Origin of the sequence: Mesorhizobium sp. KACC 23794, assembly GCF_052180275.1 — a bacterium.
GTDB lineage: Bacteria > Pseudomonadota > Alphaproteobacteria > Rhizobiales > Rhizobiaceae > Kumtagia.
The window spans coordinates 6495385-6608844 of sequence record NZ_CP197465.1 but is presented as its reverse complement, the minus strand read 5'-3'; the positions used below and the strand labels follow the sequence as shown (position 1 = coordinate 6608844).

General features: G+C 63.7%; 104 protein-coding genes and 1 pseudogene (2 of these 105 cut by a window edge). 60 read left to right on the top strand and 45 right to left on the bottom strand.

What is annotated here, in order from left to right:
• The 10 genes from amrB to polA form a co-directional block, all read right to left on the bottom strand.
• Positions 1–9, bottom strand: the 5' portion of a protein-coding gene (gene amrB / locus ACSBOB_RS31975; protein WP_442580038.1) for an AmmeMemoRadiSam system protein B. The gene continues 1686 nt to the left of window position 1, outside the view; the window shows 9 of its 1695 coding nt (coding positions 1–9); the start codon lies at positions 7–9; the stop codon falls past the left edge of the window.
• 31 nt (positions 10–40) lie between these two features.
• Positions 41–3133, bottom strand: coding sequence for a caspase family protein (locus ACSBOB_RS31970; RefSeq protein ID WP_442580037.1), 3093 nt, complete (start codon positions 3131–3133; stop codon positions 41–43).
• Entirely contained in the window at positions 3130–3840 is a 711-nt protein-coding gene (locus ACSBOB_RS31965) for a DUF4760 domain-containing protein (RefSeq protein WP_442580036.1), read from the bottom strand. Before ACSBOB_RS31965 ends, ACSBOB_RS31970 begins: the two co-directional genes overlap by 4 nt.
• The gene (locus tag ACSBOB_RS31960) at positions 3837–4235 is read right to left on the bottom strand and encodes a hypothetical protein (RefSeq protein ID WP_442580035.1); all 399 of its coding nucleotides are present in this window, start codon (positions 4233–4235) and stop codon (positions 3837–3839) included. The genes ACSBOB_RS31965 and ACSBOB_RS31960 overlap by 4 nt, the downstream gene beginning before the upstream one ends.
• An 80-nt stretch (positions 4236–4315) precedes the next feature.
• Entirely contained in the window at positions 4316–6535 is a 2220-nt protein-coding gene (locus ACSBOB_RS31955) for a caspase family protein (protein WP_442580034.1), read from the bottom strand.
• 253 nt (positions 6536–6788) lie between these two features.
• Positions 6789–7043: a hypothetical protein gene (locus ACSBOB_RS31950; RefSeq protein WP_442580033.1), complete on the bottom strand. Its 255-nt coding sequence runs from the start codon at positions 7041–7043 to the stop codon at positions 6789–6791.
• 126 nt (positions 7044–7169) lie between these two features.
• Positions 7170–7469, bottom strand: a complete 300-nt coding sequence (locus ACSBOB_RS31945) for a hypothetical protein (RefSeq protein WP_442580032.1) — start codon at positions 7467–7469, stop codon at positions 7170–7172.
• A 46-nt stretch (positions 7470–7515) separates the two neighbouring features.
• A complete protein-coding gene (locus ACSBOB_RS31940) occupies positions 7516–7734 on the bottom strand; it encodes a cysteine rich repeat-containing protein (protein WP_442580031.1) in 219 nt (72 codons plus the stop codon).
• Positions 7735–7845: 111 nt separating this feature from the next.
• Positions 7846–8385 (bottom strand): LysE family translocator, encoded by a 540-nt coding sequence (locus ACSBOB_RS31935; RefSeq protein ID WP_442583896.1) that lies wholly within the window; start codon positions 8383–8385, stop codon positions 7846–7848.
• A gap of 76 nt (positions 8386–8461) precedes the next feature.
• Positions 8462–11473, bottom strand: coding sequence for a DNA polymerase I (gene polA / locus ACSBOB_RS31930; RefSeq protein WP_442580030.1), 3012 nt, complete (start codon positions 11471–11473; stop codon positions 8462–8464).
• Between the two features lie 78 nt (positions 11474–11551).
• Here polA and ACSBOB_RS31925 point away from each other — a divergent pair, with 78 nt between their 5' ends.
• The 3 genes from ACSBOB_RS31925 to ACSBOB_RS31915 all read left to right on the top strand — a co-directional run bounded on the left by ACSBOB_RS31925 (position 11552) and on the right by ACSBOB_RS31915 (position 14711).
• Complete coding sequence (locus tag ACSBOB_RS31925; RefSeq protein WP_442580029.1) at positions 11552–12349, top strand: hypothetical protein; 798 nt, start codon at positions 11552–11554, stop codon at positions 12347–12349.
• Between the two features lie 344 nt (positions 12350–12693).
• Complete coding sequence (locus ACSBOB_RS31920) at positions 12694–14079, top strand: M20/M25/M40 family metallo-hydrolase (RefSeq protein WP_442580028.1); 1386 nt, start codon at positions 12694–12696, stop codon at positions 14077–14079.
• Between the two features lie 14 nt (positions 14080–14093).
• Entirely contained in the window at positions 14094–14711 is a 618-nt protein-coding gene (locus ACSBOB_RS31915) for a ribonuclease D (protein WP_442580027.1), read from the top strand.
• 159 nt (positions 14712–14870) lie between these two features.
• Here the strand turns inward: ACSBOB_RS31915 and ACSBOB_RS31910 are convergent, their stop codons facing one another.
• Together ACSBOB_RS31910 and ACSBOB_RS31905 are read right to left on the bottom strand one after the other, a co-directional pair.
• Entirely contained in the window at positions 14871–16355 is a 1485-nt protein-coding gene (locus tag ACSBOB_RS31910; protein ID WP_442580026.1) for a DUF2793 domain-containing protein, read from the bottom strand.
• 420 nt (positions 16356–16775) lie between these two features.
• Positions 16776–17210: an SRPBCC family protein gene (locus ACSBOB_RS31905; RefSeq protein WP_442580025.1), complete on the bottom strand. Its 435-nt coding sequence runs from the start codon at positions 17208–17210 to the stop codon at positions 16776–16778.
• 129 nt (positions 17211–17339) lie between these two features.
• Between ACSBOB_RS31905 and ACSBOB_RS31900 the strand changes: the two genes are divergently transcribed.
• Together ACSBOB_RS31900 and ACSBOB_RS31895 are read left to right on the top strand one after the other, a co-directional pair.
• Positions 17340–18419: an adenylate/guanylate cyclase domain-containing protein gene (locus ACSBOB_RS31900; protein ID WP_442583895.1), complete on the top strand. Its 1080-nt coding sequence runs from the start codon at positions 17340–17342 to the stop codon at positions 18417–18419.
• A 693-nt stretch (positions 18420–19112) separates the two neighbouring features.
• Positions 19113–19562 (top strand): DUF2214 family protein, encoded by a 450-nt coding sequence (locus tag ACSBOB_RS31895; RefSeq protein ID WP_442580024.1) that lies wholly within the window; start codon positions 19113–19115, stop codon positions 19560–19562.
• On the opposite strand, the gene nth is transcribed toward ACSBOB_RS31895, so the two are convergent.
• Complete coding sequence (nth, locus tag ACSBOB_RS31890; protein ID WP_442580023.1) at positions 19556–20341, bottom strand: endonuclease III; 786 nt, start codon at positions 20339–20341, stop codon at positions 19556–19558. The genes ACSBOB_RS31895 and nth overlap by 7 nt on opposite strands.
• 22 nt (positions 20342–20363) lie before the next feature.
• Here nth and ACSBOB_RS31885 point away from each other — a divergent pair, with 22 nt between their 5' ends.
• A complete protein-coding gene (locus ACSBOB_RS31885; RefSeq protein WP_442580022.1) occupies positions 20364–20852 on the top strand; it encodes a DUF2244 domain-containing protein in 489 nt (162 codons plus the stop codon).
• Between the two features lie 33 nt (positions 20853–20885).
• Here the strand turns inward: ACSBOB_RS31885 and ACSBOB_RS31880 are convergent, their stop codons facing one another.
• Positions 20886–21968: a hypothetical protein gene (locus ACSBOB_RS31880; RefSeq protein ID WP_442580021.1), complete on the bottom strand. Its 1083-nt coding sequence runs from the start codon at positions 21966–21968 to the stop codon at positions 20886–20888.
• A 195-nt stretch (positions 21969–22163) separates the two neighbouring features.
• On the opposite strand from ACSBOB_RS31880, the gene ACSBOB_RS31875 reads away from it, so the two are divergent.
• Entirely contained in the window at positions 22164–23084 is a 921-nt protein-coding gene (locus ACSBOB_RS31875) for a methylated-DNA--[protein]-cysteine S-methyltransferase (RefSeq protein ID WP_442583894.1), read from the top strand.
• Positions 23085–23232: 148 nt separating this feature from the next.
• Here the strand turns inward: ACSBOB_RS31875 and ACSBOB_RS31870 are convergent, their stop codons facing one another.
• The gene (locus ACSBOB_RS31870) at positions 23233–24120 is read right to left on the bottom strand and encodes an EamA family transporter (protein ID WP_442580020.1); all 888 of its coding nucleotides are present in this window, start codon (positions 24118–24120) and stop codon (positions 23233–23235) included.
• 353 nt (positions 24121–24473) lie between these two features.
• Between ACSBOB_RS31870 and ACSBOB_RS31865 the strand changes: the two genes are divergently transcribed.
• Positions 24474–25373, top strand: a complete 900-nt coding sequence (locus tag ACSBOB_RS31865) for a ribokinase (RefSeq protein WP_442580019.1) — start codon at positions 24474–24476, stop codon at positions 25371–25373.
• 248 nt (positions 25374–25621) lie between these two features.
• On the opposite strand, the gene ACSBOB_RS31860 is transcribed toward ACSBOB_RS31865, so the two are convergent.
• On the bottom strand, positions 25622–26245 hold the full coding sequence (locus ACSBOB_RS31860; protein WP_442580018.1) for a hypothetical protein: 624 nt from the start codon (positions 26243–26245) through the stop codon (positions 25622–25624).
• A gap of 128 nt (positions 26246–26373) precedes the next feature.
• Entirely contained in the window at positions 26374–27504 is a 1131-nt protein-coding gene (locus ACSBOB_RS31855; protein ID WP_442580017.1) for a flavin-containing monooxygenase, read from the bottom strand.
• A 183-nt stretch (positions 27505–27687) separates the two neighbouring features.
• Between ACSBOB_RS31855 and ACSBOB_RS31850 the strand changes: the two genes are divergently transcribed.
• The 3 genes from ACSBOB_RS31850 (at position 27688) to ACSBOB_RS31840 (ending at position 30662) form a co-directional block, all read left to right on the top strand.
• Entirely contained in the window at positions 27688–29046 is a 1359-nt protein-coding gene (locus ACSBOB_RS31850) for a cytochrome ubiquinol oxidase subunit I (protein ID WP_442580016.1), read from the top strand.
• 76 nt (positions 29047–29122) lie between these two features.
• The gene (locus tag ACSBOB_RS31845; protein WP_442580015.1) at positions 29123–29491 is read left to right on the top strand and encodes an endonuclease domain-containing protein; all 369 of its coding nucleotides are present in this window, start codon (positions 29123–29125) and stop codon (positions 29489–29491) included.
• A gap of 166 nt (positions 29492–29657) precedes the next feature.
• Positions 29658–30662 carry a cytochrome d ubiquinol oxidase subunit II gene (locus ACSBOB_RS31840; RefSeq protein WP_442580014.1) on the top strand — a complete coding sequence of 335 codons (1005 nt, stop codon included), beginning with the start codon at positions 29658–29660 and terminating at the stop codon, positions 30660–30662.
• A 24-nt stretch (positions 30663–30686) separates the two neighbouring features.
• On the opposite strand, the gene ACSBOB_RS31835 is transcribed toward ACSBOB_RS31840, so the two are convergent.
• The 3 genes from ACSBOB_RS31835 to ACSBOB_RS31825 are packed head-to-tail and all read right to left on the bottom strand — an operon-like array spanning position 30687 to position 33951.
• Positions 30687–32222, bottom strand: a complete 1536-nt coding sequence (locus ACSBOB_RS31835; RefSeq protein ID WP_442580013.1) for a DHA2 family efflux MFS transporter permease subunit — start codon at positions 32220–32222, stop codon at positions 30687–30689.
• 50 nt (positions 32223–32272) lie between these two features.
• The gene (locus ACSBOB_RS31830) at positions 32273–33460 is read right to left on the bottom strand and encodes an HlyD family secretion protein (protein ID WP_442580012.1); all 1188 of its coding nucleotides are present in this window, start codon (positions 33458–33460) and stop codon (positions 32273–32275) included.
• Between the two features lie 5 nt (positions 33461–33465).
• Complete coding sequence (locus ACSBOB_RS31825; protein WP_442580011.1) at positions 33466–33951, bottom strand: MarR family winged helix-turn-helix transcriptional regulator; 486 nt, start codon at positions 33949–33951, stop codon at positions 33466–33468.
• Positions 33952–34159: 208 nt separating this feature from the next.
• Between ACSBOB_RS31825 and ACSBOB_RS31820 the strand changes: the two genes are divergently transcribed.
• A complete protein-coding gene (locus tag ACSBOB_RS31820) occupies positions 34160–35032 on the top strand; it encodes a phytanoyl-CoA dioxygenase family protein (RefSeq protein WP_442580010.1) in 873 nt (290 codons plus the stop codon).
• Positions 35033–35286: 254 nt separating this feature from the next.
• Here ACSBOB_RS31820 and ACSBOB_RS31815 read toward each other — a convergent pair whose 3' ends face one another.
• A complete protein-coding gene (locus ACSBOB_RS31815; protein ID WP_442580009.1) occupies positions 35287–36183 on the bottom strand; it encodes a LysR family transcriptional regulator in 897 nt (298 codons plus the stop codon).
• Between the two features lie 95 nt (positions 36184–36278).
• Here ACSBOB_RS31815 and ACSBOB_RS31810 point away from each other — a divergent pair, with 95 nt between their 5' ends.
• The 6 genes and pseudogenes from ACSBOB_RS31810 to ACSBOB_RS31785 all read left to right on the top strand — a co-directional run bounded on the left by ACSBOB_RS31810 (position 36279) and on the right by ACSBOB_RS31785 (position 43335).
• Positions 36279–37922, top strand: coding sequence for an ABC transporter substrate-binding protein (locus ACSBOB_RS31810; RefSeq protein WP_442580008.1), 1644 nt, complete (start codon positions 36279–36281; stop codon positions 37920–37922).
• A gap of 704 nt (positions 37923–38626) precedes the next feature.
• A complete protein-coding gene (locus tag ACSBOB_RS31805; RefSeq protein ID WP_442580007.1) occupies positions 38627–39154 on the top strand; it encodes a sigma-70 family RNA polymerase sigma factor in 528 nt (175 codons plus the stop codon).
• On the top strand, positions 39154–39792 hold the full coding sequence (locus ACSBOB_RS31800; RefSeq protein ID WP_442583893.1) for an NrsF family protein: 639 nt from the start codon (positions 39154–39156) through the stop codon (positions 39790–39792). Before ACSBOB_RS31805 ends, ACSBOB_RS31800 begins: the two co-directional genes overlap by 1 nt.
• Before the next feature lie 129 nt (positions 39793–39921).
• Positions 39922–40101, top strand: a pseudogene (locus tag ACSBOB_RS31795) (IS630 family transposase); the annotation flags it as partial.
• Positions 40102–40531: 430 nt separating this feature from the next.
• Entirely contained in the window at positions 40532–41980 is a 1449-nt protein-coding gene (locus ACSBOB_RS31790) for an NAD-dependent succinate-semialdehyde dehydrogenase (RefSeq protein WP_442580006.1), read from the top strand.
• A complete protein-coding gene (locus ACSBOB_RS31785; RefSeq protein WP_442583892.1) occupies positions 41977–43335 on the top strand; it encodes a four-carbon acid sugar kinase family protein in 1359 nt (452 codons plus the stop codon). Before ACSBOB_RS31790 ends, ACSBOB_RS31785 begins: the two co-directional genes overlap by 4 nt.
• Before the next feature lie 13 nt (positions 43336–43348).
• On the opposite strand, the gene ACSBOB_RS31780 is transcribed toward ACSBOB_RS31785, so the two are convergent.
• The 6 genes from ACSBOB_RS31780 to ACSBOB_RS31755 form a co-directional block, all read right to left on the bottom strand.
• A complete protein-coding gene (locus ACSBOB_RS31780) occupies positions 43349–44251 on the bottom strand; it encodes a DMT family transporter (protein WP_442580005.1) in 903 nt (300 codons plus the stop codon).
• A gap of 191 nt (positions 44252–44442) precedes the next feature.
• Positions 44443–45825: an aminotransferase gene (locus ACSBOB_RS31775; protein WP_442580004.1), complete on the bottom strand. Its 1383-nt coding sequence runs from the start codon at positions 45823–45825 to the stop codon at positions 44443–44445.
• A gap of 63 nt (positions 45826–45888) precedes the next feature.
• Entirely contained in the window at positions 45889–46557 is a 669-nt protein-coding gene (locus ACSBOB_RS31770) for a TetR/AcrR family transcriptional regulator (protein ID WP_442580003.1), read from the bottom strand.
• Between the two features lie 199 nt (positions 46558–46756).
• Positions 46757–47917 carry an acyl-CoA dehydrogenase family protein gene (locus ACSBOB_RS31765; RefSeq protein ID WP_442580002.1) on the bottom strand — a complete coding sequence of 387 codons (1161 nt, stop codon included), beginning with the start codon at positions 47915–47917 and terminating at the stop codon, positions 46757–46759.
• Positions 47918–47994: 77 nt separating this feature from the next.
• Positions 47995–49218, bottom strand: a complete 1224-nt coding sequence (locus tag ACSBOB_RS31760) for an acetoin dehydrogenase dihydrolipoyllysine-residue acetyltransferase subunit (RefSeq protein ID WP_442580001.1) — start codon at positions 49216–49218, stop codon at positions 47995–47997.
• A 73-nt stretch (positions 49219–49291) separates the two neighbouring features.
• Complete coding sequence (locus tag ACSBOB_RS31755) at positions 49292–50137, bottom strand: IclR family transcriptional regulator (RefSeq protein WP_442580000.1); 846 nt, start codon at positions 50135–50137, stop codon at positions 49292–49294.
• Between the two features lie 182 nt (positions 50138–50319).
• Between ACSBOB_RS31755 and ACSBOB_RS31750 the strand changes: the two genes are divergently transcribed.
• The 9 genes from ACSBOB_RS31750 (at position 50320) to ACSBOB_RS31710 (ending at position 59928) form a co-directional block, all read left to right on the top strand.
• Positions 50320–51333 (top strand): ABC transporter permease, encoded by a 1014-nt coding sequence (locus ACSBOB_RS31750; RefSeq protein ID WP_442579999.1) that lies wholly within the window; start codon positions 50320–50322, stop codon positions 51331–51333.
• Positions 51334–51350: 17 nt separating this feature from the next.
• Positions 51351–52190 carry an ABC transporter permease gene (locus tag ACSBOB_RS31745; protein ID WP_442583891.1) on the top strand — a complete coding sequence of 280 codons (840 nt, stop codon included), beginning with the start codon at positions 51351–51353 and terminating at the stop codon, positions 52188–52190.
• Positions 52187–53248 carry an ABC transporter ATP-binding protein gene (locus tag ACSBOB_RS31740; RefSeq protein ID WP_442579998.1) on the top strand — a complete coding sequence of 354 codons (1062 nt, stop codon included), beginning with the start codon at positions 52187–52189 and terminating at the stop codon, positions 53246–53248. The genes ACSBOB_RS31745 and ACSBOB_RS31740 overlap by 4 nt, the downstream gene beginning before the upstream one ends.
• The gene (locus ACSBOB_RS31735; RefSeq protein ID WP_442579997.1) at positions 53241–54275 is read left to right on the top strand and encodes an ABC transporter ATP-binding protein; all 1035 of its coding nucleotides are present in this window, start codon (positions 53241–53243) and stop codon (positions 54273–54275) included. The genes ACSBOB_RS31740 and ACSBOB_RS31735 overlap by 8 nt, the downstream gene beginning before the upstream one ends.
• Before the next feature lie 39 nt (positions 54276–54314).
• A complete protein-coding gene (locus ACSBOB_RS31730) occupies positions 54315–55583 on the top strand; it encodes a CaiB/BaiF CoA transferase family protein (RefSeq protein ID WP_442579996.1) in 1269 nt (422 codons plus the stop codon).
• Between the two features lie 283 nt (positions 55584–55866).
• On the top strand, positions 55867–56544 hold the full coding sequence (locus tag ACSBOB_RS31725; protein ID WP_442579995.1) for a TetR/AcrR family transcriptional regulator: 678 nt from the start codon (positions 55867–55869) through the stop codon (positions 56542–56544).
• Between the two features lie 437 nt (positions 56545–56981).
• Entirely contained in the window at positions 56982–57782 is an 801-nt protein-coding gene (locus ACSBOB_RS31720) for a shikimate dehydrogenase family protein (protein WP_442579994.1), read from the top strand.
• Positions 57783–57943: 161 nt separating this feature from the next.
• The gene (otnK, locus tag ACSBOB_RS31715; protein WP_442579993.1) at positions 57944–59284 is read left to right on the top strand and encodes a 3-oxo-tetronate kinase; all 1341 of its coding nucleotides are present in this window, start codon (positions 57944–57946) and stop codon (positions 59282–59284) included.
• Positions 59281–59928, top strand: a complete 648-nt coding sequence (locus ACSBOB_RS31710) for a class II aldolase/adducin family protein (protein WP_442579992.1) — start codon at positions 59281–59283, stop codon at positions 59926–59928. The genes otnK and ACSBOB_RS31710 overlap by 4 nt, the downstream gene beginning before the upstream one ends.
• 91 nt (positions 59929–60019) lie before the next feature.
• On the opposite strand, the gene ACSBOB_RS31705 is transcribed toward ACSBOB_RS31710, so the two are convergent.
• The 4 genes from ACSBOB_RS31705 to ACSBOB_RS31690 all read right to left on the bottom strand — a co-directional run bounded on the left by ACSBOB_RS31705 (position 60020) and on the right by ACSBOB_RS31690 (position 65535).
• The gene (locus ACSBOB_RS31705) at positions 60020–60979 is read right to left on the bottom strand and encodes an aminotransferase class IV (protein WP_442579991.1); all 960 of its coding nucleotides are present in this window, start codon (positions 60977–60979) and stop codon (positions 60020–60022) included.
• Positions 60980–61234: 255 nt separating this feature from the next.
• Positions 61235–62842: an ABC transporter substrate-binding protein gene (locus ACSBOB_RS31700; protein ID WP_442579990.1), complete on the bottom strand. Its 1608-nt coding sequence runs from the start codon at positions 62840–62842 to the stop codon at positions 61235–61237.
• Positions 62843–62871: 29 nt separating this feature from the next.
• Complete coding sequence (locus tag ACSBOB_RS31695; protein ID WP_442579989.1) at positions 62872–65049, bottom strand: dehydrogenase E1 component subunit alpha/beta; 2178 nt, start codon at positions 65047–65049, stop codon at positions 62872–62874.
• Between the two features lie 15 nt (positions 65050–65064).
• Positions 65065–65535, bottom strand: coding sequence for an enoyl-CoA hydratase-related protein (locus ACSBOB_RS31690; protein WP_442579988.1), 471 nt, complete (start codon positions 65533–65535; stop codon positions 65065–65067).
• A 293-nt stretch (positions 65536–65828) separates the two neighbouring features.
• On the opposite strand from ACSBOB_RS31690, the gene ACSBOB_RS31685 reads away from it, so the two are divergent.
• The 4 genes from ACSBOB_RS31685 to ACSBOB_RS31670 all read left to right on the top strand — a co-directional run bounded on the left by ACSBOB_RS31685 (position 65829) and on the right by ACSBOB_RS31670 (position 68060).
• Positions 65829–66161, top strand: coding sequence for an ArsR/SmtB family transcription factor (locus ACSBOB_RS31685; protein WP_442579987.1), 333 nt, complete (start codon positions 65829–65831; stop codon positions 66159–66161).
• Entirely contained in the window at positions 66158–66634 is a 477-nt protein-coding gene (locus ACSBOB_RS31680) for an SRPBCC family protein (RefSeq protein WP_442579986.1), read from the top strand. The genes ACSBOB_RS31685 and ACSBOB_RS31680 overlap by 4 nt, the downstream gene beginning before the upstream one ends.
• Positions 66631–67260, top strand: a complete 630-nt coding sequence (locus ACSBOB_RS31675; RefSeq protein ID WP_442579985.1) for a dihydrofolate reductase family protein — start codon at positions 66631–66633, stop codon at positions 67258–67260. Before ACSBOB_RS31680 ends, ACSBOB_RS31675 begins: the two co-directional genes overlap by 4 nt.
• Before the next feature lie 167 nt (positions 67261–67427).
• Entirely contained in the window at positions 67428–68060 is a 633-nt protein-coding gene (locus tag ACSBOB_RS31670) for a DUF922 domain-containing Zn-dependent protease (protein WP_442579984.1), read from the top strand.
• A 104-nt stretch (positions 68061–68164) separates the two neighbouring features.
• Here the strand turns inward: ACSBOB_RS31670 and ACSBOB_RS31665 are convergent, their stop codons facing one another.
• The gene (locus tag ACSBOB_RS31665; protein WP_442579983.1) at positions 68165–69862 is read right to left on the bottom strand and encodes a hypothetical protein; all 1698 of its coding nucleotides are present in this window, start codon (positions 69860–69862) and stop codon (positions 68165–68167) included.
• A gap of 169 nt (positions 69863–70031) precedes the next feature.
• Between ACSBOB_RS31665 and ACSBOB_RS31660 the strand changes: the two genes are divergently transcribed.
• The 4 genes from ACSBOB_RS31660 to lepA all read left to right on the top strand — a co-directional run bounded on the left by ACSBOB_RS31660 (position 70032) and on the right by lepA (position 73390).
• On the top strand, positions 70032–70310 hold the full coding sequence (locus tag ACSBOB_RS31660; protein ID WP_442579982.1) for a DUF4242 domain-containing protein: 279 nt from the start codon (positions 70032–70034) through the stop codon (positions 70308–70310).
• 163 nt (positions 70311–70473) lie between these two features.
• A complete protein-coding gene (locus ACSBOB_RS31655; RefSeq protein ID WP_442579981.1) occupies positions 70474–70992 on the top strand; it encodes a hypothetical protein in 519 nt (172 codons plus the stop codon).
• Positions 70993–71131: 139 nt separating this feature from the next.
• Positions 71132–71401, top strand: a complete 270-nt coding sequence (locus ACSBOB_RS31650) for a DUF1127 domain-containing protein (protein ID WP_442579980.1) — start codon at positions 71132–71134, stop codon at positions 71399–71401.
• Positions 71402–71578: 177 nt separating this feature from the next.
• Positions 71579–73390 carry a translation elongation factor 4 gene (lepA, locus tag ACSBOB_RS31645; RefSeq protein WP_442579979.1) on the top strand — a complete coding sequence of 604 codons (1812 nt, stop codon included), beginning with the start codon at positions 71579–71581 and terminating at the stop codon, positions 73388–73390.
• A gap of 155 nt (positions 73391–73545) precedes the next feature.
• On the opposite strand, the gene ACSBOB_RS31640 is transcribed toward lepA, so the two are convergent.
• Entirely contained in the window at positions 73546–73734 is a 189-nt protein-coding gene (locus tag ACSBOB_RS31640) for a hypothetical protein (RefSeq protein ID WP_442579978.1), read from the bottom strand.
• Positions 73735–74005: 271 nt separating this feature from the next.
• Complete coding sequence (locus ACSBOB_RS31635) at positions 74006–75916, bottom strand: NACHT domain-containing protein (protein WP_442579977.1); 1911 nt, start codon at positions 75914–75916, stop codon at positions 74006–74008.
• 397 nt (positions 75917–76313) lie between these two features.
• Between ACSBOB_RS31635 and ACSBOB_RS31630 the strand changes: the two genes are divergently transcribed.
• Entirely contained in the window at positions 76314–76973 is a 660-nt protein-coding gene (locus ACSBOB_RS31630) for a hypothetical protein (protein ID WP_442579976.1), read from the top strand.
• 301 nt (positions 76974–77274) lie between these two features.
• Here ACSBOB_RS31630 and ACSBOB_RS31625 read toward each other — a convergent pair whose 3' ends face one another.
• The 4 genes from ACSBOB_RS31625 to ACSBOB_RS31610 all read right to left on the bottom strand — a co-directional run bounded on the left by ACSBOB_RS31625 (position 77275) and on the right by ACSBOB_RS31610 (position 82873).
• Complete coding sequence (locus tag ACSBOB_RS31625; RefSeq protein ID WP_442579975.1) at positions 77275–77742, bottom strand: hypothetical protein; 468 nt, start codon at positions 77740–77742, stop codon at positions 77275–77277.
• 339 nt (positions 77743–78081) lie between these two features.
• Positions 78082–78891, bottom strand: a complete 810-nt coding sequence (locus ACSBOB_RS31620) for a SapC family protein (RefSeq protein ID WP_442579974.1) — start codon at positions 78889–78891, stop codon at positions 78082–78084.
• An 82-nt stretch (positions 78892–78973) separates the two neighbouring features.
• On the bottom strand, positions 78974–81271 hold the full coding sequence (locus ACSBOB_RS31615; RefSeq protein WP_442579973.1) for a PBP1A family penicillin-binding protein: 2298 nt from the start codon (positions 81269–81271) through the stop codon (positions 78974–78976).
• Positions 81272–81634: 363 nt separating this feature from the next.
• The gene (locus tag ACSBOB_RS31610; protein WP_442579972.1) at positions 81635–82873 is read right to left on the bottom strand and encodes a calcium-binding protein; all 1239 of its coding nucleotides are present in this window, start codon (positions 82871–82873) and stop codon (positions 81635–81637) included.
• A gap of 324 nt (positions 82874–83197) precedes the next feature.
• Here ACSBOB_RS31610 and ACSBOB_RS31605 point away from each other — a divergent pair, with 324 nt between their 5' ends.
• Positions 83198–83557, top strand: a complete 360-nt coding sequence (locus ACSBOB_RS31605; protein WP_442579971.1) for a hypothetical protein — start codon at positions 83198–83200, stop codon at positions 83555–83557.
• A 27-nt stretch (positions 83558–83584) separates the two neighbouring features.
• Positions 83585–83830, top strand: a complete 246-nt coding sequence (locus ACSBOB_RS31600; RefSeq protein WP_442579970.1) for a hypothetical protein — start codon at positions 83585–83587, stop codon at positions 83828–83830.
• Positions 83831–83867: 37 nt separating this feature from the next.
• On the opposite strand, the gene ACSBOB_RS31595 is transcribed toward ACSBOB_RS31600, so the two are convergent.
• Positions 83868–84113: a hypothetical protein gene (locus tag ACSBOB_RS31595; RefSeq protein WP_442579969.1), complete on the bottom strand. Its 246-nt coding sequence runs from the start codon at positions 84111–84113 to the stop codon at positions 83868–83870.
• 276 nt (positions 84114–84389) lie between these two features.
• On the opposite strand from ACSBOB_RS31595, the gene ACSBOB_RS31590 reads away from it, so the two are divergent.
• The 3 genes from ACSBOB_RS31590 to ACSBOB_RS31580 are packed head-to-tail and all read left to right on the top strand — an operon-like array spanning position 84390 to position 86119.
• The gene (locus ACSBOB_RS31590; protein WP_442579968.1) at positions 84390–84809 is read left to right on the top strand and encodes an HIT domain-containing protein; all 420 of its coding nucleotides are present in this window, start codon (positions 84390–84392) and stop codon (positions 84807–84809) included.
• A 43-nt stretch (positions 84810–84852) separates the two neighbouring features.
• Positions 84853–85794 carry an NAD(+) diphosphatase gene (nudC, locus tag ACSBOB_RS31585; RefSeq protein ID WP_442579967.1) on the top strand — a complete coding sequence of 314 codons (942 nt, stop codon included), beginning with the start codon at positions 84853–84855 and terminating at the stop codon, positions 85792–85794.
• A 31-nt stretch (positions 85795–85825) separates the two neighbouring features.
• Positions 85826–86119, top strand: coding sequence for a Dabb family protein (locus ACSBOB_RS31580; protein WP_442579966.1), 294 nt, complete (start codon positions 85826–85828; stop codon positions 86117–86119).
• Between the two features lie 42 nt (positions 86120–86161).
• Here ACSBOB_RS31580 and ACSBOB_RS31575 read toward each other — a convergent pair whose 3' ends face one another.
• Both ACSBOB_RS31575 and ACSBOB_RS31570 read right to left on the bottom strand, forming a co-directional pair.
• Positions 86162–87025 carry a prephenate dehydratase gene (locus ACSBOB_RS31575; protein ID WP_442579965.1) on the bottom strand — a complete coding sequence of 288 codons (864 nt, stop codon included), beginning with the start codon at positions 87023–87025 and terminating at the stop codon, positions 86162–86164.
• 2 nt (positions 87026–87027) lie between these two features.
• On the bottom strand, positions 87028–87762 hold the full coding sequence (locus ACSBOB_RS31570) for a 3-deoxy-manno-octulosonate cytidylyltransferase (RefSeq protein ID WP_442579964.1): 735 nt from the start codon (positions 87760–87762) through the stop codon (positions 87028–87030).
• 194 nt (positions 87763–87956) lie between these two features.
• Here ACSBOB_RS31570 and ACSBOB_RS31565 point away from each other — a divergent pair, with 194 nt between their 5' ends.
• The 7 genes from ACSBOB_RS31565 to ACSBOB_RS31535 all read left to right on the top strand — a co-directional run bounded on the left by ACSBOB_RS31565 (position 87957) and on the right by ACSBOB_RS31535 (position 97626).
• Entirely contained in the window at positions 87957–88685 is a 729-nt protein-coding gene (locus ACSBOB_RS31565; protein WP_442579963.1) for a c-type cytochrome, read from the top strand.
• A 144-nt stretch (positions 88686–88829) separates the two neighbouring features.
• Positions 88830–90755 carry an extracellular solute-binding protein gene (locus tag ACSBOB_RS31560; protein ID WP_442579962.1) on the top strand — a complete coding sequence of 642 codons (1926 nt, stop codon included), beginning with the start codon at positions 88830–88832 and terminating at the stop codon, positions 90753–90755.
• Positions 90755–92632, top strand: coding sequence for an ABC transporter substrate-binding protein (locus ACSBOB_RS31555; protein WP_442579961.1), 1878 nt, complete (start codon positions 90755–90757; stop codon positions 92630–92632). Before ACSBOB_RS31560 ends, ACSBOB_RS31555 begins: the two co-directional genes overlap by 1 nt.
• 87 nt (positions 92633–92719) lie before the next feature.
• Complete coding sequence (locus ACSBOB_RS31550) at positions 92720–93826, top strand: microcin C ABC transporter permease YejB (RefSeq protein WP_442579960.1); 1107 nt, start codon at positions 92720–92722, stop codon at positions 93824–93826.
• On the top strand, positions 93826–94977 hold the full coding sequence (locus ACSBOB_RS31545) for an ABC transporter permease (protein ID WP_442579959.1): 1152 nt from the start codon (positions 93826–93828) through the stop codon (positions 94975–94977). Before ACSBOB_RS31550 ends, ACSBOB_RS31545 begins: the two co-directional genes overlap by 1 nt.
• Positions 94974–96605: an ABC transporter ATP-binding protein gene (locus tag ACSBOB_RS31540; protein ID WP_442579958.1), complete on the top strand. Its 1632-nt coding sequence runs from the start codon at positions 94974–94976 to the stop codon at positions 96603–96605. The genes ACSBOB_RS31545 and ACSBOB_RS31540 overlap by 4 nt, the downstream gene beginning before the upstream one ends.
• 79 nt (positions 96606–96684) lie before the next feature.
• Positions 96685–97626 (top strand): 2-hydroxyacid dehydrogenase, encoded by a 942-nt coding sequence (locus tag ACSBOB_RS31535; RefSeq protein WP_442579957.1) that lies wholly within the window; start codon positions 96685–96687, stop codon positions 97624–97626.
• Positions 97627–97675: 49 nt separating this feature from the next.
• Here the strand turns inward: ACSBOB_RS31535 and ACSBOB_RS31530 are convergent, their stop codons facing one another.
• From ACSBOB_RS31530 to ACSBOB_RS31520, 3 genes are all read right to left on the bottom strand, one after another.
• Entirely contained in the window at positions 97676–98215 is a 540-nt protein-coding gene (locus ACSBOB_RS31530) for a TadE/TadG family type IV pilus assembly protein (RefSeq protein ID WP_442579956.1), read from the bottom strand.
• A 140-nt stretch (positions 98216–98355) separates the two neighbouring features.
• Entirely contained in the window at positions 98356–98970 is a 615-nt protein-coding gene (locus ACSBOB_RS31525) for a TadE/TadG family type IV pilus assembly protein (RefSeq protein WP_442579955.1), read from the bottom strand.
• Between the two features lie 165 nt (positions 98971–99135).
• Positions 99136–99564: a pilus assembly protein N-terminal domain-containing protein gene (locus ACSBOB_RS31520; RefSeq protein WP_442579954.1), complete on the bottom strand. Its 429-nt coding sequence runs from the start codon at positions 99562–99564 to the stop codon at positions 99136–99138.
• A gap of 332 nt (positions 99565–99896) precedes the next feature.
• On the opposite strand from ACSBOB_RS31520, the gene ACSBOB_RS31515 reads away from it, so the two are divergent.
• From ACSBOB_RS31515 to ACSBOB_RS31460, 12 genes are all read left to right on the top strand, one after another.
• The gene (locus ACSBOB_RS31515) at positions 99897–100064 is read left to right on the top strand and encodes a Flp family type IVb pilin (RefSeq protein WP_442579953.1); all 168 of its coding nucleotides are present in this window, start codon (positions 99897–99899) and stop codon (positions 100062–100064) included.
• A gap of 162 nt (positions 100065–100226) precedes the next feature.
• On the top strand, positions 100227–100748 hold the full coding sequence (locus ACSBOB_RS31510) for an A24 family peptidase (RefSeq protein WP_442579952.1): 522 nt from the start codon (positions 100227–100229) through the stop codon (positions 100746–100748).
• A 195-nt stretch (positions 100749–100943) separates the two neighbouring features.
• Positions 100944–101756: a Flp pilus assembly protein CpaB gene (gene cpaB, locus ACSBOB_RS31505; protein WP_442579951.1), complete on the top strand. Its 813-nt coding sequence runs from the start codon at positions 100944–100946 to the stop codon at positions 101754–101756.
• A gap of 128 nt (positions 101757–101884) precedes the next feature.
• Positions 101885–103381 carry a type II and III secretion system protein family protein gene (locus ACSBOB_RS31500; protein ID WP_442583890.1) on the top strand — a complete coding sequence of 499 codons (1497 nt, stop codon included), beginning with the start codon at positions 101885–101887 and terminating at the stop codon, positions 103379–103381.
• 14 nt (positions 103382–103395) lie between these two features.
• Positions 103396–104127, top strand: a complete 732-nt coding sequence (locus ACSBOB_RS31495) for a CpaD family pilus assembly protein (protein ID WP_442579950.1) — start codon at positions 103396–103398, stop codon at positions 104125–104127.
• 26 nt (positions 104128–104153) lie between these two features.
• Positions 104154–105440 (top strand): AAA family ATPase, encoded by a 1287-nt coding sequence (locus ACSBOB_RS31490; protein WP_442579949.1) that lies wholly within the window; start codon positions 104154–104156, stop codon positions 105438–105440.
• Between the two features lie 30 nt (positions 105441–105470).
• The gene (locus ACSBOB_RS31485) at positions 105471–106961 is read left to right on the top strand and encodes a CpaF family protein (RefSeq protein WP_442579948.1); all 1491 of its coding nucleotides are present in this window, start codon (positions 105471–105473) and stop codon (positions 106959–106961) included.
• 15 nt (positions 106962–106976) lie between these two features.
• Positions 106977–107990: a type II secretion system F family protein gene (locus ACSBOB_RS31480; RefSeq protein ID WP_442579947.1), complete on the top strand. Its 1014-nt coding sequence runs from the start codon at positions 106977–106979 to the stop codon at positions 107988–107990.
• Positions 107991–107996: 6 nt separating this feature from the next.
• Complete coding sequence (locus tag ACSBOB_RS31475) at positions 107997–109010, top strand: type II secretion system F family protein (protein WP_442579946.1); 1014 nt, start codon at positions 107997–107999, stop codon at positions 109008–109010.
• 72 nt (positions 109011–109082) lie between these two features.
• Entirely contained in the window at positions 109083–110270 is a 1188-nt protein-coding gene (locus ACSBOB_RS31470) for a hypothetical protein (protein WP_442579945.1), read from the top strand.
• A 95-nt stretch (positions 110271–110365) separates the two neighbouring features.
• Positions 110366–111625 (top strand): cytochrome P450, encoded by a 1260-nt coding sequence (locus tag ACSBOB_RS31465; protein WP_442579944.1) that lies wholly within the window; start codon positions 110366–110368, stop codon positions 111623–111625.
• A gap of 32 nt (positions 111626–111657) precedes the next feature.
• A complete protein-coding gene (locus tag ACSBOB_RS31460) occupies positions 111658–112629 on the top strand; it encodes a class I SAM-dependent methyltransferase (RefSeq protein ID WP_442579943.1) in 972 nt (323 codons plus the stop codon).
• A 20-nt stretch (positions 112630–112649) separates the two neighbouring features.
• Here the strand turns inward: ACSBOB_RS31460 and ACSBOB_RS31455 are convergent, their stop codons facing one another.
• Positions 112650–113460, bottom strand: the 3' portion of a protein-coding gene (locus ACSBOB_RS31455; RefSeq protein ID WP_442579942.1) for a tetratricopeptide repeat protein. It continues 17 nt past the right edge of the window; the window shows 811 of its 828 coding nt (coding positions 18–828); the start codon falls outside the window, past its right edge; the stop codon is at positions 112650–112652.

Here is a 113460-nt window from a genome sequence, read left to right as displayed (position 1 = left end):
AAGCGTCATCCGTGCAGAGGCCGCTCGCCCGATGCAGGTCTCACGGCCCCGCGACCAGCATGTTGTCGACGCCGCCAGCGTAATAATACGGTTTCTGCTTGGCGCCGGTGAGCGTCACGATCTGGCGTGAGATATAGTCCGCAAGGCCGAACAGGGTCACACCGTCCTTCGACGTCTTCGCCTCGCCGTTCAGCCCGGCCAGCACCGAATAGGTGAAGACGCCATGGCCGAGGTCGTTCATCTCAAGCGCGGTATTGTTGGCGGCCGTCGCCGAGAACACGACGATGCGCGCATCCGCCGCGTCCTTCTCGATGCGCGGATTGAAGGCGTTGGCGGCGTGGCAGGTGTCCATCAGCAGGAAGCGCACGCCCGCCGACCGCTCCAGCGCCTTCTGGATGTCGGCCCAGTCGACCAGCGACGAGCGTTTCCAGCGCTCCGCATCCTGCCGCCGTCCGTCGGTCGGGATGAAATAATAGTCCTCGTCGATGTTGATGCCATGGCCGGCGACGAACAGCATCGTCGTGTCGTCCGGCCCCGGCTTGTCCAGAAAATCCTCGATCTGGTCGCCGATCGTGTCGGAATCCGGTTCCAGCACCTGGTCGGCGCCGCCCGCCAGCCGGTCGACGGCTCCGGCGCGGTCAGGTGTTTCGTCCAGCGCGTCGCGGTTGAGCAGCACCAGCGATTCCATGCCCGAATAGAGCGGCGCGGTTTTCGCGGAAAGCACGCGCAGGAATTCCGCCGCGTCGTCCACCGGGTAGCGCAGGTCGCAGGAACGGCCGTTGCAGGCGTCGGGCAGGAACGGATACTTCTCGACGCCGATGACGATGGCGTAGAGTTTTCCCTTGCGGGCGACGGTCTTCTTCTTGCCCAGCGCCACCACGCTGCGTTCGGTCAGGTAGCCGAATTCATTGGTGCCGGTGATGCGGATGGCGTTCTCGCCTTCCTCGACGGGAATCTCGACGATGGCATGGTCGCCGTCGCCGATGACCGAGCGCGCGGTAAAATCGCCGACGCTGCGGCTGTTGGAAAGAATGGCGAAATCGGCGACGTCGGCTCCCGCCTGTTTCGCGCCGGTGATCTCGACGGCGACGAACCCCTCACGTACTCCGGACTGGTCGGCGGCGAGGCGGACATCGAACTCCGGCGGTTTGCGCTCCAGCAGGCGCTTCAACTCGTTGTCCATGCCTGGCCGCATCTCGGCGACGGCCTGGCGCGCGCTGCGCAGGATGATGGCGCGGCGCACCATTTCCGGACTCCAAAGGTAACGCTTCAACTGCTCGGCGCGCACGAAGCGCCCTTCCCTATCGCGCCCCTGGTTGACCTGCCAGCCGATCAGCTTGTCGCCGTCGTCGGACGAATAATAAAAACCCTGCGGCATCCAGACGACCCATTCCTTGCCGGCAAAGAACATCGAGGCGATCAGTTCGCGCGTCTTCAGGTTCCACAGCCGGATCGTCTGGTCGTCGCTGCCGGTAACGAGCAGGTTCGCTTTTTCTGAGGCGGCGATTGCGTGGATCGCACCCGTGTGGCCGCCAGTGAATTCGCCGGCAACGCGGCCCGTCGCCGAGAAATATTCGAGCAGCGTGCCGTCATTGCCGCCGGTGATCAGCCGCAGTCCGCGATCGATCAGCGTGAAGGCGCCATGCAGGGAACCGTTGGTGCCGTCGTTGACGATCGTCCGGCTGGGGCCGCCGGAATGCCCGATCTCCAGCGCTGCGTTTTCGAGGCCGTCATCGCCGCCCTTGACCGCGTTCAGCGACCACGCGCCGTCGGCATGGGTTGCCCGTCCGTAGCCGGCTTCGTTCCCCTCCACGGCCTCCGGCGGCTGGAAGAAGCGGTCGGCGGTCGGCAGTTGCACCCGGTGCTGCAACTGCCCCATGGTCTCGGGACAGGCGATGCGGTCCGGGCAAGGGTCGGCATTGCCCCAGGCGATCTCGCCGCCGTCGGCCGAGATTCCGACCGCCATGACCGGCAGTCCGGCGCCCTGCATCGTCTTCGCTGCTTCGCCGGTCGCCGGGTTCCAGACATGGATGGCGTTGGCGGTGCCGCCGGCAGTGGCGATCATCGCCCCGTCCGGCGTGACGGCACTGGCCGAAACCGTGCCGTCATGCCCGGCATAGGTCAGCGTCGGCGCGGTATCCCCGATCTTCCACACCAGCGTGCGGTATTTGTCGCCGCAGCGATAGCCGCAGGAGATTATGAGACGGTCGCCAGCGAAAGCCAGAGAGCCGACGAAGAAATCGAGCTTTGGCAACATCGCGTCCAACCCGCCATCCGCCGCCCGCCATAACTGGACGACGCCTTCCGCATTGGCGGTTGCGAAACGGGCGCCGTCGGCCGAAACCGCGAGACCGTTGACACTGCTGTCTCGCAGATTTTCGGACTCCGGCGCAAGCGCCATCTCCGTGCCGCTGGAGAGGTCCCAAAGCCGGATGCCGTTGTCGGTCGTCGTCGCGGCAAGCCGAGATCCGCCATTTGCAAAGACGATGCGCTGGATATGCAGCGAATCGGCGTCGAGCTTCGTGTCGGCCGTCCATCCTGTCGCGGCGGCATCGTCCTTGCGCCAGAGATAGACGAAGCCGTCCTGCCCGCCCGCCGCCAGCCTGGTCCCGTCCGGCGAGAAGGCAACGGCATAGACGGCAAGCTCGTCGCCGGGCAGCACAGCCTTCATGCGTCCCGTTGCAAGATCGAACAGCCGCAGATCACCATAGGGCGGGTCGGCGCCCAGCCCCTTGCCGAAATAGCCCCCGGCCGCGATGGTCTTGCCATCCGGCGAGACGGCGACGGCGAACACCTTGCCATCGTGCCCGTCGCCGAGATAGCCGCGGATGGTGCGCAGCGTCACGCCGCTGCGCCAGTCCCAGACGCGGATGGTCTTGTCGTCGGACACGGAGATAAGCTGCTCGCCGTCCGGCGTGAAGGCCATGTCCTTTACCGTGCCCCGATGCCCGCCGGCGTCTAGATCGAGCCGGAAGTCCGGGCCGGTGTCCTCGGCGCCCATCGCCGTCAACGCCGGGCCGCAGGCCAGCGCGACGACGACCGCCAGAAGACGCCAGCACGGAGCCGTCCGAATCCGAATGAGGCGCAATGAAAGGCGCGGGTTGCGCAAGGGCATGATGAGGGTCTCGGTCAATTCGTGGATGCCGGCGGCTCCTGGCCGCGCCTGACATACTGCTCGATGGGCGCTGCAAGCGTCGGCGAACGGCTCTTGCGTTCGGCCATTATGAACCCGGCAAAATAAGCCCAGAAGGAGTCGGCGTAGTCGCGGAAATAGGCGTCCGCCACCGATGTCGAGCAGAGATCGGTTTCGACGCAGGAGGCGACGCGGTTGAGCAGATAGACCGTGCGGTCGAAATCCTCGCGGAATTTCGGCAGCGGCGTGTCGCCACCCTCGGGCGTCATCGCGATCATGCCGAGCCGCTCCTGGAAATAGGCGCGCTGCTGTGGCGACGGATCGGCTCCGAGATCCTGCTGGTAGCGGGTGTTCAGCGCTTCCAGCCGAGTCCGCAGCGAACGCTGCGCATCCTGGTATTCCTGCTTTTCCCACAGTTCCGCCAGCGCCAATGTGCGCTCGACCCGCTTCTCGTCGCGAGCCACCATGAACTGGTAGACCGAAAATATGGCGCCGAACACCAGGATGACCCGCAGCACAAAACCCGACCAGGCGTAGCCGAGCATTCGCCAGTCGCGCTCGGTGAACGGATTGCTCTCTTTCTTGACTTCGTGGTTGCTCACCCAGGGAAAGCCCTCGGTCGTCTCCGGCAGTTTCACGGGCCTCGCCGCCGCCGATGCGCCGGCGGCGGCAGCCGTCTGTCCGGGCGGGAGCGGCGCTTCGCTCATCCGCAGCTTTCCAGCTCGATCTTCGCCGACGGATCGAGCTCGACAGCGGGGTCTTCCAGCTTCCTCTTCAGGCAGGCGAGTTGTGTGCGCGACAGCATGAATCTCAGCGACGGTTCGATCACCGGTTCGCCGGCACCGGCGGCCGGGCCAGCAAGCGCCTCGACCACGCCGCGCGACTGAGGGCAGGCGGACAGGTCGATGAGGATAGCGGCGTTGCTGCCTTGGGCCAGTTGGTCGTACTGGTCGAGGAAACAGTCGGCCAGTTCCTGGGTGGTGACGATCTCCTTGTCGCAGGTGCCGCAGGCCTCGTCGGCCAGCGCCGTGCCGGCGAGGAACAGGCCGAACGCGCATACGCCGGCCGCCGCCAGATTTTCGAAGTGACCGAAGACGCGCATGAAAGGTATCCTTCTTCCCACTGCGTGAACCCTATTGTGACCAACCCGCCGGTATCCGCAAGCGCTCCCGGAATTCGGATTCATTTCGCCGGCATGGTCTCCAGCGGAAAGATCATGACCGCGCCTTTCTGCCCGCCCTTGTCGCCCAGCTTCATCGCCGACCGTGTCGAAGGCGCCACGCCGATATCCGTCAGCATGTCGCGGAAACTGCCGCCAGCGCCGATCTCGCGCGTGGCGTTGGGGACGCCGCCCTGCTGCAGGAAACTCAGATCCTCGACCTCGCTCATGGGCGGCGCTTCGGTCAGTACCGCGATCATCCGCTCCATGCCGAAACTCGTGTCGGTGAAGGCGAGCAGGCCTTCATCCACCTTGGCGCCGCTGACCAGCCGCTGCGCGCCCATGTGGGAGATCGAATAGTCGCTGCCGACATAGAGGATGTTGATGTCGACCAGTTTTGTCGACAGGTTCTCGGCTTCGATATGCACTTCGTCGCCCGGATTGACCGCCGGGACCTTGGAGCCGTCCAGCGGCTCGAACGTGTCCGTCTTGGCATGCCGGATCTTGAAGGCGACGTTGACCTGGTCCGCCGGATAGTCCGATGCCGCCGCCAGCCGCGAAAGGCTGGTCGCCCGGAAGATCTTGGTGAGATTGTCGCCGACGCCCTTGGCGAGCTTCGCACGGTCGTTGTTGTCGATCGCCACTAGCGGTGGTTTCTGGCCGCCTTCCAGCGACAGTTCGCCTGACGGCGGCAGGAACCACAGCGCGGGTGTCTTCGCTGCGTCGGGCGCGGCGCCCTTGACCTTGTCCTCGCGCAGCACTGCAAGTCGCAGATCGGCCTCGGCGCCCGGTGCCACCAGCTCGATGTTGAATTTTCGGTCCGCCCCCGCGGCAATTTCGTCAAGCACCGCATTGGCCAGCGCCACATCCTCGGCATTGCCGTCGGCCTCCGCCGGCCGCGCGACCTTCAGCTTGAAGTCGACCACCACCTCCGCCAGCCGCGCATAGGTGTTGGCGGGCATCTGGTCGAGTTTCAGCGCCGGTTTTCCGTCATAGGCGACCGGGGTGACACGGCTGGTCAGGTTCTTGGCGGACTGCACTTCGAGATAGCCGAGGGTCTCGGAAAGCTCGGAGGTCGGCGACGGCAGGATCGCCAGCCGCGTCCCCTTCGACAGCCTGTGCAGCATGCCGGCCGGCACGGTCGCGGCGCCGTCCTTCACCTCCAGCGGCCATTGCATGACCGTGTCGATCTTCTCGCTGCCGAAGACACGCGCGTCCAGGTCGCCCTCGAACAGCGGCGTCGGCCGCTGGCGCGAATCCGCCGAATATTGCTGCAGCACGGCGTGTCCGAGCTGGCGGTAGGTGATGTTGGGGTTCTCCGCCAACTTGGAGAAGATCGTATAGGTGAAGAGCCCGTATTTCTGCGCGTCGGCCGAGCCTTTCGGCAGCGGCATTTCCGGCGTCGTCTCGATCGTCTGCGCGGCGAAGAACGCCACCAGCCCACTCTTGCCGATCGGCTTTGCGCTGGTCGGCTCCTGGCCGGCCAGATCGACCGCGCGGGATGCGTCCCCGTCGCTCGCCGCGGCGTCCATGACCCCCAGCGCTGCCTCGCGCGTGCTGTCGTCGGACGCCTGCGTGCCGACCATCGCCGAGGCGGGAATACCGAGATCCTCGAACTCCACCTTGCGTTCCGTTTCGAGATCGGCGCTGACGGGAGCTGCGCGGGTAGCGGTGCCGGAATGGCAGGCGTCGATGATGAACCAGACGAAGGCGCCCTTGTCGCGGATCGCATCCAGCGCAGCGCCGATGTCGTCGTCCATCAGCGCATTGGGAACGCCCTTGCTCTGGTCCACCCATTTGCCGGTGTCGGAGGGCAGGAAAATCTCGTCCAGCCGGTCGCTCTCCGACCCGGCCTTGATCTCGGGCTGCTGCGCGCCGTGGCCGGACAGGTGGATATAGACGAAGTCGTCGCGCTCTGCCTTATCGGCCACCGATTTGAGCGCCGCCAGGATGTTGGCATGGGTCGGCGAGGCCGTCGCCCGGTCGACGCCGTCGGCCAGAAGCGACACGTTTTTGGCATCGAATGCAACCGGAGCGCGCGTCTCCAGATAGTCGCGCACCAGAACCGCGTCATGGTTGGGCCCGACCAGAGCCACTTTCGGCGGCAGGTTCGGATAGGCGGTGACCGCGACCAGAACCGCGTAGTTGGTCCTGGCCATGGCCGGCGCGGCGGAGATCGCCGCGAGGCAAAACGCCATCGCCGACGCGGCCAACAGCGCGCGTTTCCTCATCCAGCCCGTCATGCCGAAAACTCCCCAGCCCGAATTCACCCCGCGCGCATCTGCCCGCATGATTTTGTCAGTATTTTGGAGCGGTCGCTGAGATCAACCCGAAACGACGGCCGGATGCCGAGTGGACCAGAGGATCAACGAAAAGTGAAATGAATTCTTGATCTTGTAGGGAGGAGCAGCCGAATGCGGGAGAGGCCGGCGCTATTGCAACGCTGCGGGACGCGAAGCGCCGCAGGCGTCGATTGTGGCGCGGGTGGCTAAAAGCTTATTGGGGCTGCAGCTGATCGCCTGTGCCCGGCACCGTATCGTCTCCGATCGCGGCGCAGTCCTGGCCGATGCATTCCACAGGCGCCTGGGCAGGCGCCGGCGCTGCACAATCCTGGCCCTCGCATTCTTGCAGCGGCCTGTTCTCGCCCTGCATGCAGTTCTGTCCCTCGCAGGACACTGCCGGCACGTCCTCGGCAAAGGCCGGGTGGCTAAGGCCAAGCAGGATTGCGGCAAGCAGGGCGGCACGGCTCATGATCGGGTCTCCGGGACGCGGCAGATATTACACCGCGCCCGTCACTTTCCTGCAAACGGCGCAGGAGCAATTTTAAGGAATTGCATAGGCGATGGCCGCCTATGCAGAACTTACCCACGCGGGCGATCAGTTGATGACGACCAGCACATATCGGTTGTTGTAATACTGGTAGTAGGTTTTCCCGCAGCGCCATAGCACGACACCGCCGATCCTGGTGCGCACGCAGCTCTTCGGCAGCGACACCACATAGGTCGTCGTGCGCTTGACCACCACGGCGGGAATGACGGCGGCGTCATTCCCTGCCACCGCCGGACGGTCGGCCATGGCCCGCGCCTCGCCCACAAGCGCCAGCCCGGCGGTATCGGCCGCAAGCAGGGCCAGCCCGACGGCAGCCGCGCCCAGCCAGCGATAAGCACCATGTCTCATGATTGTTTTCCCTCTCTGCGGAACCGCCGGATCGGCGGGCCAACGCCTATTTCTGGTGTGTCTCGACGACCTTCTGGCAGGCGGGCGTCAGCTTGTCCTTCTGCTTGGCCAGGCACTCCAGCACGCGCCCACCCCCCGGCGCAACGTCGGAACAGAATTTCTGGTAGTCCGCCTGGCAAGCCGCCCGCTCGGACGCAGTCTGGGCGAGCGCGTCGCCGGCGACCATCGCAAACAGGACGGCAGCGATTATTCTTGCGGTGCGCATCGATCATCCCCCCGAACACAGAGCCATTTCACTTGACGGCCAAAACAGCGGCCCGTCAAGTTAAGGCAAGGCTCTCCGGCGAGGGGCATTTGTCGTCATGACCGCAAGTTGTCATCGCGCGGTCGACCAGCCGAACCAGAGGGCGACGGCGGCCAGCAGCGCCGACAGCACACGCCTCGCAAAGCGTTCGCGGCGGGGATCGTTGAGGAACGGTTCGAGCGCACCGGCCAGAACCACGATCGCCGCATGCACCGCGGTCGCCACGGCCACATAGGCGGCTGTCAGCGTCAAAGTCTGCGACAGCAGCGGTTTTGCCGCGTCGATGAAAGTCGGCAGCACGGCGACATAGAAGACGGCCGCCTTGGGGTTGAGCAGATTGGTCGTCAGCCCTCGCCGGAAATAGCGGCCATGGTCCTGGCTTGCCGCCGCGACGTCGGTTCCCGTTGTCCAGCCCTCCCAGGCGAGGTAAAGCAGGAACAGGACACCCGCCCAGCGCAGCCCCTCGTAGAGCAGCGTCGAGGCCTGGATGATCTCCGCCACGCCGAACGCCGCGACAAGCCCGACGATGCCGAGCCCGAGCGCCACGCCGGCCACGGTGGCGAAGCCGGCGCGCCGCCCGTTGCTGGCGGCCACCAGCGCCAGATAGGTCATGTTGGGACCGGGCGTCAGCTCGATCAGGAACGAGGCGAGTGTGAAGGAGAGCAGCGTCGGCAGGTCGACCGGCAACTCAATGCGCCTCGTCCCAATTGTCCGCCGCCCGCGCGTCGACCTTCAGCGGCACGGCCAGCGACACGGCCGGCATCGCCGCTTGCTCCATGACATGCTGGATGACCGGCAGCGTGCGCGCCACCTCGTCGTCGGCGGTCTCGAAGATCAGCTCGTCATGCACCTGCAGCAGCATGCGCGCCGACAGGCCGGCCTTTTCCAGCGCATCGTCCATGCGCACCATGGCGCGGCGGATGATGTCGGCCGCCGATCCCTGGATCGGCGCGTTGATCGAGGCGCGCTCGTTGAAGGCGCGCACCGACGGATTGGGCGAGCGGATTTCGGGATAGTGCGCCTTGCGCCCGAAGATCGTCTCCACATAACCCTTGTCGCGGCAGAAGGCTTTTGTAGAATCCATGTATCCCTTGATACCGGGGAACCGCTCGAAATATTTCCTAATATAGTCGCCGGCCTCCTCGCGCGGGATCGATAGCTGGTTGGCGAGGCCGAAGGCCGAGATGCCGTAGATGATGCCGAAATTGATCGCCTTGGCGCGCCGCCGCACGTCCGGCGGCATGCCTTCGACCGGCACGTTGAACATCTCGGATGCGGTCATGGCATGAATGTCGATGCCGTCGGCGAACGCTTGCCGCAATTGCGGGATGTCGGCGACATGCGCCAGCACGCGCAGCTCGATCTGCGAATAGTCGGCCGAGATCAGCTTGTTGCCCTTGTCGGCAATGAAGGCGGTGCGGATTTTCCGGCCTTCCGAGGTGCGGATCGGGATGTTCTGGAGATTGGGTTCCGACGACGACAGCCGCCCCGTCGTCGTCGCGGCCATGGCGTAGGACGTGTGCACGCGCCGGGTCTCGGGATGCACATAGCCGGGCAGGGCGTCGGTATAGGTCGACTTCAGCTTGGTCAGTTGCCGCCAGTCGACGATTTTTCGCGGCAGCTCGTGGCCTTCGGCGGCGAGATCCTCCAGCACCTGCGCCGAGGTCGACCATTGCCCGGTCTTGGTCTTCGAACCGCCCGGCATACCCATGCGCCCGAACAATATGTCGCCGAGCTGTTTCGGCGAGCCGATGGTGAAGCGCTCGCCCGCCAACTGATAGATCTCGTCCTCGAACGCCGCAGCACGCTGCGCCAGTTCACCCGACAGCCGCGACAGGATCTGCCGGTCGATCGAGATGCCGTGCTGCTCCATGCGCGCCAGCACCCGCACCAGCGGCCGCTCCAGCCGCTCGTAGACCGACATCATGCCTTCGGCGACCAGCCGCGGCTTCAGCGCCAGCCAGAAGCGCAGCGTCACGTCGGCGTCCTCGGCGGCGTAGGCGGTGGCGCGGTCGAGCGGCACGTAATCGAAAGTCACCTGCGCCTTGCCGCTGCCGGTCACGTCCTTGAAGGCGATGGTCTTGTGGCCGAGCAGTCGCTCCGCCAGCGCGTCCATATTATGATTGGCGACGCCGGCGTCGAGCACGTAGGACATCAGCATCGTGTCGTCATAGGGCGCAATGTCGACGCCGTAGCGCTGCAGGATGACGAGGTCATATTTGACGTTCTGCAGGACCTTCAGGACCGAGCGGTCCTCCATCAGCGGCTTGATGATCGCCATCGCCTCGCGCACTGGAATCTGGCCTTCGACAACGCCGCCGCCGAGCAGGTCGCCGGTGCCGGACTTGTGGATCAGCGGTATGTAGGCGGCATAACCGGGCCGGATCGCCAGCGAGAAGCCGACCAGTTCGGCCTGCATCGGGTCGAGCGAGGTGCTCTCGGTGTCAACCGCCACCACGCCAGCCGCCTGCGCCTCCGCCACCCAGGCGCGCAAGGTGCCGGTGTCGCGAATGCAGACATAGGCGCTGGTGTCGATCTTCTGCGCTGCCGCGGCTTCGGTGCGGGCGGCGGCGAGGGCGGCTGGCGTTTCCTCCCCCCTTGAGGGGGAGGTGCCGCCGAAGGCGGCGGTGGGGGTCGCTGCGGCAGTGCTCGACGTTCCGGCGGTGCCTTCTGAGGTTACCCCCTCTGGCCTGCCGGCGTCCTTCGGACCTCCGTCAAGGGGGAAGAGACCAGCCCCCACATCCGGCCCATGCACATCCTTGGTCTCGACGGTCACCGTGCCCGCCTCGACGGCGCTGGCATCCGTGCCGCTCGCTTCCGCCACGCGCCGCGTCAGTGTCGTGAATTCCATCGCCTTGAGAAATGAAATCAGCTTCGGCCCATTCGGCGGCTGCAGGATAAAATCCTCGAGCCCTTCGCCCTGCTTCACCGGCACGTCGTTCTTAAGCCGCACCAGATCGCGCGAGATGCGCGCCTTGTCGGCATTGTCGATGATCGACTGGCGGCGCTTGTCCTGCTTGATCTCGCCGGCCCGCGCCAAAAGCGCATCGAGGTCGCCGAACTGTTCGAGAAGCTGCGCCGCCGTCTTCGGCCCGATGCCGGGCACGCCGGGCACATTGTCGACCGAGTCGCCGGTCAGCGCCTGCAGATCGATCATCTTTTCCGGCGGCACGCCCCATTTCTCGATGACCTCGGGGATTTTTATCTCCTTGTCCTTCATCGGGTCGTACATGGAGACGGTCTCGCCGACCAACTGCATCAGATCCTTGTCGGAGGAGACAATGGTGGTGTCGCCGCCCGCCTCGCAGGCCAGCCGCGCATAGGTGGCGATCAAATCGTCGGCCTCGAAACCCTCCATCTCGATGCAGGGCAGGTCGAAGGCCCGCGTCGCCTGGCGGATCAGCCCGAACTGCGGGATCAGGTCTTCGGGCGGCGCCGAGCGGTTCGCCTTGTATTCGGGATAGAGTTCGTTGCGGAACGTCTTCGACGAATAGTCGAAGATCACCGCGAAATGCGTCGGCGTCGCGCCGACATCGGTGTTGCGCGCGTCCTGCATCAGCTTCCACAGCATGTTGCAGAAACCCGACACCGCGCCGACCGGCAGCCCGTCGGATTTGCGGGTCAGCGGCGGCAGTGCGTGATAGGCGCGAAAAATGTAGCCGGAGCCGTCGACGAGGAAGAGGTGATCGCCTTTTTTCATGGGCGAAGGGATAGCGCGGCGCGGCCTCCCGGTCCATGCCCAAGCCGCCGGTGCCGTCATCTCCTGACAGCAACTACTGTGCTCTACCTAGCCAAATCCGCATTTTGTGTGCTTGATCGCCGGGGTGAAAGCCGTGGCATCGACCCTTGTCCAATGACTGTTAATCTGCAATTTCCAAACCAACGTTGCGAGCACGCTTGGGAAGCCTACGCCGGCATGGAGCGGTCCGGCAGCCGCGCCGAAAAGCTGTCCACGCTGGATGCCTTTATCTCCGAACTCATCTCGGGCTCGCCAGAGGGGCGAAGGGGCTTTGTCGAGAGTTGGTGCGCCGCTTTCCTCGACGGCGACGCCGTGTCCGAATTGTCGCTGGGCGACGGCGAGTGGATGCGGCTGCCGCTGTTCCGATCGGTCTTCCGGCAAATCCTCGAAACCAGGCGATCGGAAAAACGTGCCGGATATGCGCGATGGTCGGCCCAACTCCATGGCCTCTTCTCCAGGCCGGAAGGAGGCTATGGGCAATACGAGCTATCGGCAAAAGCGTTACTCCGGGAGGCGCTTCAGGTCGATCCAGCAGACGCAAGAGCTCGCGCCTTGTTGATCGAGGACATACTTTCGGATGTTGAATATGATTGCCACGAACTGCCCTACGGCCTGCTGGTGAAAGCCGAGGCCCTGTTGAAAGACATTTCCGAGGTTGAGAAACTCCTGTCGGGAACGATATGCGAGGCACGTTCTCGCAGCGGCCTCTCGGCTCTGCGCCATATCGCGGCTGGCGATTGGTCGGACAAGGTGCTGAATGAGACCTTCCGGCTGTTGGATATGAGATGCCAGATCGCAACGGAATTGCTGCCCAACCCTCATGTGGCAGGCTCCTGACTTACGCTTGCTCCGCCCCCTCACGGCTTCGTTACACACTTGTAATCTTCGCGGCCTTGAAACACCCCCTGGCGGCTTCCAAATACAGGTCATCGGCAGTTAATGCCGCGTCCGGACCAAGGCCCGTCCCCCGCCTAATCCGGACCGTGCGGCGACCCCTCCCCCCTCTCCGGGCCGCCGCATGTTTAATAAGGCCACCGTGGTTCCCCCTCCACCACGGTGGCCATTTTTCTGTCAGGACCTTCGCTCCCGACGTTCTTTGTCAGCTGGCACAATGCCGCCGGGCTTTCCGTTCGCGCCCATGATCATTAGGGTGCGCCGCAAATTCCATAAGGTTTTGCCGCATGTCCGTCGCCTCCTCCGTCCTCTCCCGTCTCGACGCCGATCTCGACCACAGTCTCGACCGGCTGTTCTCGCTGCTCCGGCTGAAATCCATCTCCACCGACCCGGCCTTCAAGGCCGATTGCCGCCAGGCGGCCGAATGGCTGGTCGCCGACCTTAAGACCATCGGTTTCGACGCCAGCGTACGCGATACGCCCGGCCATCCGATGGTGGTCGCCCATCACGACGGCCCGGCCGGCTCGCCGCATGTGCTGTTCTACGGCCACTATGACGTGCAGCCGGTAGACCCGTTGAATCTCTGGCACGACGATCCCTTTGATCCGAAGCTCAAGGAGATCGAGCCGGGCCGCAAGGTGATCACCGGCCGCGGCTCGGCCGACGACAAGGGCCAACTGATGACTTTCGTCGAGACCTGCCGCGCCTGGAAGGCGGTGCACGGATCGCTGCCCTGCCGCGTCACCATCCTGTTCGAGGGCGAGGAGGAATCCGGCTCACCTTCGCTGAAGCCCTTCCTTGAGGCCAACGCCGAGGAACTGAAGGCCGACTTCGCGCTGGTCTGCGACACCGGCATGTGGGACCAGGACACGCCGGCCATCACCGTCGGCCTGCGCGGCCTTGTCGGCGAGGAAGTGGTGGTCAAGGCCGCCAACCGCGACCTGCATTCGGGCGAGTTCGGCGGCGCCGCCGCCAATCCGGTGCGCATCCTGGCGAAAGTGCTTGCCGCCATCCACGACGACGGCGGCCGCATCACCATCCCCGGCTTCTACGACGGCGTCGAGGAGACGCCGACGCAGATCCTGAAGGCCTGGGAAGGTCTCGGCGAGACGGCCGACACTTTTCTCGGCCCGATCGGTCTCTCCGTCCCGGCCGGCGAGAAAGGCCGCTCCGTGCTGGAACTGGTCTGGGCGCGCCCGACCGCCGAGTTCAACGGCATTTCCGGCGGCTACACCGGCAAGGGTTTCAAGACCGTCATCGCCGCAGAGGCTTTTGCAAAGGTTTCGTTCAGGCTGGTCCACAAGCAGGACCCGGAAAAAATCCGCGAGGCCTTCCGCGCCTTCGTGCGTGCAAGAATCCCCGCCGACTGCTCGGTCGAATTCCACCCGCATGGCGGCTCGCCGGCGATCCAGCTCTCCTACGACTCGCCCTTCCTCATTCAGGCGCAGACCGCGCTCACCGACGAGTGGAGCAAGCCGGCGGTAATGATCGCCAGCGGCGGCTCCATTCCCGTCGTCGGCGACTTCCAGACCTATCTCGGCATGGGCTCGCTGCTGGTCGGCTTCGGCCTGTCGGACGACCGCATCCATTCGCCCAATGAAAAATACGAGCTCGCCTCCTTCCACAAGGGCCAGCGGTCCTGGGCGCGCATCCTCGAAGCCCTGTCACGCTGATGAAAAGCCCCGCCATGACCATCCGTTTCCATAAAAACGACCTGCCGAACCTCGCCAACTACAATGTCGATTCAGTCGCCATCGACACCGAAACGCTGGGGCTCAACCCGCATCGCGACCGCCTCTGCGTGGTGCAGATCTCGCCGGGCGACGGCTCGGCCGATGTCATCCAGATCGCGCTCGGCCAGAAGAAGGCGCCGAATCTCGTCTCGATCCTGCGCAACCGGTCGATCACAAAGCTGTTCCACTACGCGCGGTTCGATCTCGCCGTGCTCTACAATGCCTTCGGCGCCATGCCGGAGCCGGTGTTCTGCACGAAGATCGCCTCGCGGCTGACCCGCACCTACACCGACCGCCACGGGCTGAAGGACATCTGCTCCGAACTGCTCGGCGTCAATCTCTCCAAGGCGCAGCAATCCTCCGACTGGGCGGCCGAAACGCTTTCCCCCGAGCAACTGGAATACGCTGCCTCGGATGTGCTTTATCTCCATCGCCTGCGCGACGTTCTGGCCGGCCGGCTGGCGCGCGAGGACCGCACGAAAGTTGCCGACGCCTGCTTCCGCTTCCTCCCCACCCGCGCAAAACTCGACCTGATGGGCTGGCCGGAAGAGGATATTTTCGCGCATAGTTGAGCCTTTCCCTCCCCCTTGAGGGGAGGGTGCCGAGCGAAGCGAGGCGGGTGGGGTCGACGCGGCAGTGCTCCGACGCAAAGTGACGTTGGTGTTTGGCCGCGCCGACCCCACCCGGCCGCTTCGCGGCCACCCTCCCCTCAAGGGGGAGGGATACCGGCGCTACAACGCCCCATACGCCGCCAGATACCACGCCGAGCCGTCATACACTGTCTCGGCCCACGTATTGGTGGCCAGGTTCTTCAATCCGCCGAGCGATAGGTTGAATGCGCCGCCGCCGGTCCGCGTCAGCCGGAATCGCGCGCCGGCATAGGCGTTGGTCGCCGACAGCGTCACCGCGCGATTTGCCGTCAAGGTGCCGGTGTGCCGCTGCTCCTCCGCATTGGTCAGCACCGTCAGCGTGAAGTCCGCGTCGCTGGATACCGCCTGCTGGCCGCCGCGCGACACCCGCCGCCACGCGCTGCCGTCCGAATTCACCTGCCCGCCGCCACCGCCGAGGTCCGAGCAATGGATCATCTGCCCGGCCGGCGAAGCCGACGGCAAGGTGGCGATCGTATAGGAGCGCAGGCGGAAATGCCGGTTGGCGTCGATCACCGGCACGGTGAACAGCGACAGCCCCGTCGCATGGTCCAGCGCGCCGGCCTCGGCGATGGTGGTGCTGCCGTTCGGCGTCAGTTCGATCGTCCATTTCGTGCCGCGCGCGGTCGAGCCGTGGTTCTCGGATGCGCGGAAGGCGAGGCGACCCGAGGTCGCGCCGCCGACGATGCTGCCGTCCCAGGGGCGCACGACGAATTCGGCCATCAGCCCGGTATTGGTGATGAAGGCCGGAGACGCCAGGCTGCCGCGCGCCACGTCGGCGGCGAAGGTGGCGTGGGTGGCGTTGGTGTCGCGATAGCTGACGATCCGCAGCAGGCTCGCGGCGCCGTCGCGCAGGATGGTCTGCGCCGCGCCGGTCACCATCAGCGCCGCGTTCAGGTTGAACTGGTTGCCGAGCGTCAATTGCCCCGTCGTCTTGTCGACGGTCAGCGCCGTCGTCCAGGCCGAGCCGTCCGGCGAAACCTTCAGCGCAAGATTGTCGTCGCCGATCAAACCCAGTTCGGCGCGTCCCGAAAACCCGGTCTGCAGCAGCAGCGACAGCACGTCGGCGGCCGTCTCCTTGTTCAGCGTATAGCGCAGGTCGCCGTCGCCGCCTTCCGCCGCCGTCTTTGCCGTCCACAGCGCCTTGTTGAGCTTCGCCGAGAAGGGGTTTGTGGTGTCGGCCGTCGTGCCGATGCCGAGCAGCGCCAGGTTCTGCAGCGCGGCAAGCACGCCGTCGAGCGGCGCCCAGGCCGCGCCGGTCCAGAACACGAAGATGTCCTCGTCCTCGACATGGCTGAGGAAACCGGGTTTTGGCGCGTAGAACGACCACACCCCATCCAGCCTGTGTGCGATTTTTCCGCTCTGCCCGCTCCAGTCGCCGGTGGCGGCGGCGGCGACGATGTAGCGGTCGCCATTCAGCGGCGCACCGGGCGGGGCCGCCAGGTCGCGGTCGGCGACGCCGAGCTGCACCAGCGCATCGAGCATGCCGATCGCCTCGTTGTGCGTGACGTGCTTCTGCGCCTGCGACGGCATGATGTAGGGAAGGTCGAGATTGTCGGAAGTGTCCATGCCCGCGCCCCGTTGAAACTCGGGTGAATGATAAAACGGGCCGGAGGGCAGGGGGACGGATCGATGGTTTTATCCGTTGCGGCGTCGATGTCCGTTCATCTCGTCAGCGGGACATTTTCGCCTAACGATCTGATTTCATGCACTCTTTCGTAGCCTGCCCGGCCACTTGCAGCGCATGGCCGGAAAAATTCGTGGCCGCCGTGTCGATTCTTTTTCCCCTTTTTTGGGGAGTTTGCGCGGCGAGGATGAGACCAACGAGCCTGCGGAATACCATCGCCCCAATCCTCTCCGCCGCCTGCGGAGGTCTTCCTCCCCCGCGTTGCGGCAGGCTGGGCGTCTATCCGGTTGCGGCGAGTGGACCCAAATGGTGGCAGTTGCAATGGTCTGGTTTGCCGGCTGTTTGCGCCAATGCGACCGCGCTCATGCTTCCATGGGGCCGTCCGGCCCCGGATCGCCCCCGGCCGCGGCGACCGACAGCCTGCGCAGATAGTGGTTCCAGCCCTTTTCGTGGCTGGCGCGCTCTTCCTCGTTCGGCAGGCCGCTATGGGTGAAGCGCACCAGCGTGCCGCTGCCCTTTTCGACTAGGTCGATCTCGACCAGGCTCGATCCGGGCGGCACCGCCTCGCGCCCTTCCCATCCGAAACTGTAGGCGAGGCGATGAACCGGGATCACTTCCGTGAACTGGCCGCGGGCGGGGTGCTTGTCGCCGACGCTGACCAGATAGATTCCACCGGGGCGGGCGTCCGTGGTCGCCGTGCCCAGCCAGCGCAGGATCTTGTCGGGGTCGGTGAGAAAGGCGAAGACCGTCGCCTGCGGCGCGGCGATCTCGATCTCGGTGCGAAGTGTCTCGTTCATCGGCGGCGTCCTCCGGAGGGATACGATGTCTTCCGGCACTGGCTGCAATGTAGTCCAACCGCCGCCCGGCGCAACAAAGCTGCCGCCACCCTCATGACAGAGGCCCGGCAGCATTGCATGATCGCCGCCATGCAACTGCCCTCCGCTCTCTCCTTCCTCGTCGACGAGGCTGCTGCCTCGCCCGGCGCCGACGCCTTCCTGACGGCGATTGCCGTTCGTCTCGCCGCCGACGGATTGCCGCTCGCGGGCGGCGCGCTCACCCAGGCGGCGCCGCACCCCATCGTGGCGCGGCGCACATGGCTGTGGCGGGCCGACAGCGGAAGGGTGATCGAGGCGCTGGGCTTCGACCTCCCCGGCCTCGACGCCGGGGATCGCGCCAAGGTCGGGCACGACTGGCTGGCGGGCCTCGGCGCGGCTGCCATTCACGAGGATTTCGTTGGCGGCACGCCCGACGGCGCCGTGCTCGGCTGGGGGGCGACCCGGCCGTTCAGCGCGTCAGAACGGGACCTGCTGCGGCAAGTGGCCCGCTTTGCCGCAGCGCCGCTTGCCGCGCTCGCCGCCCGCTCGACGCTTGGCGTGCTGCTGGAAACCTATCTCGGCCGGCGCAGCGCGGCGCAGGTGCTGGCCGGTCGGCTGCGCCGCGATGCCGGCGAGACCATCCGCGCCGCGCTGCTCTACGCCGACCTGCGCGGCTTCACCGAACTGTCGGAGAAGACCGCGCCGCAGGAGGTGGTGGCGGCGCTCGACGCATGGTTCGATCGCATTGCCGGCGCTGTCCACGCTTTTGGCGGCGAGGTGCTGAAATTCATCGGCGACGGCATGCTGGCGATCTTCCCGATCGGCGAGCGCGACACCGCCGCCGCATGCGAAGCCGCGCTGCGGGCCGTCGCCGCGGCACGCGCCGGCATGGACCATCTCGACCGCGCCCGCGCCGCGCAAGGCCTGCCGCCACTGCCGTTCGGCACGGCGCTGCATGTGGGCGAGATGCTGTGGGGCAATATCGGCACCGCCGACCGCCTGGATTTCACCGCGATCGGCTCCACCGTGAACCTGGTGAGCCGGCTGGAGGGCCTGTGCCGGCCGCTCGGCCGCACGCTGCTGCTCTCCGGCGCCTTCGCGTCGGAAACCACCCGGCCCCTGATCCCGCTCGGCGAGCACACGCTGCGCGGCATCGCCGCTCCCTGCGCGGTCTATGCACTGCGGGAGTGAAGCGGGACGCCTCCGGGACGATCCATATTCACAGCACGCGATCGCGCCCTTCGATTTCACGCCTGTGGGGTTTTTCCATCAGGGACGTTCACCGGAGTACTGCCGACGACTTCAGGCAATCGCTTGAACCAAGCTGTGTATCTGTCCTCCCGGTTGCGTTCCGGCTTTCCGTCGGGTGCGCTGCCCCTCATCGCCCTGCCGGACATCTCTTCCCGTGAACGGAGCTATCGGATTCACACATCTCAACACATCGTCGACAGACAAAGGAGTTTTCCATCCCATCGGCCGTCTCTGGCTTCCGCAACGCTGAGGCATGGATTCCCGGCCTCGTGAGCGACCGCAGGGAGCGGAGAGTGTCGGGAATCCATGCCTCGGACTCAAAACCATAAATCCGATGCAAAAGAGGCTGCGCCTGTATGACGGCGAACCAGATGTGTGAACGCGATAGGTGAAGAGCGGGGAGAAAACGGCCGGCCGCGAATGCCATTGCCTTTCCTGCGCTGTTTGCGATTGGCGGAATCATTATTGAAAGCGTGACTTCCCCCCGTTCTTCACGGGGAGAGGTGCCCGGCAGGGCGATGAGGTGCGGTAACACCTTTTCAAGCGATTGCCCGCCGCCGACCTCGCCGCCGATGGACATCGCGAAAATCTCGTCCTATAAATCTTTACAACGTAAACATCGAGGTCGGTCCCATGGACGCTGCTCTTGTCGATCTTGTCCTCGCCATCGTCCATCACGGCCTGGCGTTCCTGCTCGCAGCACTGCTCGCCGTCGAACTGGCGCTGGTGCGGCCAGGCCTCGATGCGCGTGGCTTGCCTTTGCTCGGCCGCATCGACGGCGCCTACGGCATGGCGGCCGGCATGCTGATCCTGATCGGCGTCTGCCGCGTGATCTTCGGGCTGAAGGGCTGGGAGTTCTACGTCCAGAACCCGGTCTTCTGGTTGAAGATGGCGGCCTTCGCCGCGGTCGGGCTGCTCTCCATCCAGCCGACGATGCGCATCATCCGCTGGCGCCGTGCCGCATCCGGCGCCGTTCCCGAGGCCGAGATTATCGCCCTGCGCTTCTGGCTGAAGGCGGAGGCCGGCTTTTTCGCCCTCATCCTGGTCTTCGCCGCCGCCATGGCGCGCGGTTTTGGCTACTGAGCCGCCTCCAGCCCGCCGCTCGACCCGATCTCGACCAGCGGCGCGGGAATGGACGTCGTCTTCTCCGGCGACTTGCAGATGTCGGCGATCACGCAGCGCGGGCAGTCCGGCTTGCGCGCCTTGCACACATAACGCCCGTGCAGGATCAGCCAGTGATGCGCGTGGCGCATGTATTCCGGCGGAATGATGCGCACCAGCCCGGCCTCCACCTGCTCGGGCGTCTTGCCGGGCGCCAGCAGCAGCCGGTTGCCGATCCGGAAGATGTGCGTGTCGACGGCCATGGTCGGCTGGCCGAATGCCATGTTCAGCACGACATTGGCGGTCTTGCGCCCGACCCCGGGCAGCTTGACGAGCTCCTCGCGATCCGCCGGCACCGCGCCGCCATGGTCGCGGATCAGGGCTTCCGACAGCGCCACAACATTCCTGGCCTTGCCGCGCCACAGGCCGATGCTTCGAATGAATTGCCCGACCTTGTCCTCGCCCAGCGCCAGCATCTTTTGCGGCGTGTCGGCCACGGCAAACAGGGCGCGCGTCACCTTGTTGACGCCGGCGTCCGTCGCCTGCGCCGACAGCACCACGGCGACCAGCAGCGTGAAGGCGTTGACGTGCTCGAGTTCGCCCTTCGGCTCCGGCCTTTGCACCGAGAATCGCCGAAAGATCTCGTGGACCTCGTCGGGCCGATAGACCGAATGGGGCCGTGCCGGCCGTGGCCGCGGCTTGACGTTCGAGCCGTCGCGCGTGCCGGCGGGTGCGACGCTTTTTGACTTGGGATTTTTCATGAGCCTTCTATAATTATTCGCCATGGACGACACAAACGACAGTCCTGCCGACGAGCCGTTCTTCCGCGCGCTGCTGACCCCGCACCGCTCGCTGGGGCGGATCGGCTTCGCGATCCTCATGGGAACGCTGCTGTTCGGCTGGCTGGTCACCGGCGCGTTCTTCCTGTCGAAGGGCGCCTGGCCGGTTTTCGGCTTCTTCGGCCTCGACGTGCTCGCCGTCTACATCGCCTTCCGCCTGAACTACCGCGCCGCCCGCGCCCGCGAAGAGGTCTCCGTTTCGCGCACCTCGCTCGACATCAAGAAGACAGCGCCGTCCGGCCGTTCCGAGGCGCACCGCTTCAACCCGTTCTGGGCGCGCTTTTCCGTCTCGCGCCACGACGAGATCGGCATCACGCGCATGGCCGTGGAATCGCGCGAGGAAACCGTCTCGATCGGCTCCTTCCTCAACCCCGACGACCGCGAAAGTTTCGCCGCTGCGTTTTCGAACGCGCTGGCTAAGGCGAAGAGTTGAGTGGGCGATAGACGGCGTAATCGAAGAACGCCCTCAAATCCCTTTCTGGACAGGCTTGAAACCGGATCCGCGTAACGCCAGCATCACGGTTCCCAAGACGAGCAATCCGGCTCCGGAGAGGTTGACGGGAAGACCCATGTATATCGGCAAGAGAACGGCGCCCACGCATAGGATGATTTGAATCGCTGCCACCGCCAGAAGAACAAGCGCCGACCAACCGTTCGATCCATCGCGCCACGAGAGCCGGAAGTTATAAGAATAGGCGAAAACGAAGGCCGGAATGAGAACGACCGTCATCGCCAGGTGTCCGACCTCGAAGAACGACGGTGCGAGAAATGGCCAGCCCGGCATTTCAGTCGGGAGCACGAGAAAGGCAAATCCTGCCAACACGCCGGCGAGGTAGGGCGGCCACAGCAGGATAGAGGTTCTAGCTGTGCCGGTTGGGCTACCGTTTCGCGATAGAAGCAGGTTGGCAAAGACGACCAGAGCCATTCCGGCGGCCAGACACAGCGCCACGATCAGCAACTGGCCGCCCGATGCCGCCCCTGTTCGTAACATTTCGACCAGCGTCGATGCCTGGCCGGGCAAATCCGCGAGAAACGGTATAGCCATCAGCGGCCAGAAACCGCTGCCAAGTTCCGAAAATCCGAAATCGTCGGCCAGCCAGATCGTCAGGGCCGTGCTGGCGACGAAGCAGGCAAGCGCGGCCAGCACAACACCGGTTTCCGGCCTCAAAATCTCGCCCCCTGCAAGCGCCGCCAGCACCCCGTAGCCTTCCCAGGCTGCCAGCGCCAATGACAGCGCAAACACGATTATGGCTAGGCGTCGCGCGTTCCGGATCGAGCTTGTTTGCCACCGTGCCAGCGGCGGAACGGCCAGTTTTGCAATTTCCGTATAGGCCAGGATCGTGAAGAGAGGGAAGATGCCGAGCGCGAATATCGAAAGGTTTGATGGGGCAGCGCCAGATAGGAAGTATGGTTGCGCTCTGTCGAAATCGAGGCCAGGCAGCGGGATTCTCCAGCCAACGACCATGATGACAACCAGCAATGCCATTGTCGTTGCCACCCGCCGCTCGGGCAAAAACGCTGTGAAAGTCGACCTGCTCGCTTCAGCCATCAAGCCCACCACTGGTTGAAGCCTGTTTAGGTCAAGACATGTGAAAGGAGAAGAGCAATGGGCGGCACATGGATGATCTGTTCGGACCATCAACTCCCGTCACGCAGCCGCACAAGCAAGTTTCGGGTGGTTTCGTGTCCTCGCTGGCCCGATATTCGCGGTCAAGGAGACATTGCCATGAACGTCCATCCCGCTATGAATACCGCCATGTCGTCAAAAACGTCGCCCGTCCTGCAACGAGACATCACGCCCGAGGGCAGCGACTATTCGACCGTCCGCCGGGTAATCGAAAAGATCAGCCTCGATTATCGCGATCAGCCGTCGCTGGAGGCGCTGGCGGAAGATGTCGGCGAGACGCCGACCGGCCTGCAAAAGCTGTTCACCCGCTGGGCCGGCCTGTCGCCAAAAGCATTCCTACAGGCGGTGACCCTGGATCATGCGCGAAAATTGCTCGACGACGGTATGCCGCTGCTGGAGACCTCTTATGAAGTCGGCATGTCCGGCCCCAGCCGGCTGCACGACCTGTTCGTCACCCACGAGGCGATGTCGCCCGGCGACTACAAGACCCGTGGCGCCGGCCTGACGATCCGCTACGGCTACCACATCTCGCCCTTCGGCATCGCGCTGGTCATGGTCACCGACCGGGGGCTGGCCGGCCTGTCCTTCAATGACCCCGGCGAGGAGCGGGCGGCCTTCGCCGACATGAGCGGCCGCTGGCCGAACGCAACTTATGTCGAGGACATGTCGGCGACCGCGCCCTATGCGGCCCGCATCTTCGACCCGACGCTCTGGCGGTCCGACCAGCCGCTGCGCGTCGTCATGATCGGCACGGACTTCCAGGTCAGCGTCTGGGAAGCGCTGCTCAGGATCCCGATGAACAAGGCCTGCAGTTACTCCGCGATCGCGGCCGGCGTCGGCAGGCCGAATGCCTCGCGCGCCGTCGGCGCCGCCATCGGCGCCAACCCGCTTTCCTTCGTGGTGCCTTGCCACCGGGCGCTTGGAAAATCCGGCGCGCTCACCGGATACCACTGGGGCCTCACCCGCAAGCGCGCCATCCTCGGCTGGGAGGCCGGCCAACTCTCTGCTCTGGGCGCGGTCGGCGGCGGGAAGGCCTGATCGCGTCAAGCCTGTTCGGTCGAAAAGACAGCCAAAATACCGAAACCGGCGGTGTAGACAGCCCAAAAAGCGAGCGGCGTTGAGCCCATTCGCGGCTTTTCGCGGCTCGGTTCTCATAAGGCTATGAAATGGTGCGATCTTTCGGGCTTCACGCAGCCTTGCGAAGCCCCAGCAGGCGCGGTCCGAACAGGTTCAGGCAAAGCCCGGCGATCACCAGACCGGAAGCCGCCAGCTTCCAGCCTTGCAGCGGCTCGCCGAGCAGCACCGCAGACCCCAGGAAGCCGAACACCGGCACCAGCAAGGTGAACGGCGCGACGGTCGAAACCGGATAGAGCCCGAGCAGCCGGCTCCATGCCGCGAAACAGAAAAGTGTCGAGAGATAAACGATATAGGCGATCGAGCCGGCCGAGACCCAGTCGAGGTTGGCGAAGCTCGAGACGAAATGGTCGGCATCCAACGCCAGCGCCACGACGATCAGCGGCGGCAGCGCGAACAGGCTTCCCCAGACGACCAGCGCCAGCACATCCACCGCCGCCCGTTGCTGGGAGATGCGCTTGGACACGATGTTGCCGCCGCCCCACGCTGCGGCCGCCGCGACGAGCAGCGCCAGACCCGCCAGCGTCACGTCGCCGCCGACATTCGCCGCCACCAGCCCGACGCCGCCGAAGGCCAGCACCGCGCCCGCCATCTGCCAGGCCGTCGGCCGCTCGCCCAGCATCAGCACCGACAGGCCGATGGTGAAGAACACCTGCAATTGCAGCACCAGCGACGACAGGCCGGCGCTCATGCCAAGCTTCATGCCGGTGAACAGGAAGCCGAACTGAAGGGCGAAGATGAGAAAACCGTAGGCTGCGATCAGCCGCAGCGACACGTCCGGCCGCCTGATCAGGAACACCCACGGAAACGCCGCCAGCGCGAACCGCGCCACGCCCAGCGCCAGCGGTGACACCTGTCGTAGCCCGAGCTTGATGATGGCGAAATTGACGCCCCAGATCAGCACGATGGTGAGCGCGAGCAGGAGATGGCGTGGCTGCATGGTTCGGCGCTCCCGGTGAAATGGTCGGATTGTCTTGGATCGTTGCTTTTCCGAAGACCCGATCCGCGCGGCCTCTCCCTGGCCGAAACCGGATCCGGAGGCCGGATCGATAAAGGCCACTCTGTGGCGGAAGCGCGGCGGTGAACTGCGCCACGCGGTATGTTGAGCTTGGCACACGATGACGCCGGCGGGCGCGTTGGCCGAGCCGGCAGCCGGCGCCACGCCATCGACACATCGGCGAAACGATAGCCGGCGACGGGGAACCGGTCCGCTTGGCCAGACCGGCTCCAGCCCATATTTCCATTGCCGCGCGGACAGGCTAGAGGTCGGCAAACAACAAAGGGGAGGCTGCCTTGATCACCGTCGTCGGCTCGATCAATCTCGATCTCATCGCCAATGTCGAACGCCTGCCGGCGCCCGGCGAAACGGTTCCCGGTTCGACCTTCCGCACAGCGCCCGGTGGCAAGGGCGCCAACCAGGCGCTGGCCGCGGCACGCGCCGGCGGCAAGGTGCGCATGGTCGGCGCCGTCGGCAAGGATGCCTTCGCCGCCGAGGCGCTGGCCCTGCTCGCCACCGGCAAGGTCGATCTCGACGGCGTGCGCGAGGCGGCGGCGGCCACCGGCGTGGCGCTCATCTTCGTCGATGGCAAGGGCGAGAACGTCATCGTCGTGGTTGCCGGCGCCAACGGCACCGTACTGCCGGGAGATCTCGCCAAGGCCGATTTCAGGCAGGGAGACGTCGTGCTGCTCCAGCACGAAGTGCCGCTGGAGACCGTCGAGACGGCCCTCGCTTCGGCCCGCGCCGCCGGGGCGCGGTCGATCCTCAACACCGCACCATTCCGGCCCGAGGCCGCCTATCTGCTCGCCATGGCCGACCATGTGGTTGCCAATGAGACCGAGTTCGACCTCTATGCGGATGCGCTGGGATTGGCAGGCGGCGGGCGAGAGGAACGCATGCGCGCCTTCGCCGTGCAGACCGGCCGCACCATCGTCGTCACGCTGGGCGGCGACGGCGTCATCGCGGTCGAAGGCGGCCGCCTGCTGCGCGTGCCGGCTCTGAAGGTGACGCCGGTCGACACCGTTGGCGCCGGCGACACGTTTTGCGGCTATCTCGCCGCCGGCCTGTCGGAGGGGCTGCCGCTGGAACCGTCGCTGGCCCGCGCCGCCGCTGCCGGCTCTCTCGCCTGCACGCGCAACGGCGCCCAGCCCTCCATCCCGCTGCGCGCGGAGGTCGAGGCGGCGCTCGGCACATAGCCCGGCAGATGGCTATATTGGCCTCGACGAGCGACATCTGCGTTTCGCCAAGGTTTGTCCTTGAAGCATGAGCGGCTTTGTAGCGGGGACGGGCAACTTGCCGGCGGCCTGCCGCGCTCTGCTGTCGCCCTTTTAACGCCATGTGAGATCAGAAGCGCGGAGGACAGAAGTTCCGCCTCGACCGCGGCAAAATCAAAAAGCGTGAAAGCATTTGGAAGATGACGAATGGGTCTATGAATGGCAACGGCCTAATAACCCCGATAAGGACGGATACTGCCGTTTGGTGTTAAAGACGGAGCGATCCTACTCACGATTACCGTGACCAAACCCGTCGGATTGTCTATGGTGCAGCCCGGAGAAAATTGCGGATCGGAAACGGAAGCCGTATAAAGCTCAACATAAACCTGCAATAATCTTAAATTTTCCCAATCGTTTACTAAGATAAACGGATAGTCGTACGCATCAAAATGAATAATATTATTGTCAACATCTCGAATCATGGCGTATCTGTCGGATTGACATTGATTTATATAGCGAAATGACTGCTCGGACAAATTGGTATTTGATCTGGATTTGAGGTCGTATTCGTTCAATGATTTCATTTTATCGAATATGTTTTCGACGAATTCTTCAACATTTTCACGAGCTTTATCGCGCTCTCTTTGCTCGGGCAGATTCAGTTCACGGCTGACCGAGTATACGGGACGAAGTGACTTTGCTTCCGCGCTCGAAATGCGCCGGAGGTTTCTGAAAAATGGTGAATCCCTGAGCGCGGAATTGCTCAGGGACATTCTCAGTCGCGCGACATTCGCGTGATGATTTGCCAGCGCACGGTTGTTGAAAAGACCTGGTCGATTCGGCCGTCGCCCCATGAGGGATATTTTCCAACGCAAATGTGATGTTCATTCAAAATTGCATTGTGAGAAAATTTCGTCAATCACGTTTGCAGTTGAGTGTGAACAATAAAGAGCGGAAGGAGTAACCAGCAACATATTTATAGCTATCTCGACTGCGTTCCGATTGAACGGGCAATCGCTTCTGCCTTGTCGGTCGCGTTCATGAAGCAGCCGCGCAGGTCTGCCCGCATGCCGGTGAACCACAGCCCCGGCAGGTTGGGATCGTTCTGCCCACCGTTGAACAGCGGCTTGCCGCGCGCGTCCAGCACGCCGAGGTGCCCCACCATCGGCTCCAGCCCGGTGCGATAACCAGTCGCGGCGATGACCACGTCCGGCTCGATCGAACTGCCGTCCTGCAGGATGACCTTCCGGCCGTCGAAGGCGCGGATCTCCGGGACGGCCTTGATGCGCCCGGCCTTCATCGCCGCGACAGCGCCGTCGTCGCTGGCGATCGCGACGCTGTCGATGGCGAGCCGGCTGGCCGGCCCGCCCGCGGGCGCAGGCAGGCCGAGCCGGCTCAGGTCGCCGAAACTCAGGCGCTGCACCGTCGAGATCACCCGGTCCGCTACCGCCAGCGGCAGCCGCGCCAGCATCGGCGATTGCTTGTGCACGGCAAGGTTGAAGACCCGCTTCGGCAGCACCGCCAGCGCATGCCGTGCCGATAGCCACAGCGGCCCGGTTTCCACCCGGATCAGATGGTTGAGCACGTCGATGCCGGAATTGCCCGCGCCCGCCACCGCCACGCTCAAGCCGCGATAGGCCGCTGCTTCGCCGAAATGCGCGGCATGCACGATCCGGCCGGTGAAGCCGGTCGAGCCCGGCCAGTCGGGAATGAACGGGACTTTGTCGCGTCCCGTGGCAATGATGACGTGCCGCGCCCGATAGCTGCGCCCGCCGGCCACTGCCTCCCAACGGTCGCCGGCGCGCTCCACCCGCTCGACGGTGGTGGAGAAATCGATGGCCAGCCCATGAAGGCGTGCAAAATCCTCGAACAGCGAGATCACCGCTGCGCGGCTGGGGAAGGCCGGCGTGCCGGCCGGATATTTGACGCCGGGCAGCACCGAGAGGTCGCGATGCGAGTTCAGCGTCAGGTTCTTGTGGCGCCGCCGCCATGGCCCGCCGAGTTCGGCGTCGCCCTCCAGCAGCCGCACCTCGACGCCGCCCCTTGCCAGCGCCTGCGCCGCGGCAAGGCCCGCGGCACCGCCGCCGATCACCAAAACTTCCGTCTCGATCATGCCACGCTCGCGTTCCGGCCGTTGCGGTGCCGGTGATCGGGCGGAAGCGTCGTCCTGTCAACCCGCGCCGGCCGGGTTGCGGCGGCAGGTGCGACATCGCGCCCCGCGTGTCGCCGTGCCGCTTTGACGGCGTGGGCGCCAGCACATACTCTACATTGTAGGAACCTGCCGGGGGCACGCTTCATGGACCCGCTCATTCTATCCCGTATGCAGTTTGGCGCGAACATTTCGTTCCATATCCTGTTCCCGACCATCACGATCGCGCTGGGCTGGGTGCTGCTGTTCTTCAAGCTGCGCTACAACGCCACCTCCGACACCGCATGGATGCGCGCCTATTTCACCTGGGTGAAGGTGTTCGCGCTGACGTTCGCGATGGGGGTCGTATCCGGCGTCACCATGAGTTTCCAGTTCGGCACGAACTGGCCGGGCTACATGGAGAAGGTCGGCAACATCGCCGGTCCGCTGCTTGCCTACGAGGTGCTGACCGCCTTCTTCCTGGAGGCGGCCTTCCTTGGCATCATGCTGTTCGGCTTCCGTCGCGTCTCCAACAAGGTGCACACGGCGGCCACCGTGCTGGTAGCCGGCGGCACCACGCTTTCCGCCTTCTGGATTCTGGCCCTGAACTCCTGGATGCAGACGCCGGCCGGCTTCGAGATCCGCGACGGCGTCGTCCATGTCGCAAGCTGGTGGGCAGTGATCTTCAATCCGTCCTTCCCGTACCGGCTGGTCCACATGCTGCTGGCGTCGGGTCTGACGGTCTCCTTCCTCGTCGCCGGCCTGTCGGCGCTGCGTTTCCTTGCCGGCGACCGCTCCGAATCCATGTGGAAGGCGCTGCGCACCGGTGTCTTCCTCGGCGCGATCCTGATCCCGATCCAGATCTTCGCCGGCGACCAGCACGGACTGAACACGCTGGAGCACCAGCCGCAGAAGATCGCGGCGATGGAGGCCAACTGGGAGACGAGGCCGAACGTGCCTCTGGTGTTGTTCGCCTGGCCGGACGAAGCCTTGCGGGAGAATTTGTTCGAGGTGTCGATCCCTGACGGAGCCAGCCTGATCCTGCGCCACTCCCCCGACGGCGTCGTGCCCGGCCTGAACGACTATGTCGGCAACCATCCGCCGGTGCTGCCGCTGTTCTGGGGCTTTCGCATCATGGTCGGCGTCGGCGTGCTGATGCTCGCCGTGTCGTGGACGGCCACCTTCTTCCTGTGGCGGCGCCGCACGCTGCCGCGGCCGCTGGCGATGCTGATGGTGCCGATGGCGCTGTCGGGCTGGGTCGCGACGCTGGCCGGCTGGTACGTCACCGAGATCGGCCGCCAGCCCTGGCTGGTCACCGGCATATTAAAGACCGCCGACGCCGTGGGTCCCGTCGCCGGCGGCCACGTCGCCTTCACGCTGGTGGTCTATCTCCTGCTCTACGCGACCCTGCTTGTCGCTTATCTCGGCACGCTGGTGCACCTCGCGCTGAAGGCGGCGAGAGACGGCGACAAATCGCCCTTGCCGGCGGTGCTGGACAAGCCCGCCGCGCAGCCGATGGCGGGGTGAGTTGGTCCTCCCCTGCGAAGCGGGGGAGGGGGACCACGCGAAGCGTGGTGGAGGGGGCAACAGACTGGAAACAAGGATGCGCGCACCAGAACCGACATTTGCTCGCGCTCGAGATTTGCGCCGGGATATGAGCCTTCCCGAGGTGTTGCTGTGGGATTGTCTGCGCGGATCGCGGCTTGATGGATTGCGTTTCAGGCGGCAGCATCCGGTCGGACCGTTCGTACTCGATTTCTACTGTCCATTGGCTCGTCTGGCGATTGAGGTCGATGGTGCGCATCATGACCTTCCGGGACAAATCCACAAAGACCATCGCCGCGATGCCTGCCTCGCGGAACATGGCATTCACACAATGCGGATCGCAGCTTCCGACGTGCTGGATGATCGTGCGCTGGAAGGAATGCTGGTGATGATTGCGGAAACGGCTGCCAGGCGGAGAAGCAAATGATGTTTATGCCCCCTCCACCACGCTTCGCGTGGTCCCCCTCCCCCGTAAACGGGGGAAGATCCAGAGTGTACCGGCAGCGTCGTTGGTTCCTCCCCTGCGAAGCGGGGGAGAGCGACCACGCGAAGCGTGGTGGAGGGGGCAGCAGCAGCAAGGGAGATTGCTACCCATGACCCTCGACTGGCCGACACTCCTCCCGCTGATCTTCGCCGGCCTGATGGGCCTGGCGATCCTCATCTACGTCGTGCTCGACGGTTTCGATCTCGGCATCGGCATCCTGTTCTCGCTGGCCGGTGACGCCGAGCAGGACACGATGGTCGCCGCCATCGGCCCGTTCTGGGACGCCAACGAGACCTGGCTGGTGCTGGCGGTCGGCCTGCTGCTGGTGGCCTTCCCGATGGCGCACGGCGTCATCCTCACCGCGCTCTACCTGCCGGTCTTCGTGCTGCTGGTCGGGCTGATCCTGCGCGGCGTCGCCTTCGATTTCCGCGCGAAGGTGCCGACGCATCGCAAGCACCGCTGGAACCGCATCTTCTTCGCCGGTTCGCTCACCGCCTCGCTGGCGCAGGGCTACATGCTTGGCGTCTATGTGCTCGGCCTGCAGACGGGCCTTGCGGCGGCTGCCTTCGGCGTGCTGGTGGCGTTCTGTCTTGCCGCCGCCTATGCCGCGATGGGTGCTGCCTGGCTGATCTACAAGACCGAGGGCGCGCTGCAGAAGAAGGCGGTGCTGTGGCTGCGCTCGGCGCTGGTGTTCACAGCGCTCGGCATGGCGGCCGTGTCGCTCGCCACGCCCTTCGCCTCGCCGCGGATCTTCGCCAAATGGTTCGTCTTTCCCGAACTTCTATGGCTGTCGCCGCTGCCGATCCTCTCCGGCCTGCTGTTCCTCTGGCTGTGGCGGCAGACTTTTCAAATGCCGAAACCGAACGACCGACATGCCTTGCTGCCCTTCCTGTCGCTCGCCGCCATCTTCACGCTGGGCTTCGCTGGCCTCGCCTGGTCGTTCTATCCCTTCGTCGTGCCCGAGAAACTGACCATCTGGCAGGCGGCATCCGCTCCCGAGGCGCTCGGCATCATCCTGGTCGGCGTATGCTTCGTGCTGCCGGTCATCCTCGGCTATTCCGTCTACGCCTATCGCGTCTTCGGCGGCAAGGCGGACGATCTGCGCTACGATTGAGGATTGTGCGGGCCGTCGAACCCGTCAATCCATATGGGCCGCCGGTGGCGCGGCGGCTCCGGCGACGGTAGCCTTGGGTTTGCGCAACAGCAGCGCCAGCGGGATGGCGCATAGCGTCACCATCATCATGAGCTTGAAGTCGTCGACATAGGAGATCAGCATCGCCTGAGCGTTGACCAGCAGGTCGAGTTGCATCAGCGCTGTCGGGTCGCTGTTCGCCGCCGCCGGCGACAGCGCCCTGAGCGTCGGGTTGAACGGGGTGATCGCCGCCGACAGCTCACTATGGTTGACCTGAAGATTATGCGTGAGCAGCACGGTGACCACCGAGATGCCGATGGCCGAGCCGAGGTTGCGCACCAGGCTGAACAGCGCCGCTGCGTCGGTGCGGAAACGCGGCTCCAGCGTCGCGAAGGCGACCGTCGACAACGGCACGAACACCAGGCCCAGCCCTAGGCCCTGGACCACGCCGGAGAAGATGATCAAATTGTCGTCCATCTGGGGCGAGAAGCCGGTCATGTCGTAGAGCGACCACGCCGTCAGCAGCAGCCCGGTGACCACCAGGATGCGGGCGTCGACGAGGCGCACAAGCCGCCCGACCAGCAGCATCGAGATCATCGTGCCGACGCCGCGCGGCGCCATCACCAGCCCGGTCAGGATGGTCGAGTGGTTGAACAGATTGCTGAGCATCGGCGGCAGCAGCGCCAGGCTGGCGAGCAGGATGATGCCGACGATGAAGATGAACACCAGCCCGGTGACGAAGTTGCGATCCTTGAAGATCGCCGGGTCGATGAAGGTGTCCTTGGCCGTAGTCAGATGCACGATGAACACCCAGAAGCCGGTGATCGCCAGCCCCAATTCGATCCAGATCTCGGGCGAGGCGAACCAGTCGACCTCGCCGCCGCGGTCGAGCATCAATTGCAGCGCGCCGACGCCGAGCGACAGCATGGCGAAGCCGAAGAAGTCGAAGCCGCGCAGCCGCCGCGCGATGCGCGGCAAATAGGCGGCGCAGCCGAGGAAGGCGAGGATGCCGACCGGCAGGTTGATGAAGAAAACCCAGCGCCAGCTCATCGTGTCGGTCAGCCAGCCGCCGAGGGTAGGGCCGATGATCGGGCCGACCATGATGCCGGCGCCCCACACGGCCATCGCCTGGCCGTGGCGCTCCTTGGGGTTGATGTCGAGCAAAAAGGTCTGCGACAGCGGCACGATCGCCGCGCCGAACACGCCCTGCATCAGCCGGAAGAACACCATGCTCTCCAGGCTCCAGGCGACGCCGCACATCATGGACATCGCGGTGAAGCCGACGATGGTGGTCAAAAACAGCTCGCGCCGGCCGAACCGGTCGGCCAGCCACCCCGTCACCGGCGTCATGATGGCGGCGGCGACGATGTAGGACGTCAGCACCCAGTTGATCGTGTCGCGCGAGGCGTCGAGGTCGCCGGTCATGTTCGGCAGCGCGACGTTGGCGATCGTGGTGTCCAGCACCTGCATGATCGTCGCCAGCATGATCGAGACGGTGATCAGGCCGCGATGCGGGACTTCCTGGAAAGGTGTTTGGGCCATGACGGGACGCTCCCCTCGCGGGAGCCCTTCATTCGAAGTTTGTGCGGTTGTTACTCCGCCGCGCTGGCCGCGCCGAACAGGCCGGCCACGTTGTCCGTCAGCCCGGCGAAGTTCGGCAGGCCGCGGCTGACGCCGGTGTCGACGGTGACGTCGGCGCTCATGCCGGTGCGCAGCGCCAGGTCGGTGGTCGGATCGACCTTGAGCCGCACCGGGATGCGCTGGGTGACCTTCACCCAGTTGCCGGTGGCGTTCTGGGCGGGCAGCAGCGAGAACTCCGCGCCGGTGCCGGCGCCGATCGCCTCGACGGTCGCCTTGATCGGCCGGCCGGGATAGGTGTCGAGTTCGATCTCGGCGGTCTGACCGGGTTTCATGTTGGTGAGCTGCGTTTCCTTGAAATTCGCCTCTACCCATGCCTCGTCGGTCTCGACCAGGCTGAACAGCGGCGTGTTCTCGCTGACCAACTCACCGAGCTTGAAGGACGCGGCCTGCGAGATCATGCCGTCTGCCGGCGCACGCACCGTGGTCTGCGCGAGGTCGTATGCGGCCTTGTCGCGCGCCGCCTGGGCGGTAAGCACGCTCGGATGGCTGTCGGTCTCTAGGTCGGCCTTGCCGCCGAGCGCGGCCAGCGCGCCGGTCACCGCTTCCTGCGCCGCCTGTTCCTGGTCCTGCGCCTTGGCGATGTCGCGCTGCGCCTCGTCGAGCAAAGCGCGCGAGCTGATGCCCTTGGCGGAAAGGTCTTTCTGCCGGTCGTATTCGGCCTGCATGAAGGTGACCTCGTTGGCGGCCATATGCTGCTGGGCGATCGCCTGGCTGTAATTGGCGCGCAACTGCTCGACCGCGATGCGCGCGGCGGCGAGGGATGCGTCTGCCTGTTCCAGCGCGATCTTCGAGGGCTGCGGATCGACGACGAACAGCACGTCGCCGGCCTTCACCAAGCCGTTATCGACGACATTGGTCTGGACGACGCGTCCCGCCACCTGCGCGGCGATGGTGACCACCGCCTGCTGCAGATTGGCGTTGTCGGTCTCCTGGTAGCGGCCGCCGGTCACCCAGACATAGCTGCCGCCGACAGCCAGCAGCAGCGGCAGCGCCAGCATGAGCACCAGCCGCGGGCTGCGGCGCTTCTTCGGCTGCGGGGCGGGAACTGGGCTGAGGGCCGCCGGGAGAGCGGGCATCGCCTGTTCCGGCGCGAGTTCAATCTTGCGGGCGTCTCCGTCCGCTTTCGCCATCGCGTTCATGTCTGCTATCCGTATTTCCGATTGTCTGTGGTCGTCGCAGTCGCGGCGGCGGGGTCGCCGTCGGAAAGATTGAGGGTGATCGCTTCCAGCGCTCGGATCAGGTCGCGGCGCTCGTCCGGCGAGACACCGGCCAGCGCTTCCTCGTAGACCTCGCCGGCCATGCCCTTGACGACATGGTAGGCATCGAGCGCCTTGGCGGTCGGGAAGATGGTGCGCACCCGCCGGTCGTTGGCTGCGGCGCGGCGCTCGATCCAGCCGCTTTCCTCCATCCGGTCGAGCAGGCGCGAGACGCTGATCGGCTCTATTTCGAGCAATTCCGCCAGCCGCGCCTGAGTGATGCCTTCTTCCTTGACGACGCGCACCAGGAGCCGCCAGTGCGCGGCGGAAACCCCGAGGCTGCCGGCACGCTCCTCGAAGCGCTTGCGTAGCACGCGCGCCGCGTCGTGGATGAGGAAGCCGAGTCTGTCGATTCCATAATTCATAAGCGCCATATATAATGAGCATGCTCACGAAACAAGGAGGACAAGCCCTGCCGTCAAAGGTTTTTGCGCTGCACCATGATTTTGCGGCCGTTGTGCCAGCGGCGGCGGCAACTTCGATTTTGCCGATTTCCGGGAAAGTCGTTCCCGCATTCCGCGCCTTATCGGTTTTGCCCGCGCCGATATCATCGCTGCAATCGAGACGGACGAGGACAGGCCGATGATCACTGCCGGGCAGGCGCGCGACGCCGTGGAGCAATACCGCGAGGAAGGTTACGCCATCGTCCGCGGCTTCGTCGACGGCGACGAACTGGAACAGTTGAAGCGCGAAACCCAGGCCGTCTACGAAGAAGGACTGAAGCACCACGCCACCTACCGGCACGGCAATTTGAACTTCCAGATCCTGCCGGAAGCCGACTTCGGCAAGCGTTACGTGCTGCAGGCCTACTGGTTCTCGTGGATCAACGCCTATTTCGAACGCTTCCGCCGCGACGAGCGTTACCTGATGCTGCTGGAAGGCCTGATCGGCCGCGACATTAAGCAGATCGCCCAGCAACTGCACTGGAAGCCGCCGGGCGCCAACCTCACCGGCTACCGCTTCCACCAGGATTTGCGATTCCGCACGCAGAGCGCCTTCGACAACATTGCGGAAGCCACCGTCACCACCGGCTTGGCCGTCGACCGCGCGACAAGGGAGAACGGCTGCCTGCAGGTGGTGCCCGGCAGCCATAAGCTCGGTTATCTCGGCCTGTCGGACGAAGGCACCGGCGAGTTGATGAAGGGTCTTACGGCGGAGGACGAACTGAAGGCGGTCGGCATCGATCCCGGCACCATCGTCAGCCTCGAACTGGAGCCGGGCGACCTCGCAATGTGGGGCCTGCTCACCGTCCACGGCTCGGCACCCAACAAGTCCGAACACGACCGCGCCTTTGCCCTGTCCAGCTACGTGCGCGCCGATACCACCCAGCGCGGCGAATGGGCTTTTCGCGATGGCGTCTCGACCCCGCTCGGCGACACGCCGCAACTCTGCAAATACGAAAAGCTCCACGAGGAGCCGGGGCCACTCTACGACACGCGGCAGTGGTGGAAGTAGTGCCACAAACCGCGCTTCAATCTGCAAATCCCGAAGGTGGGTGCTCTTCGGCGCCCGCCGTCGGCGCGCGTTTAATATTGCCACTCAAGCCCCCTCCACCATGCTTTGCATGGTCCCCCTCCCCCGCTTCGCAGGGGAGGAACCAGGGCGTACCGGCGGTGCCACCGCGGATCCTCCCCTGCGAAGCGGGGGAGGGGGACCGCCGTAGGCGGTGGAGGGGGCGCTATTGCTTGATCAGTTTCGCTACCAAGCCCTCACACCAGATCCGGCGACAGTTCCCGACCGAGAAACTCGACGAAAGCCCGCACCTTGGCCGCTACATAGGTGCGGTGCGGATAGACCGCGTAGATCGGGCTGGAGCCGGGCCGGAATTCGTCGAGCAGCACTTCCAGCTCGCCCGCCGCGATCGCCCTGTCGACCAAGAGGCTCGGCAGGTTGCCGATGCCGAAGCCGGCCAGCGTCATCTGGTAGGCGGCCTCGACGCTGTTGGTCGACACGCGCCCGCCGACGGCCGCGTTGAACGGCCCTTCCGGTCCGACGAAAGGCCAGGTGCCGATGCGCCGGGCAAAATTGCTGAGCACGCAGGAATGCGCCGCCAGTTCCTGCGGATGTCTCGGCCGTCCATGCTTTTCGAGGTAGCCCGGCGTGGCGCAGACATAGTTGCGCACCTGCCCGAGTTGCCGCGCGATCAGCGCCGAATCCGTCTGCGCCTCGAAGCGGATCGCCACGTCGTAGCCTTCCTCGACGATGCCGACGACGTAGCGCGAGGTCAGGTTGAATTCGATCGAGGCCTGCGGATTCTCGTCCAAAAATCTCGGCAGCAGCCTCGTGATGCGCGTCTGCGCGAGCACGTTGGAGCAGGAGATGCGCAGCAGCCCGCGCGTGGCGCTGTGCAGGCCGCGTGTCGAATCCTGCAATTCAGCGATCTCGTTGAGCAATATGCGCGTGCGCTCGCTGTATTCGCGGCCGGCCTCGGTGAGACCCAGGCGGCGCGTCGTGCGGTTGATCAGCCTGACGCCGAGGTCGTCCTCAAGCTCCTTGATCAGCCGGCTAACCGCCGTGGTCGACATGTTGAGGTCGCGCGCCGCCGCCGACAGGCTGCCCAGCGCGCAGGTGCGGTCGAACACCTTCATCGCCGCCAGAAGATTCATCGCCGCTCCTCGCCCGAAACTATCGCCGCTCTGCTTGCCACGGCCGGCCGCATCAAGTCCGTCCTAAAACCTTCAGAACAATGGGAGAAACTGACATGAAATCCAAGGACCTGCATCCGGCTATCCCGGGCTACGCCCAGGCCGCGCGCGACGGAAAACTCGACCGCCGCGAATTCCTGGCGCTGGCCAGCATCTTCGGCGCAAGCGCTGCCGCCGCCTACGGCATGATCGGCATGCCGCAACCAGCCGGCGCGCAGGAAGCCGGCGCGCCGAAGAAGGGCGGCGTGCTCAAGGTCAGCATGCAGGTGATGGCCATCGACGACCCGCGAAAATTCAGCGTCTCGCAGATGGGCAACGTCGCCATGCAGTTCATCGAGCCGCTGGTGCGCTGGAACCAGGACTTCACCTTCCAGCCGATGCTGCTGGAAGGCTGGGAGATCAGCGAGGACGCCAAGCAATATGTGCTGAAAGTGCGCCCGGGCGTAAAATGGTCGAACGGCGATGCGTTCACCGCCGAGGACGTCGCCTTCAACATCACACGCTGGTGTGACAAGGACGCCGCCGGCAACTCCATGGCCGGCCGCATGGGCGCGCTGATCGACCCCGACACCAAGAAGGCCGCCAGCGGCGCCATCGCCATCAAGGACGACCATACCGTGGTGCTGACGCTGTCGCGCCCCGACATCACCATCGTGCCGGCGATGACCGACTATCCGGCCCTCATCGTGCATCGCGGCTTCGACGCCGCCGGCAAGACGCTGGCCGAGCAGCCGATCGGCACCGGCCCGTTCGAGCTCACCGCCTTCGATGTCGGCGTGAAGGCCTCGGTGCGCCGCCGTCCCGAAGGGTCGTGGTGGGGTGGTGAGGTGTTTTTGGACGGCATCGACTGGACCGACTACGGCACCGATTCCAGCGCCACGGTCAACGCCTTCGAATCCGGCGAGATCGACCTCAACGGCCAGACCCAGACCGCCGATGTCTCCATCCTCGACGGCTTTGGTCTCAAGAAGTCGGAAATCGTCACCGCAACCACCATCGTGGCGCGCAGCAACGTCGCCAACAAACCTTATGACGACAAGCGCGTGCGCAATGCCATCCAGCTCGCCGTCGACAACGAGGTGGTGCTGAAGCTCGGTGCCGACGGCATGGGCACGGTGGCCGAGAACCATCATGTCGGCCCGATGCATCCCGACTATGCCGAGCTGCCGCCGATCCGCCGCGACCCCGAGAAGGCGAAGGCACTGCTGGCCGAGGCCGGCCAGTCCGACTTCGAGTTCGAGCTGATCTCGGTCGACGCCGACTACCGCAAGGAATCTTCCGACGTCATCGCCCAGCAGATGCGCGATGCCGGCTTCAAGGTGAAACGCACCATCTATCCGGAATCGACCTTCTGGAACGACTGGACGAAATACCCCTTCGCCACCACCAACTGGAACGCCCGCCCGCTCGGCATCCAGACGCTGGCGCTTGCCTACCAGACCGGCAGCGCCTGGAACGAGAGCGCCTTCTCCGATCCGGACTTCGACGCCAAGCTGCGCGAGGCCAACGCCATCCCCGACGCCGACAAGCGCCGTGTGCTGATGAAGGATCTCGAGCGCATCCTCCAGGATTCCGGCGTCATCGTGCAGCCGTTCTGGCGAAAGCTGTTCTGCCACATGAAGCCGACCGTCATGGGCTACCAGATGCACCAGGCCTACGAGCAGCATTTCGAGAAGACCTGGCTGGCGGAGCAGGCCTGAGCCTGGAAGGATTTCGACTCGCCCCAATGAAGAAGCCGCCCGCCAGCGGCCGGCGAGCGGAACATCCCGAGCTTTCGCCGCGCCCTGTGTGGGGCGAAGGTGCCGGCGGGACTTGAGGGGCGGCGCAACCGCCGGGCCTTGCCGGCAGGCATTCAACCGTCGCCGGGCGGCGGTTGAATGCCCAATCCATGCAGCACCCGCCTGGGGCACGTCTCGCAATCGCCGCCGCATAGCGACGCCGCCCCGGCCGCTCGCCCGTCGTCATCGGTCGGGCGGCCATCCGTCCTCCGGCCGTAGTGCCTGACGCCTGTGTCCGCAAATTCCGGGTTCGAAACGTCCATTGCGCGCTCCCCATGCCGTGCTGTGGGGCAGCCTAGCGGGACCGTGCCCCACGATAAGCCGCTGGCTCGGGGAACAACTTTCCCGTTTTGCGGGACAGTGCGGCCGGCACCATTGCCAGCGTCAGCCGCACGTCGCGCCCGCACTGCCGGCCTGGCTTAGAGCTGCGCATGTCCAAGTGCACCAAAGCCGGCCGGCGTCACTGTTCGGTTGACGGAGTATCGGCGGAGTGCGAAGCCGTCGCCTCAGACCGCGCTACATCAACCCCTCAATGGTTTCGTGATGACCGCATCCGCTCCGCTCCCGTTTTCAATAGCCGGCGGTGTAACAATTTCGTGCGCGCCGCGAAGTGTCGTGAGAACGCGGTGACGGCAGCCGAGGAAGCCGAACTGGCAAGGCTGTTCCGGGCCGCGTTGGCGGGCGACGAGAAGGCCTATGCCGTCTTCCTGTCGCGCGTGGCAGCCCTGGTGCGCGGCTTCGCACGCCGCAGGATCGACCATGGCATCGACCCGGGGGACGTGGTGCAGGAGTGTCTTTTGGCGATCCATACCAAGCGCCATACCTGGCGCGACGACGCGCCGGTGCGGCCTTGGATTTTCGCCATCGCCCGCTACAAGATCATCGACGCCTTCCGCCGCCGCGGTCGCCGCATCGAGGTCGATATAGCCGATTTCGCCGAGACGCTGGCCGAGCCGGAGCAGGAAAGCGTAAGCCAGCGCGAAGTCGAGCGGGCGCTGGAGCGCCTGCCGCCCGGCCAACGGCAGGTGGTGTCGTCGATCTCGGTCGAGGGCCGCTCCATCGCGGAGACCGCGCAGGCGCTGGGCATGAACGAGACGGCGGTGCGTGTCGCCCTGCATCGCGGGCTGGCGGCGATCGCCAAGGGACAGAAATGATGGACACGGAAAGCCTCATCAGGGGACTGGCCAAGGACACGTCGCCATCGGCGCCACGCCTGTCGATGGTGCTTGCGGGTGCTTTTGGCGCTGCCGTCGTTGCCGGCGGTTTGGCGTTCTTCGCCATGCTCGGGCCGCGTCCCGACATCGCCGCCGCTGCCGAGACGCCGCGTTTCCTGTTCAAGTTCGTCGTCACGCTCGCGCTGGCGCTCACCGCCGCAGGTGCCTTCGCCGCGCTGTCGCGTCCCGGCGCGCCCGTCGCGTGGGCCTCGCGCCTGCTGGCCGCCGCGCCGCTGCTGCTGCTTGCCGCCGTCGCTGTCGAGCTCTTCGTCATGCCCTCCAGCCTCTGGGAGACGCGCTGGATCGGCACCAATGCGGCCCTGTGCATGACCTTCATCCCGCTGATCGCCCTCGCTCCCCTGGCGATCCTGTTGTGGGCGATGCGCCAGGGCGCGCCGACAAGGCCCCGTGCTGCCGGCGCGCTGGCCGGCCTGCTGGCAGGCGGCATCGCCGCCACCTTCTACGCCGCCCACTGCGTCGACGATTCGCCGCTCTTCGTCGCTACCTGGTACACGCTGGCTGTCACGCTTCTGGCGTTGGTCGGCGCGGCGGCGGGTGGGCGACTGTTGAGGTGGTAGGCCAATCCGCCTCGACGTGTCGTCATGGTGCCGAGGGCGAGTTCCGGCTGCGCCTCCATCGCTGAAAGGGATCGGCGTGCTCAATCAGGTGCTGGTCGTCGGTAGCAAAAGCGGATGACAGATTAATGTGGCATGCCGGTGGTGGTCTGGTTCCAGAACGAGGCGCGCATCGACCAGAAAAAAGGCATTGTTCGGCGGTAGGCAAGACACGGCAGCCACCTGTGCCAGCCCGTCGACCTGCGCTACGAGAGCGCCTATCTGTTCGGCGCCATCTGTCCCGCGCGGGCGGTCGGCGCTGGTCTGACGATCTCTTCCAGCTTGCCGAAGCGATCCATCGGGGTGCGGTCCGGCGCATGCTGCTTGCGCCGCGGGCGGAGGTGGTTCTATTGCGAGTTTTCGTCCAGCCAAACTACAGCTCTTCTTCGGCAGCTTGTTCCACGCTGAAACACATCGATCGAAATCGTCGCGGGCTGGCCTGCCTGTTTTGCGGCATCGAATATTGAAGTCGTCATTCCGGGATGATAGCACGCAAAGTGCGAAATAAATCGACTATCGGACGGAGCGGTAGGGTCGCTATCGCAACGGGACATGCTGCTCCATGCTTGTCGGATCCAGCCTGCAGGAGTAGCCCAACCCTCGCCTTCGCTTCGCGGCGGAGGGTCTCGAAACGGCCCGAACCTCGCCGATAGCGCGGGCGGCCCTCCATCCATGTTCTGAATTCCGCGCCTCAAGGAGATTGGTGATCGTGTCTTACCCCGAACAAGTCTTGCTGCATATCAACGGGCAGTGGAAGCCTGCCGCGTCGGGCAAGACGTTGCCTATCATCAACCCGGCGAACGAAGTCGTTCTGGGTCGGCTCGCGCACGCCGAAATCGCGGATCTCGACGAGGCGCTGGAAGCGGCCGAGAAGGGCTTTGCCGTCTGGAGCAGGACGTCGTCCTTCGACCGTTACAAGCTGATGCGGAAGGCGGCCGAACTCGTTCGCGAGCGCGCCAGCGTCATCGCTCGCGCGATGACGGCCGAGCAGGGCAAGCCGCTTGCGGAAGCGAGGATGGAAACGCTCGCCGCCGCCGACCTGATCGACTGGTTCGCCGAGGAAGGCCGCCGCACCTATGGCCGCACCATCCCGGCCCGTCTCGGGGGCGTTAGCCAGATCGCGGTGAAGGAGCCGGTCGGTCCGGTGGCGGCGTTCACGCCGTGGAACTTTCCGCTCAATCAGGTGGTCCGCAAGCTGTCGGCGGCTCTCGCCACCGGCTGTTCCATCATCATCAAGGCTCCCGAGGAAACGCCGGCGTCTCCCGCTGAACTCGTCCGAGCCTTTGCCGATGCAGGGCTCCCGGCCGGCGTCGTCAATCTCGTCTACGGTGTGCCGGCCGAAATCTCCGCCTATCTGATCCCGCATCCCGTCATCAGGAAGATCTCGTTTACGGGCTCCACCGCGGTAGGCAAGCAACTCGCAGGCCTCGCCGGCCAGCACATGAAGCGGGTGACGATGGAACTCGGCGGCCATGCCCCCGTGATCGTACTCAAGGATGCCGATATCCAGCGCGCGGCGAAATTGATGGTCGGTTCGAAGTTCCGCAACGCCGGCCAGGTCTGTGTTGCGCCGACGCGCTTCCTGGTCGACGAGGATGTCTATGGCGAGTTCGTCGACAGCTTTGCGGCGCTGACCAGGGCGGTCAAGGTCGGCGACGGCCTTGCCGAAGGCACGATGATGGGACCGCTGATCAGCGAGCGCCGCATCGAAGCCGTGGGCGCGCTGGTGCAGGACGCCGTGCAGTCCGGTGCTGAACTGGTTGCGGGGGGCAAGCGGATCGGCAATTCCGGATATTTCTTCGAACCGACCGTTCTTTCCAACGTTCCGAGGACGGCGCGCATCATGAACGAGGAGCCGTTTGGTCCCGTGGCGCTGATGGTGCCCGTCAGCGGGTTGGACGAAGCCTTGGAGGAGGCCAACAGGCTGAACTACGGCCTCGCAGCCTACGGCTTCACACGATCGGCCGACAGTGCGGCGAGGATGTCGAGCGGAGTCCGTTCGGGCATGGTTTCGATCAACCATCTGGGTCTGGCGCTGCCGGAGGTTCCGTTCGGCGGCATCAATGATTCCGGCTATGGCACGGAGGGCGGCGCCGACGCTCTGGAGCCGTATCTCAACACCAAGTTCGTCACGCATCTGCGGGCCGAATAGACCGGCAAAGTTGGCCGGGCGGGGCCGGCACTGTCGACCCCGCACATGGAGCGTGCCGTTCCGGCCGGCGCGAGGAGGGGCACACGAGCTTCAGGTTTGCCGTCGTCGCCGACGACTTCACCGGGGGGCTGTTTGTTGCCAGCCAGCTCGAGCGGCGCGGCATCCCCGTCGTTTATGTCTCGGACGCCGACGTTCTGCCCGATATCGGCGACCAGGAGGTCGTTGTCGTGGCGACCCGGCTGCGCTTCCTGTCGAGCACGGAAGCGGTGGCCAGGCTGGATGCTCTGACCACCGCGCTCGACGCTGTCGGGACGCGTCGGATCTTCTACAAATATTGCTCTACCTTCGATTCGACGGATGCGGGCAATATCGGCCCGTGCGCCGACTTCCTGATGCGGCGGTATGGCATGGAAAGGCTGGTGTTCAGCCCGGGTTATCCGGATTTCCGCACCTACGTGCATGAAGGCTATATGTTCTACAAGGACCGGCTGATCTCCGAGTCGATCAAGCGCTTCGATCCGATCACGCCGATGAACGATCCCGACATGGTGCGGGTGCTGCAGCGTCAGACGCGCGAAACCGTCGGCCTCCTGCCGCACCGGGTCTTGCATGGCGGTGTGGACGCGGCGCGCGGCTTTGTCCGCGAGCAGCAGGACAGGGGCGTCCGCTATTTCCTGATGGACTGCGTCGACAATGACGACGTCGCCTGTGGCGCCGCGATCTTCCGCCACGATCGTGTCACTACTGGTGCGGACGCGCTGGCCGTCGAACTGGCGATGCAGTGGCGTCAGGAGGAGCGGGCTTTCGTATCCCATACTCGCGCGCAAGCCGTTCGCGGTGCCGGCGGAGCGGCGGTATTGGTCGGCAGTTGCAGCCAGATCTCGATTGTTCAACACGACCACTTCGCCCGTGCCAATCCGGTGCTGGACCTGGATATCCGCGAAGCCGACGAAGTCCGCCTGGCCGGTCAGGCGCTCGCCTGGGCGGGCCGGCACCTCGAAGAGGGCAGGGCTGTGGGGCTGTCCGTGGCGGGCGACCCCGCACAGGTTGCGCAGGCACAGGCGCTGTTCGGCGTGATGGGCGCGGCGCGCAAGGCCGAGGCGATCCTGGCGACGGTTGCCAAAGGTCTCGCGGAGCGCGGCGTGCGCAAGTTCGTGGTTTCGGGCGGCGAGACCTCCGGCGCGGTGGTGGAGGCTTTGGGCATCCAGCGCATGCAGGTGCTGCCGTTCGACGAGCTCGGTGCGGGATCCTGCATCTCCCTGGACGAAAGGCGCATATCGCTCTTCCTGAAGCCGGGGAAGATCGGGGCTGCGGACGTCTTTTCTGCTGCGCTGGCGAAGATGAGAACACCCTAGCCGGCCGAGATCCTCAGCGTATGCCTGACGGATTCGCGGATTTGATCTTCCGCGCGCGTTCGCGCAGGACCGTGAGCAGGCCGGCGCCGGCAATGACGGCAATGCCCAGTATCGCGAGCAGGTCGGGATATTCGTTGAACAGGAGGATGCCGAACAGCATCGCCCAGCCGAGTTGCGAATAGGCGACCGGCGCTATCTGGTTGGCATTGCCGCTGCGGGCGGCCGTGACGAATGCCAACTGGCCGAGGCCCACGCACAACCCCGACAAGGCCATGAAGAGGAGGTCGCGGGCGGAGGGCGGATGGAACCCCCAGGTCGCCGTTCCGATCGCATTGAGCAGGATGAGGTAGACGAACAGCGTTCCCAGTATGCTGGTCTTCTTCGCGGTCGATCCGAGCTTGCGCATGATGATGATCGATGTGCCGGTCGCAAATCCCGCGATCGCGGCGCTGACATGTCCCGGATGCAGTTCCTGGAAACCTGGCTTGACCGCCAGCAACACGCCGCCGAAGCCGAGGATGACCGCCAGCCATCGCCACGGCCCCACATATTCGTGGAGGACCAGAACGGACATGATGGTGACGAAGAACGGCGCGAGGAAAAGCAGCGAGTAGGCGTCGACGAGGGGGATGGTGGTGAAGGCGTATATGGCGCAGACGCTCGTCACCACGCCGCATATGGCGCGGAAATGAACCAGCCAGGGGCGGTTCATCTTCCAGAAGTCGACCCAGCGCTCGTTTTCGTGGCGGCTCGCCAGCACCACCAGCGCCGCGAAAAGATTTTCGAAGAGGCCGATTTCAAAGACGGTCAGCGGACCGTGCAGCGCCTTCGTGAACGCATCGGACATCGAAAAGCAGGCATAGGCCGTGAAGGCGCAGGCATAGACATTCGTAAGGACGGCCTGCCGGGTCTGCATGCGTGCTGCCTTCGATCGGAGAGCGGCCCGTGCGGCAACCGCTTCCAGGGAGGATGAGGGCAGGGAGGGGCAGCACCGGATGAGGCCGCCGGTGGCGCTCCGGGTCTATACCGGACCCGGGAAGCGCTTTTTGTCATTGTCCCTGGCGGTTCAACGGCGCGCAAACCGCGTTTGGCCTTCGCCGGCCGGCTCTAGATGCTCTTTTCTCTGACGGCCTTTTCGGTGTCGCGCAGCGCCTTTTCCAGCTTGCCGCCGATCTCCTCTATGTCCTTCTCATCGATGATGAGGGGCGGGCAGAAGCCGATCGTATCGCGCATGGCGCGAACTACCAGGCCGTGCTCGTAGGCTCTGGCGGCAAGCTGTGCGCCGATCAGACGCGCCGGCGCGAAAGGCGCGCCGGTGGAAGGATCCTCGACCAGTTCGACGCCGTACATCAGCCCCACCCCGCGCAGGTCGCCGACGATGGGCGAGCCGTCCGTCGCCTGCTTCAGCCGTTCGCGCAGGAGCGGCCCCATCTTGCGCACGCGGCCGACGATATCCTCCTCCTCGTAGATCGCCACGGTTTCGGCGGCCACCGCCGCGCCCACCGGGTGCGCCGCATTGGTGAAGCCATGGCCGAAGGACGTGCCGGCCTCGTTGTAGCGCTCGACCGCCTCGACGATTTTCGGCGAGACGACCACCGCGGCGAGCGGGAAGTAGGACGAGGTGATGCCCTTGGCGAGCGACATCATGTCGGGCACCATGCCGACCGTCTCGCGACCGAACCAGTTGCCCGTCCGGCCGAAGCCGCACACGACCTCGTCGTCGAGGCAAAGGATGTCGTACTTCGCCAGAACCTTCTGGATGGCCGGGAAATAGCCTTGCGGCGGCGGCAGGATGCCGCCAGCGGCCATCACCGGCTCGGCGATGAAGGCGGCGATGCTGTCGGGTCCCTCGCGGACGATCATGTTCTCGAGCTCGGCCGCCAGACGCGTCACGAAATCGGCTTCGCTCTCGCCCTTCTGGCGGACGCGGTAGCTGTTCGGATGCAGCGTGTGGAGGAAGCCCGACAGCGGCAGGCCGAACTCCCGGTGCATCATTTCCAGGCCGCACATCGAGCTGGCCACGATCGTCGACCCGTGGAAGGAACGGTCGCGTGCGATGATCTTGCGCTTTGTCGGCTTGCCGCGCCCGGCATGGTAGAGCCAGGCAAGCTTCACCATCGTCTCGTTGGCCTCGGACCCGGAGGTGACGAAGAACGTCTTACCGTCTTTCATGCCCGTCACTTCGACAAGCTTCTTGCTAAGCGCCGCGGCTTGCGGGTTCGTGCGCCCGTAGAAGCTGTGATAATAGCCGAGCTGCTCGTACTGCGCGGCCGCGGCCCGTCCGAGCCGTGCGTTGTTAAAGCCCAGCGACGCGCACCACAGCCCGGCCATGGCGTCGATATAGCGCTTGCCGCTTTCGTCGATGACGTGAGGCCCGTCGCCCTTGACGACGACATAGGCGCCTTCGCGCGACAGCGCCTGCGGATTGGTCTGGGAGTGCAGGTGATACGCGAGATCCGTCGCGTTGGTATCGGTCATATTGGACGGCATGATGAGACCCATCGGCTGGCTGGGAGAGAGATGGTCAAATCCTATTGATAGAAAATTCGATTTTCAACGACAATCTTCGCTGTTCGAGTCGTCTGCCGCCAGTACATCTATGGCCGACAGGGACTGCGGGTCGGCATCCCTCGGTTCGAGGTGTCCCGGAAGATAGATGCGCAGATAGGAGACGGACGCTTCCGCCGAAGCGGCGACCATCTCGGGCGTGATACAGCCGAAGCGGCCATAGGAAAACGCCCATATGCCGTCCTGCTGGGCCAGCGCCACGGCGATCTTGGTCTGGAAGTCGCGTATGTAGGGCAGGTGGAAATAGGCCTCCAGCAGCCTGACGCGTGAGCGGGCCACGGCCTCGTTGCCGGCCCAGTCCGTGGCGCGGACGTCGACGCTTACGCCGGCCCCCAGGAACAGGCGCAGGGCCGCCGGATGCGCATTCAGGAAGGCCGCTCCGTTCCGCTGCTTGGTGGCGACCACCTCCTGCCATGAGGCGGGCGGCGGGTTCATCGGCTCGATGGCGAGGCGGTAGAAATGCTCGTTGAAGCGCCTCGCGAGAGCGACGAAGGCGGCGTTCCTGTTGGGGAAGAAATGGTAGACGGATGCAAGCGGTATGCCGGCGTGATCGGCGATCTGTGCGAGGCTGACATCCTCGTTGCTCTTCTCCGCCAGCAGGAACTCGGTCGCGTCCAGAAGGTCATGGACGCGCTTGATGCCCCGGTTCCTCATCTGCCGCTCGCCCTGCATCGGGCCGGCCTCCATGCTTGCAATCAGGTCACGGTACGGCGGGCAGGCGGTGCTTTGCAAATGATAATTTATTCGATTTCACTGCAGCGGTACCGATTCCTTTGGGCAGCCACATCCGGCTGCCCGGCCTTGAGCCTGCGCGCAATGCCGGCGGGAATGGTTCTGTCGCGCGGCAGGGGCCTCAGGCCGAAGCCGCCGCTTCCCGGATCATGTTGCGCGCGATCAGGATCTGCTGGATCTGCGTCGTTCCCTCATAGATGCGGAACAGCCGCACGTCGCGATACGCGCGCTCGATCCCGTATTCCTCCATATATCCCGCGCCGCCATGGATCTGCACCGCGCGGTCCGCCACCCGCCCGACCATTTCGCTGGCAAACATCTTGCAGCAGGCCGCTTCGGTCGAGACATTCTCGTCGCGATCCTTGGCCCGCGCTGTTTCCAGCACCATGCAGCGCGCCGCATAGGATTCGGCCCGGCTATCAGCCAGCATCGCCTGGATCAGCTGGAACTCCGCGATGGGCTGGCCGAACTGTTTGCGCTGCACGGCGTAGGCCAGGCTGTCGGCGATCAGCCGTTCCGCCACGCCTACGCAAAAGGCGGAAATGTGAAGCCGGCCGCGATCAAGGACCTTCATCGCCGTCTTGAAGCCCTGGCCTTCCTTGCCGCCGAGGACCGCGGAGACCGGCACGCGGCAGTTCTCGAAGATCACGTCGCAGGTGTGCGAACCGGCTTGCCCCATCTTCTTGTCGACCTTGCCAAGCGACAGGCCGGGCGTTCCGGCCTCCACCAGAAACGCGGTCACGCTGCCCTCCGGCTTGCCCTCGGCCTCGGTGCGGGCGAACACGGTGAACAGGCCGGCATAGGGTGCGTTGGTGATGAAGCGCTTGGTGCCGTTCAGCACATAGCCGTCTCCGTCGCGGCGGGCGCTGGTGCGGATGGAACTGGCGTCCGAGCCCGCCTCGGGCTCGGTCAGCGCAAAGGAGCTGATGATCTCGCCGGTCGCCAGGCGCGGTAGATAAGCCGTCTTCTGCGCCTCCGTTCCGTCCATCACCAGGCCCTGCGAACCGATGCCGTTGTTGGTGCCGATCACCGAACGAAAGGCCGGGGAGGTCAGCCCGAGTTCGAAGGCGATGCGGGCTTCCTCCTCCATGTTGAGGCCGAGCCCGCCGAATTCCACCGGGATGGAGAGGCCGAACAGTCCGAGATCCCGCATCTCCTGCCGGATCCCGTCGGGGATGCGGTCGTTGCGGGCGACGTCAAATTCCAGCGGAACGAGGCGTTCCTTCACAAAGCGGCGGATGGTGTGGAGAAGCTGGTCGAAAATGTCTGCGTCGAGTGCCATGGGCTGGTGCCTGCTACAGGGATCGTTTTGGCTGCCGCGCCGGTCCGCAGGATCGCAGCCGGCACGCGCGGGCCGCCTCACGTCTCGGCATAGCCGAGGGTAAGCATCTCGTTGAGGATCGAAAGGGTCAGTTCCGGCTGCTCCACATAGGGCAGGTGCCCGCATCGCGGGAATGCGTGCAGCCCGACACGGCCAGGCAGCGCGCGGGCATGGGTGAATGGGATGATGCGATCTTCGGTGCCGAAGATCATGCGCACCGGTATCCGCAGCCGCTCCAGGTCGGAGCGGATCGAGAAGGTCTGCGTGCCGTCGCAGAAATAGTGCTGGGCAAACTGGTTCAGCGTCCGCGAAAGGTCTTCGTTCCTGCGCTGCTCCTCCACCACCCGGACGAAGGCTTGTGAGATGACGTTCGGATCGGAGACGAGTTCGTTCAGCCAGGGCAGCAGGCTCGACGCCTGTTTTGCGGCGACGAAGCCCTTCAGGAACTCCAGTCGGATTTCCGGGCCGAGGCCGGCGGGTGCCAGCAGAAGCAGCGACCGCACCGCCACGAAGCCGCGGATGGCCAGCCTGGCGGCGACCGCAGCGCCGAAGGAGTGTGCCACGAGCGTGGTCGCGTCCACGCCCTCCAGCGCCAGTTGCGCCTCGACCATTTCGCAGATGGCGTCCAGGTCTTCGGGCACGACCAGCGGCGATCGTCCATGGCCGGGAAGGTCGATGGCAAGCAGGCGCCCGCCGGGCCGGCCGGCGGCCAGCAGGCTCCGCCAGGCATTGTGGTCGGAGGCGAAGCCGTGAAGGGCGGTGACGGTCCTGGTGCCTTCCCGCTGCAGCCAGGCGGCGTGCAGATGCGGGGTGTGGGTGGCAGATGCCTTCGGCGCCGGGGTGGGCAGGTCGAGGAGGTCGCGCTTCTGGATGCGTCCGCGCGGGCCGGAGCCGCGAATGGCAGAGAGGTCGATCTCGCGCCGTGCGGCGATGCGGCGTGCCAGCGGTGTGGCGATAACGCGCGAGGATGTGGCGGCAGGCGCCGGCGGCGCCACATCCCGCACCGCAACGCCGGTGCGGGAGGCCGCGGGTTTCACCTGGGGCGGGCTGGCCTCGCCGACGGGCTGTTCGCCGGGCAGGAGGATCTGGCCGACAACCTCGCCGACCTGGATCTCGTCGCCGGCCTGGCGGCCATGCACCACGATGCCGGATGCTGTGGCTTCCACCTCCACCGCGGCCTTGTCGTTGTCGATCTCGAACAGCGGGTCGCCCTGCTTGACCGGCGCGCCGTCATCCTTGAGCCAGCGGGCTATGGAGCCCATGTCCGTTTCCAAGCTGACCTTCGGAAAGATGACGGCAATAGGCATTGGACGATTACCCTGCGCCGGCGATCCCTTACTGGGCCGCCCGCGTTATCTGATGTTGACCGGATGGCGGAATAGCGCCCGTCAGGCGACCCTGAAGCTCTGCCAGCAGGTTTTTGAGCTTGGGCGCGAAGCTGGACAGGCATTCGTCGACCGGCGCGAGATCCTTGATGCCGCCGCAGGTGAACGCCACCAGCTGCGAGCCGTCGGTCGGCATGAAAGGCACGCCGACCGCGTTGATGTAGCTGTACCAGTCGCCAAACGAGGTGACGAAGCCGTGGCGGGCATAACTTTCGAGGCCGCGCTCGATGGCGCGCAGGATCGTGTCGCTGGTGGCGGGATTGGCTTCGACGAGCCTGCGGATGACCATGTCGCGCGCCCCCTCGTTCATGGCGGCCAGATAGGCCAGTCCCATCGAGGTCTTCCAGATGGGCAGGTGCGACCCCACATTCAGCCGCAGCGTGACCGGCGTTTCCGGGCGTTGATTTGCGACGTAGACCATCTCGAGGCCGTCCCGCATGCCCATGGCGACGGCTACGCCGGTCTCGACGGCCAGCGCCTGCATCAGCGGCTTGGCCATGTAGACCACCGCGCTGGTGCTCAGCCCGGAATAGCCGAGCGAGACCGTGGCGGGACCGATGCTGTAGCGTCCCAGCGCCGAATCGTAGTTGAGATAGCCGAGACCGAGCAGCGTGTATGTCAGGCGCGATACGGTAGCCTTGGGCAGGCCGGTGCGCTCGATCAGTTCCTGATTGCCGAGAGACGCGTCGGCGGGCGTGAAGGCGCGCAGGATCTGCAACCCCCGCAGCAGCGCCACGGAGTGCTTGCCGCCATCCTGGTCGGACGTGACGTCGACGGGGCTGTTACGCTTACGCATGGTCCTCCCTTCCGACACTCAAGGCCTTTGGGCCTTGCTCACCCTGTTGGTTCCGTCAGGTCGAATCTCGACGCTGCTCAAATTTGGAACTTAATTTCATTTCTATTGACGCGCGTTACCGGCCTTGTCAATATTGTTGCGAGGCATTGCTCCGCCAGAGGGCAACAACCGATGGGACATCGATGCTGAACTACGTCATCCGCCGCAGCATCGCGATGCCCTTCATCCTGCTGGGCATCGTCACGATGGCGTTTCTGCTGACGACAGTTACCAAGGGCGATCCGCTCACGGCCATCGTCAGCGAGCAGCAGATGAACAATCCCGAGATCGTTGCGGCGGCGAGGCAGCGTTGGGGCCTCGATCGCAGTCTGCCGGAGCGGTATGTGATCTATGTCGGCAACTTGCTGAAGGGCGACATGGGGACGTCTTTCGTCACCCGCCGCCCGGTCTCGACCGACCTGATGGCGCGCCTGCCAGCGACATTCGAACTGGTCATTTCCGCCATGGTCATCGGCAGCGTCGTCGGCATCGCCCTCGGGCTTCTCGCTGCCTACTATCGCGACTCGGCCATCGACCAGGGTGCACGCCTTTTCTCGCTGTTCGGCTCCTCCGTGCCGATCTTCTGGCTGGGCCTGGCGCTGCTCTACCTGCTCTCGGTCCAGTATCAGATACTGCCGGGGCCGGGGCGCATTAATCCGCGCATGACCCCGCCGCCGGTCGTCACGGGTTTCATGACGATCGATACGCTCCTGGCCGGCAATATGGCCGCGTTTCGTGATGCGCTGGCCCATCTCGTCCTGCCCGCGGCCGTTCTTGGCTGGACGGTAGCGGGAACCATTTCCCGCCTGGTTCGCGCCTACATGCTGGAAGTCATGGAGCGCGAGTTCATCCTGACCGCGCGCGCAAAAGGTGCGGGCGAGTTGCGCGTCGTCCTGCGCCATGCGTTCCGCAACATCCTTGTGCCGGTGCTGACGGTCATCAGCTACTCCTTCGCCTATCTGATCACCGGCGCGATCCTGACGGAGACCGTCTTCGCCTGGCCGGGCGTCGGCAGCTATGCCGTCACCGCGGCGCGGTCGCTGGACTTTCCGGCCATCATCGGCGTGACCATCGTCGGCGGCGTCATGTTCCTGGTCACCAACCTGCTCACCGACATCGCCTATGTGATGGCGAATCCGCGCGTGCGCCTGAGCTGACGGAGACCGCAGTGGCCATCGCTCAAAGAGTATCGACCCGGTTCAGCCTTCCGTCATGGGCCACGCCAAGCTTCATCATCGGCGTCGTCGTGCTGCTTTTCTGGCTGGTCGCAACGCTGTTCCCCTCGCTGATCGCGTCGCACGATCCACTTAGTCTTGCAGGTCGCCGCCTGCAGCCGCCCAATTCCTCCTTCCTGCTCGGCACCGATGCGCTGGGCCGCGATGTCCTGTCGAGGACAATCTATGGCGCGCAGCATTCCCTGCCGATCGCTTTCATCGTGGTGGTCAGCGCCGTGCTGATCGGCTCGGCGGCGGGTGCAATCGCCGGCTACAGAGGCGGCCTCGTCGGCGCCGCGATCATGCGGCTTGTCGACGTCACGCTTTCCTTTCCTCCCATCCTGCTGGCGATGGCTGTCGCCGCTTCGCTCGGCCCCGGCCTCGGTAACGCCGCGATCGCGATGGTCGTCGTATGGTGGCCGGTCTATGCGCGGCTGATGCGCGCGCAGGTCCTCGAGGTGCGCGAGCGGGAGCACGTCGAGGCCGCCGTCGCGGCCGGCGCCGGCAACTTTCGCATCCTCACCAAACATATTCTCCCGCTTTGCTGGACCCCGGTGCTGATCAGCGCGACGATGGATCTGGGGCAGGTCATCCTGCTTGCCGCCTCGCTGAGCTTCATCGGTCTGGGTGCCACGCCGCCCACTCCGGAATGGGGTGCGATGATTTCCGATGGCGCCACGTATTTCTACAACTGGTGGATCGCGCTCGGACCGGGCCTGGCCATCCTGACGGCGGTTCTCGGCTTCAATTTCATCGGTGACGGCCTGCGCGACTACTTTGACCCGAGGTCCTCGAAATGATCGCCCACGCCACCAGGCTTGCAGAAACGAGCAGCGAGCCGCTGTTTCGCGTTCGCGGCCTCAGGGTCGGGTTTGCGGGAGCGGGGGGCAGCCTGCTGGAGGCGGTGCGCGGCCTCGATTTCGATCTTTCACGCGGCGAGGTCTTGGGTATCGTGGGCGAGTCCGGCTCGGGCAAGTCGCTGGCCATGCTGGCCTCGCTCGGACTGCAGGCGCGCAGCGCCGTGGTCAGCGGATCGGTCGTCTTCAAGCAGAAGGAACTGGTCGGCAGCCCGCGCAAGGAGATGCGGCGGCTGCGTGGATCGCAGATCAGCATGATTTTCCAGGATCCATTGTCGTCGCTGAATCCGGTCATGACCGTTGGTGACCAGATCCGCGAGGCGTTGTTCCTGCACCAGCGCGGGCTGAGCACGGCCAAGGCCACCGAGCGGGCGATCGAACTGATGCGACTCGTCGCCATCCCGCAGCCGGATCGGCGGCTCGCGCAGTATCCGCACGAGTTCTCCGGCGGCATGCGCCAGCGCGTGATGATCGCAATGGCGATCGCCAACAATCCCGAACTGCTCGTTGCAGACGAGCCCACCACGGCGCTCGACGTCACCGTGCAGGCGCAGATCATGCTCATGCTGCGCGAACTCAAGGAAAAGCTCGGGCTCGCCCTCGTCCTGATCACGCACGACCTCGGCGTCGTCGCCGGCCACGCGGATCGTGTCGCCGTCATCTATGCCGGCCGGGTCGTCGAGGAGGCGAAGGTTGGCGAGCTTTTCGCCAATCCGCGGCACCCCTACACACGCGGCCTCATCGCCTCGATCCCCGATCTGCGGGGTTCGCAGGGCAAACTCTATTCGATTCCAGGCACGGCCCCCGCGCTGGGGCAACTCCCGCCGGGCTGCGCCTTCCATCCGCGATGCAGTTACGCACAGGATATCTGCCGGCAGGTGGAACCGCCGGAGATCAGCTTCGGTGCGCATCGCTCGGCCTGCCATTTCGCTGCAGACCTGCCGGCATGGACGGGCGGCGCAAGGGCCGCCGAAACGCTGGAACCCGCCCACAATGGCTGAGACGATGGATAGTCGGCCCGATGCTGCGGGCGAGAAGGTCGCCCTTTCGGTGAGGGGCCTGCGGAAAGTGTTCCCCATAATGGGAGGCGCGGTGATCCGTCGCGAAGTCGGCCAGCTCAAGGCCGTCGACGACGTGTCGTTCGACCTCAAGCGTGGCGAAACGCTCGGCCTTGTCGGCGAATCGGGCTGTGGCAAGTCCACACTGGGGCGCTGCCTGCTGCGGCTGATCGAGCCGACCGCGGGCAGCGTGGAGGTGAACGGCGTGAACGTGGTCGCGCTCGGCGCGGCCGAGATGCGCCAGATGCGCCGCCATCTGCAACTGGTGTTCCAGGATCCCTACGGCTCGCTGCATCCGCGCATGCGCATCAAGGACAACATCGCCGAGCCGCTGCGTATAACCGACATGACGCGCGCGCAGCGCGGCGAGCGGGTGCTGGAGATGCTCGATCTCGTCAGCCTGCCTGCCGCCTATGGCGAGCGTTATCCGCACCAATTGTCGGGCGGTCAGCGGCAGCGCGTCGTCATCGCCCGCGCGCTGGCCCTGAAGCCGGAAGTCCTCGTGCTCGATGAGCCGGTCTCGGCGCTCGACGTTTCCGTTCAGGCGGGGGTGCTCAACCTGCTGCGCGAGATACAGGAGAAGATGCGGACGGCCTATGTCTTCGTCGCCCACGATCTGTCCGTCGTGCGGCACATCTCGCATCAGGTCGCGGTGATGTATCTCGGGCGCTTCGTCGAGGTCGCTCCGGCGGGCAAGCTCTACGCCCGGCCGCTCCATCCCTATACCCAGGCATTGATGTCGGCCGTTCCCGTCGCCGACCCCGCTCTGGAGCGCAATCGCAAGCAGATCCTGCTGCAGGGCGACGTGCCCAGCCCCATCGACCCGCCGTCGGGATGTCCGTTCCGCACGCGCTGCTTCAAGGTGCAGGACAAGTGCGCCGAGATAAAGCCGCCCCTCGTCGAGATCGAGCCGGGGCATCACGCCGCATGCCATTTTCCAGGACCGGTCGACAGCGCGCTCGCGGGCTGACCGCGGGCCGATACCTTTTATGCAAGGATCCGAAGACCGATGTCGAATATCGCTGATGGAGGCAATGCCGGCGCTCCGCTATCCGCCGGGCTGCCGCTTGCCGGGATAAAGGTGCTCGATCTCTCGCGCGTCCTGGCCGGGCCTTGGGCAACCATGAGCCTGGCGGATCTCGGCGCCGAGGTCTGGAAGATCGAGAACGTCGACGGCGGCGACGATACCCGCGCCTGGTCGGTTCCAAGCTATAAGGGTGTCAGCACCTACTACCTCTGCGCCAATCGCGGCAAGTCGAGCATCGCGGTGAACCTCAAGGACCCGAGGGGGCTGGAGATCATCCATCGCCTGGCGGCGAAGGCCGACGTCGTCGTCGAGAACTTCCGCCCCGGCACCGTGCAGCGCCTGAAGATCGACTACGAGACCCTGAAGGCTCTCAATCCTCAGATCATCTACTGCTCGATCTCCGGTTACGGCCAGACCGGCCCGGAATGGGACCGGCCGGGTTATGATTTTGTTGTCCAGGCCGAAAGCGGGCTGATGTCGATTACCGGCCCGGTCGACGGCGAGCCGCAGCGCATCGGTGTCGCCATGACGGACATCATCGCCGGCATGGTGTCGGTGCAGTCCGTTTTGGCGGCGCTCTACCAGCGGCAGCAGACCGGGCAGGGCCAGTATGTCGACATCTCGCTGCTGGAATGCGCGTTGAACACACTGATCAATGTGGGGAGCGGCTATCTCAACGCCGGCGTCATTCCGCGCCGTTACGGCAATGCTCATCCGAACGTCGTTCCCTATCAGATCTGCGAATGCTCGGACGGCAGCTTCGCTCTGGCGGTGGGCAACGACAAGCAGTTCGCGATCCTGTGCGAAAGCATCCTGGATCTTCCCGAACTGCCGAAGAATCCGCTCTACACGACGGCGGCAGCCCGCGCCGTCAATCGCGACGGGCTGCTTGCCATGCTGGGAGAGGTCTTCCGCAGCAACACGCGCGGCCACTGGATGCAGGCGTGCCTGCGCCATGGCGTCCCGGCCGGCGAGGTCAAATCGGTGCCGGAAGCGTTCGAAAGCCCGACCGTCCAGGCGCGCGGCGTCGTGCAGACGCTGCAGAGCGATCATCTCGGCCCGGTCTCGCTTGTCCGTCCGGCTCAAGGTCTCAGCGCCCAGCGCGACGCTCGCTACAAGGCGCCGCCCATGCTCGGCGAGGACACGGCGCGGGTACTCGGCGAGGTGCTCGGATACGGCCCCGACGAGGTCGAGCAACTCGTCCGCGGCGGCGTCGTCCAGCAATATCCGGCCGCGCCGGCGGCGGACTGACGCATGCGGGAAACACCGTCGCGTCGCCGCCGCCTTCGGTGAAAGCGAGGGGCAGCCGTAGGACTCCTGACGTTTCTGTGACTCGCTCTACGACCGCGTCAGCCGCGACGCCGCCCTCAACGACAATGAACGGCTGCTTGTGGAGACGCCGCGGAGAAACACGTAAGCCGACGGTTTCCGGTTGCGCACGCGGCCCGGCACGGGCCATGCGGGCCGGATCGCCGACTTGACCTTTGCGGGGGACTGGATTTGTTTCGGTTCCGGCTGCCATTGCGAGATGATCATGAACGACGACATGGACGAGGCACCGGCCGGCGAGCGGCCGTCAAAACGCATCGTCGCCAGACAGCCGCAGCGCAGGCCCGGACAGGTGCGGTTCCGCAAGCTGCTGGAGGCGGTGGATCAGCTGCTCGAAACCAATCAGGTGCAGGACATCGGCCTTTACCAGATCGCCGCGCAGGCGAAGGTTCCCAACGCGTCCGTCTACCACTTCTTCCCGAGCGCGGAATCCGCGCTGCTGGCGCTTGCCGAAGTGCATCACAATGCCCTTCTGGAACTCTCGAACCTGCCCTTGCCACAGCGTCCGACACGCTGGCAGGAGCTTTTCCGCCAGAAGATGACGGCCGCCGCGCATTACCACAACGCCCACCCCGCCGCGCTGCGTCTGTTTTTCGGCGCCAACATCAGCGTCGAGATCAAGAGCGCCGACGTATCGCAATACCACCGTCTCGTGGATGCCCGGTCACGGATGCTGAACGACTATTTCCAGATGCCGGTCATTCCGGACTGGGAGCGCCGCCTCGCCACCTACTTCGCCATAATCGACGGCGTCTTTTCCATCTCCTACATCGAGAACGGCTTCATCCGCGACGACTACATCGCGGAAGCGCATCTGGCGGGCGTCGCTTACCTTCGCTGCTATCTCCCGGAGATCATTCCGCCGCGCGAATTGGCTGGCTGAACAGGCCGCGATCGCCGTAGCCTGGAGCGACAGGCAGATCATGAAGCCGTCGCAGCATTCCGCTTCGAAGAAATTCTGCAGATGGTCGGCAATCATGGTGGGCGTGCTGACGAGCTGCGGCGTCATCTGGCCGGTCGCCCAGGCCAGATGCATTTGCCGTTTTGACATGGAGCATGGTCCTCTTGAGGGGAAGGAATACACTCGTTTACGGATAGGCTTACAAATAAACTTATCCATTATAAACTGACTTCTGTAGGCTGCCGGCGCGAGGCGTGGCCTCTTTCCCTGATCCAGTGCATATGGCCGTGTTTATAGGTGATTGCCGGGACCGGGGCGGCTAGCCGGTGCTTGGCCTTTTGATGGTTCGATCACCATGGACTGCTTGATTTAACCGATATTGATCATGTTAATAGCGAAGGCATGGTGGGAGGACGCGGATGGACGCTCGACGCATTACCGGGCAAACCAGCATCATGCTGCTCATGGCGGACCCGGTCGGGCACGTCGTCGGCACGGAGAGCATCACCGCCTTCATGCGCGCTCACGGCCACGATTTCGTCTGCGTGCCCGCCCATGTCGGCGCGGACGACCTGCCTTTGATGATCGACGCCTTGCGCAAGCTGAAGAACTGCGTCGGTTCCGGTGTCACCATTCCTCACAAGATACCCGTCGCCGCCTTACTCGACGATCTGACGCCACGGGCGCGCCTGATCGGCAGCGTCAACTACATCCGGCGCGATCCGGACGGGAGGCTGACGGGCGAGAATGTGGACGGCAGCGGCTTCGTGCAGGGCGCCAGGGAAGCGGGTATCGATCTCGCAGGCCTTCGCGTGCTCATGGTTGGCGCCGGCGGTGCCGGTCGCAGCCTGGCTTTCGCCCTGGCCGAGGCGGGCGTTCGCGAACTCGTCATTGCCAACCGCGACGTGGAAAAGGCGCGGGGCCTCGCTGCGGCGGTATCAGTTGCCTACCCCGCCGCGTCCCTGCGTGCGGGGGAGGCCGATCCCACCGGCTTCGACATGGTGCTCAACGCCACGTCGCTCGGAATGCGCGGCAAGGATGGCGGCGATCCGGTCGATTTGGAAATGCTTTCGGGCGGAATGATTGTTGCCGACATCGTCATGGTCCCCGAGAAGACCAGGTTGCTTGAGGCCGCCGAAAGGAAGGGATGCCGCCTGCTCTACGGCCGCCAGATGATGGACGGCCAACTGGCCCTGCTGCGGGCGTTCCTGGGGCTTTGATGTCGCGGCATGGCACGGTGGCGGCCGGGGCGTTTGTTGTCTAGAGAGGCCGGGCAACGTGTCGCGACGCAGGCGGACGATGCGACAGATCCGTTGCTGGTGCGGGTCTGGCGTGGTCGAGGCCGGGCGATGTCGTCCGGCGAGTTTGGGAGCTGACGAGAGTGGCCGTGGAGAGAGAACGCCCGTTGCTGTTCGGCGCGATTGCCGATGACCTGACCGGCGGTGCGGAACTGGCGGCGATGATGGTCGCACGTGGCATGCCGACTGGATTTTCCACCAGCGTCGAGAGCGATATCGATCGTCTTTCGCTCGCCCATGTCATCGCACTGAAGGTGCGGGTGGTCCCGGCGGCAACAGCGGTGGAACAGGTGCTGGCGGCCGCCAGGAAGCTGCTCGAAGCGGGCTGCGAGCTGATCTTCTTCAAATACTGCGCCACCTTCGATTCCACACCGGACGGCAATATCGGCCCTTGTGCCGAGGCGTTGGCGGATCTGCTCGGCGCGCGCTTCACATTGTTCTGTCCGGCGCTCTGCGAGACGGAACGCACGGTTTTCCAAGGCTACATGTTCGGGGGTGCGCAGATCCTTGCCGAATCGCCGAAGCGCTTCGACCCGCTGACGCCGATGACGGATTCCAACCTCGTCCGCGTTCTCGCCGCGCAGACCCGTCGCGCCGTCGGCCTTGTCCCGCATCCGGTGGTCGACCGGGGGCCACAGGCGATCCGCGAGCGCTGTGACAGGCTTGCCGCCGAGGGCATCCACTTTGCGATAACCGACACGATCTACGAGCGCGATCTCGCCGCCATTGCCGAGGCGGCGTCGGACATGCCGCTGCTGACCGGCAACGCGTCGGTCGCAGCCCATCTCCCTCCGGCATGGAGGCGTGCCGGTCGCCTGACCCGCGCCGACGTTGCGGAGTTGCCGGGCGTCGACGGGCCGGCGGCGATTCTGGCTGGCAGCGTCGCGCCGCGCACGGCGGACCAGCTGGCGGATTTCGGCCGCGACAACGAGGTCGTGACGATCGATCTGTCGGAAGTGCTGGCGGGCGTCGATGTGCTCGGCGCGACGCTGGCGACAGCCAGGCGGGCGATCGATCGGGGCAGGCCGATCGCGATCGCCACCATGGCTCCGCAGGAGGAGGTCGCGCGCCTGCAGCAGCAGCGCGGACGCGACGTCGTGGCGCGGGCCGCGGAGGACTTCCTCACCGCTGTGGCGCAGCGGCTGATCTTCGACTGCGGCGTCCGGCGGCTGATCATAGCCGGGGGCGAAACCGCTGGGGCCATCGTTCCCAAGCTGCCGATCTCCCGTTTCCTGCTCGGCCCGTATCAGGGGCTCGGCACCGGCCGCATGGTCGCGAAAATGCCGTTCAGTGTCGCCATGATGCTCAAATCCGGAAAACTCGGCGGACTGGATATCTTCTCCACGGTGCTTGAGGAAATGCGTCGGCCGGTCAGTACGCCGCCTTATCTCGATCAGTGGCCACCTCGAGCGGGAATGCTATGACCCTTCACCAACAGACGCGGCAGTCTCTGGTCGACGCCACCCGCCATATCGCCTCGAAGGGGCTCAACAGCGGCACGTCGGGCAACATCAGCGTCAGGCTGGAAAGCGGCATGCTGATAACGCCGACAGGAATTGCGCCGGGCGTGCTCGACGCTTCGATGATGGTGGAGGTGGCGCCGGACGGCAGCTGGAGCGGGACCACGCGTCCTTCCAGCGAATGGAACATGCATATGGCCATCTACGAGGCCTTTCCGCAGGCCAAGGCGGTGGTGCATGCCCACCCGGACCACTGTGTGGCCCTGTCGTGCCTGCGCGAAGCCCTGCCGCCCTTTCACTACATGATCGCTTCCTTCGGTGGCGACGATGTTCCGTGCTCGGATTATGCGCCGTTCGGCACGGCGAAGCTGGCGGAGGCTGCGGTGCGTGCGCTGGCCGCGCGCAACACCTGCCTGCTGGCCAACCATGGCATGATTGCCTATGGGCCCGACCTCGCCACCGCCGTGGCGCGGACCGAGAAGCTGGAGACGCTGGCCAGGCAGTACCTGCTCGCCAAAAGCGTCGGCCGCCCGGTGATGCTCAGCGACGACGAACTGGGCGTGGTCAAGAGCCGCTACAAGACCTACGGCCAGCAGGACCTGAAATAGACGGTTCGGCGGAGCGGATCGCGCCGCTTCGGCCACATGGTCGCGTACTGCCGTCCGATACCGGCGGACGGCGCCGCCGGCATGGAGCACATCAATAGTTGATGGCGAAGCTCAGCATCGGATCGTAGTGGGCTTCCCAATAGGCCTTCCAGATCGCCCTGCTCAGCGGGCCGACCTCGCCGTTGCCGATCGGCACGCCGTCCAGCTTTGTGATCGGCATGACGCCGCCGGCCGTGGTGACGAAGAGCAACTCGTCGCAATCATAGGCGGCGCTGACAGGTACGTCCTCGACATGGCACTCGATGCCCTGCGCCCTGGCGACTTCGAGCACGGTCTTGCGGGTAACGCCTTCGAGCACGCCGCGCTTCGGCGTACGCAACACGCCGTTCTTGATGATGCAGACGTTGAAGCCCGACCCTTCCGTGAGGTTGCCGTCACCGTCGGTCAGGATCGGATAGTTCGCGCCCCGGTCTCGCGCCTCGAATATGCCACGCACGAAGTCGCCCCATTGCAGGTTCTTGACGGTCGGGTCGATGGCGCCGGGCGGGACGCGGCGGACGTCGCGGGCGATGATTGCCGAACCGCCGGTCTTCTGCATTTCCTCGCCCATCACCCACAGGAAGGGCTGCATGATGAGATAGAGATTGTTCTCGATTTCCTCGGGGCTGTACTGGCGGATGAATTTGAGGCCGCGGGTCACGATCATGCAGACATAGGCGTCGCGGATGCCGCTTTTCGCGGCCATTTCGACGAGCTTCTGGCGGATGCTGTGACGGTCAAGCGGGCTGCGCAGCCGAAGCAGCTTCATGCTTCGCTCGAACCGGTCGAGATGATCGTCGAGGCGGAAGAAGCGGCTGTCCCAGATGGAAGGGACGTCATATGTCAGGTCGGAATGCAGGAAACCCTGGTCGAGTATCGGGATCCTCGCTTCATGCAGGGGATAGAGATCGCCGTCGATGTAGGCGACGCCCTGCGCCAGCGGATTGGTGCCTGCTTCCAGCTCGCCAACACGTTTGCGGTAGTCGTTGAAAATGAAGTCGGTGTAGGACACCTGGCTCTCCTGGCTGAAGCCGATCTTGTCGGTTGCTGAACCGTGAATTCAAGTGACTGATTTATCGAGGATAATCAGGGTTCTTGCCTGCAAGGTGGTTGGGCTGTGCATCTCGCATTTCTTGCCGGCGGTCCATGCCTTGCCGCCGCCGCGTTGCGCGCCGCGGCAGGCCGGCCTCAGGGGCCAGGCCTGTCGCGGCCGCATGGAAACGAGGCCCCTTGCGGGGCCTCGGGCAAGCATCCGTTGGCGTTGACCTCAATCGTCGATCGAGATCTCGTACAGCGGAATGTTGGAGCTCGGCGAATTGCGGACGCCGTGAACCTTGCTGCCGTAGGCGAGGATGGTGTTCGGGCTGATCATCGGGATCAGGACGTTCTGCTGCCGGATCTTCTCGCCGATGTCGAAGTAGATCTTCTCGGCCTCTTCCGGTGTCGACTTCAGCGCGTCGGCCAGCAATCCCGGTACTTCGGGAAGCAGGAAGGACGGGTCGCGCTCGGCTCCGCCACGCTTCGCCCAAGGCGAATCCGGCGCCAGGCCGAAATAGCCCACATATTGCGAGGTGCCGTAATAGTCGGGTGCGAAGAACACGAAGGAGATCGGAATGTGATCCTTCGTCGCCAGTTCGCGCCAGTTGGGGAACTCGACTGGCTTGAGGTCCAGCTTGATGTTCACCTTGGCCAGATCCTGCTGGATCTTCTGCATGGCCAGGTTGAAGTCGACGCCATAGACGTTGAGGTTCGGATAGGTGGCGTCAAGCGTGAAGCCGTCGCCATGCCCCGCCTTGGCCAGGATCTCCTTGGCCTTTTCCGGATTGTATTCCGGGATCGGGTGATTGGCGCCGCCCGGGAAGGCCAGCGGGAACGGCACCGAGATCAACTGGCCGTTGCCCTCGCCCAGCGTGAACTCGATGAGTTCCGCACGATTGACGGCGATCGAGATGGCCTCGCGGATATCGTTCGTCATCGGGAACGGGTTGGCGACGGCTCCGGGGCTGATCGTCAGGTAGACGAAGTTGTTCGACGGTGCGGACTCGACCTTCACGTCCGTGCCGGTCAGCGTCTTGGCCGTCTCCGGGTCGATGTTCAGCGCCACGTCGGCCTGCCCGTTCTGCAGCAGTTGCGCCTGGGCGACCGCGTCGCCGACCTGGCGGATGACGACCTCGTCGACCTTCGCCGGCGCGCGCCAGTAATTCTCGTTGCGCTTCAACCTGAGTTCCGCACCCGGCTGATAGGAATCGAGCACAAACGCACCGCCGCCGGCGGAGTGGGCCATGAACCAGGGCTCGGCCTGGTCCGACTGCGCCGCGTCCTCACCCGCGACCGCCTTGGCCTCGGCCTCGGCGACATCGCTGTTGACGACGCCGAAGTAACTGGCGGCTAGGAGGTTGAGCAGCTCGGAATTCGGCACGGTGGTCTTCACCACCACCGTGCCGGCATCGGGGGCTTCCACGGAGGCGATGGTTTCGGTCAGGCCGGAGGGGCTGCCCTTGATGTTCTTCAAGCGCTCCCAGGACCACTTGACGTCCTTTGCTTCCACCTTCGAACCGTCGGCGAAGGTCGCCTTCGGGTTCAGCTTGAAGGTGAAGCTCGTCTGGTCCGCGTTGGCTTCCCAGCTCTCGGCGACCAGCGGCACCAGCTTGTTGTCGGCGTCGAGCGTCAGCAGCGCGTCGTAGACCGCGGCATTGTAGATCATGCAGGTGTCGCACCAGCCGCGGGTGATATCCAGCGAGTTGACGTCCATGTCGCGGGCGATGACCAGCGTCTTGGCTTCGGCTGGAATCGCGATGGCGCCCAGACCCATCAGCATAGTCGCCGCCGCGAGACCCTTCAGTCTCGAAAGGCGATCAAAGTTCCCCATTTTCATTGTCATGTCCCTTCCTGTTTTGATCTGATTCATGCGTTCTCGGTGATCAACTCCATCGCCTCCCGCAGTTTCTCCGCGGAACCGAGGGCGGCCTTGTTGAGGACGGCCGACACCACGGGCGCCGAGAGACTGCCGGTGACGTGAAGTATTTCGTGATCCAGGTCATCGAATGCGCGCGCCTGGATTTCGGCGATCCAGTGGCGGCCGAGCGCGAACCCGCTGGCGACCTGCTCGGCGATGATGACCCGGTTGGTCTTTGCGATCGACGCCAGGATGAGCGGCCAGTCGGTGGAAAGCTGGCCGATGCTGCGCATGTCAATGACTTCGGCGTCGATGCGGGTCTCTTCCGCTACCTTCGCTGCGATGGGAACCATGGCCGAGGTGGCGAGCACCGTGCAGGCGGTGCCGGAACGAACGACCTTGGCCTTGCCGATGCGGATGCAGAAGTCGCGCTCGTCGCGCGGAACCAGGCTCTCGCGCTGGTAGAATTCGACATGCTCGATGATGGCGACCGGATCGTTGGATTTCAGCGCGGTGTTGAGCAGCCCGACATAGTCGAAGGCCGTCGTCGGCGAAACGACGTGCCAGCCGGGAAACAACCTGAACAGCGCTGCCGGGTCGCCCGAATGCTGGGAGCCGTATCCCGTATGGGGCGAAACGCGCACGCGCATGATCACCGGCACGGGGAAGCCGTCGCCGAACATGTGGCGCACCTTGGCGATGCCGTTGCCGATCTGGTCGGCCGCCACCAGGCAGAAGTCGCCGAACATGATTTCCACGACCGGCCGCAATCCACGCAGGGCCGCGCCCAGCGCCACGCCGGTGAAGCCGTTCTCGGCGATGGGCATGGCCAGCACGCGGCCGGGAAACTGCTCCAGTGCCGAACGGGTGAAGCCGCTGACGCCGCCGCGCAACCGGTGGACGTCCTCGCCGAGCACGACGATCGTGGGATCGAGGGCCATGGCCGCGGCGAGCGCCTCGCCGGCCGCGGTGACGAAGCGCGCCTTCTCCAGCCGGTCAGGCGCATAGTCTTCCAGTTCGCGGTATTTCAAACCGTCCGTTTCGGAGGCATTCGCCAGGATGCCGTCGTCGACGGTCTGGGCGGACGGCCACAGGCGATCCGGTATGCGCAACTGGTTGCTTCCGGCAACCGGCTCGGTCAGCCGGTCGGCGGCGGACTGCACCGTGGCCGAGATGCGCTCGTCGATCAGCACGATGCCGGCATTGTCGAGGATGCCGAGGCTGGTGAGACGGGCTTCCGCCAGACGCAGCGGATCGCGGACGATCCATTCCTGCTCTTCCTGGCGGCTGCGGTACCCGAACTCGCTGCCGGTCTTGCTGCCGCTCTGGTGGAAGTAGCGGTAGCACTTGGCTTCGATGATGACCGGGCCGCGGCCCTCGCGGATGATGCCGATGGCATCGGATACGGCCCGATGCACCGCGACCACGTCCATGCCGTCGCACTCGATGCCGGTAAAGCCCAGCATCGGGCCTCGGGAAGCAATTCTTGGTTCGGCGGTGACGTCGTCGATATGGGTCGAAACGGCGTAGAGATTGTTCTCCACGAAGAAGATCACCGGCAGCTTGTAGGCGGCTGCGATGTTCATGGATTCATAGGCCGCCCCTTGCAGCGAGGCGCCGTCGCCGAAGAAGCTGACGGAGATGCCGTCGCGGCCGAGCACCTTGTCCGCCAGCGCGTAGCCGGCGGCGTGCGGGATGTTGCCACCGACTATGGCGCTGGTTCCGCTGACGCCGGATTCGGCGTCCCGCATATGCATGGAGCCGCCGCGACCTTCGCAATAGCCGGGCGTCAATCCCATGATCTCCGCCATCAGCCTGTACACGGCGTCGCTCATAGGCGGCGTGAAGGCCTGCGTGCGTATGTCGAAGTCCGGTTCGGTCTGTGCATTGACGAGCTTGGTCAGCACCTGATGATGGGCGCGGTGCGTGCCGTTGATCTGGTCGACTGGACGCAGAAGCAAGGTGGCGCCCGCCGCTGCCGCCTCCTGCCCGATGCTGGCGTGCGCCGGGCCATGGACCAGGCCCGCCTTCTCCAGATCGAGGATCTTCTCCTCGAAGCGCCGGATGAGCTTCATCTGGCTGTACAGCTGAACCAGGGTCTGTTCCGGCAGCGCTGCCCAGTCGGACTCGTCCGTTTCGATCCTGTACCAGGGCGCCGAGGGGATCAGGTCATGCTTGCGGGCCAAATGCCGTTCTCCATTTCATTTCATGCCGCAAGCGCTAGCCCGAGCTCTGCCCGCCGTCTCGGCCACAGCCCGGCAATGCAGGCCCAGCTTGATTTTCGGCTGACCAGACATCGCGGTCCTGGTTGCCGTAATGATGTCGGCATGTATGGGCGGTGCGTGTCCGCTGCCGGGCGCATAGCTTTCGACGGGTGCGATGACCGGCTTCGGACATCCGGCGATGGTCTCCCCGGAACGGTGGGGGCGCTGCGCGAGGACGCCGGCGAATCCGAGTTTCTCGAAAGCCCTGGTGTATGATCCAGCGACGAAATCGCCGTTACGACCGGTAATGACGATGCCGGGATGGCTGGCAAAAGTCCCGACTGCCGCGGCCAGTTTTTCGCGAGTCTTAAAATTCAGCGCGTTGCGCGCTTCAGGACGGTCGATGTCGACCGGCACCACCCTCTCAACCGGCTGACTTTGTACGGCGGCCTCCCCCTGCACGTTCATTCCAACCCCACGACCTGCCCGTCTTTCCATTGGTGGAATTTAATTTCAGATATTGTCGGCGACTATAGTGGGTGGGCATTTGGCCTGCAAGAAGAAATCGGCGGGAGGGGGAATGCCCCGCAAACCCGGCCTGCAAGCGTCGATCGCTGCCGCCGTCGGGCACGACGACCTGCATCAGCCGAACCGCCGACCTTCGCCCTGCTGCCGCATGACGAAATGGTCGCGATGGCAATGCCGTGTCGCCGGCTTTAGTTAGCTCTTGCACTAACTATTTCGTCCTGATACTTAGCCATATGGAACACTATCAGCCTCTCGACGACGTCTTCCAGGCGCTTGCCGACCCCACCCGCCGCGCCGTGCTGGGCCGGCTGGGCCAGGGCCCGGCCAGCATCAGCGATTTGGCAAAACCCTTCGACATGGCGCTGCCGTCCTTCATGAAGCACATCCGCTTGCTGGAGGACAGCGGCTGGATCCGCACGGCCAAGCAGGGCCGGGTGCGCACCTGCGCCATCGAGAAGAAGCAGTTCGCGGCCGTCGAATCCTGGCTCTCCGAACAGCGTTCGCTATGGGAAGCCCGTACCGATCGCCTGGAACAATTCGTCACCAAAGAGGAAGACGCCAGATGAACCCGCCCCTCGATCCGAACCTGGACCTCACCATTTCGCGTGTCATCAAGGCGCCGCGCGCCGCCATCTGGAGCGCCTGGACCGACCCGAAGAAATTCGAGAAATGGTGGATCCCCGAGCCGGCGCTGTGCAGGGTGGTTCAGATGGATGTGCGGCCCAGCGGCGGGCTGGTCACCGAGATCAGCGAGAAGGGCGGAAATTTCGCGCCGCATCTCAGCGCCTGCTTCCTGGCCGTCGACGAAAGCCGGCGCATTGTCTTCACCAATGCGCTCACCGCAGGCTGGCGGCCGGCCGAACAGGGTTTCATGACCGCGGTCATCACGCTGGCCGACCATCCCGATGGCACGGACTACGCCGCCCATGTCATGCACAAAAGCAACACCGACCGGAACATGCATGCCGAGATGGGTTTTTACGACGGCTGGGGCACCGTCATCGGACAACTCGCGCGGCTGGTGGAGCGCCAGCCGTGAGCGGTGCCGGCCGAAAGATCGTCCTGCAGATGATGACCACGCTCGACGGCCGCCTCGACGATCCGATGGCCTGGCTGCATGGCGTCAGCGACGACCAATACCGCGACATCGACCAGATCTATGCCGGTTTCGACACGGTGCTGGTCGGCCGCACGACCTATGAGGAGATGGCCGGCTACTGGCCCGGCGCGATTGCCGAAGGCACCGAGACCAACCGCCGCATGGCGCACCGCATGAACGCCATCAAAAAGCTGGTGTTTTCACGCTCCGGCGCCTCGCCATTGACGCCATGGACCAATGCTGAACACATCGTCGTCCCTACCGACAGCGACCTCGCAAAACACCTGGCCGATCTGAAGGCCCGACCCGGTGGCGCCATCCACCTGTCCGGCGGCGCCGGCCTCGCCCAGTCGGTCGTCGCGCTCGGCCTTGTCGACGAGTTCCGCTTCTTCGTCTATCCGACTGTGTCGCCCGGAAAATCCTGGTTCGCGAAACTGCCGGCCGGAATGGACCTGCAATTGCTCGGTTCCTGCGCCTATGAGAACGGCGTCGTAGGCCTGCACTACGCCCCGCGCGAGCGTACCAAGGAAGTCCGGCGCGACAGTTTCACGGACATGCTGACCTGACGCCCGGCGTTACGGCAGCGCCCTTCCTCCACCCCTGCAAGGGGGAGAAGTGACCCGAAGGGCCGGGGTGGAATGCCTGGCGCCGGACGGTATCGGAACTTGCAACCGTCGGAATGGCTTGCAGGAAACCGTCCGCTCGCGGTTGAAACGCCTGTCCGCCGCCCATAATGTTGCCGCCGTCAATCATCGACGGAGCGGGCGTGCGGACATTCATCTGGCTATTCTTTCTGGCGGCCTTGTTCTGCCTCTCGCCAGCCGCCGCCCAGGATGCCTGGCAGCCGGTCGAAAAAATCGAGCCCTATGCCATATCCGGCACGACGCCCGCCGAACTCTACGCTTCGATGGGCGAGCATGGGCCGGAGATCAGCAAAGGCCGCCGGACGATTGCCTTCACCAACTTCAAGCTCACCTGGCAGCGCGACTACCAGCGCCGGGGCAACGCCTGCGTGATCGCTTCCGCCAAGCCGAAGCTGATCATCACCTACACGCTGCCAAAACCGTCGCAAAAGCTGCCCGCCGCCACCCGCGCCCGCTGGGAGCCCTTTTTCGCCGGGATTGCCGCGCATGAGAAGGTGCATGGGCAATACATCATCGACATGGTGCGCCAGATCGTGGCCTACAGCGTCGGCCTCACCGTGGAGGACGACCCCGGCTGCAAGAAGATCCGCACCGTGCTGACCGCGCGCCTCTCCGAACTCTCGCAGGAGCAGCGCCGCAAGGGCCGCGACTTCGACCGTGTCGAGATGGGCGACGGCGGCAATGTCCAGCAACTGATCATCTCGCTGCTGAACGGGGGGTAGGGCTGCCGCCGTCGGAAGTCGGCCAGTCTCCACCCAAGCGGCTCGGCGGTCCCGCGGCTCGGCTTTCGATTGAAGTGAAAAGCACGGGGCGTCGCCGCCTCGTGTCAACGCCCGATGAACTGCGCCGCGCGTCCCACATGCGTATTGGAATGTGTCTTTGCCGCCAGAGACACCCATTCCCGCGCGATGGCGTCGGCCTGCTCCATCCGGCCCTGCCTGGCATGAAGCTCGACCTGGCTGGCCAGGATCTCGACCTGCAGCGCCGCATAGGCGTCAGTCTCGCGGCCGCAGCGTCGATGCGCTTCGGTCAGCCAGTATGAAGCGGACGCCAGGTCTTCGGCGGCGCGGTAAGTCAGGGCCATTGCGCGGGCAACGGCTGCTTCCCAGCATGGGTCACCGAGCTGGCAGCTTGTCGCAAACGCTTCTTCGAGGCGGGCGCGCAGCGGCGCCGGGTCCTGCTTCTGGCGGATTTTGGATTCGCCGAGAAGCGCGATCGGCCACGGCCGGAAAGCAATCCAGCGCTGTTCGTCGCTGAGCGCCAGCGACAATTCCAGCCATGCGTCGGCCTCGTGGAGCCGGTCGGCCGCGAGAAGGCCCCAGGCGCCGATGCCGAGCGACCAGATTTCCCGGCGGCGGTTGCCGGCCTTTCGCGCATGGTCGAGCGACATCGCGAACTGCTCCAGCCCTTCGTCGACCTTGCCCCAGTCGACAAGGTTGAATCCGATCACGCCGTGAATCCCGGCGAGGCTGTCGTCATCGGGCGCGAGGCTGGTCGCGCTCACCAGATATTGCGATGCCGCCGGCCGGCGGCCGGCCAGCGCGTCGACATAGCCCAGTTCGCGAAATCCAGCCGAGGCGATGCTTGCGCTGCCGGCTTGCCGGGCAAGCTCCGTGGACTGGCGGAGCAGGATAGCGCCTTCATCGTCATAGCCCCTGACGGCATGGACGAGCGCCGTGCCGAGTTCGAACGTGGCCTTCGCCTGCAGGTGGCTGTCCCTGATCTTCTCGGCATCGTTGACGGCGCGCCGCAAGCAATCGATCCCCGCGTCCACCGCACCGGCCGACAACGCCGCGAGACCCGATTGTATCAGGGAGTTTACGAAGGCTTCCGGCGAGATGCCGCCGGGCGGCGACGAAATGGAGCGGCGCGCGGCACTTCGCAGCGCCATTGAAGGCTTCTCGCCCAGTTCGGCAAGAAAGAGGCTTTCCGTTGCCTCGACATGTGCCATCGCCGCGTCGTAGCGCCCGGCCAGCGCCAGGCTCTTCACCAGCAGGACATGGGCGCCCTCATTGAACGAATCGCCTCTCACGCCGAACTCGGCCAGGCGGATGGCGCGCTCATAATCCTCGACGGATATGGCCCGCATCGTCTCCTGCCTAATCCTGGCTTCGACGACCGCCGCGATGCGCTCGCGCTCGACCAGGAGCCAGGTCGAGAATTCCGGGCTGCAGCGTGGTTCGATCCCGCCCAGCAACCTCCCCACGCCCTCGACGTCGAACTCGTCCCGGTCGAGTTGCAACACATCGACTTCGATATCAGTCGGCAAATTCGGCCTGATGGGATCGCCGGACAGGCTGTCCGCGCAGTCCAGCGCCTTGCGCAGCGAGGCCAGGCACCACCGCAGCGAACCCAGCGGATCGACGGTATCGGGAAACAGTTCCGCCGCCAGCACGCGCCGGTCGAGCGGACCCGGCGCCAGCACCACGCGCAACAGCAGCGCCCATGCCTGGTGCCCCCGGACAGGCTGGCTCACGCTGCCGTCATCGAGGATGGCGGGTTCTCCGAGGAGTTTGATCTTCATGGCCGTCGATTGCTCCTCCCAGGCAATTGCCGCTGGCGCCCATGTCATCAGCGGCAGGCGTGTGACCAAGCGTGTGACCGGAATTCCGCAAAATAGTGGCGCCTACCACATCCGGTACAACGTCTGCAGCCGATGGTGAAGCATCGTTCAAACAAAAAGGAGACTGACGATGCCCACCTACGTGATCGAGCGGGAGATACCCGGCGCGGACAAGCTGAGCGCTAGCGAACTCAAGGAGATTTCCGCAAAATCCAACGAAGTCGTCGCCGGACTTGGCGAACCCTACGAATGGATCACCAGCTATGTGGCTGGCGACAAGATTTATTGCGTGCATGAGGCGCAGAGCGCCGAGGTCGTTCGGCGCCATGCCGAAGAAGGCGGCTTCCCGGCCAGCAAGGTGACGGAAGTCGCGGCCGTCATCGGCCCGGCGACAGCGCGCGGCACCTGATGTTTTGCACGTCCGGCGGATCGCCGGGTGCGCGTCTTCGCACTTTTGGGGACGGGCAAGACCCGCCCCCTCACGATCAAAGTCAAATCGACGCCGCGGGTGTGGCGGCGGCTGTCCGCCGGCCCAGCCACGCGTCGCGCGCTCCCAAACCAATGGAAACAAAATGACGAAAAACATACTTGCCGGCGGCATAGCCGCTATCCTTGCCCTCTACGCTACCGCCACCTTCGTCGAGGCGCACAATGCGGCCATGAACACGGATAATCCGCTGTCCGAAAAGGTGCGCGCCGCCAACAGCCGGTTTCTGGACGTATCGAAGGCGACGGCGGAGGGTTATGCGCCTATCCCCTGCGCCAGCAGTCCGGCCGGCAGCGGCGCCATGGGCATCCACTACGTCAATGCCGCCTACCTTGCCGACGACAAGATCGACCTCGCCCGCCCGGAAGCCGTGATGTACGAGCCGATGCCCGGCGGATCGCTGGCCCTGGTGGCGGTCGAGTACATCACCTCGAAAGGCCCTGCGGCGCTCGAAGGGCATCTGTTCAACTTCAACAGCACACCCAACCGCTACGGGCTCGGCGCGTTCTACGAACTGCACGTCTGGGCCTGGAAGCCGAACCCGACCGGCACATTCGCGGACATGAACCCCGATGTCTCGTGCGATCTGGCGACGGGCGGATAACGGCTTCGGCGATGCCTTGCCGGCGAGCCGCATCTCGCCGGGCGGCCGGCAAGGCTGCCGGCTGGAACCTCTCCCAAACACCCATGCGGACATCTGGCTCGCCATCCGCCGGCCGCCTGATCCGAGTTGGAACACCCTCATGACAGATCCGACCGTCGAGCTCCGGGGTGCAAGACCCCGCACCAAGACCGGGCGAGCCGGCTTATGGCGGCGTGCCGCCAGCATCCTGGCGGACACCAGGCACATCCTCGCCGTCCGCAAAGGCCGCCGTGAATTGTCTGCGCTGCCGGACTATTTGCTCAAGGATCTGGGCCTCAGCCGATGCGACGGCGACTACCTCGCCGCCCATGGCGAAAGCGTCGTCCGCCTGGTCTCCGGCAGTGCGTCGGATGACACCCCGACCTCCTGAACTCTCGGAGCAACGAGAGCGTCCCGTCGACAACTGGCGACGCGCATGGAGACCGCCCGCGCTCGCTGGTGTCGCGGCCCGCCGAACCCCATCCATGCTGTTTGTAACGGGTCGGGGCCAAGCCGCCCACAAAACGGGCTTTCCGTTTTGGCCGCGAATGCTCTATAGCCGCCCTCCATGACGACACCGCTGAAAAACATCCGCAACTTCTCCATCGTCGCCCATATCGACCATGGCAAATCCACGCTGGCCGACCGCCTCATCCAGATGACCGGCGGCCTCGACGCGCGCGAGATGGCGGGCAAGGAGCAGGTGCTCGACAACATGGACATCGAGCGCGAGCGCGGCATCACCATCAAGGCGCAGACCGTGCGCCTGAACTATAAGGCCAAGGACGGCCAGGACTATGTGCTGAACCTCATCGACACGCCCGGCCATGTCGACTTCGCCTACGAAGTTTCGCGCTCGCTCGCAGCCTGCGAGGGTTCCCTCCTCGTCGTCGACGCCAGCCAGGGCGTCGAGGCGCAGACGCTGGCAAACGTCTACCAGGCGATCGACAACAACCACGAGATCGTGGTCGTCCTGAACAAGATCGACCTGCCCGCCGCCGAGCCCGAGCGCATCCGCGAGCAGGTCGAGGAAGTCATCGGCATCGACGCCTCCAAGGCCGTGCTGATCTCGGCCAAGACCGGCATCGGCATCGAGGACGTGCTTGAAGCGATCGTCACGCAACTCCCGCCGCCGCGCCAGGGCGACGCGTCAGCCCCGCTCAAGGCCATGCTGGTCGACAGCTGGTACGACGCCTATCTCGGCGTCATCGTGCTGGTGCGCGTCATCGACGGGATCTTAAAAAAGGGCCAGACCATCCGCATGATGGAGGCCGACGCCAAATATCTGGTCGAGCGCACCGGCTACTTCACGCCCAAGATGATCACCGCCGACGAGCTCGGCCCCGGCGAGTTCGGCTTCATCACCGGCTCGATCAAGGAAGTGGCCGACACCCGCGTCGGCGACACCATCACCGAGGACCGCCGCCCCACCGCCCAGGCGCTGCCCGGCTTCAAGCCGGCGCAGCCGGTCGTGTTCTGCGGCCTGTTCCCGGTCGACGCCGCCGACTTCGAGGACCTGCGCGCCGCGGTCGGCAAACTGCGCCTCAACGACGCCAGCTTCTCCTACGAGATGGAGACCTCGGCCGCGCTCGGCTTCGGCTTCCGCTGCGGCTTCCTCGGCCTGCTGCACCTCGAAATCATCCAGGAGCGGCTGGAGCGCGAGTTCGACCTCGACCTCATCGCCACCGCTCCCTCGGTCGTCTACCGCATGAACCTGCTCGACGGCACCCAGAAGGAGCTGCACAACCCGGCCGACATGCCCGACGTGATGAAGATCACCTCCATAGAGGAGCCGTGGATCCGCGCCACCATTTTGACCCCCGACGACTATCTCGGCGGCATATTGAAACTCTGCCAGGACAGGCGGGGCATCCAGGCCGACCTCTCCTATGTGGGCAAGCGCGCCATGCTGGTCTACGACCTGCCGCTCAACGAGGTCGTCTTCGACTTCTACGACCGGCTGAAGTCGATCTCGAAGGGCTACGCCAGCTTCGACTACCATTTGACCGACTACCGCGAGGGCGATTTGGTCAAAATGTCGATCCTGGTCAATGACGAGCCGGTCGACGCGCTATCGATGCTGGTCCACCGCACGGCGGCGGAAAAGCGCGGCCGCGTCATGTGCGAGAAGCTGAAGGAGCTGATCCCGCAGCACATGTTCAAGATCCCGATCCAGGCGGCCATCGGCGGCCGCATCATCGCCCGCGAGACGATTTCGGCGCTGCGCAAAGACGTGACGGCCAAATGCTACGGCGGCGACATCACCCGCAAGCGCAAGCTGCTGGACAAGCAGAAGGAAGGCAAGAAGCGCATGCGCCAGTTCGGCAAGGTGGACATCCCGCAGGAGGCGTTTATCCAGGCGTTGAAGATGGGGGATTGAGAAGCCGCTTGCCGTCGAGCGCAGCGAGACGGCAAGCCGTCGATCCGGTGGATCGACGGCAGGCTTCGAAAGGGCGGGAGCTGCCGGAGGCAGCGGGAACCGCCCCAAGCGCCAGCGCCGAAGCTGCACGGTTCAGAATAGAGCGCGGTAGGAGATCAGGAGTTCTCCGTATCCCGACCATCCGGCTCTTTCGCCACGCCCTTGAATGGCCCTTCGCTCTGCTTGCGCTCCATGAACTGGCCGTTGCGCTCATTGCGTTTCTGCCAGTCGCCGTTCTCGTGTTGGAACTGCGTCCTGCCGGTTACTGCGCCTCGGCGGTAATCGTCACCTGTGTTCTTAGCCATGTTGGTCTCCTGTCGAACATAAGCAGAACATAAGCGATTCGCGGAGAACCGTCCACGACGATGAAATGTTAGGTGGTGACGTTGTCCGTAAGCGCGAGCTTCGGGAGGCGTAAAAGGAAGGCGAGCAGCGCATGCGCCGGTTCCGCAAGGTTCACGTCCCACAGGAGGCGCCTATCCACGTGTCTAGAATAGGTGACTGGGGCGAAGTTTCGCTTACATTAGCTTTTCAAGATTTGAAAGGACTGTCGCTGCCCAAAAGAATTTGGAAATGCTACCCAATGCCGAGTATCTCGTTTAGCGACTTACCACCATTTTCGGCCTTGGAAATCTCCGCCGAACACCAAGTTGCAATTTCTTTGATTTCGGCTCGAAGCCGAGCTTCTACCTTTGAAAAGCAGTCACGCGCTCCACCAACGTCCTTGAAAATGCGCTCCGTTATAGATGCGACCGATGGACCATCCTCAAATTCAATACTCGGATCAACCGTCGCTGGGCCAAATGTCACACGGACTCGAACAAACCTGCCACCAACGGTTGATCTGACGTTGACCTCATGAAACATGTCGAACATTTCATGTTCGAAGAGGAGTTCACGGGTGTACTCTTTGGCGTGAGATGAAGGCTTTCCGCCCATCATCATCCTTATACTTTCGATAAAATAGGTAACTTCGTCAGCCGCGTTCATAGAAATGCCTACAATTGGCCGACGGTCCTCCTTAAGTGAATCTCTCTGGTGAAAAGAAACCATAAAGGCATACTCGGCCGCAATTTTATTCAAAAGGTAGAATGGGGAGTTTCGTTTAAAGTTGAATATTCCTTTTGATTTCCATTTACTAAATTCAGGCCGAATATAGTTATCAATAACCAAACGCGGGTTCATTTCATAACATATTGGTATGACCGAGTCGCCAGTTCGTTTTCGAATCTCATCGATAAATTCATGAAACTTGTCTGGAATTATTCTGACTAAGGCATATGCAGCAAAGTATTCCTGGAAAGACCTGTGTATGAATGTATATTTCAGGCCATCTTGTTTAATAAGATTAACGGACTTCTCGTAGTCTTCCAGTACATCATCGGCCGAATGGGTGTGCCCGCAAAACCTACTACTCATATTTATAAAGTGTACAATGTCTGATTTTGTAAACTCAAAAACTTGTTTGTAGTACGACAGCAGGCAAAACATCCCAAATGATCTTTGAAATTCTTCAATATCCATCGATTTATTTCTTTTGTATGATTTTGTAGCATCGTGCCATTGATATAAAGTGTTAAATGCCTGGTCATAAAAAATATTCATACGTCTCGGGATTTCCATATTCTCCCTAAACGTCATCATCATCATGATGGCGAGGAGTGGATTTGACAAGAAGCTCTCGTTTTGCCTAAAAAATGAAATATTAAGTTTGCGCAAAAAAATATTCTTAGATTCCTCGTCGAAGGGAACGTTCTTGACTAATGTTGTAACCTGTTCCAAAGAAAATGGAGACGATTCAAATATGGTAAAATTTTGCCAGCCAGAAAATCTTTCTTCAAATCGGCTCGATACCGCGATTGGACACTTCTTAAATGACGAAGAGAATGTCAGTATCTGCTTCTGAAGTTCGTCCCGATGTTCTTGAGGGATTTCGTCGAATCCGTCGAGCATAAATGCGAATCGCCCTCCGTCGCAAAAATAGTTAAATAAATCTTCGGTCAGCTCCTTCTTGTTTGATATGGTTCTCCTGACAAAGGTTCTAAGGTCTATCTTGGAAAGATCGTTTAGTTGCCTAAGTTCCACAAATATCGGGGTAAATCGCCCAGGATTAGAGAATATTGTTAACCAAAGGTGGCGCATAAAAAAGGTTTTACCTGCCCCTCCATTTCCATTTATAACAATATTATTTCCTTCAATAAATGAAGAGATAAGATCGCCGTCAGTTATGTTTTTCCCTGCCGATTTAAAATTGGAATTCACATATATATCATACAAATCTACGTCGGCATCCTTCTTGCATAGTATTCTAACATTTCGATTCCTTGTATAGGTGTCCTCCATATAGGGCGAGAAATCTCCAAAAATTTTTTCCCACGCGCTTTTTATTGTAGACGAGGCGCCTTGAGATGCTGCGTGAAACGAGGATTTTATAAGATCGGTTAAGACGGCGGCGGTGATTGAACTTGGATCAATCGAGTCGGACATAAACCCTCCATTTCAATTTGTAGTTCTGAACGACTTTTCCAATACTTAATTTACGACCGTGTAACCCCATTCGTCAATGATATGGAGCAACCGCTGCTGTGACGCTGAATGGTGTCATGCCCGAGTGGCTGGTGACAGTCCCGCGTTGCAGCCTTGCACAGATTACCTTCACCCGCGCTGGCCGGCGACCGATCCTATTAGTGAGAAGCGAGAAAGTCATTCACTCTCGATCAGTTCGGCGCCGCCAGCTCTTCCTGCAAGTCTCGCCGCCATCGACCGACATCGCCTGTTCTCACACCGGGCGGTAGCCCACCCTTACAGGAAGCGCATCCTGCCCTAACGCCCTCGCCCCCACCCCCTCCCAATGCTACCCTCCGCGCGCAACCGGATTGTTCTCATGCGCGGCTTCGACTTTTCCTCCTGGCAGACGATCCTGACCTCGATCGCCGGGCTGCTGCTGGTCACGCTGATCGGCATGGGAATCCGGCTGGTCATGATGATGACGCTGCAGCAGCGGCGCGAGCGCCAGAACCGCCAGATCAACGAGCGGCTCAAGGCGCTGATATCAGCCTACAAGGTGTTGGGCGGCTCCTTCACCGGCACGCTCACCGTCAGCCCGCTGCATTTGCGCGATCTCAAGCGGGCAACTGGTGAGACCGAGGGCGCGGAAGCGGCGGGCGGCGGCACCGAGCGGGCGCGCCGGGTACGCGACGCCGTGGAGGCCGCCCTTTCCGACATCGTGCTGTTCGGCACGGAAGCCCAGGTCGAACTCGCCGCCGGCGCCATGCGCGACATGGCCGCCGGCCGGCCGGTCGAGGTGCACGCGCTGGTCGTCTCGCTGCGCAACTACATCCGCGAGGTGCTGGACCTCGAAGCTGTCCCGCAAACCGTCGTCATCCCCAACCAGGGCCCCGCCCGCCCCTCCGCCGCCGGCGGCCGGGGCGGCCGCGAGGGGGGCGGCGGACGCGGGGGAGGGGGCGGCGGCGGCATGATGATGGGCGGGATGGGGGTCGGGCTTGGCGCGGGCGGGGAGGCGGATCCGGCGGACAAGGGCTGAGCGGTTGCGCGCTTCTCCCTTCCCCCCTTGTGGGGGAAGGTGGCTCGGCCGAAGGCCGAGACGGATGAGGGGTGTTGGAAGAAATGCGGCTTTCGAAAACCTGCTCAACCGGTGCTTTCCACATCCGTTCGGTCCGGTGGCACTCCGTCCAGCACCCCTCATCCGTCTCGGCGCTGCGCGCCGATCCACCGCCCTCCGCTTTCGCTCCGGGCGTTCGTCGCTGAAAAAGCCAAATCGTTGGCTTTTTCTCGGCCTTCGGCCGACCGCTCCTCACCCCACAAGGGGAGAAGGAAGAGGGCGCTCACTTCCGCTCGAACCGCATCACCCAGTTCTTCTCCCAGGTAGCACCTTCGTCGGCCGACATGGCCTGTTCCCACACCGGGCTGTCGCCCGCCGTCCAGTCGAAGCGCACCTTCACCGGCCGCCCGCCCTCGACATCGTCGCCGAAGAATGTGCCGGCGCCGTTGTCGAACCGGCCGACCGTCGGCGGGAACAGGCGAAAACTCTTGGTGTCCGACCAGTAGATGGACCACAGCTGCGTCTCAGGGTTGTAGAGCCGCAGCGTCATCCCGGTGAACCCGCGCGCCGGCACGAACATCTGGTCGAGATTGCCGCTGAACACGCCGTCCATGCCGGGCATCACCTTCTCGACCTTCGAGGTGGCGTCGAACGCCTCCCACTCGGTCGAGCCGGCCAGCCTCTGCCGCAACACCGCGTTGCGGATGGTCCATTCCCCGATCAGGAAATCGAAATCGCCGAAGCCGCTCATGAAACCCCCTCTGTGGATGACGCACCATAGCTGACCCCTCCTGACACCTTTCTGTCAGGAGGGGTTTGCGCCGTCGAACTTTGCCCGCGCCCGCAAGGGGACGCCGGCCGGACATAAGGCACGATGAACGGATTTTTGCCGCGCATCGGCTCTGCGTGAAGTCTTTTTGCTCTCGAACGAGCCCAAAACGGGCTTTCGGCAACGCCGAACCCGTGTTTTCGGCGCTCTTTTGAAGCCCAAGACGCTGTCTGACGCTGTCTTGGCCGGGCGCGCGGCACAAGCCGTTGATCGAAAAGAGTATTCGGGACTTCACGCGGCTGTGGCGTGGCAAAAATCCGGTCAGTCGTCCTTCAAAAACGTCGCCCAGTCGATCTTCAGATTGCCGTCGTCCTCGGAGATGAAACTGTTGGCGGGAATCGCCATGCGCTGCTTGGCGGCGCGCTCGCGGGCGCCGGTCAGCGACCCCAGCGTCGCCAGATTTCCCATGGAAAACAATTGGCTATAAGCGATCGCCAGGCCGCCGGTGTTGCGCAGCGCCAGCAGATCCTCGCCGCCGATGGCGTTCAGCGCCGGCTCGGAAATGCGCAAGACGCCGTCGATTTTCCGGTTGCCGCCCTCCTCCTGCGCGGTGATCGGCCATGGCTCCAGCAGCTTCTTCTCGGCCAGCATCGCGCCCGCCGTCTGCACGGTCTGCAGGCCCAGCCGCACTTTCGACAGCGTGTCCACCGCCTCCTGCGTCTCGCGGGTGGGCGTTCCGTCATGCGTGAAGAACGGAAACCCCTCCTCGCCGACCGCGGCGTCGCGCAACAACCCACTGGATTCATTGACACAAAGGGCGAAGGTGCCATCCGCCTTCTTGCCCAGGCTGAACGGATAGAACTGCAGCGCCGCCGGCACGTAGGAGGCCAGCCAGCGCCCGTCCGGCGCCACGAAAAGGTTGTTGCCGGCCTTCAGGCTGAACAGCGCCACCAGCATCGGCGCCCCCTCGATCTCCACGAAAGCCAGCGGAAACGCCCGCGCCATATGGATCATCTCGGCGGCGCTGACCGGCATCATGTTGAACGCCGAGGCGAAGTGGTAGTCGCGCGACCGGAACCACTTCTTGTAGGTGTGCCGCTCACGCGTCACCATATGGAGTGTGTCTGCCATTATTCGTCCCTACCCGTCCGGGCCGGATGATGCCCGCCCGTGCCGCTCCGCGCAAGCCGTTCCGATGGCCTTCGGCTACGCGTCAGCCGCCATTGCCGAGGATGATATCGAGGATCGATGTCTGGCTCTTGACCGCCGGCCCGCCGACATCGGCCTTCGGCCTCGGTCCCGGGATCGACGCCGTTGGCTCGTCGGCTGGTTCAAGCTCGATGCGGGCTGCCTGCTCGACCGTCCTGGGTTGGGCACGCGGTGCCCGCTCGACGGTCTCAGGTTCGGCACGCGTCGCCGGGACCGGTTTGGCCGCTTGCGAAACTGCAGCCGTTTCAGGCACTTGCGCCGCGGGCTCGGTGAGCGTCGCCGTATCGGGAACGCTCTGGTCGACGAGGTCCGGCGCCGCCTGCCAGCTTCCCGGCAGCTTCGCCACCTTCTGCCCTTCATGCGCCGCCGCCATGAATTCATGCCAGGCGATCGCCGGCAAGGCCCCGCCGGTCACCTTCTTCATCGCCTTGCCGTCGTCGTTCCCGAACCAGACTCCCGTGGTCAGCTTCGCCGTGTAGCCGACGAACCAGGCGTCCCGCGAATTCTGGCTGGTGCCGGTCTTGCCCGCCGCCGGCCAGCCGAACGCCGCCTTGCGCGCCGTGCCGTCCGACAGCGTCTCCGCCATCATGGCGTTCATCATGCCGACCACTTCGGCGCTGACGACACGCGGCGCACCGCCTTCCCTGTGCTCGTAAAGCACGTCGCCGGCAGCACTTGTCACCCGCTGCACGAAATGCACGTCGGGCCGGTAGCCGCCATTGGCGAAGGGCACATAGGCCGCCGTCAGCTCCAGCGGGGTCACCTCGGAAGTCCCTAAGGCAATGGAATTATTGGACAAAAGATCGGATTCGATGCCCATGCGCTGGGCAGCCTCAACCACCGAGCCAGGCCCGACTTCCATGACCAACTGCGCGGCGACCGAGTTCAGCGACTTGGCCAATGCCGTCGCCAGTGTGACCCGGCCGTAATATTTGCCGTTGTAATTTTCCGGCGTCCATTTGCCGATGCGGATCGGCGCGTCGTTTCGAACGCTGTCGGGCCGGCTGCCCTGCTCGAGCGCTGCGAGATAGACGAACGGCTTGAAGGCAGAGCCCGGCTGGCGGCGGGCCTCCGAGGCGCGGTCGAACTGGCTGTTGGCATAGTCGTAGCCGCCGACCATGGCGCGCACCGCGCCGGCATCGTCGATAGCCACCAGCGCTCCCTGGCTGACATTCAGCTTCTTGCCGTTCTCGTCGATCAGCCGGCGGATCGAATCTTCGGCGCGCTTCTGCAGGCCAAGATCGATGCTGGTGTCGACTATGATGTCGGTACGCACGTCGCCGATCAGCGCCGGCAGCTCCCCCATGATACGATCGGCGACGTAGTTTTCCGAGCCGGTCCAGAAGGCCGCGGCGCGGGTTGCCGGCGTGCTCATGGCGTTGACGAGTTCCTTGTCGCCGATCATGCCTTCCTCGCGCATGGCGCCGAGCACCAGCTGCGCTCGCTGTTCGGCGGCCTGCGGGTCGCGGGCGGGCGACAGTTTCGAGGGGGCCTTCAACAGGCCGGCAAGCAGCGCCGCCTCGGCCAGCGTCACGTCGCGCGCCGACTTTCCGAAATAGCGGCGCGAGGCCGCCTCGACTCCATAGGCTCCCGAGCCGAAATAGACCCGGTTGAGGTACATTTCGAGGATCTGGTCCTTGCTGTGCTGGTGCTCCAGCCACAGCGCCAGCAGCACCTCCTGCACCTTGCGTTCCAGCGTGCGGTCGGGCTTCAGGAACAGGTTTTTCGCGAGTTGCTGGGTCAGCGTCGAGCCGCCCTGCGTGAAGCGGCCGCGGACAACGTTCTGCGCCATGGCGCGCGCCAGCCCGATCGGGTCGATGCCGAAATGCGAATAGAAGCGGCGGTCCTCGATCGCCATCACCGCCTGCGGGATATAGGGCGACATCTCGTGCAGGCCGATCGCTTCGCCGCCGGTCATGCCGCGGTTGGCGACAAGCGAGCCGTCGGTTGACACGATCTTGACGTTGGGCGGCCGGTCGGGGACCGACCAGTCGGCGACGCTGGGCAATTTCGCGCCATACCAGGCGACGACGCCGGCCAGCCCTATGCCGCACCACAGCATGAGAACGCAGCACCAGTAGACCAGCCGTCCGAGGCGCAAGCCGCGGCGTCTGGTCGAGGTCCGGGCTTTGGCGTCAACCCTGGTCTTCGCCAGCTGGGTGGTCTTGCGGCCGGCGGGCGGGCGCTTGCGTGGCGAGGGGATGACCCGGTCGTCCTCGTCCAGCGAAAAATCGTCGGAGGATTTGCCACGCGGCGGCCCGTCGAAGGTCGGCTCGATCCGCGTTCCGTTCCCCTTTGCCATTGCCTGCGACTTGTGTCCCGTTTTGCTCAGCGGCAATCGGGTGAAGACTAAATGCGGCGATTTAAGGGGCCGTTAAATTGTGAAAATTCGTCTCATTTTGAAATCAATAGTTTAGCCGACGCTTGCGCGGTCTGCGCGCGGTACTTGAAGCGCAACGCCTGGATGGCGCCCACCGTCGATGCCAGCCATCGATCGCGATCGCCGTGGCCCTTTCACCCGAAAGGCCACGGCCACGGTCGCCCGTCCAGGCGCGCCGAAGCGCTCTCGTTTCAGATCACGACGAAATCGGCGGCGGTGAGGGCGAGGCCGGGAGCGATCATGGCGAATTTGACAGCCGCAAAACCGGTGCCCGTGCCGTCCGCGTCATAGAACAGCGAGCCGGTGTTCGAATTGTAGAAGATACGGTCGTCGGCATCTCTCGGCGCCAGGAAATTGTCCTCGAACGCCGAAGCGTCCAACGGGCCGGATCCCCAGTGCGATGAAGATCGCGCTGTCGAGCTGGATCTTGTCGTCGCCCACGCTGAAGTCGCCGATCCGGTCGACGTTGCCGGCGCCAAGCGCGGTGGAGAAACGGAAGATGTCGGCCCCGCCCATGCCAAACAGGACGTCGTTGCCGTCGGCTCCATCAAGCACGTTGGCGCCCGCATTGCCGCGCACAAGCTGGGCAAGATCGTTGCCTGTGAGGTTTACCGCGTAGGTGGCGTTGAGCGAGGTGGTGTTCAGATATTCGACGCTGACGCCGTCAGCCAGGACATAGCTCACGCCGGCGCTGACGCGGTCGTTGCCTTCGCCGCCGGCTTCGACGATCACCGCCCCGGCGTTGTAGACCGAATAGCTGTCGTTGCCGACGCCTCCGGCCAGCGTGTCGGACCCGCCGACGCCGCCGTCGTTGAGGATGTTGTCGCCGGCATCGCCGGTCAGTACGTCGGTGAAGAGCGAGCCCCTGAGATTCTCGATGCCGGTCAGCGTGTCGCCGGAAGCATCGCCAAGCGAAATCTGCGGCCCCAACAGGCTGAGATTGACGGTCACGCCAACCGCCGATCCCGCATAGCTGACGGTGTCGTTGTCGGCGCCGCCGTTCAGCGTCTCGATCAAGGCGCCGCCGATCAAGGTGTCGTTGCCGTCCTCGCCGTTCAGCGTCGCCGCGCCGCTGAGAGTGTCGTTGCCGGCAAGGCCGTCCAGAGTGCCGGTGCCATTTCCAGTCAAAGCATCGTTGAACGCCGAGCCTACGGCATTGGTGATGCCCGTCAGCGTATCACCCTGGGCATCACCGCCCGTGCCGATGCCGGCGGACCCGGTGAGGGCGTCATCGCCTGCCGACCCGATCAGGCGCTCGATGCCGGTCAGCGTGTCGCCTTGGGCGTCGCCGCCGCTGCCGGTTCCGGTTGTGAGGTTGACGGTCACGGGTGCGGCGGAGCCGGAATGGTCCGCCGTATCCGTTGTCCCTGCCCCTCCTTGCAAGGAGTCGGCTCCCCCGCCGCCGATCAGCACGTCGTTCCCGGCACCGCCGAGGCCGTTGATCTCGTCGTCGCCAAGGCCGGTGAGAATCCCCAGCAGGCCGGGCAGCGTGTCTTTGCCGGCAGTTCCGTTGAATGTTGCCATGACAATCTCCGGTAGCTATCGCCGCAGGGATGCTGTCATGGCAATGACGATATCCGATATTGAAAATGCACGCAGGGATTGTGGGCAGTTGTATTTCCGATTGCGAATATATAACAATTTTTTATAGCTTGATAGAATTCCAGTATATAAACATCATGATGTAAAAAAATGGAGTTTAGGGCTCAGGTAAATTGTACTTAGGTACAAAAAATGTCTCGATCCGCAGAAAAGCGTGATCAGGGTGGCGGACTTGGCGGAAAATTATTTTACAACTATCCCGATATACGAATCGGTATCCGCCCTGATCTTCCGTAGCCGTCAAGCATGAAAAAAGATCGCCAGATAGCATCGTATCCGCTCGAATGCGACTTGACCGAATGGCTTGCAAAGCTACTTGAAATGAGCAAAGGCTTTGGTGTCGCGGATGTGCGACGTGCGGCTTGGGGACGACTATGTCAATGGGTGGCCCATACGCCTGTCGATTATACGTCCTGGTCGGCGGACTTTCCCGGGGCCGACCGCGAAAGCGGTGTTTATGGGGGTGTGAGTGTGACTGTGGATGATCTGGGAGACACTCTCTGGAACGCTGTCTTTCGATGGAATGGAAATGCCGGATCGATGGCGGCCCTGGTTTTAGGTACGGATGCGATTCCGATTTGTGCGGGTTACGACGGGAAGCTGTAGCCGTCCGGAGACGAAAAGCAGCAATCGATGCATGAGGTGTCAGACGTGAATACACCTATTTGCCAGGATACCCGGGAAAAACTCGTTCACGTGCATTCGATGCTGCGGGAGTTGAAAGCCATCGTGGAGGTGGAGCGTTGCGACATGCTGGCCCACCTGATCGAGATGGCCTATCTGGAATCGGGCGATATCCTGCGAGGTCTGCGCCCGCCGCGCTCCGGCGGATTTCATTGGTCTTCCGCCCCCCGCGCGACGTCAAACAAAGGCAAATAGCCCGCCGCTCGACAGGCATATTGGTCAGCTAGAGTGACTACCGGTCGTCGGAAACGCAGCCGGATGGCCGTTCGTCTCGATGTTGTATGCCGACGGAAGACCGTACGGAACGCGCAACCTCGAGAAGGTGAAGCAACGGTTCGTCGCCGATGACCCATTTTTCATTGCGGACCATTTCGGCCAGCGCATCAATGAACTCGTCCCCTTTCCGTTCGAAAAGCAGACGGTTCAACAGCAATCCTGCTTTTGCATCGGGGGCCGCAGGTCGGTTCGTCTTCGGCACTCTCAGGTTCTCCTCATCCCCGGCACACGGAAACAGTGCGAAAACTACTAAATCCGTCTATCACGACATTAAGGACCGGTTAAGCACGAGGAAGAAATTTAATGTCGCGATTGTGAAATTTCGTTCTGAAGAATCTACCGCCGAAACTGTCGAAAGTCGACCGTGCATATGATCGCGGAACGCCTGCCGGATGTTTTGCCGGTGTGCTCGCCAATCATTCGCTTGCAGGCACACGGCGCTGCATCTAGCTTCCTCCGAAACACAGGGGAAACGCCGATGCTGCCTGGCCTCAAGGCCGGTTTTGAACTCGACGCCCGGCTGGATGCCGACAGCGTGTCGCTGATGTGGCTCGGCCTGTGCGAACTTCGGCTGATGAACGACCGGCGCTGGCCCTGGTTGGTGCTCATTCCACAGCGTCCGGGCATCGAGGAATTGCACGACCTCACCCCTCTCGACCAGGCGATGCTGACCTTCGAGACCAATATGGTCGCGCAAGGACTGAAGCGCGCCACCGGCTGCACCAAGATCAATTCCGGTGTGCTCGGCAACATCGTTCGCCAATTGCATGTCCATGTGGTGGCTCGCTCCGAGGGCGACCCGAATTGGCCGGGTCCCGTATGGGGCTTCGGGACGCGCGAACCTTACAAGCCGCACGAGAAGCACAGCTTCATCGACAAGGTCCGGGCGGCGCTGTAGGGTTGAGGCCCCGACTCATTCCGCTAGTCATTCTGTTTCAGCCATGACCTTCCGCCTTTTCGACGCGCCCGAGCGCGAGCCCAGCCAGTTTGTCGGTTTCGCCGGCAATCGCATCGACCGCCAAGCTGAAAAGCGCAGCGATGCGGCCGTCCGGCAGACGCTTGCCGATCCGGTCGCGCGCATCATGCTGGTGCGCGGCGGACGTTCGTATCTGAAGCTTAACGGCGGCGGGTTCGAAATCTATTTCGCGCAAGGCGAGGCCGAAGCTCTCGGCGCGGAAATTGCCGAAGCGATCCTGCTCGGTGTCGACGAGCGCGGCCCGGTTCTTGCGGTCACCGCAGGTGTCGAACCTGAGCAACTGCCGGAAACCATCAAGGCGATCGACTATCGCTCGGTCTATACGCAGGGCCTTCTCGGCCCCTCCGAGATCGGCGCGCTGGCGCAGGCGGCCTCGTTGCTCGCCTGGCACGCCAACCACCAGTTCTGCGGGCGCTGCGGCAACAGGACGGAAATCCGCGCCGGCGGCTACAAGCGGCATTGCCCCAATTGCGGCGCCGAGCATTTTCCGCGCACCGACCCGGTCGCCATCATGCTGACGGTGACGCGCGAAAAATGCCTGCTTGGGCGTGGCGCGCATTTTGCGCCGGGCATGTATTCCGCACTGGCCGGCTTCATCGAGCCAGGTGAGACCATCGAGGCGGCGGTTCGCCGCGAGACGCTGGAGGAGGCGGGCATAAGACTGGGGCGCGTCGTCTATCACGCAAGCCAGCCCTGGCCGTTCCCCTATTCGCTGATGATCGGCTGCTTCGGCGAGGCGCTGAACGAGGATATCGTACGCGACGAGGCGGAACTGGAAGACTGCCGCTGGTTTTCCCGAAACGAGGTGCTGGCAGCACTCGCCAAGAGCCATGAAGGCGGCGTCTTCGTGCCGCCCTCGGGCGCGATCGCCTATCATCTCATCCGCTTCTGGGCCGAAAACCCTTGAGCGTCATTATCATGCCGAAAGGGGAGATCGCATGATCCGCCATACCGTCGTGTTCACGCTCAGGCACGAATCGGATTCGTCCGAGGAGGGCGCTTTCCTGACTGAGGCGAAGAAACTCGCCGATATTCCCGGCGTCGAGAAGTTCGAGCAGCTTCGCCAAGTCAGCCCCAAGAACGATTTTCGCTTCGGCTTCTCAATGGAGTTCGCCGACCAGGCCGCCTATTCCGGCTACAACGACCATCCTTTCCACGTCGCCTTCGTGCGCGACCGCTGGGTGCCGGAGGTAGAGAAGTTTTTGGAGATCGACTACGAGCCGCTGGGGTGAGAGCGGGACTCCGGAAGAGGAAGACCGCTCCCGGAGGTCGGTTCAGTCCGCAACGTTCCACTCCTCGCGCGAATCGCTGCGCGGATAGACGCCGAGGATGCGTACTTCTTTGGAGAAGAAGCGCAACTCGTCCAGTGCGTTCTTGACGCTGGCATCGTCCGGGTGCCCTTCGATGTCCGCGTAGAACAGCGTCGCGGTGAAGGCGCCGAGCTGGTAGCTTTCCAGTTTGGTCATGTTGACGCCATTGGTGGCGAAGCCGCCCATCGCCTTGTAGAGCGCCGCCGGCACGTTGCGGACGCGGAAGACGAAGGTTGTCATCATGCGGGCATCGGCGGAGGGGCGCTCGACCCACTGCTTGCTGCGGGTCAGCACCACGAAGCGCGTCACGTTGCTGTCGGTGTCCTCAACATTCTCCTCGATAATGTCGAGCCCGTAGAGGCTGGAGGCCAGCCTCGGCGCAAGTGCGGCCATGCTGCGGTCGCCGATCTCGGCGATGAGTTTCGCCGCGCCGGCCGTGTCGCCGGCGACAGTCGGCTTCCAGCCGTTCTTGCGGATGTATTTGCGGCACTGGCCAAGCGCGTGGATATGGCTGTGGACGGTCTTGATCTCTTTTCTTGACACGCCGGGCAGCACCATCAACTGGAAATGGATCGGCAGAAAATATTCGCCGACGATATGCAGCTTCGATTCGGGCAGGAGATGATGGATGTCGGCGACGCGCCCGGCGATCGTATTCTCGATCGGGATCATGGCAAGGTCGGCCTTGCCGGTCTCCACCGCGTTGAATGCATCCTCGAAGGTCGGGCAGGGCAGCGGCTCCATGCTGGGGAACATGTTGCGGCAGGCCGTGTCGGAATTGGCGCCGGGCTCGCCCTGGAACGAGATGCGGTTGGTCTTGTCGGCCATGGTCAGACTTTCCCGCTAAGGACTTCACGCGCCCGTTCGAGGTCTTGGGGTGTGTCGACGCCGAGCGGCACCGCACCGACGATCGCGGCATCGATGCGCATGCCCGCCTCCAGCGCCCGCAACTGCTCCAGCCGCTCGCGCTTTTCGAGCGGAGAGGGTGGCAGGGTGACGAAGCGGGCGAGCGCCGCGCGGCGATAGGCGTAAAGCCCGATATGATGATAGAGCGGTCCGTCGCCCCAGGGCGCGGTGGCGCGGGTGAAATACAGCGCCCTGAGCCGAGCCGACGGCAGCGCCGAGCCGACGATCTTCACGACATTCGGGTTGGTGCGTTCTTCTTCGCGGACGATTTCCACACCGAGCGTGCCGATGTCGACCGCCGGGTCGTCGAGCGGCGAGAGCGCAGCGGCGATGGTTGCGGGCTCGATGGTCGGCAGGTCACCCTGCACGTTGATGACGATATCGACGCGCTCCTGAGGATCCAGCGCCGATAGCGCCTCGAAGATCCGGTCGGAGCCGGATTCGTGATCGGTGCGGGTCATCACCGTCTCGAAGCCATGCGCCCGGACTGATTCGGCTACGGCTTGCGTGTCCGTCGCCACCACGACGCGGCCGAGCCCGCTTTCGGCCGCGCGCATTGCGACATGCACGATCATCGGCTTGCCGGCGATGTCGGCAAGCGGCTTTCCCGGCAGGCGCGTCGAGGCCATGCGGGCAGGGATTAGGATGAGATTGGTCATGGTCCGGGGGGCGATGCGAAAGGGTTGTCCAAAGTGGCAAAAGGTCTCACGGCGAGCGCCCTTATAGGAGTTGCAACGACCAAGCAAAAGACCTAGTTTCCCGCCGACCTGACCGGGCGGCTTCCCGGTCGCGGCATCGTGCCCGCGTGCCGGAAATGCACGGCCGAGAGGGGCAGATCAGGAGCCTGGAGCGGATGGACTCTTTCGAATTCAACAAGGTGATCGGCGGATTGCTGGGGGCGGTCTTCATCGTCTTTTCGATCTCATTGGTTTCGGATGCGATCTTCGCGGCTCCCGCGCCGGAAAAGCCCGGCTTTATCATCGAGGCCACCGAGGAAGCGCCGAGCGGCGGTGGCGAGGCGGCGGCGGCCGAGCAGTCGGTGCTTCCGCTGCTGGCCACAGCCAGCGCCGAGGCGGGTGCGGCGGTGTTCAAGAAGTGCGCGGCCTGCCACACCGACGACAGCGGCGGCGCCAACAAGGTCGGCCCGAACCTCTGGGGCGTGGTCAACCGCCCGGTCGCCTCGCATGCCGGCTTCGCCTATTCGGCGGGGATGAAGGAATTCGCGGACGGCGGCAAGACGGTCTGGGACTACGAGCATCTCGACCATTTCCTCGCCTCGCCCAAGGCGCTGGTGAAGGGCACGGCCATGGGCTTCGCCGGCTTGAAGAAGGTCGAGGATCGCGCCGCCGTGATCGCCTATCTGCGCACCACCGCCGACAGCCCGGCGCCGCTGCCGGAGGCATCAGCCGCCCCGGCGGCTCCTGCCGCCGAGAATGTGTCGGCTCCGGCCGATGCCGCCAAGCCGGCCGATGCCGCCAAGCCGGCCGAAGCTGCCGCGCCGGCCGAAGCTGCCGCGCCGGCCCCGGCGGAAGCGGCTCCGAAACCAGCCGAACCGGCGCCTGCACCAGCGCCGGCCCAATGACAAATTTGTAATTCGCAAAATCATGAAAAAGCCGGGTTCTGCCCGGCTTTTTTGCTATCAAGGATACGCTGACACGAGGCGCCATGTTTTGATTGGCGTTTCGTGGCGTGGTGATGTGACCGAAGACGATCAGGGAGAGTGTGGATGACGGTGTTGCCGCTTGCGAGAAAACTGGTTCCGGCGCTGACGGCGATCCTGCTCGCCGTGACGGCGGCCCAGGCCCAGGAGTGGCAGACGTCGTCCTCGCTGATGGGCGAAACCAAATACGGCAAGGATTTTCAGCGCTACGATTACGTCAATCCAGACGCGCCGAAAGGCGGCACGCTGAATCTGGTCGCTTCGGGAACGTTCGACAGCTTCAATTCCTATATCGTGCGCGGCGCGCCGGCGGCCGGCCTCGCGCAATTTGGCGGCGGCCTGCTTTACGATACGCTCATGGAGCAGGCGATCGACGAACCGAGCGTCAGCCATCCGCTGATTGCAGACGCTTACAAATACCCCGCCGACTATTCTTCCGCGACCTATCGGCTCGATCCGCGTGCCAAGTGGCACGACGGCCAACCGATCACCGTCGACGACGTCATCTGGTCTTTCAACGTGCTGAAGGCTAACAGCCCGATGTACAACCGCTATTATGAGAACGTGACCGAGGCGGTGGCGCTCAACGACCGCGAGGTGGAGTTCCGTTTTGACCAGAAGGGCAATCGCGAACTGCCTAAGATCATCGGCGATATGGTTGTTCTGCCGAAGCACTGGTGGGAAGGCACGGACGCCAGCGGCAAGAAGCGTGACATATCCCAGCCGACGCTGGAGCCGCCGCTCGGCTCCGCCGCATACAAGATCGATAGCTTCAAACCGGGCTCGGAGATCATCTGGAAACGCGTCGACGACTACTGGGCGGCGAAGCTGCCTGTGAAGGTCGGGCGCGAGAATTTCGACACGCGTAAATACATCTATATCCAGGACGACAATGCCGCCTGGCAGGCCTTCACCAAGGGTGGCTTGGAGGACATCCAGGCCGAGAACAGCTCGCGGCGCTGGGCAACCTTCTACAACTTCCCGGCGTTCAAGGCCGGAGACGTCATCAAGCAGGAGTTCGAGGCGACGTCACGGGCGTCGATGCAGGGCTTCGTCATGAACATGCGGCGGCCACTGTTCCAGGACCGGAAGGTGCGTGAGGCTCTGACCTATGCCTTCGACTTCGAGACGATGAACCGGACCATCTTTTTCGGCTTCAACACCAGGGTGAACAGCTACTTCGTTGGCAGCGAACTGGCGTCGAGCGGTCTGCCTAAAGGCAAGGAGCTGGAAATCCTGAACCAGTACAAGGACCAACTGCCTCCCGAAGTGTTCACCACCGAATACAGGTTGCCGGTTTACGAGCAGCCGAAAGCACAGCCCAACGATCGGCCACAGCCGACGCCTGCCAGCCCGCCGGAGCCGGAGCGAGCGCATCTGCGCGAAGTCGTCAGGCTTTTTGCCGAAGCCGGCTGGAAGATCCAGGGCGGCAAGATGGTCAACGAAAAGACCGGCCAACCTTTCAGCTTCGAGATTCTCGGCAATAATGACACCGACGGCGTGATCGCCAATCCTTATATCAACATGCTGAAGAAGGTGGGCGTGACCGCTACGCTGCGGATTGTCGACCCGAACCAATATGTCGACCGGGTCAACAATTTCGATTTCGACATGCTGACGTCCGTTCTTTCTCAGTCGGAATCGCCGGGCAACGAGCAGCGGGACTTCTGGTCGTCCAAGGCGGCCGACACGCCTGGTTCGCGAAATCTCTCAGGCATCAAGAACCCGGTCGTCGATGCGTTGGTGGACAAGGTGATCTTTGCGACCGACCGGGAGGACCTTGTTGCCGCCTCCAACGCACTCGACCGTGTACTGCTGTGGAACTTCTACGTCGTCCCCCAATACACCCGTCCGGTTGTCTGGCTGGCTTATTGGAACAAGTTCGGCATCCCGGAAAAGCAGCCGACCTATGTCGGCCCCGATATCGATTCCTGGTGGATCGATCCGGAAAAGGAAAAGGCGCTGGCAGCAAAGTACAAGGGCGTCAATTGATGTGCGCTTCGCGCCGCGATTTTCTGGCGGGCGCCGGTGCGGCGCTCGCCGTCCCATTGCTGCCGAAGAAAATCTTCGCGGCCAGTCCGACGGGCAAACCGCTGCACGGGCTTTCGGCCTTCGGCGATCTGAAATACGGCCCGGATTTCCAGCATTTCGACTATGTCGATCCGGACGCTCCGAAGGGCGGTACGTTCAATTTTCAGCCGCCGAACTGGGTCTACAACCAGAATGTCCAGACCTTCAACACGCTGAACAGCTTCGTTGCACGCGGCGATGCGCCGCCGCGCATGGAGATGTGTTTCGATTCGCTGATGACCAACAAGTCGAACATGGCCCTCGACGAGCCGGATGCGGTGTATGGTCTGCTTGCCGAGAGCGTCGTCATCTCGGATGACCGCAACAGTTTCGAATTCACGCTGCGGGACGGCGTCCGTTTCCATGACGGCTCGCCTTTGACTGCCGAGGACGTCGCCTTCACCTACGGTCTGTTCAAGGCGGATGGACATCCCGACCTGCTGCTGACGCTCACCGAGATGACCGAGGCGGTGGCGCTGGATTCCCGGCGGGTGAAGCTCACCTTTTCCGGAAAACACTCCGAGCGCGTTATCCTGAACGCGGTCCAGTTTCCGGTCGTCTCGAAGGCATACTTCACCGAGAACAAGTTCGATGGCGCCGGCCTGAAGGCGCCTTTGGGTTCCGGGCCATACAAGGCCGGCCGCGTCGTTGCCGGCCAGAGCATCGAGTACGATCGCGTGCCCGATTATTGGGGCAGGGATCTGCCCGTCAATCGCGGCGTCTACAATTTCGATCGATTGCGCATCGAGTTCTACAGCGAACGCCAGGCGGCGTTCGAAGCGTTCAAGAAGGGCGATATCCTTTTCCGCCAGGAATTCGTGTCTCGCACCTGGGCGACCGCGTACGACTTTCCGTCGATCGTCCAGGGCAAGGTCGTCAAGCGTGAATTTGCCGGCGAGAAGCGTCCGTCCATGCAGGCGATGGCGATCAACCAGCGCCGCGAGCGCTTCCAGGACGTCCGCGTGCGCCGGGCGATCGCCATGTGTTTCGACTTCGAATGGACGAGACGCAACCTGTTCTATGATTCATACGAGCGCTCACAATCTTGCTTCGAGCGATCGGACTACAAGGCAGAAGGCCTGCCCTCGCCGGACGAACTCGCCTTGCTGGAGCCGTTGCGCGACAAGCTTCCAGCGGAAGTCTTTGGCGAGGCTGTCATCCAGCCTGTTTCCAACGGGTCGGGCAGGGACCGGAAATTGCTGGGGGCGGCCTCGAAACTGCTTGCCGACGCCGGGTGGAAACGCTCCGGGACGCTTCTCGTCAACGACAAGGGCGAGACGCTGACGCTGGAACTCCTCGATGACGAAGACAGTCTGGCCCGCATCCTTTCACCCTGGGTGGAGAACATGCGGGCGATCGGCATCGATGCGTCGATACGCCTTGTCGATTCGCCCCAGTTCCAGGCACGCAAGTCCGACTTCGATTTCGACGTTGTCATGATGGCGCTGTCCTTCAACGCGACGCCGACGATGGATGATCTCGAGACGATCTTCCATTCGCGATCGGCGAAACTCGCCTCGTCGCGCAATCTGCCGGGTACGGCCGACCCCGCGGTCGACGCTCTGGTCACGGCTGTCGGCAAGGCCGCCGACCGGAAAAGTCTCATTGTCGCGATGCGCGCGCTCGACCGGGTCTTGCGCGCGCGGCAGGACTGGATTCCAAACTGGTATTCGGCGAATCACCGCGCCGCCTTCTGGGACATGTTCGGCTACAAGGAGCCGAAGCCGGATTACGGTTTCCCCGTCGAGTCGCTGTGGTGGTTCGACAAGGACAAGGCGGCGGCGATTGGGAAAGCTTGAGATACCTTCCGGAGCGATAGGCATCGCGCAAGGCCGATTGCTGGGCGGCGCGCGTCGGACGAAAATCCGGAAGGCAGGTTTGGCCTGATGGGCGCCTATATCCTCCGCCGCATCCTGCTGATGATCCCGACCCTGTTCGGCATCATGGCGATTTCGTTTGCCGTGATCCAGTTCGCACCCGGCGGTCCGGTCGAACAGGTGATCGCCAAGCTGACCGGGCAGGGCGGCGACGCCGCGGACCGCCTGTCGGGCGGCGGCAGCGACCTTGGCGGCGGCAACAACAATTTCGACGCCGGCGGCGATTCTTCCTCGAAATATCGCGGCGCGCAGGGCCTCGATCCGGAGTTCATCAAGAAGCTGGAAAAGCAGTTCGGCTTCGACAAGCCGCCGCTGGAACGCTTCGGCCTGATGTTGTGGAATTACATGCGCTTCGACTTCGGCGAGAGCTATTTCCGCGACATCGGGGTGCTGGAACTGATCCTCGAGAAGATGCCGGTTTCGATTTCGCTCGGGCTGTGGATCACGCTCCTGTCCTACCTGATCTCGATCCCCCTCGGCATCCGCAAGGCGGTCAAGGACGGGTCGGCCTTCGACACCTGGACCAGTGGCGTGATCATCATCGGCTACGCGATTCCGGGATTCCTGTTCGGCATCCTGTTGATGGTGCTGTTTGCCGGCGGCTCGTTCTGGGACTGGTTTCCGCTGCGTGGGCTGACCTCCGACAATTGGGACCAGCTTTCCTGGCCGGACCGCATCATCGACTATTTCTGGCACATCACCTTGCCGCTGACAGCGATGGTGCTGTCGGCTTTCGCCACCTCGACGCTGCTCACCAAGAATTCCTTCCTGGACGAAATCCGCAAGCAATACGTCGTCACCGCAAGGGCCAAGGGCCTGTCGGAGCGGCAGGTGCTCTACGGCCATGTCTTCCGCAACGCCATGCTGATCGTCGTCGCCGGCTTTCCCGGCGCCTTCATCTCGGTGTTCTTCACCGGGTCGCTGCTGATCGAGAACATCTTCTCGCTGGACGGGCTCGGGCGGCTCGGCTTCCTCTCCATCCTTCAACGCGACTATCCGGTGGTCTTCGGCACCCTCTACATCTTCTCCCTCATAGGGCTTTTCGTCGGCCTGATCTCCGACCTCACCTACACCTGGATCGATCCGCGCATCGATTTCGAACGGCGGGATGTCTGATGAGCGATATCCAGCTGAAGGTCGGGGTGGAGACCATGCGTGAAGAGTCGGCAAGGCCATGGCTTTCGCCGCTCAATCTGCGGCGCTGGGACAATTTCAAGGCGAACCGCCGCGGCTACTGGTCGTTGTGGATATTCCTCATCCTGTTCGTGTTGTCGCTGGGCGCGGAATTTATCGCCAACGACAAGCCGATCCTCGCCTCCTACAAGGGCGAGATCCTGTTCCCCGTCCTTGTCGCCTATCCGGAGGAGAAATTCGGTGGCTTCTACGCCGTCACGGACTACCGCGATCCGGTCATCCAGGATGAGATAAGGGCCAATGGCTGGATGATCTGGCCGGCGATCCGCTACTCCTACGGCACCGTGAACAACGAGATTCCGGAAGCCGCGCCCAGCAAGCCATCATGGCTGTTGTCGAAGGAAGAGCGTTGCGCGCGTTATCCGCAAGGGGTTGACGACGAGAACTGCACGCTCGGCAACTGGAACTGGCTGGGAACCGACGACCAGGCGCGAGACGTGCTTGCGCGCAGCATATACGGCTTCCGCATCTCCGTGCTTTTCGGCTTGATTCTTACCATCGGCTCGTCCGTCATCGGTGTCGCGGCCGGCGCCGTTCAGGGCTATTTCGGCGGCTGGACGGACTTGCTGTTCCAGCGTTTCATAGAAATCTGGTCGGCGATCCCGGTTCTCTATTTGCTGCTGATCATTTCCGCGATCCTGCCGCCTGGCTTCTGGATCCTGCTCGGATTGATGCTGGTCTTCTCCTGGGTCTCGCTGGTCAGCGTGGTTCGCGCCGAGTTCCTGCGCGCCCGCAATTTTGAATATGTCAACGCAGCGCGCGCTCTGGGCGTGCCCGACCGCACCATCATCCTGCGCCACCTCTTGCCGAACGCCATGGTGGCGACCCTCACTTTCCTGCCATTCATCCTGAACGGCTCCATATCGACCCTCACCTCGCTTGACTTCCTCGGCCTCGGCCTGCCACCCGGCTCGCCCTCGCTCGGCGAATTGTTGAAGCAGGGCCAAGGCAACCTCAATGCTCCCTGGCTGGGATTCTCCGGCTTCTTCGTCATCGCCATCATGCTGTCGCTGCTGATCTTCATCGGCGAGGCGACGCGCGACGCCTTCGACCCGAGAAAGACGTTCAAGTGAGCGACGCCCCTCTCCTATCCGTGCGCGATCTTTCGGTCGCGTTCGCCCAGGGCGCCAGGGTCACCACGGCGGTCGACCACATCTCCTTCGACATCGCCAAGGGCGAGACGGTTGCGCTGGTCGGCGAGTCCGGCTCCGGCAAGTCCGTCTCGGCGCTGTCGATCCTGAAGCTTCTGCAATACCCGATGGCCAGCCATCCGTCGGGGCAGATTCTGTTCGGCGGCCAGGACCTTCTGGCGTTGAGCGAAAAGGAACTGCGCAGGGTTCGCGGCAACAAGATCACCATGATTTTCCAGGAGCCGATGACCTCGCTCAATCCGCTGCACACGATCGAGCGGCAGATCGTCGAGATCCTGCAACTGCACAAGGGAATGGGCGACCGTGCTGCCCGTGCCCGGACGCTCGAAATGCTGCACGAGGTCGGCATCCGCGATCCGGAGAAGCGCCTGGACGCTTATCCGCACCAACTATCCGGTGGACAGCGCCAGCGCGTCATGATCGCCATGGCGCTGGCCAACGAGCCGGCACTTCTTGTCGCCGACGAACCGACCACCGCGCTCGACGTCACCGTGCAGGCGCAGATTCTCGAACTGCTGGCCGGACTGAAACAGAAGAACGGCATGTCGATGCTGTTCATCACGCATGATCTCGGCATCGTCCGAAAAATCGCCGACCGCGTCTGTGTCATGACGCAGGGCAAGATCGTCGAGCATGGTCCGACGCAGGAGATCTTCGCCAATCCGCAGCATGCCTATACCAGGCATCTGCTCGCCGCCGAGCCGAGGGGCAAGCCGCCGGTGGCCGATCTCGCGGCGAAACCGGTCATGATCGGCGACGATATAAAGGTCTGGTTCCCGATCAAGCAGGGGTTCTTCCGCAAGACCGTGGACCATGTGAAGGCGGTGGACGGCATCGACGTAACCGTCCGCGCCGGACAGACGCTTGGCGTGGTCGGCGAATCGGGGTCGGGCAAGACGACGCTGGGGCTTGCGCTCGCCCGCATGATCTCGTCCACAGGCACGATCAATTTCAATGGCCAGGACATCGACAAGCTGTCGTTCAAGGCGATGCGGCCGCTGCGGCGGGAACTGCAGATCGTCTTCCAGGATCCTTTCGGCTCGCTCAGCCCACGCATGGCGATCGCCGAGATCATCGAGGAAGGGCTGAAGGTTCATGAGCCAGCCCTCAGCGCGGGCCAGCGCGACAAGCGGGTGGTCGACGTGCTCAAGGAGGTCGGGCTCGATCCGGAGACCCGGTTCCGATATCCGCACGAATTTTCCGGCGGCCAGCGCCAGCGCATCGCGATTGCCCGCGCCATGGTGCTCAATCCGCGCTTCGTCATGCTGGACGAACCGACTTCGGCGTTGGACATGAGCGTGCAGGCGCAGGTGGTGGACCTGCTGCGCGCCCTGCAGGCCAAGCACAATCTCGCCTATCTGTTCATCAGCCACGATCTGAAGGTGATCAGGGCACTGGCCAACGAGGTGATCGTCATGCGCAACGGCCAGATCGTCGAGCACGGACCGGCGGTCGATATCTTCGAGCGCCCAAAGACCGACTATACGAGAGCCCTGATCTCGGCTGCTTTCCGCATCGAGACCGCACCCACCGGCATTGTCAGCGAATGATGCGGGCAGCGGAGCCGCTTAGCCCCTTGCGCGAACTCACCATTGGATATTAATCGAATCCGGCAGGAGGAGTAGCCGCATGGAAAAGGGCAAGGTCCTGCTCTCGGTAACCGGATTCAATCCGCAGCGCTGGCACGAATTGCTGTCGGCGCGAAGGCAGGTCGTCGTCGAGCCGGAGGGGCCGGCCGATCCGTCGATCAGCTATGCCGTTGTATGGAAGCAGCCGCCGAACATCCTTTCGGCGCTTCCCAATCTCAAGGCGATCTTCTCGATCGGCGCCGGCGTCGACCATATCCTCGCGGACCGCACGGTTCCGGACGTGCCGATCGTGCGGGTGGTGGACCCCAATCTGGCGCAGCACATGACTGAATATGTCGTCTGGCGCGTGCTCGACCATCATCGCTTCGGCTCACTCTACCGCGCGCAGCAGAAGCGCAAGATCTGGCGCGAACCGCCACAGCGCACCGCCGGTGATGTATCGGTCGGCATCATGGGGCTGGGCAGCCTCGGCCGGGCGGCGGCACGCGCCCTTCTTGGCCTTGGATTTCGCGTCAACGGCTGGAGCCGTTCGGAACGTCCGGTGGATGGCGTCGCGACCTTTGCCGGCGATGCAGGACTGCGGCCTTTCCTGAACGCCACTGACATTCTGGTCGTGCTGCTGCCGCTGACTGCGGCAACCCGCGGGATCGTCGACTATGGCTTGCTGAAGGAACTGCGCAAGCGCAACGGGCTCGGCGGCGCGGTGCTGATCAATGCCGGGCGCGGTAAGCTGCAGAAGGACGACGACATCCTGCGGGCGCTGGAGGACGGAACCTTGAAGGAGGCCAGCCTTGACGTATTCGAGGTCGAACCGCTGCCGAAGACCAGTCCGCTTTGGGGGCATCCGAAGGTGTTCGTGACGCCGCACGCGGCCGCCACGTCGGACCCGAATTTCCTCGTGCCGCCGATGCTTGCGCAGATGGATGCGCACGACCGGGGGGAGGCGCTGCGGGAACTGGTGGACAGGCAGGCAGGCTATTGAGACACGGCGGCAGCAGCGGCTGAAAATCCCTGCCGAAGCTGTCGCGACCTCAGCAGCCGGTGCAGGGAATGGTGGTACTCGCAACACGTGGGCTGAGATAATAGACCTCGCGCATGGCGATATCGCTGAACGCGGAGGTTATTCCCAGCACAGGTTCCTGGTCTGCGGCCCAGGCAATTATCGGCGTGTAGCAAAGCTTGCTTTCCACACGGATCAGGAAAGTGCCCGGGATGTTCAGCAGCGGCGGGACGACGATCGCATTTTTGTCGTCGTCCTTGAACTTCTCGCAAGCTGTCCCGGTCCGCGTTCGCGACCACAGGACATTCACTTGGGAATTGGGGGCGGGTGTGATCTCGATTGCGGTCGCGACGATGATCGGATCGCTCCGATTGTAGGGTTGGAGTGTCGATTCGCCGATCTCCATGATCGCGTCCAGTTGCGCCGCGGTGATCGTGTCCTGCTGCGTGATCAGGTCCGCCACCATGCTGGCGATGCGCCCAACCTTCTTGTTGACTTCGATGCCTTGTGTCGCTTCCACGGTGAGGAAATACATGATCATCATGAGCGGCGCGATGAGGGCAAATTCCACGGCCCCGACGCCGCGTCTGTCCGACAGCAGCCTCACGAAAATGCGACGCAGATCGGATGCCGGGCGGCATATCGCTTCGCGTATAGTCATTGCCGTCGATTGCCCAAACAGCTTCACTGTCGATATCCTCCCGCAAAGGGCTAGTTGTTGAAGGGTTCGTTCTGCCAAACGGCGACGGACATCAGGAGCATCTCGCCGTCGGAGGTGTTATTTATACTATATTTCAAATAATCGGTTAAAATTGGCCATTTGTAATATACACGCAACATGTTTATTGTACCGGCGGCACCTAGGAGGCTATCAAAGCCGGTCGGGCTGAACGAGGCATTCCGTGAAGATTTGATCTTCGCCACTTCTTGGGCCGCCAAGGCGAAGGTAGTGTATTGCCGAAGGTCAAAGTAGAGGTCTGTTTCCGAGCAATCGTCGCCGACCATGATTTCAATCTTCTCGCAAAGCATCTGCCTCAGCTTATCCTTGCTCACTTCGGCGGTTTTATATTGCCCGGTACGGAGCTGCCGGGCCACGTCGTCGGTGGCATTGGCAAGAACCTGCCCTGCGCCAAAGGAGATGCAGCTTTCGATGATGGCGACGATCATGATCAGGAAGGGGCCCGCCAGGACGGCGAACTCGATGGCAGTCACACCGCGTGCATCCACGAAGAAACGCTGGAACAGCCTTCTGAACGGTCCTCTCCCGAAGGTCTTTTCCATCTGGATAGCGGCGCCCATCGCTTTGTTGCCCATACGCTTCATCATATGCAGAGCTTAGCGCAAACCCGTTGAGGCCCCGTTCTTCCGACCGCTAAAATAGATGCGGATACGTTCACGGCCGCGTAACCTATGACGCGGCCGTGTGGGGTGTGCTCGAACGGGCTGCCGGCGCTAAGTCGCTAGCGCCTCGTGTACTGCATGCTATGATGGTTATTGCGCTGAGTTGGTTTCGCTTTCCGATACGCGCTCGGCGTCGGATTTGTAGGAACTCTCGCAGAAAGGCGTGCAGGACAAGGTCTGTATCTCCGCGCGCCTGTATACGCGCACGGACGATGCCGTCTGGCGGGCGACTGTGATCATCTCGTCGACGATCGGGTTGCCTTCGTTGTCCAGCACCACGAGATTGGTGACGCCGAATCCCTTGCCGGTGAGAACGATGGTTGTCGAATCTTGCACCGCCGCGTCTGCGATGCCCGGATTTCCGACCACGATCGTGTCGGCGGGGCGCGCCAGCTTGACGATCTTCGCCTGATTCATCACCACCTCGATGCCGCCATCGGCTTGTGCCGGCATGACGGCGTAGGCGGCGAGTGTTGCCAGCACGCCGAGGATCTGCAGGGAGTTCTTCAAAACGGGCATCGGGTTCTCCAGACGATACGGATTCCTTACCGAAAATGAACGATATTGGTGAACCAAGCGTTAAGTGGCGCCGCGAGGCCCGAGGCCGAGCTCATCGGCAGGGGACGCCTTGATGTCTGAAAAACTTGCAAGGACTTAGTCGCGTTAAAATTTTACTACAATTCTTCACTTATCCAGCGGTTAACCACGCGGGGCGCAGCGCCGGCGAAACAATTCGGTAAGGCTGTTTATTAAGCGCATTGAAAGAGCTTCCCCGTAGATTGCAATCATCCGATCAACCACCAGAAAAGTTGACGGAAGTGCTGTAACACGTGGAGTGAAGGATCTCTAAAATGTCGAAGCTTTTTTCCCGCTTTGTGAAGGACGAATCCGGCGCGACCGCCATCGAATACGGTCTGATCGCCGCTCTCATCGCTCTGGCTATCATCGTCGGTGCCGGCACCTTGGGCAATACGCTGAACGCGAAGTTCGACGAGATCTCCACCAAGCTGAACCCGTAAGCTCTTTGGAGCTTGCGTGACGAAGCTGCTGTAGGTCAGTGAGGGCCGCCCCGCTTGGGGCGGCCTTTGCCGTTGAACGTACAGCGCCCGCAGTCGCATCGTTTCATTGCTGTTAACGCAGCGGACTTATGACTGGACCTGAAGACAACGGTTGCCGGACGTATGCTTGAGGCCGCGATATTCGTAGTGTTTCCGTTCTGCATGGCGTTTGCGGCCATATCCGACATGCTGTCGATGACCATCGCCAATCGTGTGGCTATCGTGCTCGTCGCGACTTTCGCGATCTTGGCTCCCCTGACCGGAATGGACTGGACGACCTACGCCTGGCACTTTGCTGCACTCTTTGCGGTGTTACTCGTGACCTTCGCGCTCTTCGCCCTGGGCGGCATGGGTGGCGGCGACGCCAAGTTGCTCGCGGCGACCGCCCTCTACATGGGCATGAGCATACAACTCGTTCAGTATCTGGTCGTCTCCGCTTTCCTGGGCGGGCTGCTGACCATCGCTATCCTGAGCTTTCGCAGCTCCGCGCTGTCCGTCTATACAGGTCGCAACCTGTTCCTGAGAAATTTCACGGATGCCCAGAAGGGCGTCCCCTACGGCATAGCGCTGGGAGCCGGTGGTCTGCTGGCCTATCCCGGCTCGCCCCTCATGGTCTGGGCCATCGGCCGGCTTGCCGGTAACTGAGCAAGCATCGCCTCAACTGGCGAATGACGATGGCGGCTGCGGCCGCCCTTTGCGTTCTTAGGGTTCCGTTCAGTCGTGTTTAAAGAAACTTAAAATTAATCATGATCGTTTGCATAGCGTTAACCGTAATTTGACGATTGCGGCTGCAAGTTCCGCCTTGGCTTGAAGGAATTTCCAAGTGCGGGGTTGGAACAGATGGCAGCATCGCGACTGATCATTCTGGGCGTGGCTGTGGCCGCGGCGGGTGGTGCGGGATACGTTGCGAAGAACATGTCGGCAGCGCCGCCGGCACAGATCGTCGTCGAGCAGGGACCGTCCCAGCCAGCGGTCGCGGTGACGGAGGTCCTCGTGGTTTCCGGCGATGTGCCGATGGGAGCGAGTGTCGGCGATCAGCTGTCCTGGCAGGAATGGCCGTCAGCCGGGACGAACGACAAGTTCATCACCCGCGAGACCGAGCCGAATGCGCTCGACGAACTCAAGACCGCCATAGCGCGTGTCCCGATCTATGCCGGCGAGCCGCTGCGCCGTTCCAAGCTCGTCGGCGAGGGCCAGAGCTTCATGTCGTCGATCTTGCCGTCGGGATACCGGGCGATCGCAACGCAGATCTCGGCGGACACCTCGGCCGGCGGCTTCATCCTGCCAAACGATTTTGTCGACGTCATCATGACGCGCCGCGCCGAAGCCGGCTCGGCAACGGGCTTCATCACCGAGACGATCCTGCAGAACATCAAGGTTCTGGCGATCGATCAGACCATCCAGGAAGACGAGGAAGGCAAGAAGGTCAAAGTCGGCGAAACCGCTACGCTGGAACTTACGCAGCAGCAGGCGGAGATCATCACGGTCGCCCAGCAGATGGCGGACAGGCTGACGCTGGCATTGCGCTCCGTCGCCGACGCGCAGCAGCCGGCCGCCGATGAAGCCGATTACCTCGTCACCGGCAACGGCAAGCGCGGAACCGTCCGCCTGATCAAATCCGGCGAAGTTTCCGAAGTGGGAGCAAGGAAATGAACTCACAGATGGAACCGGCGGCGAAGGCAGCCGCGCGCGGCGTTCCCATGACGATCCTTAGAAAGGCGACCTCGGTCGCGGCGGCGTGTGCCATTCTCATGCCGGGCACCGGGTTGCCCGGCATAACAATGGCGAATGCCGGTTCCAACCTGGTTGCCGTTGGCCCGACGCAGCGCGACAGCCAGCGCATCAAGCTTGGACTGAACAAGTCGGTGGTCATCGATCTGCCGACTGATGCCTACGATATTCTCGTCGCGAACCCCGGGGTCGCCGATGCCGTGACGCGCACCGCCCGCCGCATCTACCTTTTCGGCAAGGCTGTGGGCGAAACCAACATCTTCGTGTTCGGACCCAATGGCGAGCAGATCGCCAGCCTCGACCTCCAGATCGAACGCGACGTGGCTGGCCTCGAGGACTACATCAAGCGCTTCATCCCGACGTCCGATATCACGGTCGAACTGCTGAACGACAACGTCGTCCTGACCGGCACGGTCGATACGCCGCTCGATTCCAAGCGTGCCGCGGATCTCGCGACCATCTTCGTGAGCGGTGGCGAAGCGACGACCGGTCAGTACTCCCAGACCGCGTCCGGCGGCTCCAGCGACAGCGGCGTCGCCATCGACAACCCGGACGCGTCGCGCCGCGTCAGCCAGATCGTCAACCTGCTGCAGATCATCGGAGAGGACCAGGTCACGCTCAAGGTGACTGTGGCCGAGGTCAGCCGTACAGTCTTCAAGCAACTCGGCGTGAACCTAATCGCCGGCGGCGACTCCAACGGCATCAGCTGGGGCGCGATCGCGGAATCGTCCTTCGGCCTCGGTAAGCCATTGTCCGCTACGGGTTTGGCGTTCGGCAGTTCGCTGATCGACGGTTACGTCAACGCCATGGAGCAGGCCGGCATCATGAAAACGCTGGCCGAGCCGACGCTGACGGCCGTGTCCGGCGAGAAGGCGACGTTCAAGGTCGGCGGCGAGTTCAATCTGGTCACCGGGCGGAGCAGTGCGGTCTCCGACGACAACAAGACCGGCCAGACCACCTACACAGTCGAGAAGCTCGAATACGGCATAGGGCTGGAATTCATTCCGGTCGTGCTCTCGCCGGGCCGCATCAGCCTCAAAGTGAGAACCTCGGTTTCGGAGCCGACAACCGAAGGTTCAGTAATCTTCGAAGCAGGCCCTGCCCGCAAAAGTCCGGGCCTGCTCGGTGGAATTTTCGAGCCGCGAGGCAACTTGCAGGGCACCAACATGCTGTCGATCCGCAAGCGCCTGGCCGACACCACGGTCGAGCTGCCTTCCGGCGGCTCGATGATGATCGCCGGCCTGGTCCGCGACGACGTGCGTCAGGCGATCCAGGGTGTGCCTGGCCTCTCCAAGATCCCGGTGCTGGGCACGCTGTTCCGCAGCCGCGACTTCGTCCGCAACGAGTCCGAACTCGTGATCATCATCACGCCGTACCTGACCAAGCCGGTGGCGCGCAACGCGCTTGCCAAGCCGGACGACAATTTCAATGCCGCGAGCGACGGCGCGGGCATGTTCCTCGGCCGCGTCAACCGCGTCTACGGGACCATGAAGACCGACAGGCCGAACGGCCAGTACCACGGCATGGTCGGGTTCATCTACAAATGATCGGGAAACGGGCCATGATCAAGAAGACCTACGAGACGAGACCGCTCCCAATGCGTTCCGGCGCGAGCATCCTGCGAAGGCCGGCAATGGCGCTGACAGCGGCGATCGCGGTGGCCTTGATGGCCGGCTGCGCGGCCAAGACCGACAGCGTGACCGTCGGGTCCGTGCCCGACGACTACAGGACCAATCATCCCATCTTCATCGCCGAAAAGGAACAGGTCATCGACCTGCCGGTCGGCGCCAGCGATCGCGGCATGACCAAGATGCAACGCACCGCGCTTGGCGGCTTCCTCAGTGATTATGACCGCAACGCTGCTCCCGTCGTCAACATCCTGGTGCCGATAGGCTCCTACAATGAAGCCGCGGCATCACGAGCAGGCGCTGACTTCGCGCAGTTTGCCAAGAGGCATGGCGTGCCGGGCAGCCGGATTGCCGTATCCTCGTATCAGGCGACGTCGGTCGACGCATCCGCGCCGGTACGGGTGATGTATACCGCCATGACGGCCCAGACCAACAAATGCGGGCGTTGGCCGGAAGACATCGCCAACACCAGCGAAAACAAGCACTACGCGGATTTCGGCTGTTCCTATCAGAATAACCTCGCCGCCCAGATCGAGAATCCTGCCGACCTGCTCGGCCCGCGCAAGATGACGGACGTGGACGCAGAACGCCGCGGCAATGTCATCGACGCCTACCGCAACGCACCGGTCTGGGTCGATAGTGCCGTGCGCGAAGTCGAGTATTAACGGTTGGGGCGCAAGGGGGCATTCATATGAGCAATCTGGCTTACGATTCGGTCCTCGACAGCGGGCACTCATCGGAAGGCGACGCCTCGGCGATGTATGCCTTGCGCCCGGTGCCTCGTGTCTCGATCCAGGCCTTCTGCGAGACGGACGGCATCGCCGTGCCGATCGAGCGGGCCGGCGAGGACAGGCGCATGTCCAAGGCGCATCTGAAAATCCACATGGGTGGCATCCCCACCGCCGTCGAGTTCTACCAGAGCGCGCCGACGCCCAACCTGATCATCGTCGAATCGCGTAGCGAGCCGCGCCAACTGCTCGGCAGCCTCGGCGAGCTTGCCGAGCTTTGCGATCCGAGCACCAAGGTCGTCGTCATCGGCCATTACAACGACGTCGCGCTCTATCGCGATCTGATCAAGGCCGGCGTTTCGGAATACATGGTCGCACCGATCTCGCTGGCCGACATCGTCGGCGTCATAACCAACATCTTCGTCGACCCCGAGGCCGATCCCATCGGCCGTTCGATCGCCTTCATCGGCGCCAAGGGAGGCGTCGGCTCCTCGACGATCGCCCATAATGTCGCGTGGACGATGTCCAACCTCTTCAGTTCCGAAGTCGTCGTGGCCGATCTCGATCTCGCCTTCGGCACGGCCAACATCAATTTCGACCAGGACCCGGCGCAAGGCATGGCCGAAGCGGTATTCTCGCCCGAGCGCATCGACGAGGTCTATTTAGACCGCCTGCTTGCGCAATGCGCCGAGCGCCTGTCGCTGCTGGCCGCCCCCTCGACGTTGGACAGGGTCTATGACTTCGACACCGACGCCTTCTCGCACATCATCGAGACCGCCCAGCGCAGCGCACCGCTCGTCGTGCTGGACATGCCGCATGTCTGGACCGGATGGAGCAAGCGGACGCTCACGCAGGCCGACGAGATCGTCATCACCGCCACGCCGGAACTCGCCAATCTGCGCAACACGAAGAATTTCGTGGATATGCTGAAGAGGATGCGACCGAACGATGCGCCGCCGAAACTGATCATCAACCAGGCCGGCGTGCCCAAGCGCACCGAGATTTCGGTCGCCGATTTCTCCGACCCATTGGGTCTCACGCCGATCAGCGTCATTCCCTTCGATCCGCAGATATTCGGCAATGCCGCCAACAACGGCCGCATGCTCGGCGAAATGGACGCCAAGCATGCGATCGTCCAGGCGATCAACGAGATCGCTCATGTGCTGACCGGCCGCAGCGAGATCAAGGCGAGAGCCAAGCCCGGCATTTCCGGCATCCTCGGGAAACTCAAGCTGAAGAAGAAAAAGTAATCTTTCCGAAGCACAGAACGGCAGAAGATCATGTTTGGTAGACGAGGCAATGACGACGGAATACGGGGCAAACCCGAATTCCGCGCTCCCGCGCCGATGGGCTCGCCTCCGCCGGCGGGCGACACGGCGACTTTGCCGCCGCGGCAAGCGGAAGCAAGGCCATCCGCCCCGATCGCTCCGCCCCGCCGGTTGGAAGCTCCTCCGCCCGTCGAGGTCCGCAAGGCCCAGCGCGAAAAGAGCGAGACCTATTACGACACCAAGTCCCAGGTGTTTTCGGCGCTGATCGATACGATCGACCTGTCGCAACTTGCCAAGCTCGATCCCGAGAGTGCGCGGGAGGAAATCCGCGACATCGTCAACGACATCATCGCGATCAAGAATTTCGTGATGTCGATCGCCGAGCAGGAGGAATTGCTCGACGATATCTGCAACGATGTTCTCGGTTTCGGACCGCTCGAGCCGCTGCTTGCCCGCGACGACATCGCTGACATCATGGTGAACGGCGCCAAGAGCGTCTATATCGAAGTCAACGGCAAGGTCGAACAGACCGGTATCCGGTTTCGTGATAACCAGCAGCTTCTCAATATCTGCCAGCGCATCGTCAGCCAGGTCGGCCGGCGCGTCGACGAATCCTCACCCATCTGCGACGCTCGCCTTCCCGACGGTTCGCGTGTCAACGTCATCGCGCCGCCGCTGTCCATCGACGGCACGACGCTCACCATCCGCAAGTTCAAGAAGGACAAGCTGAAGCTCGACCAGCTGGTCAAGTTCGGCGCGATATCGCCGCAGGGTGCGGAAATCCTGAAGATCATCAGCCGCGTCCGCTGCAACATCGTGATTTCGGGTGGCACCGGCTCCGGCAAGACCACGCTGCTCAACTGCCTGACCAACTATATTGATCGCGACGAGCGTGTCATCACCTGCGAGGACTCGGCGGAGCTGCAGCTGCAGCAACCGCACGTAGTGCGCCTCGAAACCCGCCCGCCCAATCTCGAGGGCGAAGGCGAGATCACCATGCGCGACCTGGTCAAGAACTGCCTGCGCATGCGGCCTGAGCGCATCATCGTCGGCGAGGTGCGCGGACCGGAAGTCTTCGACCTGCTGCAGGCGATGAACACCGGTCACGACGGTTCGATGGGAACCATCCACTCCAACAGCCCGCGCGAGTGCCTGAACCGCATGGAGGCGATGATCGCCATGGGGGGTTATTCGCTGCCGCAGAAGACGGTGCGCGACATCATCGTCGGTTCGGTCGACGTTATCATCCAGGCCGCGCGCCTGCGCGACGGTTCTCGCCGCATCACCCACATCACCGAGGTGATAGGCATGGAAGGCGACGTCATCATCACCCAGGACCTCGTCCTCTATAACATCAAGGGCGAGGATGCGTCGGGCAAGCTGACGGGCGAGCATGTCTCAACTGGTATCGGCCGCCCCCATTTCTGGGACCGCGCCCGTTATTTCGGCGAGGAACAGCGGCTCGCCGCTGCACTCGAAGCAATGGAAAAGCGGGCGGAATAGCCGGAAAGGGCCGTCATGTTCGGCTTGGATGCAACGATACTGGCGTTCGTCGTGCTTGCCGGCCTAAGCGCTGGGGCGGTCGCCTATGCTTTCCTGTTCAATCGCATCGCGACGGAAAAGGCCGTTGACAGGCGCCTCGGCACGGTGAAGCGTGCCGATACGGACCGCGCGCTCGTCAAGGCGTCGCGTGAGCGGCAGGTGGAAGTCGCCAAGCGCCGCAGATCGCTGCAGGACTCGCTGAAGGATCTCGACGAGAAGCAGAAGGTTCGCGACCACAACGTCAAGAAGCCGCCGCTGCGCATTCAGCTCAAGCAGGCCGGTATCGGCATTTCGGTCGAGCGCTTTTATGTCTATTCGGCCCTGGCAGGCATTGCGCTTACGGCGGTCGCCTTTCTGGCGGGGTTGCCGCTGCTGATCCTGCCCGGTGTGCTATTGGCCGGCTCGCTGGGCCTGCCGCGTTGGGTGGTGTCCTTCGCCAGGGCCCGCAGGGTCAAGGCCTTCCTCAACGAGTTTCCCAACGCGCTCGACATCATCGTCCGCGCTGTCAAGTCCGGCCTGCCGCTCAATGACGGCATCCGGCTGATCGCCAGCGATTCGCCCGAGCCGGTGAAGAGCGAATTCCGCCGGATCGTAGAGTCCCAGCAGCTCGGCATGTCCATACCCGACGCGGCCATGCGCATGCCCGAGAGCATGCCTTGTACCGAGGCCAGTTTCTTCGGCATCGTCATCCAGATCCAGAGCCAGGCGGGCGGCAATCTTTCGGAAGCGCTCGGCAATCTCTCCCGCGTCTTGCGCGACCGCAAGAAGATGAAGGCCAAGGTGCAGGCCCTGTCTATGGAAGCCAAGGCGTCCGCCGCCATCATCGGCTCCCTGCCGATCATCGTGGCGTGCCTCGTCTACCTGTCGAGCCCCAGCTACATCATGCCATTGTTCACCACCACCACCGGCAACATCATCCTCGGCGTCGCCGGCCTTTGGATGGGAATCGGCATCTTCGTGATGCGACAGATGATGAATTTCGAGGTCTAGACCGTCATGACCGCTCAAGTCGCCAAGACGCTCACCGACCCGTCTTTCCTGATGGCGCTGCTGGTCGGCATCGCCGTTTTCGCCACGGTCTTCACCGTGTTGCCGGCATTCGGCGGAAACCCGCTCAAGTCGCGCATGAAGACCGTCGCGCTGGAGCGTGACGAGTTGCGCGCCAAGCAGCGCGCCCGGCTGGCTGCCGAGGCGGAAAGGCGCCGCAAAGGCCTGCGCGAAGAGCAGTCGGTCGGAATGCGCAACATCGTCGACAGGCTTGACCTTCGGCGCGCGCTGGTCGACGAGAACACCCTCAACAAGCTCAAGGTCGCCGGCTTCCGCGGCCAGAACCCACTGACGAAGTTCCTGTTCTTCCGGCTTGTCCTGCCTTTCGTCTTCTTCGCCGCCGCGCTCGTCTACCTCTTCCTCCTGGGCGGCCTGCCGGAGCAGGCAGCCTTCATCAAGCTGTTCGTGGCCGTGGTCGTCGCCTATGCCGGTTTCTACGCTCCGGTTCTCTACGTCAGCAATCGCGCCACCAAGCGCAAGCAATCCATTCAGCGCGCCTGGCCGGATGCGCTCGACCTCATGCTGATCTGCGTCGAGGCCGGCATGTCGGTGGAAGCGGCGATGAAGCGCGTCGCCGACGAGATCGGCGCGCAATCCGTCGAGCTCGCCGAAGAACTGATTCTGACCAATGCCGAGCTTTCCTATCTTCAGGAGCGGCGCCAGGCATTCGAGAACCTCGCGAACCGCACCGGGTTGGAAACGGTCAAGTCGGTCACCCAGGCGCTGGTCCAGGCGGAGCGCTATGGCACGCCGGTCGCCCATGCGTTGCGCGTGCTGGCCAGCGAAAGCCGCGACATACGCATGAACGAGGCGGAAAAGAAGGCGGCCGCGCTGCCGCCGAAGCTCACGGTGCCGATGATTCTCTTCTTCCTGCCGGTTCTCTTCGCCATCATCCTCGGACCGGCCGGAATCCAGGTCAGCCAGCGCGGCATCTTTGGCGACAAGCAGTCGTCGAGCGAATAGCCGCCGAGAATCCACCTCCCATTCCGATTGTTCCGGCTGGTCTCCCCGGCGTTCATCGCTTAGAGGGGGCGGATGTCCATTTCATGGGTCCATGTGCTGGCCTTTTTCGGGTTCGCGGTCAACGCGCTCTCGGTTGCGAGCGTCGTGCTGAGGCTCAAGACATTGCAAAAGCCGCGCTCGGAACGCCGGGCGGTCACGACGGTCATCCTGCCGATCACCGGGGCGTCGCCGGGCCTCGAAGCGCTGATCGGGACGCTGAACGACCAGACGCTGCCGCCGCGCCGGCTGCTCATTTCAGTCGAGTCCCGCGAGGATCCCGCCTGCCGGCGGGCGGAAGCGATGGTCCCGCTGGCGCGTTTCCCGGTCCAGGTCGTGGTAGCCGGCGAAGCCACCCATCAGGCTCAGAAATGCCGCAACCAGCAGGCCGCGCTGGCGCTTGTCGACGAGAAAGACGCCGCCATCGTGCTGATGGACAACGATATCGTACCGCAATCCTGGTGGTTGAGTGCACTTGTCTCGCCCCTGGTCGACGGCCATTCCGATCTCGTCACGGGTCACCGCTGGCAGCAGGTGGCCCGGCATCGGCTCGGCGCGCACCTTGTGACGGCGATCGACCGCGCCCTGACACTGATGCCGCGGCCGGGCTCCGCGTCGACCAGCGTCGTGTGGGGCGGCAGCGTCGGCATATCGCGGTCGGCGGCGACGAGCATGGATCTGGCCGGTAGCCTGGACCGGACGCTGTCGGACGACCTGTCGCTCGCCGAATACGCGACCGCGGCCGGCCTGCGAACGCTGACGCGCGGCGCCCTGCTCATCCCTTCGCCCACGGCGCTCGACCTGGCTTCCGCCTGGCGCTTCGCCGTCCGCCAATACCGCATCGGGCATATCTATCGGCCGTGGCTGTGGCGGCTTGCCGTCCTCAGCATCGGCCTGCGGCTCGCCATATGGGGGGTGGTCCTTTATCATCTGCTCGTTCTCGGCACCTTTGCGTGGGCCGCCGCAGGACTCGCGATGCTGGCCATCCTGAAGCAGTATCTCGTCGGCGAGGTGGCCCGCCGGATCGACATGCCCGACCCGCTCCCGGTGAGGCTCGTGCAATGGCTGCTCGGGCTTGCCCAGCCGCTGGTCGACATGTTTCATTTCGCCGTCCTTATCGCCGCTGGGTCGACGCGGCGTGTCACCTGGGGGCATGTCGTCTATGAGATCGCCGGTCCTTATTCGATTGAGGTGAAGGAGCGTCTTCCATTCTCCGCTACCTGAATTTCCTGTTCTGGATGCTGGGCCGGTTGCCCTACAGCAGCAGGCTCGTCCGCCGCGTCTTTCCGGATCCGATGCGATTTGTCGCCGGAAAGCCGTTGGAACGCTGGCTGATGGTGATCGACCTTCCCGCCCGCAAGCTGGCGCTCGCCAATGACCGCACGATCGTCGAGACGGTCATGCTGGACCGCAAGGAGCAGTTTCCGAAAAGCACGGTGGTCCACGACCTGCTGCGGCCGCTGATCGGCGGCGGTGTGTTCGGCCAGCCGGGGGGAACGCAGGTCAAGGAGACGCGGCGGATTTTCTCGCGTTCGCTGGCCACGATACCCGACGCGCATTTGCACGACGTCGCGGAGACGATTACGGCCGACTATATCGACCGCTGGCTGAAATTGCCCGAGCGCCGGGTGCCGATCAGCGAGGAACTGTCGCGGTTGACCGTCGACATCGTGTCGCAATGCACCCTTGGCAACCGTTTCGACGCGGCCGAATCGGTGCGTTTCACCCGGCTGTTCTTTGCCTTCCACCAGAAGGCGGCGCCCATGGTGCTGATGCTGGCAGGGCGCGATCCGAAGGCAAGGGCGCGCATCGTCAAAGACATGGGCCTCGAGCAGATCGGCGCCGAGATGCGGACGCTGATGCGCGAGCGCTTCGTCCGGCCGCTGGTGAACGGCACGCAGAGCCTCGAAAGCGCGCCCTTCGCCCTGGCGCTCTCCGAAGCGGGCCGCTTCACGACGGAGAAGGCGGGCGAGGAGGCCCTGCTCGACGAGATCGCGGTGATGCTTCTCGCCGGCCACGAGACCACCGCGTCGACGCTTTCCTGGCTGAGCTTCGAACTCGCGGGACATATCGCCTTGCAGGATGCCGCCGCGCGGGCGGTCAGCGACGCGGTCGACGGCAAGGGCATATGGAGACAGAGCCCGCCTGAAGCGGTTGTCGATTCCCTGTCGAAGGAAGCGCTGCGGCTCTACCCGCCGATCGGCTTTTTCCTGCGCGAGACGGAGCAGGACGTGACTTTTCGCGACAAGCCGATCCCGTCCGGCAGTTTCTTCGTCATCTCGCCATGGACGCTGCACAGGCATCGCAAGCTGTGGTCAAACCCGGACGGATTTCATCCGCAGCGCTGGCTGAACGACGTGCCCGCGCCGGCCCGCACCAGCTACATGCCGTTCGGCATGGGGGCTCGGGGCTGTCCCGGCGCACGATTCGCGACGGTCGAGATGGCGGTCATCCTGCGTGGACTTCTCACCCGCACTCGGTTATCGCTGCTGCCCGGAACCCGGCCGAAACCGCTCGGCAATCTCACCTCGCGGCCCGATCGGGAAATCATCTTGAGCGTCTCCGAACGGCGTCCCTGACGCGCGGAGCCGCACTGCGCAAGGGTCGACAAATGGCTGAGAACATATTGAGCCATGAGGCCGACAACAACGCGCTGCCGCCGTGCCCGATCACCGGAAAGCCTGCTTTGCGGCGCATCCACGGCGTTTCTGCGCGCACCATCGAGGATATCTGGCGGGTGGGGCAGGGGGTTGACGTCAAGCACCTGTTCAAGGGCGTCGACCGGGTGACGCTCTACGAATCCCCGACCGGCCTGGTGTTCTTCGAGCCCCGTATCGTCGGCGACGGCGATTTCTACGAGAAATACTACAAGAAATGGGACGTGCATGCGGGTCTGAACAACGTCTCGCACTCGCGTGTCGACTACAAGCGCTCCGCCGGTTTCATCCCGCCGGGCGCCAAGGTGGTCGATGTCGGCTGCGGTCCGGGTGTCTTCCGCCATCACCTGCCGCACGCCCACTACACCGGCCTCGATCCGTATGCCGGGCCGGACGTGGACGACGTGGTGATCCGCGAGACACTGGAAGACCATGCGGAGAAGAGGCCGGGCTTCTATGACGTGGCGAGCGCCTTCCATGTCATCGAGCATGTGCCGGACCCGCGCCGGCATGCCGAACTCATGGTCAGGCTGATCAGGCCGGGCGGCATGCTGATCCTTGCCGCGCCGCTGCACCCGTCGCCGCTCACCGAGATCCCCAACTTTCCGATCAATCTCCCGCCGCATCATGTGACGTGGTGGAATCCCGGCGCCTACAGGGCGCTTGCCGCCGAACTCGGTCTCGATGTGGTGGAAGCCGGCACACTGGCGCCGTCGCCGCACCAAGGTGTCATCTACTGGCTGCACCGGCTTCTGCCGGTGAGAACCGACAAGGCGCCGAACGAGCGCTACGTCGCCCACCGCTGGAGCTGGCATGCCAGCATCATGATCGCCTATGCGCTGGCGAAGATCGCGAGCCGCATCAAGGCGCTGCCGGCCAATGCTCGCCCGGTGGACGCCTATCTGGTGGCGCGGAAGCCGGGATAGCGGCGGTCGGAAGGCGACGCTCAGTTGGTCGCCTGCTTCTTCTTGTCCTCGGCCTTGAGCTGCTTCCAGGCGTTCTGCTGGGAAAGCATACTGCGCAGATAGGCGACGTTGGCCTGCGCCTGCTGGGGCGAGAGTTCCTGGCTGGCGATCTGTTCGGCCTCGTCGAAGCGGCCCTGCAATCCGACCACCAGCGCCAGGTTCTGGCGCACGCGGCTGTCGGCGCCCGGCTGCCCGACGGCGTTGCGCAGATAGGTCTCGGCAGTCTTCAGGTCGCCGTCGAGAATGTAGGACATGCCGAGGTTGGAAAGGATCGACGGCTCGTTCGGCTTGATGTCCAGCGCCTTGCGATAGAGTTCGCGCGCCTGCGCCTTCTCGCCGATCTGGTCGAGGATGGCGCCTTCCGCCGACAGCAGCTTCCAGTCCGGATATTCGGGGGTCTGGGCGCGCCTTATGGCGTCCAGGGCGGGCTCGAACTGTCCCACGCCGGCCAGCGCCTTGCCATAGGCGGCGAGCACGGTACGGTCCTTTGGAAGGTCGATGACCAGCTTGCGCATGACCGCCAGCGCCTGTTCCTGGTTGCCCTGCATCTGCAGGACGTTGGCGTAGCGCAGCGCCACATCCTTGTTCCTCGTGTCTTTCGCGTAGGCACTGCCGAGCGAAGCGGCCGCGCCGGGCAGTTCGCTGGCGGCGAGCTGATCGACCGGTTTGCCCGACGCCCGCGAGACCGATCCCGTCGTCTCGCGCGATACGCCGCCGGCGCAACCGGCCGCGCTTGCCGCGACGGCAAGGACGATCGCGGCGCCGGCAAGGCGTCTCCAGCTCGCGGCTGGC

What these genes read in the sequence shown, in the direction of transcription:
- ACSBOB_RS31965 (WP_442580036.1), bottom strand. Translation starts at nt 3,840, where the DNA reads ATGAGCGAAGCGCCGCTCCCGCCCGGACAGACGGCTGCCGCCGCCGGC.
- ACSBOB_RS31960 (WP_442580035.1), bottom strand. Translation starts at nt 4,235, where the DNA reads ATGCGCGTCTTCGGTCACTTCGAAAATCTGGCGGCGGCCGGCGTATGC.
- ACSBOB_RS31955 (WP_442580034.1), bottom strand. Translation starts at nt 6,535, where the DNA reads ATGACGGGCTGGATGAGGAAACGCGCGCTGTTGGCCGCGTCGGCGATG.
- ACSBOB_RS31950 (WP_442580033.1), bottom strand. Translation starts at nt 7,043, where the DNA reads ATGAGCCGTGCCGCCCTGCTTGCCGCAATCCTGCTTGGCCTTAGCCAC.
- ACSBOB_RS31945 (WP_442580032.1), bottom strand. Translation starts at nt 7,469, where the DNA reads ATGAGACATGGTGCTTATCGCTGGCTGGGCGCGGCTGCCGTCGGGCTG.
- ACSBOB_RS31940 (WP_442580031.1), bottom strand. Translation starts at nt 7,734, where the DNA reads ATGCGCACCGCAAGAATAATCGCTGCCGTCCTGTTTGCGATGGTCGCC.
- ACSBOB_RS31935 (WP_442583896.1), bottom strand. Translation starts at nt 8,385, where the DNA reads ATGACCTATCTGGCGCTGGTGGCCGCCAGCAACGGGCGGCGCGCCGGC.
- polA (WP_442580030.1), bottom strand. Translation starts at nt 11,473, where the DNA reads ATGAAAAAAGGCGATCACCTCTTCCTCGTCGACGGCTCCGGCTACATT.
- ACSBOB_RS31920 (WP_442580028.1), top strand. Translation starts at nt 12,694, where the DNA reads ATGTCCGTCGCCTCCTCCGTCCTCTCCCGTCTCGACGCCGATCTCGAC.
- ACSBOB_RS31915 (WP_442580027.1), top strand. Translation starts at nt 14,094, where the DNA reads ATGACCATCCGTTTCCATAAAAACGACCTGCCGAACCTCGCCAACTAC.
- ACSBOB_RS31910 (WP_442580026.1), bottom strand. Translation starts at nt 16,355, where the DNA reads ATGGACACTTCCGACAATCTCGACCTTCCCTACATCATGCCGTCGCAG.
- ACSBOB_RS31905 (WP_442580025.1), bottom strand. Translation starts at nt 17,210, where the DNA reads ATGAACGAGACACTTCGCACCGAGATCGAGATCGCCGCGCCGCAGGCG.
- ACSBOB_RS31900 (WP_442583895.1), top strand. Translation starts at nt 17,340, where the DNA reads ATGCAACTGCCCTCCGCTCTCTCCTTCCTCGTCGACGAGGCTGCTGCC.
- ACSBOB_RS31895 (WP_442580024.1), top strand. Translation starts at nt 19,113, where the DNA reads ATGGACGCTGCTCTTGTCGATCTTGTCCTCGCCATCGTCCATCACGGC.
- nth (WP_442580023.1), bottom strand. Translation starts at nt 20,341, where the DNA reads ATGAAAAATCCCAAGTCAAAAAGCGTCGCACCCGCCGGCACGCGCGAC.
- ACSBOB_RS31885 (WP_442580022.1), top strand. Translation starts at nt 20,364, where the DNA reads ATGGACGACACAAACGACAGTCCTGCCGACGAGCCGTTCTTCCGCGCG.
- ACSBOB_RS31880 (WP_442580021.1), bottom strand. Translation starts at nt 21,968, where the DNA reads ATGGCTGAAGCGAGCAGGTCGACTTTCACAGCGTTTTTGCCCGAGCGG.
- ACSBOB_RS31875 (WP_442583894.1), top strand. Translation starts at nt 22,164, where the DNA reads ATGAATACCGCCATGTCGTCAAAAACGTCGCCCGTCCTGCAACGAGAC.
- ACSBOB_RS31870 (WP_442580020.1), bottom strand. Translation starts at nt 24,120, where the DNA reads ATGCAGCCACGCCATCTCCTGCTCGCGCTCACCATCGTGCTGATCTGG.
- ACSBOB_RS31860 (WP_442580018.1), bottom strand. Translation starts at nt 26,245, where the DNA reads ATGGGGCGACGGCCGAATCGACCAGGTCTTTTCAACAACCGTGCGCTG.
- ACSBOB_RS31855 (WP_442580017.1), bottom strand. Translation starts at nt 27,504, where the DNA reads ATGATCGAGACGGAAGTTTTGGTGATCGGCGGCGGTGCCGCGGGCCTT.
- ACSBOB_RS31850 (WP_442580016.1), top strand. Translation starts at nt 27,688, where the DNA reads ATGGACCCGCTCATTCTATCCCGTATGCAGTTTGGCGCGAACATTTCG.
- ACSBOB_RS31845 (WP_442580015.1), top strand. Translation starts at nt 29,123, where the DNA reads ATGCGCGCACCAGAACCGACATTTGCTCGCGCTCGAGATTTGCGCCGG.
- ACSBOB_RS31840 (WP_442580014.1), top strand. Translation starts at nt 29,658, where the DNA reads ATGACCCTCGACTGGCCGACACTCCTCCCGCTGATCTTCGCCGGCCTG.
- ACSBOB_RS31835 (WP_442580013.1), bottom strand. Translation starts at nt 32,222, where the DNA reads ATGGCCCAAACACCTTTCCAGGAAGTCCCGCATCGCGGCCTGATCACC.
- ACSBOB_RS31830 (WP_442580012.1), bottom strand. Translation starts at nt 33,460, where the DNA reads ATGAACGCGATGGCGAAAGCGGACGGAGACGCCCGCAAGATTGAACTC.
- ACSBOB_RS31825 (WP_442580011.1), bottom strand. Translation starts at nt 33,951, where the DNA reads ATGGCGCTTATGAATTATGGAATCGACAGACTCGGCTTCCTCATCCAC.
- ACSBOB_RS31820 (WP_442580010.1), top strand. Translation starts at nt 34,160, where the DNA reads ATGATCACTGCCGGGCAGGCGCGCGACGCCGTGGAGCAATACCGCGAG.
- ACSBOB_RS31815 (WP_442580009.1), bottom strand. Translation starts at nt 36,183, where the DNA reads ATGAATCTTCTGGCGGCGATGAAGGTGTTCGACCGCACCTGCGCGCTG.
- ACSBOB_RS31810 (WP_442580008.1), top strand. Translation starts at nt 36,279, where the DNA reads ATGAAATCCAAGGACCTGCATCCGGCTATCCCGGGCTACGCCCAGGCC.
- ACSBOB_RS31800 (WP_442583893.1), top strand. Translation starts at nt 39,154, where the DNA reads ATGGACACGGAAAGCCTCATCAGGGGACTGGCCAAGGACACGTCGCCA.
- ACSBOB_RS31780 (WP_442580005.1), bottom strand. Translation starts at nt 44,251, where the DNA reads ATGCAGACCCGGCAGGCCGTCCTTACGAATGTCTATGCCTGCGCCTTC.
- ACSBOB_RS31775 (WP_442580004.1), bottom strand. Translation starts at nt 45,825, where the DNA reads ATGCCGTCCAATATGACCGATACCAACGCGACGGATCTCGCGTATCAC.
- ACSBOB_RS31770 (WP_442580003.1), bottom strand. Translation starts at nt 46,557, where the DNA reads ATGAGGAACCGGGGCATCAAGCGCGTCCATGACCTTCTGGACGCGACC.
- ACSBOB_RS31765 (WP_442580002.1), bottom strand. Translation starts at nt 47,917, where the DNA reads ATGGCACTCGACGCAGACATTTTCGACCAGCTTCTCCACACCATCCGC.
- ACSBOB_RS31760 (WP_442580001.1), bottom strand. Translation starts at nt 49,218, where the DNA reads ATGGGCTCCATAGCCCGCTGGCTCAAGGATGACGGCGCGCCGGTCAAG.
- ACSBOB_RS31755 (WP_442580000.1), bottom strand. Translation starts at nt 50,137, where the DNA reads ATGCGTAAGCGTAACAGCCCCGTCGACGTCACGTCCGACCAGGATGGC.
- ACSBOB_RS31750 (WP_442579999.1), top strand. Translation starts at nt 50,320, where the DNA reads ATGCTGAACTACGTCATCCGCCGCAGCATCGCGATGCCCTTCATCCTG.
- ACSBOB_RS31740 (WP_442579998.1), top strand. Translation starts at nt 52,187, where the DNA reads ATGATCGCCCACGCCACCAGGCTTGCAGAAACGAGCAGCGAGCCGCTG.
- ACSBOB_RS31735 (WP_442579997.1), top strand. Translation starts at nt 53,241, where the DNA reads ATGGCTGAGACGATGGATAGTCGGCCCGATGCTGCGGGCGAGAAGGTC.
- ACSBOB_RS31730 (WP_442579996.1), top strand. Translation starts at nt 54,315, where the DNA reads ATGTCGAATATCGCTGATGGAGGCAATGCCGGCGCTCCGCTATCCGCC.
- ACSBOB_RS31725 (WP_442579995.1), top strand. Translation starts at nt 55,867, where the DNA reads ATGAACGACGACATGGACGAGGCACCGGCCGGCGAGCGGCCGTCAAAA.
- ACSBOB_RS31720 (WP_442579994.1), top strand. Translation starts at nt 56,982, where the DNA reads ATGGACGCTCGACGCATTACCGGGCAAACCAGCATCATGCTGCTCATG.
- ACSBOB_RS31710 (WP_442579992.1), top strand. Translation starts at nt 59,281, where the DNA reads ATGACCCTTCACCAACAGACGCGGCAGTCTCTGGTCGACGCCACCCGC.
- ACSBOB_RS31700 (WP_442579990.1), bottom strand. Translation starts at nt 62,842, where the DNA reads ATGAAAATGGGGAACTTTGATCGCCTTTCGAGACTGAAGGGTCTCGCG.
- ACSBOB_RS31690 (WP_442579988.1), bottom strand. Translation starts at nt 65,535, where the DNA reads ATGAACGTGCAGGGGGAGGCCGCCGTACAAAGTCAGCCGGTTGAGAGG.
- ACSBOB_RS31685 (WP_442579987.1), top strand. Translation starts at nt 65,829, where the DNA reads ATGGAACACTATCAGCCTCTCGACGACGTCTTCCAGGCGCTTGCCGAC.
- ACSBOB_RS31680 (WP_442579986.1), top strand. Translation starts at nt 66,158, where the DNA reads ATGAACCCGCCCCTCGATCCGAACCTGGACCTCACCATTTCGCGTGTC.
- ACSBOB_RS31670 (WP_442579984.1), top strand. Translation starts at nt 67,428, where the DNA reads ATGTTGCCGCCGTCAATCATCGACGGAGCGGGCGTGCGGACATTCATC.
- ACSBOB_RS31665 (WP_442579983.1), bottom strand. Translation starts at nt 69,862, where the DNA reads ATGAAGATCAAACTCCTCGGAGAACCCGCCATCCTCGATGACGGCAGC.
- ACSBOB_RS31660 (WP_442579982.1), top strand. Translation starts at nt 70,032, where the DNA reads ATGCCCACCTACGTGATCGAGCGGGAGATACCCGGCGCGGACAAGCTG.
- ACSBOB_RS31655 (WP_442579981.1), top strand. Translation starts at nt 70,474, where the DNA reads ATGACGAAAAACATACTTGCCGGCGGCATAGCCGCTATCCTTGCCCTC.
- ACSBOB_RS31650 (WP_442579980.1), top strand. Translation starts at nt 71,132, where the DNA reads ATGACAGATCCGACCGTCGAGCTCCGGGGTGCAAGACCCCGCACCAAG.
- lepA (WP_442579979.1), top strand. Translation starts at nt 71,579, where the DNA reads ATGACGACACCGCTGAAAAACATCCGCAACTTCTCCATCGTCGCCCAT.
- ACSBOB_RS31640 (WP_442579978.1), bottom strand. Translation starts at nt 73,734, where the DNA reads ATGGCTAAGAACACAGGTGACGATTACCGCCGAGGCGCAGTAACCGGC.
- ACSBOB_RS31635 (WP_442579977.1), bottom strand. Translation starts at nt 75,916, where the DNA reads ATGTCCGACTCGATTGATCCAAGTTCAATCACCGCCGCCGTCTTAACC.
- ACSBOB_RS31630 (WP_442579976.1), top strand. Translation starts at nt 76,314, where the DNA reads ATGCGCGGCTTCGACTTTTCCTCCTGGCAGACGATCCTGACCTCGATC.
- ACSBOB_RS31625 (WP_442579975.1), bottom strand. Translation starts at nt 77,742, where the DNA reads ATGAGCGGCTTCGGCGATTTCGATTTCCTGATCGGGGAATGGACCATC.
- ACSBOB_RS31620 (WP_442579974.1), bottom strand. Translation starts at nt 78,891, where the DNA reads ATGGCAGACACACTCCATATGGTGACGCGTGAGCGGCACACCTACAAG.
- ACSBOB_RS31615 (WP_442579973.1), bottom strand. Translation starts at nt 81,271, where the DNA reads ATGGCAAAGGGGAACGGAACGCGGATCGAGCCGACCTTCGACGGGCCG.
- ACSBOB_RS31610 (WP_442579972.1), bottom strand. Translation starts at nt 82,873, where the DNA reads ATGGCAACATTCAACGGAACTGCCGGCAAAGACACGCTGCCCGGCCTG.
- ACSBOB_RS31605 (WP_442579971.1), top strand. Translation starts at nt 83,198, where the DNA reads ATGAAAAAAGATCGCCAGATAGCATCGTATCCGCTCGAATGCGACTTG.
- ACSBOB_RS31600 (WP_442579970.1), top strand. Translation starts at nt 83,585, where the DNA reads ATGCATGAGGTGTCAGACGTGAATACACCTATTTGCCAGGATACCCGG.
- ACSBOB_RS31590 (WP_442579968.1), top strand. Translation starts at nt 84,390, where the DNA reads ATGCTGCCTGGCCTCAAGGCCGGTTTTGAACTCGACGCCCGGCTGGAT.
- nudC (WP_442579967.1), top strand. Translation starts at nt 84,853, where the DNA reads ATGACCTTCCGCCTTTTCGACGCGCCCGAGCGCGAGCCCAGCCAGTTT.
- ACSBOB_RS31580 (WP_442579966.1), top strand. Translation starts at nt 85,826, where the DNA reads ATGATCCGCCATACCGTCGTGTTCACGCTCAGGCACGAATCGGATTCG.
- ACSBOB_RS31575 (WP_442579965.1), bottom strand. Translation starts at nt 87,025, where the DNA reads ATGGCCGACAAGACCAACCGCATCTCGTTCCAGGGCGAGCCCGGCGCC.
- ACSBOB_RS31570 (WP_442579964.1), bottom strand. Translation starts at nt 87,762, where the DNA reads ATGACCAATCTCATCCTAATCCCTGCCCGCATGGCCTCGACGCGCCTG.
- ACSBOB_RS31565 (WP_442579963.1), top strand. Translation starts at nt 87,957, where the DNA reads ATGGACTCTTTCGAATTCAACAAGGTGATCGGCGGATTGCTGGGGGCG.
- ACSBOB_RS31560 (WP_442579962.1), top strand. Translation starts at nt 88,830, where the DNA reads ATGACGGTGTTGCCGCTTGCGAGAAAACTGGTTCCGGCGCTGACGGCG.
- ACSBOB_RS31555 (WP_442579961.1), top strand. Translation starts at nt 90,755, where the DNA reads ATGTGCGCTTCGCGCCGCGATTTTCTGGCGGGCGCCGGTGCGGCGCTC.
- ACSBOB_RS31550 (WP_442579960.1), top strand. Translation starts at nt 92,720, where the DNA reads ATGGGCGCCTATATCCTCCGCCGCATCCTGCTGATGATCCCGACCCTG.
- ACSBOB_RS31545 (WP_442579959.1), top strand. Translation starts at nt 93,826, where the DNA reads ATGAGCGATATCCAGCTGAAGGTCGGGGTGGAGACCATGCGTGAAGAG.
- ACSBOB_RS31535 (WP_442579957.1), top strand. Translation starts at nt 96,685, where the DNA reads ATGGAAAAGGGCAAGGTCCTGCTCTCGGTAACCGGATTCAATCCGCAG.
- ACSBOB_RS31525 (WP_442579955.1), bottom strand. Translation starts at nt 98,970, where the DNA reads ATGATGAAGCGTATGGGCAACAAAGCGATGGGCGCCGCTATCCAGATG.
- ACSBOB_RS31520 (WP_442579954.1), bottom strand. Translation starts at nt 99,564, where the DNA reads ATGCCCGTTTTGAAGAACTCCCTGCAGATCCTCGGCGTGCTGGCAACA.
- ACSBOB_RS31515 (WP_442579953.1), top strand. Translation starts at nt 99,897, where the DNA reads ATGTCGAAGCTTTTTTCCCGCTTTGTGAAGGACGAATCCGGCGCGACC.
- ACSBOB_RS31510 (WP_442579952.1), top strand. Translation starts at nt 100,227, where the DNA reads ATGCTTGAGGCCGCGATATTCGTAGTGTTTCCGTTCTGCATGGCGTTT.
- cpaB (WP_442579951.1), top strand. Translation starts at nt 100,944, where the DNA reads ATGGCAGCATCGCGACTGATCATTCTGGGCGTGGCTGTGGCCGCGGCG.
- ACSBOB_RS31500 (WP_442583890.1), top strand. Translation starts at nt 101,885, where the DNA reads ATGGCGAATGCCGGTTCCAACCTGGTTGCCGTTGGCCCGACGCAGCGC.
- ACSBOB_RS31495 (WP_442579950.1), top strand. Translation starts at nt 103,396, where the DNA reads ATGATCAAGAAGACCTACGAGACGAGACCGCTCCCAATGCGTTCCGGC.
- ACSBOB_RS31490 (WP_442579949.1), top strand. Translation starts at nt 104,154, where the DNA reads ATGAGCAATCTGGCTTACGATTCGGTCCTCGACAGCGGGCACTCATCG.
- ACSBOB_RS31485 (WP_442579948.1), top strand. Translation starts at nt 105,471, where the DNA reads ATGTTTGGTAGACGAGGCAATGACGACGGAATACGGGGCAAACCCGAA.
- ACSBOB_RS31480 (WP_442579947.1), top strand. Translation starts at nt 106,977, where the DNA reads ATGTTCGGCTTGGATGCAACGATACTGGCGTTCGTCGTGCTTGCCGGC.
- ACSBOB_RS31475 (WP_442579946.1), top strand. Translation starts at nt 107,997, where the DNA reads ATGACCGCTCAAGTCGCCAAGACGCTCACCGACCCGTCTTTCCTGATG.
- ACSBOB_RS31470 (WP_442579945.1), top strand. Translation starts at nt 109,083, where the DNA reads ATGTCCATTTCATGGGTCCATGTGCTGGCCTTTTTCGGGTTCGCGGTC.
- ACSBOB_RS31460 (WP_442579943.1), top strand. Translation starts at nt 111,658, where the DNA reads ATGGCTGAGAACATATTGAGCCATGAGGCCGACAACAACGCGCTGCCG.